This is a genomic window from Streptomyces sp. NPDC002580 (assembly GCF_042889485.1).
In the GTDB taxonomy this organism is placed as follows: Bacteria; Actinomycetota; Actinomycetes; order Streptomycetales; family Streptomycetaceae; genus Streptomyces.
This window is the reverse complement of sequence record NZ_JBIAQZ010000001.1, coordinates 576,716-692,058: the sequence shown is the minus strand read 5'-3', so window position 1 is coordinate 692,058 and position 115,343 is coordinate 576,716. Positions and strand designations below refer to the sequence as shown.

General features: G+C 71.9%; 86 protein-coding genes, 3 tRNA genes and 5 pseudogenes (2 of these 94 running past the window's edge). 49 read left to right on the top strand and 45 right to left on the bottom strand.

What is annotated here, in order from left to right:
* On the bottom strand, window positions 1-2,699 hold the 5' portion of the coding sequence (locus tag ACFYW7_RS02915) for a S8 family serine peptidase (RefSeq protein WP_389497215.1). Its footprint begins 949 nt before the window's first position; 2,699 of the gene's 3,648 nt are visible here — the first part of the coding sequence; it begins with the start codon at window positions 2,697-2,699; its stop codon lies beyond the left edge, outside the window.
* 666 nt (window positions 2,700-3,365) lie between these two features.
* Between ACFYW7_RS02915 and ACFYW7_RS02910 the strand changes: the two genes are divergently transcribed.
* The 6 genes from ACFYW7_RS02910 to fxsT all read left to right on the top strand — a co-directional run bounded on the left by ACFYW7_RS02910 (window position 3,366) and on the right by fxsT (window position 14,834).
* Window positions 3,366-4,403, top strand: coding sequence for a rod shape-determining protein (locus tag ACFYW7_RS02910; RefSeq protein ID WP_389497214.1), 1,038 nt, complete (start codon window positions 3,366-3,368; stop codon window positions 4,401-4,403).
* Between the two features lie 23 nt (window positions 4,404-4,426).
* A complete protein-coding gene (locus ACFYW7_RS02905) occupies window positions 4,427-5,992 on the top strand; it encodes a GAF domain-containing protein (protein ID WP_389497213.1) in 1,566 nt (521 codons plus the stop codon).
* 547 nt (window positions 5,993-6,539) lie between these two features.
* Window positions 6,540-8,729, top strand: coding sequence for a radical SAM/SPASM protein FxsBH, inactivated beta-hydroxylase extension form (gene fxsBH, locus ACFYW7_RS02900; RefSeq protein WP_389497212.1), 2,190 nt, complete (start codon window positions 6,540-6,542; stop codon window positions 8,727-8,729).
* The gene (locus ACFYW7_RS02895) at window positions 8,722-9,495 is read left to right on the top strand and encodes an aminoglycoside N(3)-acetyltransferase (RefSeq protein WP_389497211.1); all 774 of its coding nucleotides are present in this window, start codon (window positions 8,722-8,724) and stop codon (window positions 9,493-9,495) included. The genes fxsBH and ACFYW7_RS02895 overlap by 8 nt, the downstream gene beginning before the upstream one ends.
* Window positions 9,496-9,588: 93 nt before the next feature.
* Window positions 9,589-10,902 (top strand): TIR-like protein FxsC, encoded by a 1,314-nt coding sequence (locus ACFYW7_RS02890; RefSeq protein WP_389497210.1) that lies wholly within the window; start codon window positions 9,589-9,591, stop codon window positions 10,900-10,902.
* Window positions 10,899-14,834, top strand: a complete 3,936-nt coding sequence (gene fxsT, locus ACFYW7_RS02885; RefSeq protein ID WP_389497209.1) for an FxSxx-COOH system tetratricopeptide repeat protein — start codon at window positions 10,899-10,901, stop codon at window positions 14,832-14,834. Before ACFYW7_RS02890 ends, fxsT begins: the two co-directional genes overlap by 4 nt.
* 203 nt (window positions 14,835-15,037) lie before the next feature.
* Here the strand turns inward: fxsT and ACFYW7_RS02880 are convergent, their stop codons facing one another.
* Window positions 15,038-16,000: an alpha/beta fold hydrolase gene (locus tag ACFYW7_RS02880; RefSeq protein ID WP_389497208.1), complete on the bottom strand. Its 963-nt coding sequence runs from the start codon at window positions 15,998-16,000 to the stop codon at window positions 15,038-15,040.
* 207 nt (window positions 16,001-16,207) lie between these two features.
* Here ACFYW7_RS02880 and ACFYW7_RS02875 point away from each other — a divergent pair, with 207 nt between their 5' ends.
* The 5 genes from ACFYW7_RS02875 to ACFYW7_RS02855 all read left to right on the top strand — a co-directional run bounded on the left by ACFYW7_RS02875 (window position 16,208) and on the right by ACFYW7_RS02855 (window position 21,789).
* Window positions 16,208-16,957, top strand: coding sequence for an SDR family NAD(P)-dependent oxidoreductase (locus ACFYW7_RS02875; RefSeq protein ID WP_389497207.1), 750 nt, complete (start codon window positions 16,208-16,210; stop codon window positions 16,955-16,957).
* A 55-nt stretch (window positions 16,958-17,012) separates the two neighbouring features.
* A complete protein-coding gene (locus ACFYW7_RS02870; protein WP_389497206.1) occupies window positions 17,013-18,617 on the top strand; it encodes a serine/threonine-protein kinase in 1,605 nt (534 codons plus the stop codon).
* 487 nt (window positions 18,618-19,104) lie between these two features.
* A complete protein-coding gene (locus tag ACFYW7_RS02865) occupies window positions 19,105-19,800 on the top strand; it encodes a vWA domain-containing protein (RefSeq protein ID WP_389498536.1) in 696 nt (231 codons plus the stop codon).
* Between the two features lie 202 nt (window positions 19,801-20,002).
* Window positions 20,003-21,349: a GH25 family lysozyme gene (locus ACFYW7_RS02860; protein WP_389497205.1), complete on the top strand. Its 1,347-nt coding sequence runs from the start codon at window positions 20,003-20,005 to the stop codon at window positions 21,347-21,349.
* A 149-nt stretch (window positions 21,350-21,498) separates the two neighbouring features.
* A complete protein-coding gene (locus ACFYW7_RS02855) occupies window positions 21,499-21,789 on the top strand; it encodes a D-Ala-D-Ala carboxypeptidase family metallohydrolase (RefSeq protein ID WP_389497204.1) in 291 nt (96 codons plus the stop codon).
* Window positions 21,790-21,903: 114 nt separating this feature from the next.
* Here ACFYW7_RS02855 and ACFYW7_RS02850 read toward each other — a convergent pair whose 3' ends face one another.
* Window positions 21,904-23,034 carry a helix-turn-helix domain-containing protein gene (locus ACFYW7_RS02850; protein WP_389497203.1) on the bottom strand — a complete coding sequence of 377 codons (1,131 nt, stop codon included), beginning with the start codon at window positions 23,032-23,034 and terminating at the stop codon, window positions 21,904-21,906.
* A 311-nt stretch (window positions 23,035-23,345) separates the two neighbouring features.
* On the opposite strand from ACFYW7_RS02850, the gene ACFYW7_RS02845 reads away from it, so the two are divergent.
* Entirely contained in the window at window positions 23,346-24,254 is a 909-nt protein-coding gene (locus tag ACFYW7_RS02845; RefSeq protein ID WP_389497202.1) for a transporter substrate-binding domain-containing protein, read from the top strand.
* Between the two features lie 84 nt (window positions 24,255-24,338).
* Here the strand turns inward: ACFYW7_RS02845 and ACFYW7_RS02840 are convergent, their stop codons facing one another.
* From ACFYW7_RS02840 to ACFYW7_RS02825, 4 genes are read right to left on the bottom strand one after another with little or no spacing between them, the layout of a single operon-like run.
* Window positions 24,339-26,000 (bottom strand): polysaccharide deacetylase family protein, encoded by a 1,662-nt coding sequence (locus tag ACFYW7_RS02840; protein WP_389497201.1) that lies wholly within the window; start codon window positions 25,998-26,000, stop codon window positions 24,339-24,341.
* Complete coding sequence (locus tag ACFYW7_RS02835; protein WP_389497200.1) at window positions 25,991-26,113, bottom strand: hypothetical protein; 123 nt, start codon at window positions 26,111-26,113, stop codon at window positions 25,991-25,993. The genes ACFYW7_RS02840 and ACFYW7_RS02835 overlap by 10 nt, the downstream gene beginning before the upstream one ends.
* A complete protein-coding gene (locus ACFYW7_RS02830) occupies window positions 26,110-27,765 on the bottom strand; it encodes a glycosyltransferase (protein WP_389497199.1) in 1,656 nt (551 codons plus the stop codon). Before ACFYW7_RS02830 ends, ACFYW7_RS02835 begins: the two co-directional genes overlap by 4 nt.
* Entirely contained in the window at window positions 27,762-29,105 is a 1,344-nt protein-coding gene (locus ACFYW7_RS02825; protein WP_389497198.1) for a nucleotide sugar dehydrogenase, read from the bottom strand. Before ACFYW7_RS02825 ends, ACFYW7_RS02830 begins: the two co-directional genes overlap by 4 nt.
* A gap of 683 nt (window positions 29,106-29,788) precedes the next feature.
* Here ACFYW7_RS02825 and ACFYW7_RS02820 point away from each other — a divergent pair.
* The 3 genes from ACFYW7_RS02820 (at window position 29,789) to ACFYW7_RS02810 (ending at window position 32,271) form a co-directional block, all read left to right on the top strand.
* On the top strand, window positions 29,789-30,661 hold the full coding sequence (locus ACFYW7_RS02820) for a LamG domain-containing protein (protein ID WP_389497197.1): 873 nt from the start codon (window positions 29,789-29,791) through the stop codon (window positions 30,659-30,661).
* Between the two features lie 519 nt (window positions 30,662-31,180).
* Window positions 31,181-31,606, top strand: coding sequence for an STAS domain-containing protein (locus ACFYW7_RS02815; RefSeq protein ID WP_389497196.1), 426 nt, complete (start codon window positions 31,181-31,183; stop codon window positions 31,604-31,606).
* An 80-nt stretch (window positions 31,607-31,686) separates the two neighbouring features.
* Window positions 31,687-32,271: a hypothetical protein gene (locus ACFYW7_RS02810; protein WP_389497195.1), complete on the top strand. Its 585-nt coding sequence runs from the start codon at window positions 31,687-31,689 to the stop codon at window positions 32,269-32,271.
* Between the two features lie 86 nt (window positions 32,272-32,357).
* On the opposite strand, the pseudogene ACFYW7_RS02805 reads toward ACFYW7_RS02810, so the two are convergent.
* The 5 genes and pseudogenes from ACFYW7_RS02805 to ACFYW7_RS02785 form a co-directional block, all read right to left on the bottom strand.
* Window positions 32,358-33,595 (bottom strand): annotated as a pseudogene (locus ACFYW7_RS02805) (PP2C family protein-serine/threonine phosphatase).
* A 265-nt stretch (window positions 33,596-33,860) separates the two neighbouring features.
* Window positions 33,861-34,064 (bottom strand): annotated as a pseudogene (locus ACFYW7_RS02800) (hemolysin III family protein); the annotation flags it as partial.
* A gap of 757 nt (window positions 34,065-34,821) precedes the next feature.
* Entirely contained in the window at window positions 34,822-35,178 is a 357-nt protein-coding gene (locus tag ACFYW7_RS02795) for a PRC-barrel domain-containing protein (RefSeq protein WP_389498534.1), read from the bottom strand.
* Complete coding sequence (locus tag ACFYW7_RS02790) at window positions 35,175-35,579, bottom strand: ANTAR domain-containing protein (RefSeq protein WP_389497194.1); 405 nt, start codon at window positions 35,577-35,579, stop codon at window positions 35,175-35,177. Before ACFYW7_RS02790 ends, ACFYW7_RS02795 begins: the two co-directional genes overlap by 4 nt.
* Before the next feature lie 84 nt (window positions 35,580-35,663).
* On the bottom strand, window positions 35,664-35,942 hold the full coding sequence (locus tag ACFYW7_RS02785; RefSeq protein ID WP_389497193.1) for a hypothetical protein: 279 nt from the start codon (window positions 35,940-35,942) through the stop codon (window positions 35,664-35,666).
* Window positions 35,943-36,322: 380 nt separating this feature from the next.
* Here ACFYW7_RS02785 and ACFYW7_RS02780 point away from each other — a divergent pair, with 380 nt between their 5' ends.
* From ACFYW7_RS02780 to ACFYW7_RS02760, 5 genes and pseudogenes are all read left to right on the top strand, one after another.
* Window positions 36,323-36,538, top strand: coding sequence for a hypothetical protein (locus ACFYW7_RS02780; protein ID WP_389497192.1), 216 nt, complete (start codon window positions 36,323-36,325; stop codon window positions 36,536-36,538).
* Between the two features lie 467 nt (window positions 36,539-37,005).
* Window positions 37,006-37,824 (top strand): GAF and ANTAR domain-containing protein, encoded by an 819-nt coding sequence (locus tag ACFYW7_RS02775; RefSeq protein WP_389497191.1) that lies wholly within the window; start codon window positions 37,006-37,008, stop codon window positions 37,822-37,824.
* Window positions 37,825-37,855: 31 nt separating this feature from the next.
* Window positions 37,856-38,581, top strand: a complete 726-nt coding sequence (locus ACFYW7_RS02770) for an ANTAR domain-containing protein (RefSeq protein WP_389497190.1) — start codon at window positions 37,856-37,858, stop codon at window positions 38,579-38,581.
* A 115-nt stretch (window positions 38,582-38,696) separates the two neighbouring features.
* Window positions 38,697-40,671 (top strand): annotated as a pseudogene (locus tag ACFYW7_RS02765) (phosphoketolase).
* Between the two features lie 54 nt (window positions 40,672-40,725).
* Window positions 40,726-40,989, top strand: a complete 264-nt coding sequence (locus ACFYW7_RS02760) for a hypothetical protein (RefSeq protein ID WP_389497189.1) — start codon at window positions 40,726-40,728, stop codon at window positions 40,987-40,989.
* A 573-nt stretch (window positions 40,990-41,562) separates the two neighbouring features.
* Here ACFYW7_RS02760 and ACFYW7_RS02755 read toward each other — a convergent pair.
* Window positions 41,563-42,174, bottom strand: a complete 612-nt coding sequence (locus tag ACFYW7_RS02755; RefSeq protein WP_389497188.1) for a DUF5994 family protein — start codon at window positions 42,172-42,174, stop codon at window positions 41,563-41,565.
* A gap of 166 nt (window positions 42,175-42,340) precedes the next feature.
* Window positions 42,341-42,892, bottom strand: coding sequence for a hypothetical protein (locus ACFYW7_RS02750; RefSeq protein ID WP_389497187.1), 552 nt, complete (start codon window positions 42,890-42,892; stop codon window positions 42,341-42,343).
* Between the two features lie 83 nt (window positions 42,893-42,975).
* On the opposite strand from ACFYW7_RS02750, the gene ACFYW7_RS02745 reads away from it, so the two are divergent.
* The gene (locus ACFYW7_RS02745; protein ID WP_389497186.1) at window positions 42,976-43,554 is read left to right on the top strand and encodes a DUF5994 family protein; all 579 of its coding nucleotides are present in this window, start codon (window positions 42,976-42,978) and stop codon (window positions 43,552-43,554) included.
* A gap of 370 nt (window positions 43,555-43,924) precedes the next feature.
* Here the strand turns inward: ACFYW7_RS02745 and ACFYW7_RS02740 are convergent.
* The 3 genes from ACFYW7_RS02740 to ACFYW7_RS02730 form a co-directional block, all read right to left on the bottom strand.
* Window positions 43,925-43,998 (bottom strand) — tRNA-Ile (locus ACFYW7_RS02740).
* 166 nt (window positions 43,999-44,164) lie between these two features.
* A tRNA-Asn gene (locus ACFYW7_RS02735) sits at window positions 44,165-44,237 on the bottom strand.
* 5 nt (window positions 44,238-44,242) lie between these two features.
* Window positions 44,243-44,315, bottom strand: a tRNA-Asn gene (locus ACFYW7_RS02730).
* Window positions 44,316-44,459: 144 nt separating this feature from the next.
* On the opposite strand from ACFYW7_RS02730, the gene ACFYW7_RS02725 reads away from it, so the two are divergent.
* From ACFYW7_RS02725 to ACFYW7_RS02710, 4 genes are all read left to right on the top strand, one after another.
* Entirely contained in the window at window positions 44,460-44,765 is a 306-nt protein-coding gene (locus ACFYW7_RS02725; protein WP_389497185.1) for a YtxH domain-containing protein, read from the top strand.
* Window positions 44,766-44,839: 74 nt separating this feature from the next.
* Window positions 44,840-46,294: an FGGY family carbohydrate kinase gene (locus ACFYW7_RS02720; protein ID WP_389497184.1), complete on the top strand. Its 1,455-nt coding sequence runs from the start codon at window positions 44,840-44,842 to the stop codon at window positions 46,292-46,294.
* Between the two features lie 160 nt (window positions 46,295-46,454).
* Window positions 46,455-48,188: an ABC transporter ATP-binding protein gene (locus ACFYW7_RS02715; RefSeq protein WP_389497183.1), complete on the top strand. Its 1,734-nt coding sequence runs from the start codon at window positions 46,455-46,457 to the stop codon at window positions 48,186-48,188.
* On the top strand, window positions 48,188-50,116 hold the full coding sequence (locus ACFYW7_RS02710; protein WP_389497182.1) for an ABC transporter ATP-binding protein: 1,929 nt from the start codon (window positions 48,188-48,190) through the stop codon (window positions 50,114-50,116). Before ACFYW7_RS02715 ends, ACFYW7_RS02710 begins: the two co-directional genes overlap by 1 nt.
* A 159-nt stretch (window positions 50,117-50,275) precedes the next feature.
* Here ACFYW7_RS02710 and ACFYW7_RS02705 read toward each other — a convergent pair whose 3' ends face one another.
* The 5 genes from ACFYW7_RS02705 to ACFYW7_RS02685 form a co-directional block, all read right to left on the bottom strand.
* Window positions 50,276-51,421: an RNA polymerase sigma factor gene (locus ACFYW7_RS02705; protein ID WP_389497181.1), complete on the bottom strand. Its 1,146-nt coding sequence runs from the start codon at window positions 51,419-51,421 to the stop codon at window positions 50,276-50,278.
* Between the two features lie 434 nt (window positions 51,422-51,855).
* On the bottom strand, window positions 51,856-53,760 hold the full coding sequence (gene dnaG, locus ACFYW7_RS02700; RefSeq protein ID WP_389497180.1) for a DNA primase: 1,905 nt from the start codon (window positions 53,758-53,760) through the stop codon (window positions 51,856-51,858).
* A gap of 122 nt (window positions 53,761-53,882) precedes the next feature.
* Entirely contained in the window at window positions 53,883-55,148 is a 1,266-nt protein-coding gene (locus tag ACFYW7_RS02695) for an NAD(P)/FAD-dependent oxidoreductase (RefSeq protein WP_389497179.1), read from the bottom strand.
* Window positions 55,149-55,241: 93 nt separating this feature from the next.
* Window positions 55,242-56,660, bottom strand: coding sequence for a deoxyguanosinetriphosphate triphosphohydrolase (locus tag ACFYW7_RS02690; RefSeq protein WP_389497178.1), 1,419 nt, complete (start codon window positions 56,658-56,660; stop codon window positions 55,242-55,244).
* A gap of 94 nt (window positions 56,661-56,754) precedes the next feature.
* Complete coding sequence (locus ACFYW7_RS02685; RefSeq protein WP_389497177.1) at window positions 56,755-57,672, bottom strand: sirohydrochlorin chelatase; 918 nt, start codon at window positions 57,670-57,672, stop codon at window positions 56,755-56,757.
* Between the two features lie 476 nt (window positions 57,673-58,148).
* Between ACFYW7_RS02685 and ACFYW7_RS02680 the strand changes: the two genes are divergently transcribed.
* Window positions 58,149-58,760 carry a vancomycin high temperature exclusion protein gene (locus tag ACFYW7_RS02680; protein ID WP_389498532.1) on the top strand — a complete coding sequence of 204 codons (612 nt, stop codon included), beginning with the start codon at window positions 58,149-58,151 and terminating at the stop codon, window positions 58,758-58,760.
* 211 nt (window positions 58,761-58,971) lie between these two features.
* Window positions 58,972-61,254 carry a molybdopterin oxidoreductase family protein gene (locus tag ACFYW7_RS02675; protein WP_389497176.1) on the top strand — a complete coding sequence of 761 codons (2,283 nt, stop codon included), beginning with the start codon at window positions 58,972-58,974 and terminating at the stop codon, window positions 61,252-61,254.
* 187 nt (window positions 61,255-61,441) lie between these two features.
* Here the strand turns inward: ACFYW7_RS02675 and ACFYW7_RS02670 are convergent, their stop codons facing one another.
* The 3 genes from ACFYW7_RS02670 to cutA form a co-directional block, all read right to left on the bottom strand.
* Window positions 61,442-61,642: a hypothetical protein gene (locus ACFYW7_RS02670; protein WP_389497175.1), complete on the bottom strand. Its 201-nt coding sequence runs from the start codon at window positions 61,640-61,642 to the stop codon at window positions 61,442-61,444.
* 90 nt (window positions 61,643-61,732) lie between these two features.
* On the bottom strand, window positions 61,733-62,200 hold the full coding sequence (locus ACFYW7_RS02665; protein WP_389497174.1) for a gamma-glutamylcyclotransferase family protein: 468 nt from the start codon (window positions 62,198-62,200) through the stop codon (window positions 61,733-61,735).
* A complete protein-coding gene (gene cutA / locus ACFYW7_RS02660; protein WP_389497173.1) occupies window positions 62,197-62,523 on the bottom strand; it encodes a divalent-cation tolerance protein CutA in 327 nt (108 codons plus the stop codon). The genes ACFYW7_RS02665 and cutA overlap by 4 nt, the downstream gene beginning before the upstream one ends.
* A gap of 194 nt (window positions 62,524-62,717) precedes the next feature.
* On the opposite strand from cutA, the gene ACFYW7_RS02655 reads away from it, so the two are divergent.
* Complete coding sequence (locus ACFYW7_RS02655) at window positions 62,718-64,361, top strand: M4 family metallopeptidase (RefSeq protein ID WP_389497172.1); 1,644 nt, start codon at window positions 62,718-62,720, stop codon at window positions 64,359-64,361.
* Window positions 64,362-64,440: 79 nt separating this feature from the next.
* On the opposite strand, the gene ACFYW7_RS02650 is transcribed toward ACFYW7_RS02655, so the two are convergent.
* Together ACFYW7_RS02650 and ACFYW7_RS02645 are read right to left on the bottom strand one after the other, a co-directional pair.
* Window positions 64,441-65,034 carry a dihydrofolate reductase family protein gene (locus tag ACFYW7_RS02650; RefSeq protein WP_389497171.1) on the bottom strand — a complete coding sequence of 198 codons (594 nt, stop codon included), beginning with the start codon at window positions 65,032-65,034 and terminating at the stop codon, window positions 64,441-64,443.
* Between the two features lie 304 nt (window positions 65,035-65,338).
* On the bottom strand, window positions 65,339-65,962 hold the full coding sequence (locus tag ACFYW7_RS02645; RefSeq protein WP_389497170.1) for an NADPH-dependent FMN reductase: 624 nt from the start codon (window positions 65,960-65,962) through the stop codon (window positions 65,339-65,341).
* A gap of 548 nt (window positions 65,963-66,510) precedes the next feature.
* Here ACFYW7_RS02645 and ACFYW7_RS02640 point away from each other — a divergent pair.
* Together ACFYW7_RS02640 and ACFYW7_RS02635 are read left to right on the top strand one after the other, a co-directional pair.
* Window positions 66,511-67,029 carry a hypothetical protein gene (locus ACFYW7_RS02640; protein ID WP_389497169.1) on the top strand — a complete coding sequence of 173 codons (519 nt, stop codon included), beginning with the start codon at window positions 66,511-66,513 and terminating at the stop codon, window positions 67,027-67,029.
* A gap of 158 nt (window positions 67,030-67,187) precedes the next feature.
* The gene (locus ACFYW7_RS02635; RefSeq protein WP_389497168.1) at window positions 67,188-67,808 is read left to right on the top strand and encodes a class F sortase; all 621 of its coding nucleotides are present in this window, start codon (window positions 67,188-67,190) and stop codon (window positions 67,806-67,808) included.
* 66 nt (window positions 67,809-67,874) lie between these two features.
* Here ACFYW7_RS02635 and ACFYW7_RS02630 read toward each other — a convergent pair whose 3' ends face one another.
* Window positions 67,875-68,657, bottom strand: coding sequence for a sulfite exporter TauE/SafE family protein (locus ACFYW7_RS02630; RefSeq protein WP_389497167.1), 783 nt, complete (start codon window positions 68,655-68,657; stop codon window positions 67,875-67,877).
* 398 nt (window positions 68,658-69,055) lie between these two features.
* Here ACFYW7_RS02630 and ACFYW7_RS02625 point away from each other — a divergent pair, with 398 nt between their 5' ends.
* Genes ACFYW7_RS02625 through nirD form a run of 3 tightly spaced genes read left to right on the top strand, consistent with a single transcriptional unit; the run spans window position 69,056 to window position 73,419 of the window.
* Entirely contained in the window at window positions 69,056-70,414 is a 1,359-nt protein-coding gene (locus ACFYW7_RS02625) for an NAD(P)/FAD-dependent oxidoreductase (protein WP_389497166.1), read from the top strand.
* Window positions 70,415-73,060 carry a nitrite reductase large subunit NirB gene (gene nirB, locus ACFYW7_RS02620; protein ID WP_389497165.1) on the top strand — a complete coding sequence of 882 codons (2,646 nt, stop codon included), beginning with the start codon at window positions 70,415-70,417 and terminating at the stop codon, window positions 73,058-73,060.
* Complete coding sequence (gene nirD, locus ACFYW7_RS02615; protein WP_389497164.1) at window positions 73,057-73,419, top strand: nitrite reductase small subunit NirD; 363 nt, start codon at window positions 73,057-73,059, stop codon at window positions 73,417-73,419. Before nirB ends, nirD begins: the two co-directional genes overlap by 4 nt.
* Before the next feature lie 48 nt (window positions 73,420-73,467).
* On the opposite strand, the gene ACFYW7_RS02610 is transcribed toward nirD, so the two are convergent.
* Entirely contained in the window at window positions 73,468-74,403 is a 936-nt protein-coding gene (locus ACFYW7_RS02610; RefSeq protein WP_389497163.1) for an oxidoreductase, read from the bottom strand.
* Window positions 74,404-74,720: 317 nt separating this feature from the next.
* On the opposite strand from ACFYW7_RS02610, the gene ACFYW7_RS02605 reads away from it, so the two are divergent.
* Window positions 74,721-75,026, top strand: coding sequence for a hypothetical protein (locus ACFYW7_RS02605; RefSeq protein ID WP_389497162.1), 306 nt, complete (start codon window positions 74,721-74,723; stop codon window positions 75,024-75,026).
* A 261-nt stretch (window positions 75,027-75,287) separates the two neighbouring features.
* Here ACFYW7_RS02605 and ppdK read toward each other — a convergent pair whose 3' ends face one another.
* Both ppdK and ACFYW7_RS02595 read right to left on the bottom strand, forming a co-directional pair.
* Window positions 75,288-78,038 carry a pyruvate, phosphate dikinase gene (ppdK, locus tag ACFYW7_RS02600; protein ID WP_389497161.1) on the bottom strand — a complete coding sequence of 917 codons (2,751 nt, stop codon included), beginning with the start codon at window positions 78,036-78,038 and terminating at the stop codon, window positions 75,288-75,290.
* Window positions 78,039-78,675: 637 nt separating this feature from the next.
* Window positions 78,676-79,902 carry an ROK family protein gene (locus ACFYW7_RS02595; protein WP_389497160.1) on the bottom strand — a complete coding sequence of 409 codons (1,227 nt, stop codon included), beginning with the start codon at window positions 79,900-79,902 and terminating at the stop codon, window positions 78,676-78,678.
* Between the two features lie 119 nt (window positions 79,903-80,021).
* On the opposite strand from ACFYW7_RS02595, the gene ACFYW7_RS02590 reads away from it, so the two are divergent.
* A complete protein-coding gene (locus ACFYW7_RS02590; protein WP_389497159.1) occupies window positions 80,022-81,626 on the top strand; it encodes a hypothetical protein in 1,605 nt (534 codons plus the stop codon).
* Window positions 81,623-83,560, top strand: a complete 1,938-nt coding sequence (locus ACFYW7_RS02585) for a glycogen debranching N-terminal domain-containing protein (RefSeq protein ID WP_389497158.1) — start codon at window positions 81,623-81,625, stop codon at window positions 83,558-83,560. Before ACFYW7_RS02590 ends, ACFYW7_RS02585 begins: the two co-directional genes overlap by 4 nt.
* A 164-nt stretch (window positions 83,561-83,724) precedes the next feature.
* Here the strand turns inward: ACFYW7_RS02585 and dusB are convergent, their stop codons facing one another.
* A complete protein-coding gene (gene dusB, locus ACFYW7_RS02580) occupies window positions 83,725-84,876 on the bottom strand; it encodes a tRNA dihydrouridine synthase DusB (protein ID WP_389497157.1) in 1,152 nt (383 codons plus the stop codon).
* 96 nt (window positions 84,877-84,972) lie between these two features.
* On the opposite strand from dusB, the gene ACFYW7_RS02575 reads away from it, so the two are divergent.
* Entirely contained in the window at window positions 84,973-86,436 is a 1,464-nt protein-coding gene (locus tag ACFYW7_RS02575; RefSeq protein ID WP_389497156.1) for an MFS transporter, read from the top strand.
* A gap of 110 nt (window positions 86,437-86,546) precedes the next feature.
* On the opposite strand, the gene ACFYW7_RS02570 is transcribed toward ACFYW7_RS02575, so the two are convergent.
* Window positions 86,547-87,581, bottom strand: coding sequence for a helix-turn-helix transcriptional regulator (locus ACFYW7_RS02570; RefSeq protein WP_389497155.1), 1,035 nt, complete (start codon window positions 87,579-87,581; stop codon window positions 86,547-86,549).
* A 101-nt stretch (window positions 87,582-87,682) separates the two neighbouring features.
* On the opposite strand from ACFYW7_RS02570, the gene ACFYW7_RS02565 reads away from it, so the two are divergent.
* The 3 genes from ACFYW7_RS02565 (at window position 87,683) to ACFYW7_RS02555 (ending at window position 91,276) form a co-directional block, all read left to right on the top strand.
* Window positions 87,683-89,113: an MFS transporter gene (locus tag ACFYW7_RS02565; RefSeq protein WP_389497154.1), complete on the top strand. Its 1,431-nt coding sequence runs from the start codon at window positions 87,683-87,685 to the stop codon at window positions 89,111-89,113.
* 430 nt (window positions 89,114-89,543) lie between these two features.
* Window positions 89,544-89,750, top strand: coding sequence for a hypothetical protein (locus ACFYW7_RS02560; protein WP_389497153.1), 207 nt, complete (start codon window positions 89,544-89,546; stop codon window positions 89,748-89,750).
* 473 nt (window positions 89,751-90,223) lie between these two features.
* On the top strand, window positions 90,224-91,276 hold the full coding sequence (locus ACFYW7_RS02555) for a chitinase (protein ID WP_389497152.1): 1,053 nt from the start codon (window positions 90,224-90,226) through the stop codon (window positions 91,274-91,276).
* Between the two features lie 135 nt (window positions 91,277-91,411).
* Here ACFYW7_RS02555 and ACFYW7_RS02550 read toward each other — a convergent pair whose 3' ends face one another.
* On the bottom strand, window positions 91,412-92,794 hold the full coding sequence (locus tag ACFYW7_RS02550) for a glycine--tRNA ligase (protein WP_389497151.1): 1,383 nt from the start codon (window positions 92,792-92,794) through the stop codon (window positions 91,412-91,414).
* 197 nt (window positions 92,795-92,991) lie between these two features.
* Between ACFYW7_RS02550 and ACFYW7_RS02545 the strand changes: the two genes are divergently transcribed.
* Genes ACFYW7_RS02545 through ACFYW7_RS02530 form a run of 4 tightly spaced genes read left to right on the top strand, consistent with a single transcriptional unit; the run spans window position 92,992 to window position 96,116 of the window.
* The gene (locus ACFYW7_RS02545) at window positions 92,992-93,954 is read left to right on the top strand and encodes a metal ABC transporter solute-binding protein, Zn/Mn family (protein WP_389497150.1); all 963 of its coding nucleotides are present in this window, start codon (window positions 92,992-92,994) and stop codon (window positions 93,952-93,954) included.
* Window positions 93,951-94,739 (top strand): metal ABC transporter ATP-binding protein, encoded by a 789-nt coding sequence (locus tag ACFYW7_RS02540; protein WP_389497149.1) that lies wholly within the window; start codon window positions 93,951-93,953, stop codon window positions 94,737-94,739. The genes ACFYW7_RS02545 and ACFYW7_RS02540 overlap by 4 nt, the downstream gene beginning before the upstream one ends.
* Window positions 94,739-95,641, top strand: coding sequence for a metal ABC transporter permease (locus ACFYW7_RS02535; protein ID WP_389497148.1), 903 nt, complete (start codon window positions 94,739-94,741; stop codon window positions 95,639-95,641). The genes ACFYW7_RS02540 and ACFYW7_RS02535 overlap by 1 nt, the downstream gene beginning before the upstream one ends.
* 58 nt (window positions 95,642-95,699) lie before the next feature.
* Window positions 95,700-96,116: a Fur family transcriptional regulator gene (locus ACFYW7_RS02530; RefSeq protein WP_389497147.1), complete on the top strand. Its 417-nt coding sequence runs from the start codon at window positions 95,700-95,702 to the stop codon at window positions 96,114-96,116.
* Window positions 96,117-96,204: 88 nt separating this feature from the next.
* Here ACFYW7_RS02530 and ACFYW7_RS02525 read toward each other — a convergent pair whose 3' ends face one another.
* The 5 genes from ACFYW7_RS02525 to ACFYW7_RS02505 all read right to left on the bottom strand — a co-directional run bounded on the left by ACFYW7_RS02525 (window position 96,205) and on the right by ACFYW7_RS02505 (window position 100,584).
* On the bottom strand, window positions 96,205-97,050 hold the full coding sequence (locus tag ACFYW7_RS02525) for an isoprenyl transferase (RefSeq protein WP_389497146.1): 846 nt from the start codon (window positions 97,048-97,050) through the stop codon (window positions 96,205-96,207).
* Window positions 97,051-97,175: 125 nt separating this feature from the next.
* Window positions 97,176-97,922, bottom strand: coding sequence for a DNA repair protein RecO (recO, locus tag ACFYW7_RS02520; protein ID WP_389497145.1), 747 nt, complete (start codon window positions 97,920-97,922; stop codon window positions 97,176-97,178).
* Window positions 97,923-98,237: 315 nt separating this feature from the next.
* Complete coding sequence (locus tag ACFYW7_RS02515) at window positions 98,238-98,948, bottom strand: hypothetical protein (RefSeq protein WP_389497144.1); 711 nt, start codon at window positions 98,946-98,948, stop codon at window positions 98,238-98,240.
* A 215-nt stretch (window positions 98,949-99,163) separates the two neighbouring features.
* Entirely contained in the window at window positions 99,164-99,652 is a 489-nt protein-coding gene (locus ACFYW7_RS02510) for a protein phosphatase (RefSeq protein WP_389497143.1), read from the bottom strand.
* A gap of 191 nt (window positions 99,653-99,843) precedes the next feature.
* Window positions 99,844-100,584 (bottom strand): FadR/GntR family transcriptional regulator, encoded by a 741-nt coding sequence (locus ACFYW7_RS02505; RefSeq protein ID WP_389498530.1) that lies wholly within the window; start codon window positions 100,582-100,584, stop codon window positions 99,844-99,846.
* 268 nt (window positions 100,585-100,852) lie between these two features.
* Here ACFYW7_RS02505 and ACFYW7_RS02500 point away from each other — a divergent pair, with 268 nt between their 5' ends.
* The 5 genes from ACFYW7_RS02500 to ACFYW7_RS02480 are packed head-to-tail and all read left to right on the top strand — an operon-like array spanning window position 100,853 to window position 107,491.
* Window positions 100,853-102,481, top strand: a complete 1,629-nt coding sequence (locus ACFYW7_RS02500; protein ID WP_389497142.1) for an ABC transporter substrate-binding protein — start codon at window positions 100,853-100,855, stop codon at window positions 102,479-102,481.
* Between the two features lie 19 nt (window positions 102,482-102,500).
* A complete protein-coding gene (locus ACFYW7_RS02495; RefSeq protein ID WP_389497141.1) occupies window positions 102,501-103,460 on the top strand; it encodes an ABC transporter permease in 960 nt (319 codons plus the stop codon).
* Complete coding sequence (locus ACFYW7_RS02490) at window positions 103,460-105,427, top strand: dipeptide/oligopeptide/nickel ABC transporter permease/ATP-binding protein (protein WP_389497140.1); 1,968 nt, start codon at window positions 103,460-103,462, stop codon at window positions 105,425-105,427. Before ACFYW7_RS02495 ends, ACFYW7_RS02490 begins: the two co-directional genes overlap by 1 nt.
* 31 nt (window positions 105,428-105,458) lie before the next feature.
* Window positions 105,459-106,562, top strand: coding sequence for an oligopeptide/dipeptide ABC transporter ATP-binding protein (locus ACFYW7_RS02485; RefSeq protein WP_389497139.1), 1,104 nt, complete (start codon window positions 105,459-105,461; stop codon window positions 106,560-106,562).
* Window positions 106,559-107,491 (top strand): dihydrodipicolinate synthase family protein, encoded by a 933-nt coding sequence (locus tag ACFYW7_RS02480; protein ID WP_389497138.1) that lies wholly within the window; start codon window positions 106,559-106,561, stop codon window positions 107,489-107,491. The genes ACFYW7_RS02485 and ACFYW7_RS02480 overlap by 4 nt, the downstream gene beginning before the upstream one ends.
* A gap of 9 nt (window positions 107,492-107,500) precedes the next feature.
* Here the strand turns inward: ACFYW7_RS02480 and ACFYW7_RS02475 are convergent.
* From ACFYW7_RS02475 to leuA, 6 genes and pseudogenes are all read right to left on the bottom strand, one after another.
* A pseudogene (locus ACFYW7_RS02475) lies at window positions 107,501-108,732 on the bottom strand (exo-alpha-sialidase).
* A gap of 151 nt (window positions 108,733-108,883) precedes the next feature.
* Window positions 108,884-109,561, bottom strand: coding sequence for a response regulator (locus ACFYW7_RS02470; RefSeq protein ID WP_389497137.1), 678 nt, complete (start codon window positions 109,559-109,561; stop codon window positions 108,884-108,886).
* A 260-nt stretch (window positions 109,562-109,821) separates the two neighbouring features.
* Window positions 109,822-111,027 (bottom strand): annotated as a pseudogene (locus tag ACFYW7_RS02465) (sensor histidine kinase); the annotation flags it as partial.
* A gap of 190 nt (window positions 111,028-111,217) precedes the next feature.
* Window positions 111,218-113,314 carry an MMPL family transporter gene (locus tag ACFYW7_RS02460; RefSeq protein WP_389497136.1) on the bottom strand — a complete coding sequence of 699 codons (2,097 nt, stop codon included), beginning with the start codon at window positions 113,312-113,314 and terminating at the stop codon, window positions 111,218-111,220.
* 163 nt (window positions 113,315-113,477) lie between these two features.
* Window positions 113,478-114,173: a TerB family tellurite resistance protein gene (locus ACFYW7_RS02455; RefSeq protein ID WP_389497135.1), complete on the bottom strand. Its 696-nt coding sequence runs from the start codon at window positions 114,171-114,173 to the stop codon at window positions 113,478-113,480.
* A gap of 218 nt (window positions 114,174-114,391) precedes the next feature.
* Window positions 114,392-115,343, bottom strand: the 3' portion of a protein-coding gene (gene leuA / locus ACFYW7_RS02450) for a 2-isopropylmalate synthase (protein ID WP_389497134.1). It continues 800 nt past the right edge of the window; the window shows 952 of its 1,752 coding nt (coding positions 801-1,752); its start codon lies beyond the right edge, outside the window; the stop codon is at window positions 114,392-114,394.

Genomic DNA, 115,343 nt, shown 5'->3' with positions numbered 1-115,343 from the left:
TCGTGGCTCCTGGGCCGGTAGGTGAGGTCGCCGTCGGGGACCGCGCCCGGGTATCCCTTCGAAAGGTCGTAGGTGAAGGGCGAGTTGACGGTGCCGGTCATGTCGACCTGGTGCAGCCGGCGCAGCCGGGCCGCGTCCGTGGCGTTGAGGGTGACGATCTGCAGGGGGCGGTCGGCGCCGTCCTCCGTCCCCCAGTAGGTGTTCAGCCGCCCGGTGACGTCGTCGGTCACGAACAGCGCCGCGGCCCCGGCGTCCTGGGCGGCCTGGGCGAGCGCGCCCGGGGTGGTGCCTGCGGCGAGGTGGGCGAGGACCGCCTTGCCCTTGACGCCGGCGAAGGGGCCGTCGCCGACGTCGACCAGCGGAAGCCGGGAACGGCCGTCGAGGACGGTGCCGCCCCGCTGGACCAGCGCGTCACCGACTCCCTCGACCTCCAGCAGCGGCTTGGCGAGCCGCCACACGGTCCGGAACTCGAAGGTGCCCTGCTTGGTCCTCGCGGTGGGCGCCGCGAAGACGCTGTCGTACTTCGGGGACACCAGTGCCGCGCCGAACAGGTCGGAGCCGCCCGCGTTCCGGTCGTACTCCAGGAGCAGTTGCCGGGTCTCGGTCCGCCGGCCCACCTCGGCCTTGATCTCCCTCAGTCTCCGTCCGTCGAGGGTGACCTCACGGTCCCGGTCGAGGGTGATCTCGGGGGCCGCGAGGTAGCCGAGGCCGAGCGAGTCGGCGCCGTGGCTGCCGCGCACGTCGAGGAAGGAGCTCAGGCTGTACGAACCCGGGGCCAGGCGCAGCTTCACCGTGCCGGAGTCGCCGACGTGGACGGAGACGGCGTCGGTGTCCGCGGCGAGCGGCTGGAGGGCGAGATAGGCGGCGGTGGCCGCCCCGGCACGGTCCTTGACGTTCACCGTGAGCGTGTAGCGCTCCTCCTCCTTGACCATCCCGAAGGCGGTGTGCGCGAGGACGGTGCCGTCGGCCGAGGCGGCCACGATCCGCCCGGTGGTTTCGCCCACCGCCGCCTTGGCGCCGTCGCCGGTCACGATGGTGGAGGCGGTGCCGTGGGCGGGCACGGTGAGGGTGGTGTCGGCGAGGGCGGCGACACCGTCGGGGGCGCCCTGCGCCGACAGGCTCAACACCACGTCCGTGTCACCGGTGTTGGTGTAGGTGACGGTCCGCTTCGCTGGCTTGTTGCTCTCGTACGGCCAGGAGTGGAAGCCGAGGTCGGCGCTGCCGGTCGCGGTGATGTGCGCGGCGACGGCGTCGGGGACGCTCACCCGGCCCGCGCCCAGCACGTAGGGGGAGGCGTCGAGTCGCTTCGACGTGGACATCAGCGCGTCCTTGAGCTGGGCGCCGCTCCAGTCGGGGTGTTCCTCGGCGAGCAGCGCGGCCACTCCGGCGACATGGGGCGTCGCCATGGACGTACCGCTCATGGAGGTGTAGTAGCCGCTGCCGCCGACCAGTTGGGAGCGGGCAGCGAGGATGTTCACACCGGGGGCCGAGAGATCGGGCTTGAGGGCGTTGTCGCCGTAGCGGGGGCCGGCGCTGGTGAAGTAGGCGGCCTGGTCGGCGGAGTCGACGGCGCCGACGGTCAGGGCCGCGTCGGCGGAGCCGGGCGAGCCGATGGAGGAGGGGGCGCCGGTGTTGCCGGCCGCGATGACGAAGAGGGCACCGGTCTCCTGGGAGAGGGTGTCGACGGCCTGGGCCATCGGGTCGGTGCCGTCGCTCGCCTCGCTGGAGCCGAGGCTCATGGAGACGACCTTGGCGTGCTCGTCCCGGGCGGCCCACTCCATGCCGGCGATGATCTGGGACTCGCTGCCCGAGCCCGTGTCGTCGAGCACCTTGCCGACGACGAGGTTCGCGCCGGGGGCGACGCCCTTCTCCTTGCCGTCGGAGGCGGTGCCGCTGCCGCCGACGGTCGAGGCGGTGTGGGTGCCGTGACCGTGGTGGTCGGCGACCTCCTGCCCCTCGATGAAGCTCTTGGTGTCGGTGACCCGGTCCTTGAGATCGGGGTGGGTCAGGTCGGCCCCGGTGTCGAGGACGGCGACGGTGACGCCCTTGCCGGTGAGTCCGGCCGCCCAGGCCTTCTCCGTGCCGATCTGCGCGTTGCTCGCGGCCATGTCGGCGGTGACGCGCCCGTCCAGCCAGAGGCCCTTCACCCCGTCCTGCGCGGTGAACGCCCGCCAGAAGCCGCGGCCCTTGTCCGCCTCGACGGCCGCCCCGCGCACGCTGGGCAGGGACCGGGTGCGTTCGGCGCCGCGCGGGGTGACGGTCCGCGCGCCCTTGTCGTAGGTCATGATCAGCGGGAGCTCGTCGGTCCTGCTGTCGGCGAGCCCCTGCCGTATCAGCCCACTGACGTCGAACAGCCGCTCGTCGAGGGTGCCCGCCCGCAGGTAGGGCAGGGCCTCGTCCGGTACAACGCTGATCTCGCCGTCGGCCGTCTGGGTCCGCACGGTCCCGGTGGCCCCTTCGGGCCGCTCGACCATGACCGTCTTCTTCCCGCCGCCCAGGTCGGTCACGGTCACCTTGTCGCCGGTGACGAGGGTGACGGTACGGGCGGCGCTCGCGGAACTCACCGCGTTCGGGGCGTTCGTCGGGGTCGGGACGGCCGGGCCGCCGCTCTGCGCGCCGGCGTCCACCGCCGGCAGCAGGCCGATCATGAGCCCGGCCGACAGGAGGGTCGCCCCACGTCTGACAGGTCCTCTGGTCATCCACGCCTCTCTTCGGTCGTGTGCTGTGAGGAGAGTGTCAGGGGGCTTGTGTTGCGGGGGTGTTGACGGGAACGGGCGGGAACGCGCCTTGGCGGGTTCCCGCCAGAAGGCGAGCGGCTCGGGACACCCGTATCCGTCCCGCAAAGGGTGATTGGCGCGCGTCGGCCATGAATGCCTTACGGAAAAGGGGCGTTCACCGTCGCCCCACGCCCCTCACGACCACGCACCCCCCGGCCGCACCACCCGCCCCGCACTCCGGCACAGGCACCGGCGCCCACCACGACCACGGCCGCCACGGTCATGCCTGAAGCCGACCGGTCCACACACCGTCCCCCAGCCCCGGCCCCTCCCGCGCCCCGCGCCTCCGCCCCCGGCTCCCGTCTTCGCCCGCTCCCCCGCGCTCGTCCCCCTTCTCGCCCTGCGCTCTCCGGCGCTCCTCCCCCGTCCTCGCTCCCGTCCCGCCCGCTCCCCTCGCCCCGCCCCGGCCTTCGCCCGCCCCCCCCTCGTCCGCGGTGCGATCCGCCCGTTCCGGTGCCGGGTTCCCCCGTTCGGCGGCGGCCCGCCTAGCCCCTCCCGGAAGGCGCCCGCCGCCCGGCGCCCGCAGGATGCGAGAGAGGACCGCCGCCCGGCGGGGCCCCATGGTCTGCGCTCTCGGGAGGACCTGCCATGACCGCCAGTCTGGAGCAGCTGCGTCGCTGTCACTTCGCCGTCGACCTGGGCGCGGCGAGGACCCGGGTGTACGTGAGGGGCGCGGGCCTGGTCGTCGACCAGCCGAGCGTCGCCGCGATCAACACGAAGACCGGCGCGCTGATCGCGGTCGGGGAGTTCGCGGAGAAGATGACGGGCCGTACGCCCGACTACATCCGGGTGGTGCGTCCCGTGTCCGGCGGGACGGTCGTCGACATCGACATGGCGCAGCGGATGCTGCGCCATCTGCTCGGCGACAAGGTCCGCCGCACCCTGCGCCGCAAGCCCCGGCTGCGGGCCGCCGCCTGCACCCCGCACGACGCGGACCCCCTCGCCCAGCGCGCCACGATCGAGACGCTGGTCGGGCTGGGGGCCCGCCGGGTCGAGCTCGTCGACACGCTGATCGCGGCGGCGGTCGGCTGCGGACTGCCCGTCGAACGGCCCGAAGCCACCATGATCATGGTGTGCGGTGCCGCCGCGACCCAGCTCGCCGTGCTGTCACTGGGTTCGATCGTCACCGCCGAACGCATCCCGGTCGGCGGCGAGGCCGTCGACCACGCGATCGTGCAGCACCTGCGCCACCAGCACGAGCTGATGCTGCCGAGTCAGGCCGTACGGCCCCTGCAGCTCGCCCTGTCCGGGAACGGGCTCACTCCGCACGGCCCGGCCCTGACCGAGATCCACGGGCGGGACGTGGCGACCGGCCTGGCCCGTTCCGTGCAGGTCGACACCGCCGCCGTACGCATCGCGATCGAGACGCCGCTGACCGCCGTGCTCGACGGCATCGGCAAGGTGCTGCGCGTCTGCCCGCCGGATCTGGTGGCCGACCTCGCCGACCGCGGGATCATGATGGTCGGCGGCAGCGCGCTGCTCCCCGGACTCGACCAGATGCTGCGGCAGGCGACCGGCATGCCCGTCCACATCGCCGAGCGGCCGGACGTCTGCGCCGTCCAGGGTCTCGGCGCCATGCTGGAGGGCAAGGTCGAGCCGCTGATCCTGGACCCGCTGGCACGCTGAGGCCCCGGCGGCCGAGGCCTCGCATGACCGACCCCGCACCCGGGCTCCCGCTTCTCCTCGAAGCGGTCCTCAGCGTGGGCACCGAACTGGAGCTGCGCGCCACGCTCCAGCGGATCGTGGACGGTGCGGCCGTGCTGACGGGGGCCCGGTACGCGGCGCTGGGGATGACGGATCCGGGCCGGGACGGGCTGGTACGGATCCGGACGGCCGAGCCTCCCCCCGCGGGGACGGGGCCCGCCCGCCCCTCGGAGGCGGCCGGGGCCGACATCTGTCTGGACGTGCCCATCCGTGTCGACGACGAGGTGTTCGGGAACCTCTACCTTGCGGACAAGTCCACCGGCCCCTTCACCGGTGAGGACGAACGGCTGGTGCGCCTCCTCGCCACGCAGGCCGGTATCGCGATCGCCAACGCCCGTCTGTACGAGACCGCCCGGCAACGGGAGCGCTGGATCGAAGGTGCCGCGGCCGTCACGACCGCCCTGCTCAGCGGGGAGCCCCCCGACGACGCCCTGCTGACGGTCGCCGAGCAGGCCAGGATCCTGGCGGGCGCCTCGGTGGGGGTCATCCTCCTGCCCACCGCGGAGGGCGGCATGGAGGTCGTGACCTCCTCCCCCCACGACGACCCCGCCGGCCTGGTGGGCGTCACCATCGCGCCCGGCAACCCCGCCCTCGAACAACTCCTCGGCGGGGAACCGGTGTTCATCGAGGACCCGGCGACCGACCCGCGGATGACGGCGTCCGTACGGTCCCGTTTCGGGCCGACCGTGATGCTGCCCCTGCGGGCCGAGGGCCGTCTCATCGGCACGCTGGCCCTTCCGCGCGGGCGGGGCGACCGCCCCTACACGCCGGTCGAACGGCGGCTGGCCGGCCAGTTCGCCTCACAGGCGGCGATCGCCCTGGTCCTCGCCGACGCCCGGCACAACAGGGAGCGCCTCGCGGTCTTCGAGGACCGGGACCGCATCGCCCGCGACCTGCACGACCTGGTCGTCCAACGGCTGTTCGCCACCGGCCTGATGCTGGAGTCCACGCTGCGCCGGAGCCGGACGGCGGGAGCCGGGGACACGGCCGGCACCCGGGGCGGGCACGGAGCGGGCGCCACCGGGGACTTTGGTGGGGACGACAGTGGGGACAGCGGTGGGGAGGCCTCGCAGGAGGACTCCGGCGCCGAGGAGGTGCGCGCGGTGCTCGGGCACGCCGTCGACGAACTCCGCTCCACCGTCCAGGAAGTCCGCACAGCCATCTTCGCGCTGCAGCAACCGCCCGCCGACGCTCCCACCACCTTCCGGGGAAGAGTGCTGCGCGAAGCGGCGGGCGCGGCGGCCGTGCTCGGTTTCCGGCCCTCCGCCCGGTTCGTCGGAGCCGTGGAGAACCAGGTCCCGGAATCCGTCAGCGATCAGCTCATGGCCGCCCTGCGCCGCGCGCTGGCCGCCGCGTCGCGCCGTGCCGGGGTGTCCCGCATCGAGATCTCCGTGGACGCCACCGTCACCCTGACGGACGGACGGCCCGGCGTCCGTCTCACCGTCCTGGATGACGCCCCCACGGCCGAGGGCCTCGTCGGCACCACGCTCACGTGGCAGTCACCCCTGTGACCTTCCGGCACCCACCGAACAGGTGTCCGCTTCCGCCCGTCTCGACGCCGTGCGGGCCGAAGGATTCTCACCACTGGGCGCGTTCCAATTGCGCAACCACCGACGCATCACCGAAACTGGGGAAATCAGAAGTGCCGGTTGCGTGACAGACAACCGGCGCACCCCCTGGGTAGCTACCCACCATGGGGCGTAGCTACCCATCAGCGAAAGTTCTAAAAAAAATGAACCTTACGGCGACACCGGCGACGCACCTCTCGGCCACCCCTGGGCCCACGCGCCGATCGCACACCCCCTTGTCGGCCATCAACCCGATCGGGGCTGCCGCGGTAAGGTCCGCCGGACGGGTGATGGACATCCCCGGGCGCCGTCCGGTCAAGCCGATCACGTTCGACTCGGCTCTTTAGTCACGACCGCTTCGAGTCGGGCGCACCCGGCGGCTCTCTCCGGTCCGGTGCGCCCGCGCGCGCCCTCAGGGTCCACCAACACCCTTTGATCATCAACGAGTTCGCGGTACCAGCGACGCGCGCGCGAGACTACGCTGCACCGGGTGAAGCTCCAGCAACTCGTCCTCAAGATCCACAGCCGATGCGACCTCGCCTGTGATCACTGTTATGTGTACGAGCACGCCGATCAGAGCTGGAAAGGTCGCCCCACCTTCATCTCCGAGGAAACACTCGGGAAGGTGGCCCGCGGATTCGCGGACTATGCGGAGAAAGAGAAACTCCCCTCCGTTTCGGTGATCCTGCACGGCGGAGAGCCTCTTCTCGTGGGCCCCGGCCGAATGAGAAACATTTGTGCGGAACTCGTTCGCACCATCGTCCCGGTGACCGCGCTCGACCTCCGTATTCACACAAATGGCGTCCAATTGAACACCAGGCATCTGGATGTGTTCAAGGAATTCGACGTAAAGGTCAGCGTCTCGCTCGACGGCGACCGCGTCGCGAACGACCGGCACCGCCTGGACCGCCGCGGCCGCAGCAGCTACGACCGGGTCGTTCGCGCGGTCGGACTGCTGCGCAGGCCCGAGTACCGGCACCTCTACAGCGGCCTGCTGTGCACCGTGGACATCGCCAACGACCCCGTCGCGGTGCACGACGCGCTCACCTCCCTGCACCCGCCCCGCATCGACTACCTGTTGCCGCACTCCACCTGGGACAGCCCGCCGAACCGCCCCGACGGCTCCCCCACCGCGTACGCCGACTGGCTGCTCAAGATCTTCGACCGCTGGAGCGAGCAGGGCCGAACGGTCGGGGTGCGGACCTTCGAGTCGGTCCTCAGCACCCTCCGGGGCGGTCCGCCGCTGACCGAGGCGATGGGCCTCGCGCCGAGCGATCTCGCGGTGGTCGAGACCGACGGCAGCTTCGAGCAGGCCGATTCCCTGAAGACGGCGTACGACGGCGCTCCGGCCACCGGCTACGACATCCGCCGGCACACCTTCGCCGAGTTCGCCGGGCATCCCGGGGTGCGCGCCCGTCAGCTGGGGCTCGCCGGTGTCGGCGCGGACTGCCGCCGCTGTCCGGTGATCGAATCGTGCGGCGGAGGCCTGTACGCGCACCGCTACCGCACCGGCCACGGCTTCGCCAACCCGAGCGTCTTCTGCGGTGACCTGCGGGCCTTCGTCGACGGTGTCGCCGAACGCATCACCGACCACGCGCTCAGCCCCGCGGTCCACGACGGTCACGAACTCGGCTACGCGCAGGAGGAACTGGTCCGCAACCTGGTCTCCGTCGTGTCCGCCCAGCACGCCGGCGAACCGGGCTGGGACGAGGTGTGGCGGGCCTTCGTCGAACTCGACTCGGCCCCGTCGACCGCGCCGTACGTCGACGAGATCCTCGCCCACCCGTATCTGCACACCACGCTCAAGAGCTGTCTGCACGGCAGGATCACCGACCCGGCCCCGCTCGCCCGCGCCGTCGTCGTCGCGGCCGTCCGCGCCGGCGCCGACCTCGAACTCGGCTGGGACCAGCCCACCGCCGAACTGCACCTTCCCGCCCTGGGCACCCTCACCCTCCACGAGGCGGGCCCCGTCGCCGCCTCGGTGAAAGCCGGTGAACTGCGGGTGCGCACCCCCGGAGGGGACGAGTACACCGTCGACGAGGCAGCGGCCGCCTGGCGGCCGCTGCGCGTCCTCCCGGTCGCGGACGGCACCGGGCTGCTCCTCGACGACGCCGACCCCCTCCGTGACTGCTACCCCGCCCCCGTCGCCCCGCCGCTGGACGCCGAAGACCTCGCCTCGTTCACCCGACGGCTGCGCACCGCCTACGAGTCGACGGCCAAACGGGGCTGGGGCGGGCGGGACGGCGCCAACGCGTTGCGGCTGACCACCGTCACCCCGCTCGCGGCGGGAGCGGGCGTACGGCTCGGCGCCCACGGGCTGGGCGCGCTCGGGCTGGCCGTCGACTTCGAGCCGGAGGACCTCGTCCGGGAACTGCCGCGCGCCGGACGCCACGCGCGGCTCTCCGCGCTGCGCGAGACGGCCGATCTGAACGTGCCGGGCAACCAGGCCGGCCGACTGCTCGACCGGGCGGTCCGCGAACTGGGCGACGCCGACTACTGGGCGGGAGACGCCGGCCGCGAGGCCGCCGCGCTGGAGCGCGCGGGCCTCGCCCTGAACCTGCTGGCGGCCCGCCCCGAAGGCGAACTCACCGAGACGGGAGCGGCATTGGCGGCGGAACTGCGCGGCGAGCTGGAGAGCGCACGCCCCTCTCCGGCCGATCCGGTCGGCCACGATGGCTGATTCAACCCGACTGACAGGCCTGTTCAAGGAGTTGGGTCTGCAGTCCGGCGGCGTCCTCATGGTGCACGCCTCCCTCGGAGGCAGCGGCCTGCGGGACACCGAGGTACGGGACGCACTGCTCGACACGCTCGGCCCGGGCGGCACGCTCGTCGTGCCCGCGTTCACACCGGAGAACTCCTTCACCTCTCGGGCGTACAAGGAACTCACCGCGGGCATGTCCCCGTCGCAGGAGGCCGCGTTCCGGGCCTCCCGGCCGCCGTTCGACGCCGCGAAGACACCCTGCCCGACGATGGGCGTGCTCGCCGAATGCGTACGGACGACTCCGGGCGCCGTGCGCAGCGAGCACCCGCACACCTCGCTGGCCGGTCTCGGGCCGCGGGCCGCGGAGCTGCTGGGCGGACACGACCCGCACTGTCATCTCGGCGAGCGCTCGCCGCTCGCCGAGTTGTACGCGGCGGGAGCTCAAGTCCTGCTGTTCCGGGTGGGGTTCGAGGTGTGCAGCGCGTTCCATCTCGCCGAGTACCGGCTGCGTCCCGGGCCCGCCCTGCGGTCGTACCACGGGGTGGTGGGTGAGCCGGGCCGCTGGACCTCGTACGAGGACATCGTGCTGCACGACGGGGATTTCGGGGCCATCGGGGCGCGACTGCCGCGTGATCTCGCCACCGAGCGGGAAATGGCGGGAAGAACGGTACGGCTCTTCGCCATGCGCGAGGCCGTCGATCTGGCCGAGGTCCTGATGTCTGGATATCGCCAGGGTTTGACGTGAAAGAGGCGACCCGTGCGGGCCCTCGGTCGGGAAGATTGTTGGTTCCGGCCAGGTGAACATCCCGTAGGGGCTCATCCACAGGCAGGGGGGCGCGTGGACATACCTGAACCGGCAGCGGACAACCGGCCCTATTTTTTTCTGAGTTACGCCCATACACCGTCGTGGGGGCCCGGCGGCGGGGATCCGGACCACTGGGTGCAGGTCCTCTACACGGATCTGTGCGACCACATCATGGCCCTCACCGATCTGCCCGGTGGCGCGACCGTCGGATTCATGGACCGGGAGATGCGTTCGGGGGACGGCTGGCCGGAGAAACTCAGCGAGAATCTCGCCACCTGCCGGGTGTTCGTGCCGCTGTTCTCGCCGCGGTACTTCACCAGTGAGAGTTGCGGCCGGGAATGGTTCGCTTTCAACGAACGCATTCTGCGGGCACGGGCGAGCGGGGCAGGCGCGTCGCGGGCGATCGTCCCCGCGTTGTGGACCCATATCGACCTCGACCAACTCCCTGATTCCGTACGGCACATCCACGTGGACCACGCCCAGTTCGGCGAGAGGTACACGGCCAACGGGATCTACGGTCTGATCAAGCTGAACCGGCTGCGCGACGAGTACGAGGAGACGGTGCTCGGGCTGGCGCAGCGGATCGTGCAGATCGCGCAGCACTCTCCGCTCCCCTCCAGCCGGCCCCGCCCGTACGAGCGCACGCCGAGCGCGTTCAAGCCCCGCGGCGAAGGTCCCCGGCACATCCATCTGACGGTGGCCGCGCCCACCCGGCACACCATCCCCGAGCATCGTGACGTCCGCCCCTACGGGGAGGAGGCGCAGGACTGGAACCCGTACCACTCGGAGTCGACCCGGTCGCTGCCCTCGATGGCCGAGGAGCTGATCCGGTCGCTGGACTACCGGATCACCGTGTCCTCGTTCGACGACGAGACCACCGACGACGACCTGGGGGCGGACGGCTCCGAGAAGACGGGTCCCGACCATCCGGGGATCCTGCTCATCGACAGGTGGGCGCTCACCGACGAGGAACGGGCGCGCAGGCTCAAGGCGTTCGACTCGGGCGCCCACCCCTGGGTCAGCGCGATCGTCCCCTGGAACCGGTCCGACATCCAGTGTCAGGGCGAGGAGGGGCGCAAGCTCGCGGCGGACCTCGAACGGACGCTGCCGACGATCCTGGACCGGGGGCGGCGCGCCGACTGCCGGACCGCCGTCAACGGCGTACCCACCCTGAAGGCCTTCACCGACGTACTCCCTGTCGTCGTCGCGCACGCGACCCGGCAGTACCTCAAGCACGCCGAGGCGCATCCGCCCGCGGGTCCGCCCGTCCGCAGGCCCCGTCTGATGGGCCCCACCCACCCGCCACTGCCCGAAGGCGGATCCGACCACGGAGGAGAAGAAGCATGACGGCCGCGCAGGACGGACGGATCATCACCTTCTACTCGTACAAGGGAGGCACGGGCCGCACCATGGCCCTGGCCAACATCGCCTGGATCCTCGCCGCCAACGGCAAGCGCGTCCTCGCCGTCGACTGGGACCTGGAGGCCCCGGGTCTGCACCGCTTCTTCCATCCCTTCCTCGACCCGAACGCGCTGGCCGCCACCACCGGCGTCATCGACATCATCAACGAGTACGCCTGGGCGGCGACCACCGGAAGCCAGCGCTCGGGCCAGTGGCACCTCGACTACGCGAAGGTCGAGCAGCACGCCATCTCGCTGACACCGGAGCGGCTCGGGCTGCGGTTCCCGGAGGGCGCCTCGCTCGACTTCCTGTCCGCGGGACGCCAGGACCGCTCGTACTCGGCGACCGTCTCGTCCTTCGAGTGGGACAACTTCTACGAACGCCTCGGCGGCGGGCTCTTCCTCGACGCGCTGCGCGACGACATGCGGGCGTCCTACGACTACGTCCTGATCGACAGCCGTACCGGGCTGTCCGACAGCGCCGACATCTGCACCATCCAGATGCCCGACGTCCTCGTGGACTGCTTCACGCTCAGCGACCAGTCCCTCGACGGCGCGGCGGCCGTCGCCCGCAGCGTGGAGAACGGCTACGTCAAGCGGCCGATCCGGGTCCTGCCGGTGCCGATGCGCATCGACGAGGGCGAGAAGGAGAAGGTGGACGCCGGCCGGGCGCTGGCCCGGCTGAAGTTCGAGGGGCTGCCCAAGGGCCTGGGCGGGGAGGAGATGCCCGACGAGGAACTGACCGACTACTGGGGCAACGTCGAGATCCCGTACCGCCCGTACTACGCCTACGAGGAGACCCTCGCCACGGTCGGTGACGAGAGCGGGATCGCCAACTCGCTGCTGTCCGCCTTCGAACGGCTCACCACGGTCGTCTCGGACGGCGAGGTCACCGCCCTGCCGCGGATGCCGGAGCCGGTGCGGCTGCGCTGCCGGGACGCGTTCCTGAGGCGGCGGCCGATGGCGACCACCGCCGACGTCGTGATCGCGTACACGGCGGAGAACCGGGTCTGGGCCGACTGGATCGAGTCGCTCCTCAAGCGGGCCGGCTGCAACGTCACCCCGCACGACATCGCGGGCGGACCCGTCGAGCATCCCGACCCGGCGACCCGCACCCTCGTGCTGCTGTCGAAGGCGTTCCGCAAGTCCCGGCACGCCGAGACCGTCTGGCGGGCGCTGACCGACGGGGGCCACGAGGCCGCGCCCGGCACCGTGGTCCCGGTACGGGTCGACGAGGTCCACCTGCCGCAGTACTACCTCGACCGCAACCCGGTCGACCTGCACCGGCTGGACGAGACGCAGTGCGTCAACTCGCTGCTGAGCGTTCTGGAGCTGCCGGGCCGGCCCCTCGAGGGCAGCACGTCCGGGCCCCGCTTCCCCGGCAGCACGCCGGCGATCTGGAGCGCGCCCCAGCGCAACAACACGTTCACCGGCCGCGATGTCATCCTCGACCATGTGCGCGAGCAGCTCGGCGGCGGCATCTCGGTCGTCCTGCCGCGGCCGCAGGCCCTGTACGGGCTCGGCGGTGTCGGCAAGACCCAGGTGGCGCTGGAGTACGTGCACCGGTTCATGGCCGACTACGACCTGGTGTGGTGGATCTCCGCCGAGGACCCCGGCGACGTCGTCTCCTCGCTCGCCGAACTGGCCGTCCGCCTCGGCGCGCCCAGCAGTGAGGACATCAACCAGGCCAGCCAGGACGCCGTACAGATGCTCGCCCGCGGGACGCCGACCAAGCGCTGGATCCTGGTCTTCGACAACGCCGACGACCCGGCGCAGCTGAAACGCTTTTTCCCGACCGGGGGCGGCGGTCACATCCTGGTCACCTCCCGCAACCAGGCCTGGGCGCAGCAGGGGGCCTCGCTGCCCATCGACGTGTTCCTGCGCGAGGAGAGCGTGGAGCACCTCACCCGGCGCGCCTCGGGGCTGAGCCTCGAGGAGGCCGACCGGGTGGCGTTCGCGGTCGGCGACCTGCCGCTGGCGGTGGAGCAGGCGGCGGCCTGGCTCGCGGAGACGGCCACCCCGATCGAGGAGTACCTGCGTCAACTCGCCGAGCAGACGACCGATGTGCTGGACCTGAACCTGGCCGCCGACTACCCGAAGACGGTGGCCGCGACCTGGAACATCTCCATAGCCCGGCTGCGCGAACGCTCCCCGGCCTCCGTACGGCTGCTCCAGCTGTGCGCGTTCCTGGCGCCCGAGCCGATCTCCTCGCACCTGCTCTACAGCAAGGAGATGATCGACGCCCTGCGGCCCTACGACCCCGCGCTCCAGGAGAGTCTGCTGCTCGGCCGGGTGATCCGCGAGATCGGCCGGTTCGCGCTCGCCAAGGTCGACCAGGTCAGCAACAGCGTCCAGGTGCACCGGCTGGTGCAGGCCGTGATCCGTTCGCAGCTCAGCGAGGAGGAGCAGCGGGAGGCACGGCACGTGGTGCACACGGTCCTGGCGGGCTGCCGGCCCGACGGCGACGAGCCGATCGACGACCCGGAGAACTGGTCGCGCTTCGCGGTCATCTGGCCGCACCTGACGGCCTCCGACGCCCGCAACTGCACCGAGGCCGGCACGCGCAGGCTGCTCATCGACCGGGTCCGCTACCTGTGGAAGCGGGGCGACTTCCCCAGCGCCCAGGCGCGCGCCGAGGATCTCCTCGACCTCTGGAAGCCCCTCCTCGGCGAGGACGACGTCCAGTATCTGTACCTGCGCTGCCAGCTCGGCAACATCCTGCGCTCCCAGGGGCGTTACGTGGAGGCCCGCGAGATCAACACCGAGCTCCTGGAACGCCAGAAGCGGGTCCTCGGGCCCTCGCACCCCCACACGTACGTCACCATGTCCAGTCTCGCCAGCGACCTGGCGGCGCTCGGTGTGTACGAGTCGGCGGTCGAGTTCGCCCGCGAGGCGCACGAGGGGTTCCGCCAGATCTTCCACGAGTCGCACCGGCGCACCCTGAGCGCCGCCAACAACCGCGCGCTGGCGCTGCGCATGGTCGGCCGCTACGGCGAGGCCCGCACCCTGGACCAGGAGACCTTCGACCGCCGGACCGAGGTCCTCGGCACCGACCACCCGTACACGCTGGCGTCGGCCGCCCGGCTCGGCCGCGATCTGCGGGAGGTCGGCCGGTACACCGAGTCGGTCTCCCTGCTCTCCCGGGCCTACGACGCCCACAAACGCATCCTCGGCAAGGGGTTCCCGGGCACGCTGAGCTGCGCCAAGTCCCTCGCGGTGTCACTGCGCAGGGCGGGGCAGTTCGAGGACGCCCGCCGGCTCACGACGGCGACGCGCGGCCAGTACCGCCAGCAGTACGAGGCGCCGACGCCCGACTCGCTCGCCTGTGACCTCAACATGGCCGCCGACCTGTTCGCCGCGGACGAGCGTCAGGCGGCGCGGGAGGTCGCCCGCGAGGCGCTGGCGGAGTACATGAAGGTGCCGGGCGAGGACCACCCGTACACCCAGGCCGCGCTCAACAACCTGGGGATATTCCACTGGGGCTGCGGCGACAACGAGGAGGCGGAGAAGGTGTTCCGCAGGGTGCTGCGCCGGATGGGCGAGGTGCTCGGCGAGAAACACCCCCACACCCTGTTCACCGGCGCCAACTACGCCAACGTCCTCGCCGACCAGGGGCGTCTGGCCGAGGCCCGCGAACTGGAGGAGAACGCCGTCCTGAACCTCCGCGGGGTTCTCGGGCCCCATCACCCGGAGACCCTCGCCATCGTGGCGAACGCCGGTCTGACCCTGGCCGCGCTGGGCCGCGAGGAGGAAGCCCGCCGGATGCGTGCCGAGGCCCTGGCGGAGCTGCGTTCGCTCCTCGGCGACGAGAACGGCATGACCCGGGTCGTGGCGGACGACCGCCGCATATACCGGGACCTGGAGCCGCTGGCGGTGTAGGGCACCTGCCTCCCGGGCGCCGGAGGGACCGTTCGTCGGCCCCTCCGGCGCCCGGCACCGGGCCTCGAAGGGTCCGGTCCGGACCGGCCGTCCGCTCCCGCGTCGCCCGGTGGGCGTCCCCCACGTACCTGGGGGACGCCCACCGGGCCCGGGGAACGCCCGCCGCGCCCGCGGCGTGAGCCCGCGGGTCGGTGGGTGAGGGGTCAGATCGAGGTGGGGGCCGGGGGGCGCAGGCTCCCGGACGCGCCGGGGCTGACCGTCTCCGGGGTACGTCCCCGCCGGTGTCCGGGCCAGACCGGCACATCCGCCAGCAGCCAGCTCAGCACCTTGGGCAGGGCCCGCAGGGCGGCGAAGTGCGCGGCGGCGGGTTCGAGCACCGCGGTCGCCCGGGGGATCCGCGCGGCCATCCAGGAGGAGTGGGAGGCCGGGGAGAACACGTCCTTCACGCCGTGCCACAGCAGCACCGGCACCTGGATCTCCGCCGGGTCGAAACCCCAGTGCCCGGTGAGCGCCAGCGCGTCGTCGATCCAGCCGTACGGCGAGGTCCGCAGCGCCTCGCGGTAGTTGCGGAGCAGCATCGACTGGATCGTGCTGTCGGAGACGATCTGCCGGTCGTCGTCGGTGAGTTCCCGCCGCAGCTGGTCCAGCAGCCGCACGGGATCGCTGCGGATCTCGGCGGACCTCGGGATCAGCCGGGCCACGAACCGCTCCGGATCGGTGAACGCCGTCCGGAACTCGTCGACGTTCGACGGGGCCATGCCCTCGAACCAGTCGAGGCCCTCGGCGTCGCGCGGCGCCAGCCCGACGAGCGCGGCGGCCCGGCTGACCCGTTCGGGCATCAACGCGGCGCAGGCCAGCGCGTGCGGGGCTCCTCCGGACCGTCCGGCCACCGCGAACCGGTCGAGGCCCAGCGCGTCGGCGACGTCGGCGACGTCCCGCGCCACGTCGATGACCCGGCGCCCCGGATGCCGGTCCGACCCCCCGTACCCCGGCCGGTCGTAGCTGATGAGCCGGGTGCCGGTCTGGTACAGGAACATGGCCCGCGGGCGGGGTCCGACCCTGCTGCCGGGCATGCCGTGCAGCAGGAACACCGGGCGTCCCCGCGGATCCCCCGAGACCTCGACGCGCAGCAACCGCCCGTCCGCGGTCCGCACATGGTCACGCACAGCGCTCCCCTCCCTCGGTCCGGACGGACCGGGACAAACGCTGCCCGATCCATTCCCGCGCGCTCAGACGACGAAACGGATCCCCGAGTCAACCTGGCCTCATATCAGGCCACTTGACGCCGCCGGGCGGTCTCCGTACCGTCACTTCCCGTACGTGGACGTGACCCACGTTCACATGTGAGAACTCTGACGACGGGCGGAACGGACATGGGCGGACGGCGTGTGGTGGTCTCCGGCGGCGGCACCGGGATCGGTCTGGCGACGGCGGAGGTGTTCGCCGCGGACGGGGACCGGGTGGTGCTGCTCGGCCGCCGCGAGGACGTCCTGCGCAAGGCGGCCGACGGGCTGAACGAGCGGTACGGACCGGCGACCGCCTCCTGGTTCGCGGCGGACCTGGCCGATCCCGAACAGGTGGAAGCGGTACGGGAGTTCATCGTCCGGGACGACACCCCGGTGGACGTCCTGGTCGCCAACGCGGGCGGCAACGCGTCCGTTCCGCACGACGGCGGCCTGGCCTCCGTCGCCGAGAGCCACCGGCGCAACTTCGACGCCAACGTCCTGACCGCCGTCCTGCTCACCGAGGCGCTGCTCCCCCATGTGCGGCGCCCCGGCGGCCGGGTCGTGCAGCTCTCCTCGATCGCCTCGCTGCGCGGCCCCGGCGCGTACGGCGGCTCCAAGGCCTGGATCAACACCTACACCTACGACCTCGCCCAGCGGGTCGGCCCCGAGGGCATCACCGTGAACGCGGTCGCCCCCGGCTTCGTCGGCGACACCGAGTTCTTCGGGGACCGCGCCACACCGGAGTTCGTCGCCGCCCGGGTGGGCCAGTCCCTCACCGGACAGCCCGGCCGGCCCGACGAGATCGCGGCCTTCATCCGGTACGTGGCGTCACCGGAGGCGGCCTACGTGACGGGCCAGCTCCTCCACATCAACGGTGGTGCGGCGCTGGGGCGTTGACCCTCCGCCCGCCGTCCACCGCCCCTCAGGGACGATCTCCTCTAATCTGTCGCGCATGGACGTACCGGGGGACATCGTCGACGGACGGTTTCAGCTGATCGAACGGCTCGGCAGCGGCGGGATGGGCACGGTGTGGCGGGCCCGCGACACCGTGCTGCACCGCGAGGTCGCGCTCAAGGCCGTACGGGCCGACGCGGGGACCTCCGCCACCGTGCGGGAGCGGGTGCTGCGCGAGGCGCGGGCGCTCGCCCGGATCAGCCATCCGCACGTGGTGACCGTCCATCACATCGTGGAGGCGGAGCCGCATCCGTGGATCGTGATGGAGCTGGTGCCGGGTCCGACGCTCCAGGACCGGCTCGGCGCGGGCCCGCTGTCCCCCACGGAGACGGCGCGCGTCGGCCGGCAGATCCTCTCCGCCCTGCGGGCCGCCCACGCCGCCGGCATCCAGCACCGCGACGTCAAGCCCGCCAACGTCCTGCTCCGCCCCGACGGGACGGCCGTCCTCACCGACTTCGGCATCGCCGCCCTCCACGACTCGACCTCCCTGACCGCCACCGGTGAACTCGTCGGCTCCCCCGAGTACATGGCGCCCGAACGCATCCGCGGTCACGCCGACGACCCGGCCTGCGACCTGTGGTCCCTCGGCCTCGTCCTGTACGTCTGCGTGGAAGGGGTCAGCCCGCTGCGCCGCGCGACGACCCTCGCGACGCTGGCCGCCGTCCTGGACGATCCGCTCCCGCCGCCGGTCCGCTCCGGCCCCCTCGCGCCCGTCCTGACCGCCCTGCTCGTACGGGACCCGGGCGCGCGCCCCGACGCGGAGAGCCTGGACGCGATGCTGGAGCGGGCCGAGTCGGGCGCGGCCGCGCACTGGGGTCCGCCGACGCAGACCGCGCCGGCGCGAGGGCTGTATCCGGGGCCGGTTCCGCGGCCCTTCGACGGGCCGGTGCCGCCGGCCGGGACGGGACAGGGCGGGTCCGTGCCGCCCGTGGCCACCCGGCTGGACACGCCCCGGCCCGCGCCCGCGTCACCGCCCCCCGGCGGCCCGGACGGCCGCCGGCGGACGACGATCGCCGTCGCCCTCGCCGTCGCCGCGACCGTGGCACTGACGGTCACGGGGACCACGCTCTTCCTGACCCTGCGGGACCAGGGGACCCACCGTGGGACGGGAGGGGGAACCGGCTCCTCGGCATCGGTGTCCGCGTCCGCGCCGCGGACCACGCGAACCGGTCCCACCACACCGGCGGCCACACCCACGCCCACGCCCACGCCGAAACCGACCCCGACGCCTTCACGTTCCGCCCCCGGCCCGGCGCCGACCGGAGCGCCGTCCGGCGGCCGCTGGATCGCCCAGCTCTTCTCCGAACCCGTCGGTACCGGCACCGCCGCCCGGGACCTGCGGCTGGCGAAGATCAGGAAGTCCGTTCCCGAGGCGCAGATCCTGCGCAGCGACAAGTACGCCTCCCTGCGCCCGGGTTACTGGGTGGTGTACGCGCCCGGGCCCTTCGCCGACGGCCGCGCCGCACTGGCCTTCTGCGCCGAGCGCGGCAGGACCTCCGCGAACACCTGCATCGGCCGCTACCTGAGTCACCGCTCGGCCGAATCCGTCCTCCAGTGCCGTCCTCCGGCGGGCGCGCCCACCGGCCGCTGCACCCGCCCGTAGAACGGTGCGGTCGGTCGCTGCGGCGGTCGGCGCGGGGCCGGCAACCGCTCGTCTCAGTAGGGCAGCACACGCCCCGACGGGGTCCTGCGGTCGATCGGCATCTCGCGCGGAGCGGCGGGCCGGCGGCTGACGCGAATCCGGATCTGACGGTTCATGACCCCTCCTCATGACTGATGAGCCCAGCGTCCTCGCCGACGCGCATATGCGCATCGTGCCCACGGAGGCGCCCCTCCTACCCTCCGAGCAGGATGTTCCGGCGCGGACCCTCCTCCTGGGGGGAGGACACCGGCCTCCGGAAGCGGGCGCGCGCGTGGTGCGCGAGGGGCGCGCGAGCACCGGGGACGCGGCCGGACACCGGGCGTGAACGGCTGAACACGCCTCACGGAGCCGTCCCGGCCACGATGATGAAGACCGCGGACGACGGGCAGAGGTGTGGTGGGCAGTGGTCGGTTCCCAGGGCGGCGCTCCGGCGGTCGGCCTGTCCGAGATGCGGGCCCAGGCCCCCGATCTGGTCAGCCTCTACAAGTCGGCCGGATCCAGTGTCCGCGCGCACGGCCTCGAAGGGGTGCGCGCCGCCGTCTACCTCGTACTGGACCGCTCCGGCTCGATGCGGCCCTACTACAGGAACGGCACCATGCAGCATCTGGGCGAGCAGGTCCTCTCGCTGTCCGCCCACCTCGACGACGACGGCACCGTTCCGGTGGTGTTCTTCTCCACCGAGGTCGACGGATCGACCGATCTGCGGCTCGGCGGTCACCACGGCCGCATCGACAAGCTGCACGAGAACCTCGGGCACATGGGGCGCACCAACTACCACTGGGCCATGGACGAGGTCATCGACCACTACGTGGATTCCGGCAGTGACGCCCCCGCTCTGGTGATCTTCCAGACCGACGGCGGCCCCACCAGCAGGGCGGCCGCCGAACGCTATCTGTGCAAGGCCGCCCGCCTGCCCCTGTTCTGGCAGTTCATCGGCTTCGGCGACCCCGACGACAACGAGTTCGCCTTCCTCCACCGGCTCGACGACCTGGCCGTACCCGGGCACCGCGTCGTCGACAACGCGGGCTTCTTCCACGCCGGCCGCGATCCGCGCGGCGTGCCCGACAGCGTGCTCTACGACCGGCTCCTGGAGGAGTTCCCCAGCTGGCTCGCCGCCGCCCGCGCCGCTCGGGTCCTGTGCTGAACGGCTGAGCGCCGGGGCTCCCGCGCCGCCCTCCGTGTCCCAGCTCCGTCCCAGCGGTGATCGGTCCCCGCAGGTCAGCGGCGTGTGACCGTCCCGGCGCCCCAATCCGTCGCTGAGGGGATCCGCCGCGGGACGACCGCTGCCAGCATGATCGGCGCCGGGGGCTCCCGGCCACTCATCAGAGCAAGAGGGGGAACACCGGATGGTAAAGACGCTTCTGCGGGGCCTGACCCTCGCCGTGGCAGCGGTCCTGCCCCTGTACGGGCCCACGGTGGCGCAGGCGGCGGAATCCGCCGCGGCAGCCGCGGTCGCGGTCTGCGGGCACACGAGCGCACAGCCCACGCTGCAGCGGGGATCGACGGGGGCCTCGGCGGTCGAGGCGCAGTGCGAGCTCAATCTCGCGACGAAGCCGAGCAAGTACACGCCGATCGCGGCGGACGGCTCGTTCGGGGCGGGTACCGAGACGCGGTTGAAGGAGTTCCAGCGGTGCGCCGGGCTGGGCGTGGACGGTGTGCTCGGCCCGCAGACCTGGACGGCCCTGAACGTCTGGGCCGCCCAGCCGCACACCTGCGCGGACCAGGGTGCGTCGGGCACGGCGCAGGCGACCGTGTGCGGCCACAGCGACGCGCGCCCGACGCTGCGCCTGGGGGCTACGGGCAGCGAGGTGAAGGAGGTGCAGTGCCGCCTGAACCTGGCCATGGAGCCGTTCCACTATCCGCCGCTGACGGTCGACGGCACGTTCGGGGGCGGGACCGAGAACCGGATCATCGAACTCCAGAACTGCGCCAACCTCGGCACGGACGGCACGGTGGGCCCGAACACCTGGGCGAAGCTGGTGGACTGGTCCAGCCGTGACACGTACTGCACGCCACCGCGCCCCGCCGGCTACCCGATCGACGGCCTGGACACGGCCAAGTACCAGCACCCCGGCGGCGCGCCGATCGACTGGAAGGCCGTACGGGCCTCGGGTGTCGAGTTCGCGACGGTCAAGGCCACCCGCGGACTGAACGTCACCGACGAGTACCTCGCCACCGACCTCCCGGCGGCCAGGGCTGCGGGGCTGGCCGTCGCGCCGTACCACTTCTACACGGGCACGGCGGCCGACACGGGTGCCGCGCAGGCCGACCGGTTCATCGCCGCCGTGCAGGCGACGGGCTACACCGGGCAGCGCGCGGGCGACCTGCCGCCGATATTCGACCTGGAGCGCATGGACGACGGCAGCGGGCGCTGTCCCACGTACGGCACGGTGGCCGACGCCAAGGTCTGGCTCGACCGCGTGGAGACGGCCTTCGGCCGTACTCCGATGATCTACACCCAGAAGTCGTTCCTGGACGACTGCCTGGGCTCGACCACCGCCTTCGCCCGGTATCCGCTGCAACTCGCGGACTACCGCCAGTCGATCACCCAGCCGCCGCTGCCGAACGGCTCGACGACCTGGTCGATGTGGCAGTACACCGAGGCCGCGCTCGTCCCGGGCGTCAAGGCACCGGCGACCGCGGACGTGTTCAACGGCACCCAGGCCGATCTGGACCGGCTGGCCAACCGGTGATTCCGGACGAGCGGGGACGCGGGGGCGATCCGGTCGCCCCGTGGGCCGTCGTCGGCACGTGCGCGACATGACGTTCCGGCTCGCCCGCCGACCCCTGCGTACGCACCCGCACACCGTCCCGGAAGGACAAGGAGAACGCCCGCCGCTGCATGGACAAGCTGGAGGCGCTGCGCAAGAAGCTCGGCGACAAGCCGGTCACGGTCAACTCCGGCTTCCGCAGCATCGCGCACAACGCCGACATCGGCGGGGCGAGCGACAGCATGCACCTGTACGGCACCGCGGCCGACCTCGACATGCCCGGCGTGGCCACCAGGACCGTCTACCAGAAGGCGGAGACCTGCGGGTTCTCCGGGCTGGAGCGGTACACCGTCGATCACCAGCACGTCGACAGCAGGGCCGACCTCGGCCGCGCCTGGTGGTGGGAGGGCGGCACGATCTGACAGCTCCCGGGTGACCCGGGGCCGGGCGATCCGGTCCCGGGTGATCCGGAGCGGGGGAGGGTCCCCGGGTGCCGCGGCGGCGGTACCCGGGCTTCCGGCTTCAGCCTTACCGCTTCAGCCCTTCGGCACGTCCTTCAAGTCCTTCCGCGCCGCCTCGCAGGAGGGCCAGTCGTGGAAGTCGCGCCGGACACTCCACAGCCGGTGGGCGGCCTTGATGTTCCACTCCGGGTCCAGGGCCCGCCGCGGTGTGCCGTCGAGTTCCCGCAGGCGGGCGTCGGAGATCTGGAACACGCCCCAGTTCCGGCTGCCGTTGGTGTTGGGCAGCACCCACAGCGGGTCGAGGAACGACGCGCAGCGGGCGATGGCCACGGCGGTGCCGGGATCCTCGGCGAACACCTCACGGATCCGCTTCGTCACCCGCTCCGGCGACCAGGTCGCCATGCTCGTCCCCCGCTCGTAGAGGGCCTTCCTGGTGGCCTCGTCGACCACGCTCCTGGCCGGCACGTCCGCCAGCACCTGGAACGCGGTCAGCCTGCGCAGGGTCTCCGGCCCGAAGTCCCCGTCGACGGCGAGCCGGCCCTTCGCCCGGACCAGCAGGGTCTGGACCTCGCGCACGCACGCGTCGTGCTGCCCCATGCTCACCGACTCGCACGCCGGGGAGTACAGCAGTCCGTCGCGGGACTCCCCCGAGGCGTCGGCGACGGGCCCGCCGGGCAGCCACACGAAGCCGGCCACCAGCACCACCGAGACCACGGCGGCCAGCACCGCGGAACGGGGGGACAGCTTCCCGGGCACCTGGAACCGGCGCGGCCGGTCCGTCTCGCCGGGGGCGCTGTCCGGAACGGGGTCGCCGCCCGGCCCGGAACCCGCCCGCACCGTCGCGCCGGGTTCCTCGGGCCCGGGGCTCACCCGCACAGGCACGGCGGGACCCTCCGGCGCCGACATCGGTTCCGACTCCGGTTCCGGTTCCGGCTTCTCCTTGACGGCCGGGGCGTCCCGGTCGGTGTCCGCCAGCGCCCACAGCCGGTGGAGTTCGCGGAGTTCCTCCGCGCTGGCGCCGCACACCTTGGCGAAGGCGTGCACGACCCGGTAGTCCGTCGGGACGCTGAGACCGGAGCAGTAGCGATGCAGGCTGGAACCGCTGACTCCCGCCTCCTTGCCGAGGCGGTCGTAGCCCCGGCCGCTGCGGTCCTTCAGGATGCGAAGACAGGCGGCGAACTTCTCGGTCCACGGAGAGGCAACCACGCATCCACCCTTGCTCAAGCCGCTACTGACGGGTAGAAGCTACACGGCGGACAAGGGCCACGGGTGCCCTTCGGCCGCCGGACGCGGTCGCCAACGGCCTTGCGGGCAACGCCGTTTGACGGGGCATTCATCGGCACCCCCCGCTCCGGGCGGCCCGGCCGGTCTCAGCCGCTCGCATGAACGACACCCTGCAAGGAGTCCGGCGCATTGACACACAAAGGGGCAAAATGCCCTAATGGCGACCAAAGATCGCTTACAGGTGCGAATCGCCGGTTCGTGACCGGGCAGGGCACCTGAGAGGAGCTGTCCGGATGGCGCGACACCTCACCGCACTCGGAGCGATCACGGTCGCCGCCGCTCTGGCCGTGACCGGTTGCGGCGACGAGAGCCCCGAGGCCGCCTCGCCGTCCGCCTCCGACCCGGGCAAGGGGCCGTTGTACGACACACTGCCCGCCTCGGTGCGGAAGGCCGGCGTCATCAAGGTCGGCTCGGACATGCTCTACCCGCCGATGGAGTTCATCCAGAACGGCAGGCCGACCGGCGCCGACCCCGACCTCGCCGCCGTGCTGGGCCGTGAACTGGGGGTGCGGTTCCAGTTCAGCAACGGCACGTTCGACACCCTCCTCGCCAATCTCCGGGCCAAGCACTACGACATCGCGATGTCCGCGCTGAACGACACCGAAGAACGCCAGAAGGGGCTGGACCCCTCCACAGGGGAGAAGATCGGCGAGGACATCGACTTCGTCGACTACTTCACCTCCGGATCGTCGATCATGGTGAAGAAGGGAAATCCGGAGAACATCGAGTCGCTGGCCGACCTCTGCGGCAAGAGGACGGCCGTGCAGAGCGGCAGCACCACGTACGACCTGCTCCAGGCGCAGAAGTGCGACGAGCCGATCGACATCGAGGCCTACGACACCCACCAGGAGGCGCAGGCCCGCCTCAAGTCCGGTGGTGCGGTGGCCGACGTCGCCGACTTCCCGGTGACCTCGTACGCCGTACAGACCTCGGGCGGCGGCGAGGACTTCGAGATCGTCGGCGATCAGATCGATCCCGGACCGTACGGCATCGCGGTGTTGGCCTCGAACACCGAACTGCGGGACGCGATCCGGGGAGCCCTGAACGCCGCCATCCGGGACGGTTCCTACGGGAAGGTCCTGAGCAAGTGGAACGTCAGCAAGGGTGCCGTGACCAACGCCACGATCAACAGCGGCACTTGAGCCGGGTGCTCAGGCGCTGATCGCCCGGCGGCGCCCCTCCCGGCCCGGCGTCCCGCGCGGGACCGGGAGGCGCGGCTGTCAGACTCATCCGCTGTGCGGCGCGCTCTTGAGCGGCGAGATGTCGAGCGTCTTGAAGACCGGCCACTCGTTCCCGGCCTTGTTGATGCCGGACCGGATGGTGACACCGCCGGAGAGCTGCTCGGAGGGCTTCGTCGACTCATAGGTCAGTTTCACGTGACCGTCGACATAGGCCGTGGTGGTGTCCCGCCCGACTTCGACGGTCACGGTGTGATCGGACTTCGGGTCCAACGGCTGCGAGGCCACCCGATAGCCGTCGGCCAGCAGGATCGCCCGGCTCCGGGTGACGACCACGGTCATCGGTTCCTTGCTGTTGGTCCGGACGCCCAGCGCGGCCTGGTTGGTGCCGTTGCCCAGCGAGCCGAGCACCGCGGTGGCCCGGTAGTCCGTCCAGTCGACACTGCTGTCGGGCCGGAAGTCGGCCTTGGCGTAGCGGGGTGTGTTCGGCGACGACGGCGCCCTGCCCACGAAGACGCCGAAGCCCGTGCTGGTCTGGCGCCCTCCCCAGTTCCCCGGCTCGGACAGCGGCCGGGGCACGTCGGCCGGGACCTGGACGTGCTGCGCCACGTCCGCCAGCATCTGCGCGGGAGTGGTCCGGGCGACGACCTCGACCCGCTGGACGTAGCCCTCCGCCGCGGACCGCCTGCTGGCGGTGAGCGGAACGCTGGAGCGGTTCGTCATCACGAGCGGGAAGAGCTGCTTCAGCACATGTCTGGCGTGCGCGTCCGTCGAGTCGGCGTCCTGCTCGCCCTGTTCGTCGGAGAAGGGGACGGCGAACATCGACGGGGTCGGCATGCCGTGGCGGACGATGTCGCTGTTGGAGCCGACGAGGTCGTGGAGCACCCGGGCACGGTACTCGGTCGGGGTCTCCCGCCGTCCTTCGTTCTTCAGCCACAGACGGTTCGCCAGCGGTGCCCCCGTGTCACCCATGGCGTCCACGGGCTGAACGCTGTGCATGGCTCGGGTGTGGCTCTGGAAGTCCCAGCGGCCCGAGTGGTGCATCCGCTCGATCTCGCGCCAGGTCAGGTAGTACGGCCGGTGCTTGTCCATCGACCCGGTGATCAGGAAGATCGTGCCGCGCATCCTGTGCGCGGCCAGGATGCGGTCGGCGTACTTCCACAAGCCTTCGGTGCCGTCGTCGAAGGTCAGCAGCACCGAACGCCGGGGCACCGGACCGCCGTTCATGTAGTTGTTGAACTGGTTCACGCTCAGCGTGCGGTAGCCGGCCCGCTCCAGCGCGGTCAGCTGGGCGTCGAAGGCCTGCGGGGTGAGCACGTAGGGGCTCTTGCTGTTCTTGTTGACGTCGTGGAAGGCCAGCACCACGGGCGGGGCGTGGTCCGGAAGCCCCAGGCCCTCTTCCGTCCAGTGGACCTCGTCCGCGTCGGTGATCCGCGCCTGGGCCAGCGGGGCCTGCGAGGACATGTACTTCAGGCTGAGGTAGCGCTCGATGCCCGTTGCGCCCGACGCCGCCACCACGGCGAGGGTGAGCGCCCCGAGCAGGACGCGGACGGGCCACTGCGTCCGGCCGCGGCCCCAGCCCTGGCCGCGGCCGCGGTCGTGCCCCGTCTTCTCGGCGTAGTCGCCGCGGAGACAGGGTTCCGGCCCGTGCCCGTGGTCGTGCACGACGGCGTCGTCGGCAGGCTCGCGCCGCATGCGCTTCACAGCCATGACAACACGTTCCCTCGGGACAGGACGACCAGGTAGACGCAGCTCACCACCGCGACGGCGACCACATCGGTGATCACGCGAACCGACTTGCGCCGCAGGAATTCCTTCATCATCGGGTCCTCGACCAGATACCGCGACGGATGGTCGCGAGGGAGTACGGCAGCAGCCAGGACAGCAGCAGCGCGGACAGCAGGCTCATCAGCGGCCGGTAGCGCCAGCGGGGGTCACCGGGGTTGTCGAGCTTGAACGCGAGACCCCAGATGCTTCCTTTGAGCACCACGCCGGACAGATACAGCACGCTCACGAAGATCCCGCCCTGCATCGGCGACCAGATCATGTGACGTACCGCCATCAGCGGCGCGGCCATCACCCACAGCACGTGCCCGTAGTAGAGGCAGGACGGGCCCACCCCTCGCCGCCACATGAAGGTGCCGGTGAAGCAGGTGTTGCGGATGAAGCTCTTCTTCCAGCGGACCTGCTGCTTCATGAACGGCCCGAAGTGCTCGGGGACGTTGGTCCACACCTTGGCCGACTCGACGTAGCCGATCCGCCACTTGCGCTCGGGATAGTCCTGCGCGGTGATGAACGGGGAGTCGGCGTACTGCTTCTTCAGCCGCTTGCCGACCCACAGCTGTCCCAGGACGTATCCGGTGAGCTGCCGGTCGGTCGCGAACCGGAAGGGAGCACCGAGGAAGCGGTCGCCCGCCCAGGCCGGGAAGTAGTTGTACACCGCGTCCCGGCGGAAGACCGCCATGGGACCGGAGACGCAGGTGACCGAGCCGAAGACCGACTCGGCGGCCTTGGCCACCCGGAACTGCCCCTCGTACCAGACGTCCTGGGCCTTGGTGAAGATCGTCTCGTCCACGTTCAGCGCACGGCAGTGGCCGCTGACCGCGCCCAGTTCGGGGTGGTCGACCAGGGCCTGCACACACTTGCGCAGGGCGTCCGGCGCGATGACGCAGTCGGAGTCGGTGAACGCCAGCACGTCGCCGGTCGCGAGGGCGGCTCCCTCGACCAGGGCGTGCTTCTTGCCGAGGTTCTTCTCCAACTTGAGCAGGACGATGCCGAGCTCCTGCGCCAGCCGGTCCAGGATCTCCCGTGTCCCGTCCTCGGACAGATCGTCGATGACGATGATCTCCAGGTCCGGGTAGTCGCTGCCCGCCATCGAGCGGACACAGCCCTCGATGAAGTCGACCTCGTCCTTGACCGCGAGCAGGAAACTCACCTTCGGCACGGCCGGCAGGGACGGGAACGACGCGAGGTCCTTGGGGCGCCTGCGGAGGGTACGGACCGACGGGTCGTCGTAACGGCTGTACGCGATCTGCAGCATGGCGATGGTGCCCACCAGCACCGTGATGCCGTAACCGATGACCAGCGGCTTCTGGGGAACGAGCGGGAACTCGCGGGCCAGGATCAGGCCCAGCGGCAGCAGGCAGAACATGGCCAGCACCCGCCGCACCGAGAAGCGCACGTCGGTCTGCATCCGGTTCGTCCAGCGGGTCAGCGGGCCGGGCGGCCTGCCGACGGCGGCCGCCGAGCGGACCGACGGCAGCGGCACGGACGTCTTGGGATGCGGGTTCGGCAGGATGAGGCCGCACGCGGCGGCGGCCACCGGGACGGCCGCCCCCTCGAGAGTGACCGTCATGTCGTGGGATTCGGCCGGGCTCGCCTGACCCGGGACGCCGCCTCGCGGCACCCCGGACAGCACCGCCCCGGGCGCCGCGAGGGCCGCGTCCACGGCTCCCGGCGCGTGCGGGTCGGTCACAGGGTCTCCCGGGCGCCCACGGAATCCAGGCGGTAGGTGGCGTCGAGGACGTCGTCCCGTCCCTCCAGCCAGGTCAGGTCGGCGTTCGGGTGCACGGTGTGGACGAGCACCAGGTCCCACTCGTGGTCCTGCGGGGAGATCAGGCTCTCCTGGATCTCCCCGGCCACGAGCGCCGCGCGCACCATCGAGTCGGTGAAGCGGACTCGCGCGCCCTCGCGGACGAGTTCGTCGAAGATCTCCAGCGCGGGCGACTCCCGCAGGTCGGCGACGGCCGGTTTGTACGCCATGCCGACGATCAGGACCCTGGCTCCGTCCAGCGGCTTGCCACGGTCTCCCAGCGCCTCGCGCACCCGTCGGACCACCTGGCCGGGACGGCCGGCGATGGCGTGCATGGCAGCCTCGACCAGCGGGGAGGTGCTGCGCTCGGCGCGCAGCTGCCACAGCAGGTAGTGCGGGTCGCAGGGGATGCAGTGCCCGCCGACGCCCGGACCGGGGTAGAAGGGCATGAAGCCGAACGGCTTGGTCGCGGCGGCCTCGATGACCGGGATCGGGTCCAGGCCCAGGACGCGGCAATTGTCGGCGAACTCGTTCGCCAGGGCGATGTTGACCGCGCGGAAGGTGTTCTCCCACAGCTTGGTCATCTCGGCCGCCTCCGGTGAGGGCAGCACGTACACCGACGAGGAGGTGCGCTCCATGACCGACACCGCGCGGTCGATGGTCTCCCGGCCCGCGCCGCCGACCACCCTCGGGGTGGTGTCCTGGGTGTGCTTGGCGTTGCCGGGGTCGATCCGCTCCGGCGAGAAGGCTACGAAGATGTCCTCGCCGACGGTGAAGCCGCGCTTGGCCAGCGGCTCCTCCAGCAGGTCACGGGTGGTGCCGACATACGTGGTGGAGGTCAGCATCAGCAGCTGCCCGGCCACCGCGTGCTCGACCACCGTGGAGGCCGCGGCGGTCAGGGCCCGCAGGTCGGGGGCGAGGTGGCGGTCGACGGGCGTCGGCACGCACACCAGCACCGTGCGGGCGCGGGCGAGCGCCGCCGGGTCGTCGGTGACGGTGAAGCGGGGGTCGCCGTTGAAACGCTCCAGCCGCTCCAGGTCACTGGGCAACAGGTCGACGGCACCGGCGCGGACGTCGGCCAGTCGCTCGGCGCTGACATCGATGCCGATCACCTCGGTGCCGGCCGCCAGCAGGCCGAGCGCGGTCGGCAGGCCCACGTAGCCGAGGCCCACGACCGCCACAGCCCCCACATCCTCGGCCTCCAGAGCGGTCTCACCGCTGAGGGGCTCGAACGTCGCGCCGAGGTGGAGTCCGTGCGACGCGGAAAGGGTGTTGAGAGGCATTTCGACGCTCCAGGGTCTCGTGGGAATACACACCGATGGGCGCGCATGCATTGCCGCTGTGGGGACCCCGAATCCTCTTCGTGCAATGTCCTTGAACACCACAACCATCCCAAATGTCCATTTATTGGGCAACCGCCGGCAATGCCGTCGCAATCGACACCCCCGCCCCTTTACGAAATCGCTACCTACCCGCCGACCAGGGATTTCGCCCGCTTTTCACTCGACGGGGAGCCCTTTCGGCGCCCGGGCGGATGTGACATAGCAGCTATTTCCCGGATGAACAAGAAAAGTGGCGCATATCACTTACGCATTCTTTAGGGCCGACGGCTGTCACCCCGCGCGCGGCTGTCACCTCATACGGCGTGAGGCTTTCCGCCGTCGCGTCGGGCAGGTCACACGCTTCACCCCTCCTCGCCGACTCGCCGCGTGGAACAATGGACGAAGGCTGCGGAGTGGCTGCTCCGTGAGCGAGGCGTCATGCGGGTGAAAGAACCGGGGCGCCGGACAAGGCGAGTGGTAACCACCCTCGCGAGGCGCCGTGTCCGCGGTCCGGGCCGGCCATGATCGCGGAACAAGCGGGCATCCCTTATGACTTGTGGCATCGCGGCAGCACCTCACTGCCGATTCCCCGTGCCGGGCGCATCGTTGCGGCACTCCCTCACCGAGCGCTGGGCGTCCGAGCCGTGACCCGAAGACGACGCACGGCCTGTCTTCTGGCCGTGGCCATCGCCGGTGGCGCGGTGACACAGACGGCCTGCGGCGGCCCGCCCCCGTCCGGCAACCGGCCCACGTCCTACGACGCGGAGGTCCGGGCCGACTCCCCGGCCGTCTACCTGCCGCTCGGCGCCGGGGCCACGAAGCAGCGGCCGGCGGGCACCCTCAAGGCCACCTACCACCACGCGCCCGGCGTCACCTCCCTGCCCAACGGTGACCGTGCCTCGCTGTTCGACGGAACCTCGCAGTACGTGGAGGTCCCGGACGACGACCGGCTCTCCGTCACCACGACCGGCGAACTGACCGTGGAAGCGTGGGTACGGCCCGACACGCTGACCTTCGCCAAGACCGTGGGCACCGGCTACGTCAACTGGCTCGGCAAGGCCTCCGGCACGGAAGCCCGGTCCGAGTGGCTGGCCCGCGTCTATTCGCGGGACAACACCGAACTCCGCGCCAACCGCATCAGCGGATACGCCTTCAACCCCGACGGGGGTCTCGGCGCCGGATCGTACTTCGAGGACCGGATCAAGCCGGGCGAGTGGATCCACTACGCGATGGTGATCAATACCCGCGAGAAGAGCGACGCCTACCCCACCGGGTACGTCAAGATCTACAAGGACGGGGTGCTCCGCGACCAGGACGCCCTCGACGACTACGGCATCACCCCCGGGAACACCGACTCCCCGATGCGGATCGGCACCACCGGCACCAAGTCGTACTTCGACGGTGGGATCGGCAAGGTGGCCGTCTACGACTCCGAGGTGCCCGCGTCCCGTCTCGCCGCCCACCACCGGGCCATGGGCACGGGCCCCGGGCGATCCGTCACCGCGACCAACACCTGACCGGAGCGGTTCCGAGGGGGATCCGGCCTCCTCCACTCCCCGGGTCCGGGCCGTGCGGCCTGCGGAGTCGGATTGTTCGGCTCCGTCATGCGAAGCCGCCTCCTTGCGTGGTGCGCGGTCCGTCACTCCGGATCTCGGTGGTCACCGTGTTTCGCGCTGCCTGCCCAAGAACCGCGCAGGGCACGGATGTACTCGCGCGGCATCATGTCCGGGCGTCGCCCGGGTACGAGGAACGGACGGCTTCCGGCCGCCCGCCGGACCGGGTCGAGGACTATGCTGCTGTACGGACGTCCCGGACCCTGGCGGCTTGTCGTTGCTCGACACAGATGGCTGCAGGGAGCGGACTCTTCGTCTGTGGCCCGGCGCATCCCTGGAGGGAACTGGGCGGGTCCGGTGTGCTGCCGGACCGGCCGTTGCTCCGCCTCCGCCGAACGTACGCCCTGCCGGCGGCGCGCCATGGGGGCCGGATCCCCGGCGTCACCGAGTCCGCTGCCGGATGGTCCACCGAACCGAGGCACCATGCCCCGACCGCAGCTAGCCCTCTACCGCCGTGACCGAGGGAAGCGGGTGCTGATCACCCTGACCGGTGAGATCGACCTGGAATCGGCCCCGCTGGTACGCACGGCACTGGCGCGATGTCTGAGCGACGGTATCCGCACCATCGACGTCGACCTCACCCCTGTCACCTTCTGCGACTGCACCGGCCTCAACGTCTTCCTCCACGCCGCGCAGCGGACCACCGAGGCCGGCGGGACCCTGCGACTGCACCACCCACCACCCGTACTGGGCCTGATCCTCGACCTCACCGGCTCCGGGTTCCTGCTCCTCGACGTTCCGCTCGGGCATCTGTCACCTCCGCTCGGAGATGTCCCGGCCCCGACCGCCCAGACCCCGCGGCACCGGGCTGTTCCGCTCGCCTCTGCGCTCTCGGGTGATGCGCGGTGACGGCCCGGGCGGGGCGGGGGCAGCCACGGAAGCCCCGTGGCAGCGAATCGCCCGCTATGGAAGCGGTCCGCTTACGTCGGGTGAACCGCGGGCTGGCACAGGGCTTGAGCGGGAAGCTGACGGATCTGTACGTGGACTCCCACGAGACATCGTCGCGTCCTGACGCGTACTGCCGTCCCAGCCGCCGGAACTTTCTGAACCGTCTCACCGCCGACATCCGGCGGCCGGGCTTCGCCATGGTGATCGCGGAGACGGACTGCCTGGTGGGATGTGCTTTCGGATTCCCGGTACACAGCGACGGCTTCTGGTGGATCGGGCTCGACGGGGCCCTACTGCGCGGCGTCGAGCAACTCGCGGCGGATGGCGGCATCTTCGCGATCACCGACGTCCTGGTCCCCCCGCACCCGCAGGACGCGCACGTGGCCCGCCGGTTGCAGAGGCGGCTGCTGGCCGACCACCGGACGTCACTCGGCGCCACCCTGGTGGACCGGGCCGATCACCCCACCCTCACCACGCTCCGTTCCTGGGGGTGGCTGGACGTGGGAGAGTTCTGGAAGCCGGCCGGCGCCACGCTGCTCCGGGTGCTGGTCCTTCCCGTCGGTGAACCAACCGCTCTGAGGCCGGAGGGACTTGCGCACGATGCCTGGACGCGGTGGCCCGGGTGAGACTCGACAGCCGGTCGGCCCGCGTCCACCTGCTCGATTCGCAGCACGGCGACCGCGTCGCCGCCTTCTCCCCCGCCCGCCCGGAGTCATCGCCCGGGAGCGGCCCGTCCCGCCCCTGACGGTCGTGAGGCGTCGGTGAGGTCGGCGCCGGTGGCGGCGTCCCGCTGGAAGTGACCGGTGCCGCGCCAGTCCAGGCACATGACGGTCGCGTCGTCTTCCAGGTGACCATGGCCGGCGTCGACGATCGCCCCGATGAGGGCGCGCGCGGCTTCGCGGGGATGCAGTGCGCGGCTGCGGACGATCAGGTCCGGCAGGTCCAGGTTCTTGGCGTTGCGCTCCAGCATGCCGTCCGTCAGCATCACCAGCCGGTCCCCCGGCCGCAGGTCCAGCGACTGCACCCGGTAGGTGTGCGGAGCGTAGAAGCCGAACGGCATATCGACCTCCGGAGTGATCTCCCGCACCTGGCCGTCCCGCATCCGCAGCGGCCAGGGGTGACCTGCGTTGACGAACTCGGTACCGCCGTCGAGCAGACTGATCCGCAGCAGCTGACCGGTGACATAACCCGCACGGCCGTGTCCCGCACAGCCCGGTCGGCTTCGTGGGCCTGCTCCTCAAGGCTCGCACCGGCCCGCCGTGCGCGGCGCAGGGCCCCCACCACGAGGGTGGCCAGGAGCGCGGCGTCGACGTCGTGCCCCATGGCGTCGGTGACGGAGAGCTGGACGGTGTCCCGGTCGATCACGTAGTCGAAGGTGTCGCCCCCGACGTGGTCGGCGGGTTCCAGCGCGCCGGCGACCGCGAACTGCGCCGCCTCGCACGCCAGCGACGCCGGAAGCAGCCGGTGCTGGATCTCCGCGGCCAGGCTCAGCGGGGTGGTGCGCCGGCCCCACTGGTAGACGTCGGTGAAGGACCGGTTCGCGATGACGATGTACGCCAGCGCGTGCGCGGCCTCGCCGATCTCCCGCATCGCCTCCCCGTCCGGCGCCACGGGCAGGAACAGTTCGAGGAGACCGAGGGCGTCCCCGCGGTTGGTCACCGGGGCGACGATCCGCACCAGCGCGCCCTCGCCCTTGTCCTCCACTCTCGGCCGCTGGGTGCGGATCACGTCGTCGTACAGAGTGCCCCGCAGCGTGATCCGCCGGGCGGGCTCATCGGTGTCGACGCTGCCCGCCACCCCCAGCCGTACGACGGAGCTGCCGGTGAAGTCGGTGATGAGGAACGACACCGACACGGCCCCGAGATGTTCCTTGAGCATGCGCGCGACCACGTCGAGCGACTCCACGGGCGCCGCGGCCTCCGCCGCCTCCAGCGTCCCCGCCAAGGTCATCGCACTGCCGTGGCGGCTGTCGCCATCGGAATGACGGGGGGCCCGCCCGCCGCCCGGCCCTCTTGCGGTCACAGCGGCTCCTTCACTGCTCGATGACGCTCAGGACTCCGCCCCGGATGCGCGAAAGACCTGTGCCAAGCCCAGCACCGGACAGGTCACCTTGCACCCCGGGACCCGGAAGCCGCCCCGCCCACCAGCCTCTCCCGGACCATGTGCGGCCGGGCCCGTCCGCCGCGTCCTGCGCTTCGGCGTCCCCCGAACGCAGTCACGCGGCTGCCAGGACGATGGCCGTGTAGTGCGCGGTGAAGGCGGCGACGGTCAGGGCGTGGAAGACCTCGTGGAAGCCGAACCAGGCCGGTGAAGGATCGGGACGCTTGAGGGCGTAGACGACCGCGCCCGCGCTGTAGAGCAGCCCGCCGGCCACGATCAGGGCGAGTACGGCCGCTCCGCCGGTGTGCAGGAAGTCGGGCGTGGTGCCGGGGGCGGGCTGGAAGTGTCGTCCGTGTGCCGACGGCTGGGTGTCTTCGGCGATCATGCGCTCATGTTGCTACAACCGCGCCAACCGGCCGACGGTGACGACTCGGCCGGAGGCGTCCAACGGCACGGCTGCAGGACGGCGGGATGCGGTGGGTGCAAGCCGACGTCACCTGTGGGCCATGTCCTCGGCGCCGGATGGATCACGTAAGCCATAGGAGAGCGCGGTTGATGCGACGCCCGGGAAAGGTACGAGCCGCGCCACCCGCAGTAACATGGATGGCGGGTTGGCTCACTCTCACGTGCAGCCGCCCGGAAGGGCGACTCCGGCGTGTTTGCGCCGGAGTCGTTGTCACAGCCGAACTGGCGGTTCCGGCCGGGCCGCGACCTTCCAAGGGGCGCGGCTCGCATCGACGGGCGTCTTTCTCAAGAGGGACAGCGCATGATCCGGGCAGCCGAGATCCGCGAGTGGCGCACCTCCTGACACCGGGCGAGCAGTGACGGAGCGGGTCCGTGCGCCCGGTGTGCCTCGACCGTCGGCTGCGGCAGCCGATCAGTATCCGGGTGCTCGGCACGGTATTTCACGCACCGGCCTCCACGCCTGTTTCCGGCCTGCGGTTCGCAGGATCCCGACGGCCGACGCCGTATCCTCCGTCGAAGTGACAGCCGTCAACAGCCGCTGCTCTTCACCGGGCATGGTCACCTGGTGCACAGTGCGTACCTCGCAACGCGGTCGTCTTCTCCAGGAGCGTTCAGCGGCGCGCCAGTTGCCGTTCGCCGGCCGCACCGGGCCGGTAGGCGAGTCCGTAGTGCCTGAAGATCGCTTCCTCCTGCTCGGCGGGCAGCACGTCGTCGGTGCCGATCGAAGGGGCCTCCCTCACGAGTGCCTTGGTATAGCCGACCCTGAGATAGTCCGGCCCTGCGATCGCGTCCGCCAAGGGGACGAAGACCAGCCGGTGCCGCGTGGGCAGCCCGGTGCGAACCGTGGCCATGGCGGGCTCATCCGTGGTGGTGTCCACATACACCGCCTCCAGGACACCGATCTTGTGCGAACCCGTATCCACGACGTCGCGGTCACGCCACTCCCGGACATCGGCTGCGTGAATCAGGACCTGCCCCTTACTGACGGCTCGTCCGCCCGTGGTGAGCCGCACCCTCGGCCTTCCGCGTAGAGCCGCCGCAGCGCACGCCGCAGCTCCCCCTTCATCAACCGCGAGAGCGGCTCGCCCTCCCAGGCGGCGACCAGAGCCGCGGCCACGTCCGGAAGTTCGGTGTTGCTGTGCCGCGAGATCTCCACCAGCAGGTTCCTGGCCGGCCCACGGCGGCAGGACGCCAGGATCATCACCATGCCGCAGGCCTGGTCGACGACCGCACGCGCGCCCAGCGCCCACCGCAGCCGATCGATCTCGGCGCGCAGCGCCACGACATCCTGGCCCGCCGGGTCCTTCTCCACCGAGGCCTCGGTCTTCAGCCTCTGCCGGTCCTTCGGGAACATGGCTGTGCGATACACGGCATCCGCCTCTCCACGATGTTCGCGCGCCCGGTGCGGCCGAGAGCCACCCGGAAACCTCCTGATGCCGAGCCGGTTGACCGGTCACCCGCGGCGTTCGTGGTCCCGACGGTCCTCACGCCTCCAGCGCGCCCGGTTCTGACGGCTGTAGCGGCGGTCCCAGCGGTCCTGGCGGTCCCGGCGCTGCTCGTAGTCCCGGTAGCCCTTGAGATCGGAACCATCGCCCCGGATCCAGCCTCCCCCGCGATCACGGCCGTAGCGGGTGGCGACGAAGAGCAACACGGCTGCGGCCACCCACCAGAGGGGGTTGAGGAAGCCGAGGCCGAACAGGACGACGATCAGGACGAGAAGCAGAACGAACACGGCGGGCCTTCCCGGAGCGGAACAAACCATCACTGCCGGGGGCCAGGGCCTGTACGCACAGCGTAGCCCTCTCAAGAGGCCGCGGATAGCGCCGCATGTCCGCGGCGTCCGACGGAAGCGGATGGCCACTTGACGTCTGTCCGGGGAGTGCGGCGAGGGCTAACGTGCGTGGTACGGCCCGAGCCCCCGGCAGCGTCGATCACCTCTCGCGCTCCTTCGGGGGCGCACCTAACGCATCAGTGCCGGACTCCGTCCCGTCACCGACGGGCCGCTCCCGCACCCGCCGTCGCCCCTGGACCCCGGCGCAGCATCGATGCGCCCCAGACGGGCACCCTCGCGCTGTCCGCCGCGTCGCACGCATACCACCGCAGGCGGTACACATGTACGCGCTGATCATTCCGGCTTCGACCCCCTTCGTCCTGCTCGCCGTCGTGATGGGCCTGTCCTGGTGGGAGGACCGCATCCTGCCGGCGCCACCGGCCGCCAAGCCGGTCGACACTCCCGCCGAGGCTCCGTTCGCCCCGGCGGCCCCCGCCCAGCTCGCGGAACTCCCGCTTGTCGAGACTGCGTTGACAAGGGAGGGAGCCGGGTGTTGACCGGCGGCACGGCGTAGGCCATGCCACTCCGGATCACCAGGGCGGCGCATTCCGCTCACCGCCGCGTAAACATCGTGATGCCTCTCTCCGGACCGACCAGGAGACCGACCTCGGGACTATGCTGCGTACGGACGTCCCAGACCCCGGCGGGCCACCACTGCTTCGCCCACATGCCTGGGAGCGGATCACCCGTCCGCCCGCCCCGCGCATCCCGAGGTGACCGGCTGGGTCCCCCGCTCCGGAACATCGGCTGCTGGACCGGTCACTCACCTGCCTGCACGACCGTACGACCGTACCGCGCACCCGGTACGGTCTCGTGAACCGAGGCACCCTGACCATGGGTATCCCACCGATCCTGAACGTCTGCCGGCACGACACGGACAACCGGGCGCCGGTTCTCCCCTTGGGGGGCGAACGGCGTTGAGGCCGGAGGGAGTCGATCACCGCGCCTGGACCCGGTGGTCGCCATGATCCCCGGCAGCCGGTCGGCGCGGATCCAAGCTCTCGTGGCCGAGCAGGCGGCTCTGCGCGGCACCCGAGTCGGCGTCCTCGACGTGTGTACGGCGGCGGTGGCCGCACTGCCGGTCGGCGGGGCCGGGATGTCCGCGATGTCCCGTGACCGGGCGAGTCATCCGCTGTGCAGCACCGACTCCGTCAGCCGGCATCTGGAAGAACTCCAGCTCACCCTGGGCGAGGGACCGTGCGTGGACGCCTACGCCCTCGGCTCGACGGTCCTCTGCCCCGACCTGTTGGCCGGTGGACTCCAGCGGCATTGGACGGTGTTCGCCGACGCGGCGCTGGAAGCCGGTGCCAGAGCGGTCTTCGCCTTCCCCCTGCGGATCGGGGCCGTCAGCCCCGGCGTACTCGACCTGTACTCGTCCAGCTCGGTCGAGCTGGACGCGGAGGAGGTGGCCGATGCGATGGCCTTCGCCGACGCCGCCACGCTGATTCTGCTCGACGCCCGGATCAGTGAGACGGGTGTCCCGTTCGACACCCACACGCCCGACACCGACGCGGCCGACACCGACCGGCCGGACGCCGCGCCCTTCGACGACCTGGGCGGATACCGCGCCGAGATCGACCAGGCCACCGGCATCCTCATGGTCCAGCTCGACGTCGGCTTCGAGGAAGCCTTCATCCGGCTGCGCGCCCACGCGTACGCCCGAGGGACACGGATCTCGGTGGTCGCCGCCGACGTGGTCGCCCACCGGCTCCGCCTCCCCCCGGACACGGCTCCGTCCGACATCCGACCGCCGGATACACGACCCCCCGACGAGGAGTCCTGATGCTCACGCGCCATACGCAGAGGTGGGCACGATGAAGGAACAGTTGATGGCCCGGACGTTCGTGGAGCTCGCCGACAGTCTCGTCGCCGACTTCGACCTCATGGACTTCCTGCGCCTGCTCACCGACCGCTGCGTCGACCTGCTCGACGCGAGCGCGGCGGGCGTCCTGCTCGCCGACCGTGACGGCGTACTGCGCGTCATGGCCGCCTCCGACGAACGGGTGCGCCTCCTGGAACTCTTCCAGCTCCAGAACCACGAAGGCCCCTGTCTGGACTGCTTCCACACCGGAATCGCGGTCTCCGTCCACGACCTGCGCGACGAGGCGGCCCGCTGGCCCCTGTTCACCGCCCAGGCTCAGCGCAGCGGCTTCACCGCCGTCCAGGCCCTGCCCATGCGCCTGCGCGACGAGGTCGTCGGCGCCCTCAACCTCTTCCACACGACCCCGGCGCCCATCAGCCCCGCCGCCGCACCCTTCGCCCAGGCCCTCGCCGACGTCGCCACCATCAGCCTGCTGCAACAACGCACCACCGAGCGCAACACGCTCCTCAACGAGCAGTTGCAGACAGCCCTCAGCAGCCGTGTCCTGATCGAACAGGCCAAGGGAAAGCTCGCCGAACGCCGCCGCACCGACATGGAACAGGCCTTCACCGCCCTGAGGGCCTACGCCCGCTCCCACAACCGCCGCCTCTCGGACGTCGCCCGCGCCTTCATCGACGAATCCGAATTCCTCCCCGGCCTCAGCTCCCGAAGTTCCTGAGCAGCCCTCTTCAAGAAGGGTTCGTCATGCCACTCGGCCCCCTCGCGAGACCTCCCGCGACACGCTCGGCACTCCCACCGGCCTCGACCGCCTCGACCGCCTCGACGAAAAGGAACTGAGCACGCTGGACGCCCACTGGCGGGCGGCGAACTATCTGGCCGTCGGACAGATCTACCTCCTGTCCAACCCGCTGCTGACCAAGCCTCTGACTCTTGAGCACGTCAAGCCGCGGCTGCTGGGGCACTGAGGCACCTCACCGGGACTGAACCTGGTCCACACACATCTCAACAGGGTCGTGAAAGCGCGGGGCTTGGACGCGATCTGTGTCTGGGGACCCGGTCACGGCGGACCCGCCGTGGTGGCGAACTCCTGGCTGGAGGGCAGCTACACCGAGACGTACCCGGACATCACGCGTGACGCCGCCGGCATGGCCCGCCTCTTCCGGCAGTTCTCCTTCCCGGGCGGCATCCCCAGTCATGTCGCGCCCGAGACCCCCGGATCGATCCACGAGGGTGGCGAGCTGGGCTACTCCCTCTCGCACGCGACGGGGCCGCGTGCGACAACCCGGGGCTCCTGGTGGCGTGCGTGATCGGCGACGGCGAGGCCGAGACGGGGCCGCTGGCCGCCTCCTGGCACTCGAACAAGTTCCTCGACCCGGTACGGGACGGTGCCGTCCTGCCGATCCTGCACCTCAACGGCTACAAGATCGCCAACCCGACGGTCCTGGCCCGGATACCGGAGCCCGAACTCGACTCCCTGCTCCGGGGATACGGCCACGAGCCCCTCCACGTCACCGGGAGCGACCCCCGCGCCGTCCACCGGACGATGGCCCGCGCCATGGACGAGGCCCTGGACCGCATCGCCGCCCTCCAGCACGCCGCCCGCACCGAGGGCACCGGTTCCGCCGTCACGGAACGCCCACGGTGGCCGGTGATCGTGCTGCGTACGCCCAAGGGCTGGACCGGACCGGCCGAGGTCGACGGCCTCCCCGTGGAGGGCACCTGGCGGGCGCACCAGGTGCCGCTGCCGGCCGTACGCGAAAACCCGGACCACCTGCGGCAGTTGGAACGACGGCTGCGCTCCTGCCGGCCGGAGGAGCTCTTCGACGAGCATGGACGCCCCCGGGCACAGGTCCTGGCCTGCGTCCCCGACGGCACGCACCGCCTGGGCGCCAACCCGCACGCCAACGGCGGTCTGCTGCTGCACGACCTGCCCCTCCCGCCCCTGAACGGTTCGCCGTCCCGGTCGACAAGCCCGGCGCGACAGCGCATGAGCCGACCCGTGTCCTCGGCGACCTGCTGGCACGGGTGATGGCCGACACGGCCGAGCGGCGGGACTTCCGCCTGGTCGGCCCGGACGAGACGGCCTCCAACCGCCTCCAGGCCGTCTACGAGGCGAGCGGCAAGGCGTGGGAGGCCCAGGTACTGCCGACGGACGAACACCTGGAACGCGGCGGCCGGGTGATGGAGATCCTGTCCGAACACACCTGCCAGGGCTGGCTGGAGGGCTATCTCCTCACCGGGCGGCATGGCCTGTCCTCCTGCTACGAGACCTGCGTCCACATCGTCGACTCCATGGCGAACCAGCACATCAAGTGGCTGCGCGTCGCCCGCCGGCTCCCCTGGCGCCGCCCGATCGCCTCCCTCGACTACCTGCTCACCTCGCACGTCTGGCGCCAGGACAACAACGGCTTCTCGCACCAGGACCCCGGTTTCGTCGACCACGTACTCGACAAGTCGCCGGAGGTCGTGCGGGTCTACTACCCCCCGGACACCAACACCCTGCTGTCCGTGGCGGATCACGTGCTGAGCAGCCGCGACTACGTCGACGTCGTCGTCGCGGGCAAGCAGCCCTGCGTGCGCGGCTACAAGGAGGAGGGCACCACCACGACCCCGTTCGACATGGTCGTACGCAACGACCTCGACCGGTACCGGCTGGTCATGGACGTCATCGACCGGGTTCCCGGTCTCGCGGTCCGCGCGGCTGAGCTGCGGCAGCGGATGGTCGATGTCCGCTACCGCCATCACGACTGGATCCGCGCCCACGGGGCGGACCTGCCCGAGCTCGCCGAATGGACCTGGAGCCGGTGACCATCCGGGTGGCCGAGCTTCGGCTCCGTCTTCGACTTCCTCACCTTCGCGGTCATGGACGAGATCTTCCGTACGGGCGCCGAACTGTCCCGCTCCGGCTGGTTCGCGGAGTCCCTCGCCACGCAGGCGCTGTTCGTCTTCGCGGTCCGCACCCCTCGGGTGCCGTTCTGCCGCAGGGGTCTCCGGCTGCGGCCGGGGTGGTCACAGCACTTCCACGGTCCTCATCTCGCCGTCGGCGGAGCGGAGACGACCGGGATCCGCGGGCGTGCTGTCGGCTCGCGGACCGCAGGGTCCCCTTCGGAGTGCCAGGCCGCCTGAACGGCCCGGTCGGTCTCCGAGACCGTGCACAGGCTCGCCGCCTCCACCATCAGCCGGCCCGCGTGCGAGGTGCGCAGGCAGTCGCTCCCGGCGGCCATCAGCCAAAGAGCCGAGGCGGGAGTCGGCTGTACCTGCCCACGTACGGGCGCCGCGCCCGGGACAGCCGGCCGGTACGGGTGGTCCGCCGGGTCGCCGGTGCCCCGACCCCACAGCGGGTCGAGCACGGCCGTCGGCGAGGAGTCAAGGGAAGCGGAAGGCGTCCGGCAGGACGAGGAGGAGGCGCTTTCGGGGATCGGCGTGGGGGAAACGGTCGCATTCATGACACGAACCCGGCTCCGGACCGAACGCAACCGGCCCGAGATGATCAAATCGCCGAAAGCGACACGGACATGGGAGCCGGTGCGCGAAATACCCTCGGTAGCACCGAGCGTACTCCGCCGAAGGTCTGGTCGGGCTGCGCCGCTCGGTGCCGGACCGAAGGCACAGACTGCCCTCGACCGGTCAGGTGACGACGCCCCCGGGCCCACAGCACCCCTGGGTGCCACGGGCCCACGGCCGGTCCGGCAGACACCGTCAGCGGACAGCGGTCCCCGACCCCAGGCTGTCCTTCACGGCGGTGTCCATGCTGTCCATGAGCCACCCGGCCTCCGCCGCCGTGGCCGCGGGCGGTACGACCAGCAGGTCCCATCGGCCGCGGCCGGACGCCAGCAGACAGACGGTGGACGGGGCCCGCCGACTGGTCGTCCGGTTCAGACGTACTACCTGGTCGGCGACGAGCAGCCGTCCGGGGAACGGGGCCCATACGGCCTCGTCCACCAGGACGCTGCTGACGTGCCCCCAGACGGGCGGCAGTCCGCCCAGCAACTGGGGCAGTTCGGACGTCAGATCGGTCGAGCGGGGCCACCAGGCGCCGTCGATGTACCGGGGCATGTGCCTCTGTGCCGGTTGGGCCGACAGACGCAGGCGGACGGCGGACGACGAGAGCTGGGGCGGGAGCGGGAGCGAGGGAGCGTGTGTCATGAGAACTCCTGAAGGGCCGTGCCGGGCGCTGGTGGGGTCGGTGTGGTGGAGGTTGTGCCAGCTCTCGCCGAACGAGAGCAGGGCCAGAGGCCACAAGTTGGTGGCGCGGTCGTGGAGACGGGTGCGGAACGGACGCTCGCCGATCACGTGGCAGAAGGAGTTCACGCTCCAGGTGACGTGGTGGAGCAGGGCGATGCGGACAAGTCCCGCCCACAGCAGGGCGGTCAGAGTGGATGGCGACCCAGCCGATCACGTCGCCCAGGAAGCTCATCGACCCGCGCCGTCGCGAGCGCGATGCGCAGTGGTCGCACGGCCCGGTAGCCGCCGTGGGTCAGGCCCCGGTGGAGCCGACTGTGACGCCGAGGCCCGTGACCGCGCAGAGCACCGCGGCGAGCAGGACGTCGACAGGATGGATCAGGCGCCCCCACGACAACCAGCCGGCCAGACCGAGTGCCAGGAACGGCAGGAAGACGATCGACACCGTGATCGTCAGGGACAGCCGCTCGTTGCCGGTGCGCTCGCACGTCGTTCCGCCGCTCGGGAAAGGTGCCCTCCCGTCGTACTCCAGGTGCGGCGGGGCACTTTCCGGCTGAGCGGCGGACGGAGAGACATGGGCGGTCCTTGACCTCGGTGACGACAGTGCGGCCGGGGTCTTGGGCTGCGCCTCTTCGACGGCGGGTGGGTGGGTGCGATCGGCGGGCGGTCCGCGGAAGTCGAACCAGGAGCGGAGCGGACCCGCGGCGTGCGGGGCGACCGCCGTGAGGTGCGGTCGTGTCCCCGCTCCCGAGGGGCCCACGACGTTGTCAGCGTACTCCTGCCGGTGCGACGGCCACGGCAGGAGAACCGGCAGGAGTACGGTGAAGGCACCGAGGGCATTTCGCACACCGGCTTCCACGCCGGGTCGTTCCCGGCGAGAAGTGAAACCCGGGGCGCAACTCAGGGGCGACCCGGAGACGGGTCCTCATCATGACCGCAACCTTCGAAGCAACCCTGCCACGGCTCGCACCCGTCGCGGCCCCTCCCGCCCGTCTCGCGCTGAAGGCCGACGCCCCCTCCCGTGGACTCCTGGACGGCGCGTGGTGGCCGCGCTCCCGCGACCTGCTGCGCGAACTGCCCGCGCTGACCGACGTGCTGGACCCCCTGTGGGGCCGCATCACCCATGCCGCCGTCAACCCCGAGCGCTGGCCGGTCATACCGCACAAGGTGCCCGTCGGCGGTCATGTCGTGAAGGTCGGCTGGTTCGATCCGGAGATCGACCCGAACAAGCTTCTGCTGTTGTCCTACGGCACCGGCCGCTGGGACCTGCTGGTGATCCCGCCCGAGACCGACCCGGAGGCGGCCGCACGTCTGATGGCGGCGGCATCCGAATACGGCGGCCCGCCACTGACCGCTAGCGCGCTCATCACCGCCGACCGGGCCCTGCACGACGTCTCCGCGCCCAACCAGGTGCGGTACGCGGAGACGGCGTGGGAGTCGGAGGGCGGCGCCTCGCAGCCCTCCGCGGCAGTCCCGAAGCAGGCCAGCCGACTGATCATCGGCATATGAGGAACGCGGCGCCGGAACAGATGCCTCCGGCCTCGGCCGGTCCGCGGCGGACCGGCCGGGAGGCTGACCCCCGGAGCCCTGCGAAACGCTCACGAGACGGAGCCCTGGGCGCGCTGCGGGCCGCCTCCGGGGACGGTCCCCTCCGTGCACTGCACACCGCTTCAGGGAGGGGTGGGGCCGGTGCCGGTACGCTCCAACGGAGGAGCGGTCAGGCCGTCCGAGTGATGGCGGACTCGGCCGGGGCTCCGGGCCTCCGGCGGGCCCTGACGATCATCAGGCCGTGACCGGGAGAGGCACCCAGGGGCCCTCAACTCGCCTGACCAGTCAGGGAAGTTACTGGCCACATCGATTCTGCGCGCATAGCGCGTAGTGGGGCGGGTGGGACTCGAACCCACGGCCGACGGATTATGAGTCCGCTGCTCTAACCGGCTGAGCTACCGCCCCGTTACGGCGCGCCGCGCACATTTGTGCGCGCCGTCTGCCGCAGCATAGCCGCTCATACGATCTCCTGCTCCGGATGGTCGGCATCGCCCGACGATCAGGACTTCGGCATGCCCGGGGCGGTTCCCGCGGACATGAAAGAGGGCCCCGGAGGGGCCCTCTTTCGTTGCTCTCCCGACTGGACTCGAACCAGTAACCTGCCGGTTAACAGCCGGCTGCTCTGCCAATTGAGCTACAGGAGATCGAGCTCCCCCGACTGGACTTGAACCAGTAACCTGCCGATTAACAGTCGGCTGCTCTGCCAATTGAGCTACAGGGGATCGATCTTTGCATCGAACGCACCCACCTGGGTATTCGCCAGGGGGCGTGCGCTTGCTGCGACACATACATTAGCGCAAGCAGGGGGGTGCTCCGCCAATCGGTTCCCTCCGCACCGATGCCGACGCAAGGGAAGGGTGGCCGTCATGCGCTACCGGCTCACGTTCGTCGCCGGACTGGCCCTGGGCTACGTGCTCGGCACGCGGGCCGGGCGCGAGCGCTACGAACAGCTGAAGAAGTCCGCCCGCCAGGTCTCGCGGAACCCCGCGGTGCGCAACACCGCGGAGACCGCCGCCCAGCAGGGCCGCGAGATCGCCGGCAAGGCGCTGCACACCGTGAGCGAGAAGATGGGCGACCGCGTGCCCGACTCGGTCACCGACCGGGTGCGTTCCCTGCGGAACCGGAGCGCCAACGGCGCCCGGGAGGACGACTGGGGCACCAGTAACACCTAGGGACGCCTGGCCGCGTCGGGTCCTCTGTGCCCGCCCGGCGCCGCCGGCCCTCGCCGTACGGCAGAATTTCCGCCATGGGGATAGTCGCCGGGCTGGACAGTTCGCCCGATTTCACTCGAATCGTTGTCTGCGACTCGGACACGGGTGCCGTACTGAGGCAGGGTTATGCGCCACATCCGGTCGACAGCGCCGAGGGTGGCGGCCGTCCTTCCGACGTGGACCCGCAGGCCTGGCTGCTGTCCCTGGGCGAGGCCGCCGGCGGCGGGCTGCTCGAAGGCGTCCAGGCCATCGGCGTGTCCGCGCAGCAGAACGGGCTCGTCCCGCTGGACGCGCAGGGCAACACCGTGCGCCCGGCGATGGTCGGCGGTGACAAGCGGGCCCAGGTGGCGGCGGCCGATCTGATCGACGCGCTCGGCGGGCGCGAGGCGTGGGCGCAGGCGGTGGGCAGCGTCCCGCAGGCCTCCCAGCCGGTCACCAAGCTGCGCTGGCTGAACAGGACCGAACCCGAGGCCGCGCGGCGCACCGGCATGCTGCTGCAGGCCCACGACTGGCTGGTGTGGCAGCTCCTGGGGCGGCCCGTGCGCAGGACCACGGACCGGGGCGGCGCCTCGGGGACCGGGTACTGGTCGGCGGCGACCGGCGCGTACCGGCCCGATCTCATCGAACTGGCGCTCGGCCACCAGGTCGGGCTGCCCGACGTGCTCGGCCCGTCCGACTCCGCGGGAACCACTCCCGAGGGGCTGCTGATATCCGCCGGGACCGGCGAGACCATGGCGGCGGCCTTCGGGCTCGGCATCGGGCTCGGCGACGCCGTGGTGTCGCTGGGCGCCTCCGGTTCCGTGATGGCCGTCCACCCCGAGGCGCTGGTGGACTCCACCGGCATGATCACCTCCCTGGCGGACGCGACCGGCATGCACCTCCCGGTCGTCACCACGCTCAACGCCGTACGGGCCCTGCGCGGGGCGGCCGAGCTCCTCGGCGTGTCCGACCTGGAGGGACTGTCCGACCTGGCGATGAAGTCGACGCCGGGCTCCCACGGGCTGGTGCTGCTGCCGTACCTGGAGGGCGAGCGCACCCCCAACCTGCCGCACACGGCGGGGACGCTGGCCGGTCTGCGCCGGGAGTCGATGCGGCCCGAGCACCTGGCGCGGGCCGCCTTCGAGGGCATGCTGTGCGGGCTCGCCGACGCGCTGGACGTGCTGCGCGGACGGGGTGTCGACGTGCGCCGGATCTTCCTCCTCGGTCAGGCCGCCGAGCTGCCCGCCGTGCAGGCCGTGGCGCCGGCGCTGTTCGGCGCGCAGGTCGTCGTACCGCAGCCCGCGGACTACGCGGCGCTCGGCGCGGCCCGTCAGGCCGCCTGGGCCCTCGGCGTGTCACAGGGCACCCTGAACCAGCGGACCCCGCCCACCTGGCAGGGTCCGGTCGCCCAGGTGCTGGAGCCCGGGGACGAACTCGCCGTGGGGCAGGCCGTACGACAGCAGTACGTGTCCGTACGGGAACAGGCGCATCCCGGGGCTTTCCGGGCGTGACGCGTCACCGGCCTACGTCTCCGGACGGAGACCGGCTCCGTTTTTGGACCGCCCTTGGGTTAATCGGTTGAGGTAACAGGGGTGGAGTGTTCGACGATAGGGGGTGGTGCAGCATCCATCGCCCGCCGAACACCCCGCCTCCACGATCCGAGAGACCCGCGTGCTCATACGACTCCTGCGGACCCACCTCAGTCCGTACAAGAAACCCATCGCCCTGCTGGTACTGCTGCAGTTCCTGCAGACCTGCGCCACGCTCTACCTGCCCACGCTCAACGCGCACATCATCGACAACGGTGTCGTGAAGGGGGACACGGGCTACATCCTGTCCTTCGGCGCCCTGATGATCGGCATCTCGCTCGCGCAGGTCGTCTGCAACATCGGGGCCGTCTACTACGGCGCCCGTACCGCCTCCGCGGTCGGCAGGGACGTCCGGGCGGCCGTCTTCGACCGTGTCCAGTCCTTCTCGGCACGTGAGGTGGGCCACTTCGGCGCGCCGTCGCTGATCACCCGCACCACCAATGACGTCCAGCAGGTCCAGATGCTCACGCTGATGACGTTCACCCTGCTGGTGTCGGCGCCGATCATGTGTGTGGGCGGCATCGTGCTGGCCCTCGGCCTGGACGTGCCGCTGTCCGCGGTGCTCGTCGCCGTGGTGCCGACCCTGGGCATCTGCGTGGCGCTCATCGTGCGCAGGCTGCGTCCGCTCTTCCGCACCATGCAGGTGCGCCTGGACACCGTGAACCGGGTGCTGCGCGAGCAGATCACCGGCAACCGCGTGATCCGCGCGTTCGTGCGGGACGGCTACGAGAAGGAGCGCTTCAAGGGCGCCAACACCGACCTCACCGAGACGTCGCTGGCCACCGGCCGGATGCTGGCCCTGATGTTCCCGATCGTCATGACCGTGGTGAACGTGTCGTCCATCGCGGTCGTCTGGTTCGGCGCCCACCGCATCGACAGCGGCGGCATGCAGATCGGTGATCTGACGGCGTTCCTCGCCTACCTGATGCAGATCGTGATGTCCGTGATGATGGCCACCTTCATGTTCATGATGGTGCCGCGCGCGGAGGTCTGCGCCGAACGCATCCAGGAGGTCCTGGACACGGAGAGCAGTGTGGTCCCGCCCCTCGCGCCCGTCCTGGAGCTGCGCCGCCACGGCCACCTGGAGATCCTCGGGGCAGGTTTCCGCTACCCGGGCGCCGAGGAGCCGGTCCTGAGGTCCGTCGACCTGGTGGCACGCCCCGGTGAGGTGACCGCCGTCATCGGCTCGACGGGCAGCGGGAAGTCGACGCTGCTCGGCATGATCCCCCGCCTGTTCGACGCGACCGACGGCCAGGTGCTCGTCGACGGCGTGGACGTGGCGACGATCGATCCGAAGCTGCTGGCCAGGACGGTCGGGCTGGTCCCGCAGAAGCCGTACCTGTTCGCGGGGACCGTCGCCACGAACCTGCGGTACGGCAACCCCGAGGCCACCGACGAGGAACTGTGGCACGCGCTGGAGGTGGCGCAGGCCAAGGGCTTCGTGGAGCAGCTGGAGAACGGTCTCGACTCGCCGATCGCGCAGGGCGGGACGAACGTGTCCGGCGGCCAGCGCCAGCGTCTGGCCATCGCCCGTACGCTCGTGCAGCGCCCCGAGATCTACCTGTTCGACGACTCCTTCTCGGCCCTCGACTACGCGACGGACGCGGCGCTGCGCGCGGCGCTGTCCGCGGAGACCGCCGAGGCGACCGTGGTGATCGTCGCCCAGCGGGTGTCGACCATCCGGGAGGCCGACCGGATCGTGGTCCTGGACGAGGGCCGCGTCGTCGGCACCGGACGACACCACGAACTGATGGCCGACAACGAGACCTACCGGGAGATCGTGCTCTCCCAGCTGACGGAAGCGGAGGCCGCCTGATGGCCGGGCCGATGGGGCGGATGATGGCCGGGGGCGGCCCTGATCAGCGCTCGATGGATTTCAAGGGGTCGAGCCGACGGCTCCTCGCCCAGTTCAAACCCGAGCGCGGCACGCTGTACGTGATGCTGGTCGCCGTCGTCCTGAGCGTGGGGCTCTCGGTGGTCGGGCCGAAGATCCTCGGCCGGGCCACCGACCTGATCTTCGCGGGGATCGTCGGACGCCAGATGCCCGCCGGGACCACCAAGGCGGAGTCCCTGGAGTCGCTGCGCGCGCACGGCCAGGGTGCCGTCGCCGACATGCTGGGGAGCACCGACTTCACCCCCGGCCAGGGCATCGACTTCACGGCCGTCGGGCACGTCCTGCTGTTCGCGCTCGGTACGTTCCTGCTGGCCGGCCTGCTGATGGCGGTCGCGACGCGCCTGGTGAACCGGGCCGTCAACAAGACCGTCTACCGCATGCGCGAGGACCTGCAGGCGAAGCTGTCCCGGCTGCCCCTGTCGTACTTCGACAAGCGGCAGCGCGGTGAGGTCCTCAGCCGTGCCACGAACGACATGGACAACATCCAGCAGACCCTCCAGCAGTCGATGGGGCAGCTCGTCAACTCACTGCTGACCATCGTGGGTGTGCTGGTGATGATGTTCTGGGTGTCGCCGCTCCTCGCGCTCGTCGCGCTGGTCACGGTGCCGCTGTCGTTCGTCGTCGCCACCCGGATCGGCAAGCGCTCGCAGCCGCACTTCGTGCAGCAGTGGCGCACCACCGGCAAGCTCAACGCCCACATCGAGGAGATGTACACCGGGCACACCCTGGTGAAGGTGTTCGGGCGGGCGGACGAGTCGGCGGCGCAGTTCGCCGAGGAGAACGACCGGCTGTACGAAGCCGGGTTCAAGGCCCAGTTCAACAGCGGCGTCATGCAGCCGCTGATGATGTTCGTGTCGAACCTGAACTACGTGCTGGTGGCGGTCGTCGGCGGTCTGCGGGTGGCCTCCGGCTCCCTGTCGATCGGTGACGTGCAGGCCTTCATCCAGTACTCCCGCCAGTTCTCGATGCCGTTGACGCAGGTCGCGTCGATGGCGAACCTGGTGCAGTCGGGTGTCGCCTCGGCGGAGCGGGTCTTCGAGATCCTCGACTCCGACGAGCAGGAGGCCGACCCCAAGGTGTCGGCCCGACCCGAGGAGCTGCGCGGGCGTGTGGCGCTGGAGCACGTGTCCTTCCGCTACGACCCGCAGAAGCCGCTCATCGAGGACCTCTCGCTGAAGGTGGAGCCGGGCAACACGGTCGCCATCGTCGGCCCGACCGGCGCCGGCAAGACGACGCTGGTGAACCTGCTCATGCGGTTCTACGACGTCACCGGCGGCCGGATAACGCTCGACGGGGTCGACGTGGCGTCCATGTCCCGGGACGAGCTGAGGTCCGGAATCGGCATGGTGCTCCAGGACACCTGGCTGTTCGGGGGCACGATCGCCGACAACATCGCGTACGGGGCCTCGCGGGACGTCACCCGCGGGGAGATCGAGGAGGCGGCGCGCGCGGCGCACGCCGACCGGTTCATCCGCACGCTGCCCGAGGGCTACGACACGGTGATCGACGACGAGGGGACCGGGGTCAGCGCGGGCGAGAAGCAGCTCATCACGATCGCTCGGGCGTTCCTGTCCGATCCGGTGATCCTGGTGCTCGACGAGGCGACCAGCTCCGTGGACACCCGCACCGAGGTGCTGATCCAGAAGGCGATGGCGAAGCTGGCGCACGGCCGTACGTCGTTCGTGATCGCGCACCGGCTGTCGACGATCCGGGACGCGGACACCATCCTCGTCATGGAGGACGGGGCCATCGTGGAACAGGGCGCGCACGCGGAACTGCTGGCGTCCGGCGGGGCCTACGCCCGCCTGTACCGCGCCCAGTTCGCCGAGGCGGTCGCCGAGGTCGACTAGCCGTCCGCCTCCCTGGACCCCCGCTGAAGTGATGCGACCGCTCCGGCGGGAAACTCGGCCCCTCCGGCGTTCGAGGAGCGGGGGTCCGGGGGAGGCGCCCCCGATTACGGGACGGGAAGGGGCGGAGGGGGCGAGACAGGCCGCGCCCCGGCGGGCCCCTCAGTCGAGATAGCCCCGCAGCTGGTCGGCGAAGGCGTGGTCCCGCAGCTTGTTCAGGGTCTTCGACTCGATCTGCCGGATGCGCTCGCGCGTGACGCCGAAGATGCGGCCGATCTCCTCCAGGGTCCGCGGACGCCCGTCCGCCAGCCCGTACCGGAGCTGGACGACCTTGCGCTCCCGCTCGCCGAGCGTGGACAGCACCGCCTCCAGGTGCTGGCGCAGCAGCAGGAACGCCGCGGACTCCACCGGAGACGTCGCGTCGCCGTCCTCGATGAGGTCCCCGAGGGCCACGTCGTCCTCCTCCCCGACCGGGGCGTGGAGGGACACCGGCTCCTGGGCCAGCCGCAGGACCTCGCTCACCCGCTCGCCGGTCAGGTCGAGATGCGCGGCGACCTCCTCGGGGCTGGGCTCGTAGCCGCGCTCCTGGAGCATCCGGCGCTGTACGCGCACCACCCGGTTGATCAGCTCGACCACGTGGACCGGGACGCGGATGGTGCGTGCCTGGTCGGCGAGCGCGCGCGACATGGCCTGCCGGATCCACCAGGTGGCGTACGTCGAGAACTTGTAGCCGCGGGCGTAGTCGAACTTCTCGACGGCCCTGATCAGGCCGAGGTTGCCCTCCTGGACCAGGTCGAGCATGGTCAGACCGCGGCCCACGTACCGCTTGGCCACGGAGACGACGAGCCGCAGGTTCGCCTCGATGAGCCGGCGCTTGGCCATCCGGCCCATGACGACGATCTTGTCCAGGTCCAGGGCGAGCTGGCTGTCCAGGTCCGGGGCGAGGCGGAGCTTCTCCTCGGCGAAGAGCCCGGCCTCGACGCGGCGGGCGAGTTCCACCTCGTCGGCCGCCGTGAGGAGCGGGATCCGGCCGATCTCCCGCAGGTACTGGCGGAACAGGTCGGACGAGGGGCCACCGGTGTCCCCGGCGCGGGTCCGGGGCGGCTCGACGGGTTCGGGGGCCTCGGCCTCGGTCTCCACCTCCGCTTCCACCTCCGCCCCGGGGGCTTCGGCGGCCTCGGGCGGGCCCTCCGGGCCGGCCTCGGGATGGTGCGCGGCACGGCGCTGCGGGGGGACCGCCGCGACGACGTCGGGCTCCGCGTCCGTGTCGATGGTGTTGTCGGTCTGTGCGAGGGTCTGGGTCTGCACGGGGGCGACCTCCAGGAATGTCGCTGCTGAGGCATGCGGCAGCGGTACGTCGGAGATGGGGGGCGACGTCCTCGCCGCTGTCCATCCCGTAGTCGTTTTGCGGAACCGCGGGGATCGGGGACCCATGGCGTGCGGGTCGGCCGCGCTCCGAGGACTCAGGCACCGGAACCCAGTGTGGAGTACGACACATCGCCGCCACGAGGGGCGTGCGGTGACTTTTTGCGTCCGTTCCGTGACCGCGCGATTACCGTCGTGTACGAGTGCGCAGCTCAGCCGAGACGAAACATGGGGAGGCGGGTACGGGGATTGGCATGTGCGCGGAGCCCCGCCGGCCGCTCCGGAGGCTCACCGGGTGGCCGCCGTACCCCCGCCGCACTCCCCGGCCCGCGCGGCGCCGCCCTCGCGGCACTGCGCCGGGCCGCTGCCGAGGGGCCTCAGAGGGCCTCGGCGCCCCGCTCGCGGAGCGCCTGGCCGTACTGCTGGAGCACCCACAACTCGTTCTGCACGGCGGCCAGTTGTGCCGGGTCGCCGCCCGAGCTGAGGCGGGACAGGGAGCCCTGGACGTCCCGGACGCGGCGGTCGACGGCACGGCGGCGGACCGCGACGAGCTGGTCGCCCGCGTAGGTCTCGTCGACGGTCTTGCGCAGGATCGCCTCGACGGCCAGCTCGGTGACCATGGCGCGCACCGAGTCGTCCGGGGCGGCCTCGCGGACCCGGATCAGGAATTCCTGCGGGTCCTGGACGCCGTACTCGGTGCCGCCGGCGTCCATGACCGCCTGGCGCACCGCGGCGTAGGGCGGCGCGGTGAACTCGTCCATGCCGTACGCGTCGAATGCCGGGGCCACCAACTCGGGCCGCTGGAGGGCGAGTTTGAGCAGTTCTCGTTCGGTGGCGAAGACCGGGTTGCGCAGGGTGAGGGCCGGTCCGGCGCCGGTGGGCGCCTGGGTGGCGGTGTAGGTCCGCTGGGGGCGGCCACCGGCGGGCGCGGGCCCCATGCCGCCCCGGTCACGGGCCCAACGGGCCAGCTGGGAAACCCTCTTGACGACGAACTGGGTGTCGAGGATGCCGAGCATGCCGGCGAGCTGCACCGCGACCTCGTGCTGCGCACCGCTGTTCTTGATGCGGGCGACGATCGGGGCGGCCTCGTCCAGGGCGGCGGCCCGCCCTGCCGGGGTCTCCAGGTCGTACCGCAGGACGATCTGGCGCAGCGCGAACTCGAAGAGGGGGGTGCGGGGTTCGACCAGGTCGGCGACGGCCGCGTCGCCCTTGGCCAGGCGCAGTTCGCAGGGGTCCATGCCGTCGGGCGCGATGGCGATGTAGGTCTCGGCGGCGAACTTCTGGTCGTCCTCGAAGGCGCGCAGCGCGGCCTTCTGGCCGGCCGCGTCACCGTCGAAGGTGAAGATCACCCGGGCCGATCCGTTGTCCATCAGGAGGCGGCGGAGGATCTTGATGTGGTCGCCGCCGAACGCCGTGCCGCAGGTCGCGATGGCCGTGGTGATGCCGGCCAGGTGGCAGGCCATGACGTCGGTGTAGCCCTCGACGACGACCGCCCGGCTGCTCTTGGCGATGTCCTTCTTGGCGAGGTCGATGCCGTACAGGACCTGGGACTTCTTGTAGATCCCGGTGTCGGGGGTGTTCAGGTACTTCGGTCCGTTGTCGGACTCGTACAGCTTGCGGGCGCCGAAGCCGACGACCTCGCCGCCGATGTCGCGGATCGGCCACATGAGGCGGCCGCGGAAGCGGTCGATCGGGCCGCGGCGGCCCTCCTGGGAGAGGCCGGAGAGGACCAGCTCCTTGTCGGTGAAGCCCTTGCCGCGCAGATGGCGGGTGAGGTGGTCCCAGCCCTGGGGGCTGTAGCCGACACCGAAGTGGGCGGCGGCGGCCTGGTCGAAGCCGCGCTCCGCGAGGAACGAGCGGCCCGTGTCCGCCTCGGGGCTGGTGCCGAGCTGCTCGATGTAGTACTGGGCGGCGGCCTTGTGCGCCTCGACCAGGCGGATGCGCTCGCCGCGCTGGTGGGCGGGGTTGTACCCGCCCTCCTCGTAGCGCAGGGTGATGCCGGCCTGGGCGGCGAGGCGCTCGACCGACTCGGAGAACGTGAGGTGGTCGACCTTCATCACGAACGTGATGGTGTCGCCGCCCTCCTGGCAGCCGAAGCAGTGGAAGAGGCCCTTGCTGGGGCTGACCTGGAACGACGGTGACTTCTCGTCGTGGAAGGGGCAGAGGCCCTTGAGGTTTCCGCCGCCGGCGTTGCGCAGCTGGAGGTACTCGGAGACCACGGCGTCGATCGGGACCGCGTCCCGAACAGCCTTCACGTCCTCGTCATTGATCCTGCCTGCCACGTGGTGATTCTACGGGGCCGCACCGACACTCCCGGGCGGGCGAAAGGCCCCGTCCGGGATTCCCGGGAGCGGATCCCGGGAATCCCGGCACGGGCGACGTGGGAGCCGGGCGCCGCCGACGGTCAGGGTGCCAGGCTCTCCAACGGAACGCGCGGGTCGGCGAGCGCGTCGGTGTCCACCCGGGCCCGGGTCCGGATCAGCTGCTGGATCGGCTCCGTGACGTCCCACACATTCACGTTCATCCCGGCCAGCAGCCTGCCTTCCTTCATCCAGAAGGCGATGAACTCCCGCTTGGCCGCGTCGCCTCGGATCACCACCTGGTCGTACGACCCCGCGGGCGCCCAGCCCGAGTACTCGAGGCCCACGTCGTACTGGTCGGAGAAGAAGTAGGGCACGCGGTCGTAGGCCGTCCCGCGGTCCAGCATCGATCGGGCGGCGGCCGGTCCGCCGTTGAGGGCGTTGGCCCAGTGTTCGACGCGCAGCCGGGTGTCGAAGAGGCCGTGGTGGAAGGAGGCGACGTCACCCGCGGCGTACACGTCGGGGTCGGAGGTCCGCAGCCGGTCGTCGACCGCGATCCCGCCGCCGTGCGCGCGGTCGGCGATCGCCAGGCCCGCGGCCTCGGCGAGGCCGGTGCGCGGGGCGGCGCCGATGGCCGCGAGGACGATGTGGGCGGGGTGCTCCTCGCCGTCGTCGGTGCGGGCGGCCAGCACCAGGCCGTCCTGGCCGACGATCTCGGTGAGCTGGGCGCCGAAGTGGAAGCGGACTCCGTGCTCGTGGTGCAGTTCGTCGAAGATCCGGCCCAGCTCGGGGCCGAGCACGTTGTGCAGGGGGGTCTCCGCGGGTTCGACGACGGTGACCTCGGCGCCGTACTCGCGGGCCGCGGCGGCGACCTCGAGGCCGATCCAGCCGGCGCCGGCGATGACCAGGTGTCCGTTGTCCCGGCCGAGGGCGGCGAGGACGCCCTTGAGCCGCTCGGCGTGGGCGAGGCGGCGAAGGTGGTGGACTCCGGCGAGGTCGGTGCCCGGGATGTCGAGGCGGCGCGGCTCGGCCCCGGTCACGATGAGCAGTTTGTCGTAGTGGACGAGGGTGCCGTCCTCCCCGAAGCGGACCGTCTTGGCGGTGCGGTCGATCGCGTCGACGGTCTGGCCGAGGTGCAGCTCGATGTCGTTGCGCGCGTACCAGGCCGGTTCGTGGACGAAGACGCTGTCGCGCTCCTCCTTGCCGAGGAGGTAGCCCTTGGACAGCGGGGGGCGTTCGTAGGGGTGGTCCCGCTCGTCGCAGATCAGTATCACGCGGCCGGTGAAGCCCTCCGATCGGAGCGTCTCGGCCGCCTTGGCGCCTGCCAGGCCTCCTCCGACGATGACGAATGTCTGATCCGCGTCGACCACTTGATGCCTCCTCGTAAGGATGTCGCCCTATGCGAGCCTCCCGCACGGAGCGTGATGCGGGAAGGGGGAGTGGCCCGATCAGGCCACGCAGGGTCACACTCCGCCGCCTCCATGGGAACGCGTGGTGAGCCTGAGGTGCAGGGAACGCGCCGAGGCATCCGTGAGGGATGCGATCTGGTCGACGATCACGCGCTTGCGGGCACGGTCGTCGGCCGCGTGGTCGAACAGCGCCCGGAACTGCGGATCCAGTACCCCGGGAGCCCGGACGGTGAGCGTCTCGGCGAGCTCGGCGACGATGATCCGCTGGTCGGCGCGGAGCCGTTCCTGCTCGGCGCGCTGCATCACGTACCGGTCGGCGACCGCCTTCAGGACGGCGCACTCGTGCCGGGCGTGTCGCGGGACGACCAGCTCCGCCGCGTACCGGGTGAGGCGCCCGCTGCCGTACCTCGCGCGGGTGGCGCCCTCCGCGGCCAGGCAGAAGCGGCCGATGAGCTGGCTGGTGGCGTCCTTCAGGCGGGCCTGCGCGACGGCCGACCCGTCGTACCCGTGCGGCCACCACTCCTGGTCGAGGAGCCGGTCGAGGGCCTCGGAGAGCTCGGCGGGATCGGTGTCGTCGGGCACGTACCGGCCCAGGGCCACGGCGAAGATGTCCCGCCGCTCCGGTGCGGAGCGCAGCAGGCCGGGGTCGATGTGGCCGGCGTGCAGACCGTCCTCGATGTCGTGCACCGAGTACGCCACGTCGTCGGCCCAGTCCATGACCTGCGCCTCGAAGCACGTGCGCCCGGCGGGGGCGCCCTTGCGGACCCAGTCGAAGACCGGCCGGTCGTCCTCGTAGACCCCGAACTTCGGCGACTTCGGGTCGGCGGGACGGGCGCCTCTCGGCCAGGGGTACTTGGTGGCGGCGTCGAGCGCGGCGCGGGTGAGGTTGAGGCCGACGCTGACGAGGTCGTCGCCCGCCCCGGCGGCGGCCGAGGTCACCATGTCGCTGCGCACGAAGCGCTTGGGTTCGATCCGGGTGAGCAGGCGCAGCGACTGGGCGTTGCCCTCGAACCCGCCGCAGTCCTCCGCGAATTCGTTGAGCGCCTGTTCGCCGTTGTGCCCGAAGGGCGGGTGGCCCAGGTCGTGCGAGAGGCAGGCCGCCTCGACCAGGTCCGGGTCGCAGCCGAGGGCGGCGCCCAGCTCGCGGCCCACCTGGGCGCACTCCAGGGAGTGGGTCAGCCGGGTCCGGGGACTGGCGTCCCACACCTGGATGGGCGTCCCGCCCGATCCGGCGGAGCCGAGCACCTGGGGAAGGGTGCCGGGCGTGACGACCTGGGTCTTGCCGGCGAGGCGGCGCAGGGCGGCGGAGTGCAGCACGCGCGCGCGGTCGCGCTGGAAGGCGGTACGGCCGGGGCGTTTGTCGGGTTCGACGGCCCAGCGTTCGACGGCCGACACGTCGTACTCGTCGTGAGCGGTGTGGTTCTCGTGGGTCCCCTGCGCGGTGTCTTCGGTCTTCGGTGCCATGCCTTCCATGCACCGACAGTAGACGCAGGCACCGACAATCGGGCCACGTCCCCGGTGGCACGGTGCCGGGCGTGGAGGGGGGACCGCCGGGCTCGGGCCGGGTTCAGGCGGGGACCAGGGCGCGCTCCGACGCGGTCTCGGGGGCGGCGACGGCCTGGTCGTAGCGGTGCAGGACCAGGCGGGCCATCGCCGGGTGGTCGCCCAGCGGTTCGGCGCAGATCCAGGGAGCCTCCTCGGCGCACTGGGTGGCGAAGCGGCCGGGAGCGGTGAAGTACGAGGCGACGGCGATCCGGTGACGGCCCCGGGCGGCGAGGGCGCGCACGGCGGCCGGGACGGTGGGCGCGGCCGCGGAGGCGTACGCCGGGAGGACCGGCACGCCCAGGCGTTCGGCGAGCAGCTGGGCGGTGCGGCGGGTGTCGGCGGCCGAGTCCGGGGCACGGGACCCGGCGGACGCGAGGACGACGGCGCTCGCCCGGCGGGTCGAGTCGCTCATCCTGGTCCGCCAACCGGCCTCGACGAGCCGGGCGTGGAGGGTCTCCACGAGCAGCGGGTGCGGGCCGAGCGGGCCGGCGACGCGGGTGCGCACGCCGGGGGCGGCGGCCGCGGTCTCGGGGATGTCGCGGCGGACGTGGTAGCCGCGGCCGAGCAGCAGCGGTACGAGGACGGCGTCCTCGCCGTCCAGCGAGGTGAGGGTGTCGCCGAGCAGGGGCTCGTTCAGCTCGATGTGGCCGAGCCGCACGGACAGGTGGGGACGCAGTTCGCGGACGCGTTCGACCAGGGTGCGGATGGTGGCGAGCGCGCGGGGGTCGCGGCTGCCGTGGGCGACCAGGACCAGCACCGGCGGCGCCGGACGGCGGGTGCCGTCGAGCGAGACCAGGCTGAGCTGACTGCCGAGCTGGCTGGTGATCCGGTTCATGAGTTGCGCCGTACTGTCGAGGTGGCCTTCGAGGCGGGCGCCGCGCGGCGGCGGGCCGCCGGTGCGGTGGGAGGACTCGTCGCGAGCGGGGTTCGACGCCGTCATGGGACGATCCTGACGGCAGCAGGTTGCCGGGCCGTTGCGCGTGGATGACGGGTGTTTTCCGTCGGTTCACCGTTCGGCGGCGGCACGGTGTGAGCGCCTCCCACCTGCGGCTCCCTCCCGCCGCGCCGACCCGGTTCGGTCCGGCGAGTGAACCGGACGGCCTGACGACGCGTCTTCGTCTGTCGAGAGGGACGCGAGGTCCGGCGCGGGAACCGGAATGAGAACCTGCACGAGAAACCGAGCGGGAACCCGCGCGGAGGCCGAACGGGATCCGGCGGGCGCCGGCGCGCGTACCGGCCCGCGCGCCGTCGCGGGGGAACGACACCTGGGGGACATCGATCATGCCGCGCCTGCCACGACTGCCACGTCCGAAGGGCCCGAGCACGCGCCCGCGCGGACCGGGTGCGCCGCGCCTCGCGCGCCTGCCGCGGCTTCCGCGCACGCGCAAGGGGCAGCGGCGGACCGTACAGGCGCTGATGGTCCTGTGCGTGCTGGCGCTGCTCCCCTCGACGTGGATGTACGTGGTGACGGGCGACCGGCTGCGGACGACGGCGGACGTCCCGCGCACCGAGGTCGCGATCGTCTTCGGCGCGGGTCTGTGGGACGGCGAGCCGTCCCCGTATCTCGCCCACCGGCTGGACGCCGCCGCGAAGCTGTACCGGGCCGGCCGCATTGAGGTCGTCCTCGTCACCGGCGACAACAGCCGCGAGGACTACGACGAACCCGACGCGATGCGCGCCTATCTCACCGCGCGCGGAGTGCCCGGCCGGCGGATCGTCAGCGACTACGCCGGCTTCGACACCTGGGACTCCTGCGTCCGGGCCCGCGAGATCTTCGGCGTCCACGAGGCGGTCCTGATCAGCCAGGGCTTCCACATCCGCCGCGCGCTCGCGCTGTGCGGGGCGGCGGGCGTCCGTTCGTACGGCATCGGCGTCGAGGCCAAGCACGACGCCACCTGGTACTACGGCGGCACCCGCGAGATCTTCGCCGCGGGCAAGGCCGCGCTGGACGCGGTGTTCGAACCGGACCCGCGATTCCTCGGGCCGAAGGAGCCGGGCGTGGCCCGGGCCCTGGCGTCGACGCGCTAGCCGTCCGGGGGCGATGCCCCCGGTGCCGGGCCGCGGGCCCCGGGAGGGCCGGCGGCCGGGCCCGGGAGGCCCGGCGGGGGGTGATCCGCCGGACCGTCCGTTCGGCGCGAGGCGACCTCACCACGTCTCCCGGCCGGCCGGGAGGTGTCCGCCCCGGCCGTGTAACGCCTCCCTCCCCGGGGCGTAACACGCCCACCGCACGCTGGGCGCCATGAACGCCTCCGCGACGCCCACCCACTGCCCGTACTGCGCCCTGCAGTGCGGGATGAACCTGACGCCCACGCCCGGCGGAGGCGTCGAGGTGGCCGAGCGCGCGGACTTCCCGGTGAACCGGGGCGCCCTGTGCGGCAAGGGGCGCACGGCACCCGCGCTGCTCTCGTCCCGGGTGCGGCTCACCTCGCCGCTCGTCCGCACCGCGGGCGTCCTGGAGCCCGCGGGCTGGGACGTGGCGCTGGCCCGGATCGCCGAGGGGCTGGCCCGGGCGCGGACGGGGTACGGACCGGACGCGTGCGGGGTGTTCGGCGGCGGCGGGCTGACGAACGAGAAGGCGTACTCCCTCGGGAAGTTCGCCCGTGTCGTCCTCGGCACCTCGCAGATCGACTACAACGGCCGTTTCTGCATGTCGTCCGCGGCGGCGGCCGGGGGCCGCGCCTTCGGTCTCGACCGGGGACTGCCCTTCCCGCTCGAGGACGTCCCGAGGACCGGCTGCGTGATCCTCGTCGGCTCCAACCTGGCGGAGACGATGCCGCCCGCGCTGCGCTTCGTCACCGAGCTGAAGGAGAACGGCGGCACGCTCGTCGTCATCGACCCGCGCCGCACCCGCACGGCCGAACAGGCGGACCTGCACCTGGCACCGCGCCCGGGGACCGACCTGGCGCTCGCGCTGGGGATGCTGCATCTGGTGGTCGCCGAGGGGCGTACGGACGAGGAGTACATCCGGGCCCGTACGAGCGGCTGGGAGGAGACCCGGGCGGCGGCGATGGCGCACTGGCCGGAGTACGTGGAACGGATCACGGGGGTGTCCGTTCCCGAACTCCGGGCAGCCGTGCGGATGTTCTGCGAGCCCGAGGACGCGATGGTCCTCACCGCACGCGGACCCGAGCAGCAGGCCAAGGGCACCGACACCGTGAGCGCCTGGATCAACCTGTGCCTGGCCACCGGGCGTCCGGGCCGGCCGCGGTCCGGCTACGGCTGCCTCACCGGGCAGGGGAACGGGCAGGGCGGACGCGAACACGGCCAGAAGGCCGACCAGTTGCCCGGCTACCGCAAGCTCACCGACCCGGCGGCGCGACGGCACGTGGCCGAGGTGTGGGGAATCGACCCCGACACCCTGCCCGGTCCGGGACGCAGCGCGTACGAACTCCTCGACGCGCTGGGCACGGACATCCGCGCCCTGCTGCTGATGGGATCGAACCCGGTGGTGTCCGCGCCCCACGCCGCGCACGTCGAGGAACGCCTGAAGTCGCTGGACTTCCTCGCCGTCGCCGATGTCGTCCTCTCCGAGACCGCCGCCCTCGCCGACGTCGTGCTGCCGGTCGCCCAGTGGGCCGAGGAGACCGGCACGACGACGAACCTGGAGGGCCGGGTGCTGCTGCGCCGGCGCGCGCTCTCCCCTCCGGAGGGGGTACGCACCGACCTCGAGGTGCTGCACGGGCTCGCCGCGCTCCTCGGCGTGGAGAAGGGGTTCCCGACGGATCCGGAGGAGGTGTTCGAGGAGCTGCGGCGCGCGAGCGCGGGCGGGCCGGCGGACTACTCGGGGATCACCTATCGCCGACTGGCCGAGGAGAACGGGGTGTTCTGGCCCTGCCCGGCGCCCACGGCCCCGGGGGCGCCTCAGGAAGCGGGCGCGGGGGCGGGCACGGACCCCGACAGGACGACTCCGGGGGCAGGCCCGCCCGCGAGGGCGCGTACGGACGCCGGGGCGGGTACGGAGACCGAGGCGGTGACCGGCGTGATCGGTCGGGAGGGCGGTCGCTCCGAGGGGGCCCCGGGCGCCGCGGGGCGGGACGGCACCGCCGACGCGCACCATCCCGGCACGCCCCGCCTCTTCCTCGACCGGTTCGCCACCGAGGACGGCCGGGCCCGGTTCGTGCCCGTGTCGCACCGGCCCGTCGCCGAGGAGCCGGACGAGGAGTACCCGCTGCTGCTGACCACCGGACGGGTGGTCGCGCAGTACCAGTCGGGGGCGCAGACGCGGCGCGTCGACGAGCTGAACGCCGCGGCGCCCGGCCCGTACGTGGAGATGCACCCGCGTCTCGCCGAGCGGCTCGGCGCGGTGGACGGGGTCGCCGTGACGGTGGTGTCGCGACGCGGCCGGGTCGTCGCGCCGGCCCGGATCACGACCGCCATCCGCCCCGACACGGTGTTCATGCCTTTCCACTGGCCGGGCGAGGGACGCGCCAACACACTGACCAACCCGGCCCTCGACCCGGTCTCCCGGATGCCGGAGTTCAAGGCGTGCGCGGTGCGGGTGGAGCCCGCGGGGGAGGCCTGACGGCGGGGCACCGGCTCCGCGGGTCCCGCCGCCGGGTCTCTCAGCCGGGTCCCGCCGCCGGGCGCCGTGCCCGGGCTCGGTGTCCGGGTGCGGCAGCGGCACGGGTCGGCGCACGGAGGTCGGCGCACGGCGGCCTGTTCCCCCTCGGTCCGCCCGGGCTCGTGGGCGCAATCCGGCCGTACGGCGGTCAGTCCCCGCCCGGAGCCTTTGGCCGGGGCCGCTCTGCGGACTCGGGGGTCGCCCTCGAACCGGACCCGGAGCCGGACCCGGAGGGTTTGTCCGGCCCCTGGTCGGCGGAGCAGGAGCTGAGCCCGATGCCCAGGGCGGCGCCGACGGCCGCCCCGCTGAGCGCGAGAACACGTCGTCTGGTCATGTCGCGGTCGGTCATGGCCGGACCCTAGGGGCGCGGACGGACCCGGCGCCGGGGGCGCACGGGGCGGCCACCCGCACGGGTGCACGCGGAGGCGGCGGGCGTCCCTCAGCCCCGGTGGCGGGCCCGGGCGCCGCCTCCGCCGCCGCGCCAGTCGCCGTCCTCGATCGGCCTGCCGTCGGCCCGCAGGCGCGCCGCGACCGCGGGCGCGGCGACGTAGACCCAGGCCCGTACGGCCGGGCCGCCGTCCGCCCGCACGGCCTCACGCACGACCCGTTCGTACAGGTTGCGCGGATCGCCCGGCACGTACTCCTCCAACGCGTCGAGCGACGCGAGGAGTTCCTCGTACACCTCGGGCCGCGCGGTCACGAGTTCGCCGCGCACCGCGCCGCCGGGTTCCTCGACGGCGTACGGATATCCCGGTCCCTCGTACAGCACGAGCCCCCGCATCCGCCCCGGCTCCTCGGAGCGGGTCCGGCCGCGCAGGAACAGGTCGTGGTTGTGCTCGCCGGGGCGCAGGGTGCCGTAGACGAAGAAGGGCAGTGCCGCCTCGCCGGAGGGCCTCAGCGGGTTCAAGAGGCCGTTTCCTCGTCCAGCCAGCGCAGGTAGTCCGGGCTTCCCGCCACGATCGGGGTCGCGATGATCTCGGGGGTGTCGTAGCCGTGGGCGTCCAGGAGGTACGCCTGCAGCGCCGGGTAGCGCGCCTCGGTCGTCTTGAACTGGATCCGCCACTCGGAGGCGGTCCGCACGGCCCCCTCCCAGCGGTAGACGGAGGTGACCGGCCCCGAGATCTGCGCGCAGGCCGCGACCCGCGCCGCCACCGCGCCCCGGGCCAGCACCTCGGCCCCGTCGGCGGTGTCCGTCGTGGTCAGGACGGCCAGGCAGGCCGGCATTTCCATGATCGTCTCCATTCGTGAGGGTACGGAAACGATTCTCGCCGTATCCCGCGCGGACCCTACGGGCGCTATGGACATGACATGTCATGGACCCTTAAATCTGACTCAGCTTTTCAGCGCCTCCCCCACGTGCGCTCCGCCTTGGGGAGGGCGTCTCCCCCACGCGCCTCCCCCAAGGCGCCTTCCCAAGGAGACCGATGAGTCGAATACGGCACATCCGAGGTTCCTCTCCCGCCGCCGTCGGCGCGGCCGTGACCACCGCCGTCCTGGTGGCCGCCGCGCTCGCCCCCGCCGCGGACGCGGCCGACCGGCCGACCCGGGCCGCCGCGATCGCGAACGCGGCCTCGGCGCTGACCGCCCACGCCACGAACCTGGGCCTCACCTCCGCGCAGAACACCTCGGTCCGCGACGTCGTCGTCGACGGCGACGGCACGCAGCACGTGCGCTACGACCGGACCTACCGCGAACTGCCGGTGCTCGGCGGCGACTTCGTGGTGCACCTGGCTCCGAACGGCGCGTACCGCGGCGCGAACCGCGCGACGGGCAGGGCCATCTCGCTGGCCGACGTCACCCCCGCCCTCTCCGGACCCGAGGCGGCCGGCCGGGCGGTGAAGGCGCTGCGCGCCGCCAACCCGGGCGAGGCGCTGCGGAAGGTGACGGCGAAGCCGCGGCTGGTCGTCGACGCCCTGCACGGCACTCCGAGGCTCGCCTGGCGCACCGACGCGGTGGCCCAGGACTCGCTGGGCAATCCGGTCGCCCGCACGGTCCTGACCGACGCCCGCACCGGTGCGCGGATCGACGCGTGGGACAGCATCGAGACGGCGACGGGCGACGGCAACTCGCTCTACAGCGGCACGGTTCCGCTGGAGACGACGACGTCCGGCTCGACGTACCAGCTCAAGGACCCGACGCGCGGGAACACGTACACGGGCGACGCGGCGAACAAGACGGACCTGTGCATCTTCGGGATCTGCTTCAGCCGGGCGCCCGCGACGCTCTTCACCGACGCGGACAACCACTGGGGCACGGGAGCCGCTTCGGACCGCTCGTCCGCGGCGGTGGACGCGCAGTACGGGACGAACGAGACCTGGGACTACTACAAGAACGTCCACGGGCGGAACGGCATCGCGGGCGACGGCAAGGGCTCGTACAACCGCGTGCACTACGGCAACAACTACAACAACGCCTTCTGGGACGACAGTTGCTTCTGCATGACCTACGGGGACGGTGACGGCTCGACGTTCGGCCCCCTGGTCGCGCTGGACGTCGCCGGGCACGAGATGTCGCACGGCGTCACCTCGAAGACGGCCGCGCTGACGTACTCGGGCGAGTCCGGCGGCCTGAACGAGGCGACCTCCGACATCTTCGGCACCATGGTGGAGTGGTACGCGGACAACACCTCGGACGCCGGTGACTACCTGATCGGCGAGGAGATCGTCCGGTCCGGGTTCGGCAAGCCCGCCCTGCGCTTCATGGACAAGCCCTCCAAGGACGGCAACTCGGCCGACTGCTGGAGCAGTTCGGTCGGCAACCTCGACGTCCACTACTCCTCGGGCGTCGCCAACCACTTCGCCTACCTGCTCTCGGAGGGCAGCGGCGCGAAGAGCGTGGGCGGCGTCGCCTACGACTCCCCCACCTGCAACGGCTCCACGGTCACCGGCATCGGCCACGACAAGGTGGGCAAGATCTGGTACCGCGCGCTGACGGTGTACATGACCTCGTCCACGAAGTACGCGGGAGCGCGCACCGCCACGCTGAACGCGGCCAAGGACCTGTACGGCGCGGGCAGCGCCGAGTACGCCGCCGTGGCGGCGGCCTGGTCGGCGGTCTCCGTGAGCTGACCGGCACCGGACACCCTCCGGCAAAGACCCGTGGGCGGGCGCCGCACCGACGCCTGCCCACGGGGCCCCGGACGATCCCCTAGGGCGCCGGCCGGTACACGCTCACGTCCGCGCCCGTCTTCGCGGTGACGGTGGAGACCCGTTCGAGCGGGCGCTTCATACCGTCCTCGGGGAAGATCGACTTGCCGCCGCCGAGGATCACCGGCATCCGGATCAGCTGGAGTTCGTCGACCAGGCCCTCGGCCAGCAGGGTGCGGACGAGCGTGGGGCTGCCCATCATCGCGAGGTCGCCGTCGCCGCTCGCGCGCAGTTCACGGATACGGGCGACGCACTCGTCACCGGGGATGAGGGCGGAGTTCTCCCAGGCCGCCAGCTCCGTCTCGCCGAGGGTGCCGGAGACCACGTACTTGGGCAGGGAGTTCATCCGGTCCGCGAACGGATCGCCCGCCCGCTCGGGCCACGCCCCGGCCATGGTCAGCCAGGTGCGGCGCCCGAACAGCAGGGCCCTGGCGTCGGCGAGCCCCGCCGCGAACGCTCCGCCCACGACCTCCGGGTCGAAGTACGGGTGGGACCAGCCGCCGTGGGCGAACCCGCCGTCGGTGTCCTCCTCGGGACCGCCGGGTGCCTGCACCACCCCGTCCAGGCTGATGAACTCGCTGATCACGATGCGCATGGGACTCGCTCCTCGTCGCTGTCTCGGTCACGTCAGGCGTTCGGCACATCACACACTCGGCCACGTCGCACGTCCGGTCTCGTCACGCGCGTGGCCGTGTCGCGCGTCCGGTCACGTCGGTAGGACCGGCGCACCGCTCCGAAATCATCGCGCGCGGCCCTGCGTCATGGCGCGACTCGGCTCACATCCCGGCGCGTCCCACGGCACCCGTCGGGGTCGCGCCCCGCCGCCTCGCCGCCGTACGGGATCCGCTGATCGGGGTGGCGCGCACGGAGTCGGCGTGCCGCCCGGCCCGGCGCGACCCTCAGCCCCCGTACGGCCGCCGCGCCCTGGCCTCCCTCAGCGACCTCGCCCACCAGCCCAGTTGGTCGAGCATCGTCTTCGCCGCCGCCGCGGGGCCCACCGGATCGCGCGGGGTCCCGGCCTCGTCGAACGCGGCGCCCGCGCCGTGGAAGGACACCGTGTCCCGCACGGTCACCGCGTGCAGTTCGGCGAAGACGTGACGCAGGTGTTCCACGGCCCGCAGACCCCCCGAGACACCGCCGTAGGAGACGAGCGCGACCGGCTTGGCCCGCCACTCGCCGTAGTGCCAGTCGATGAGGTTCTTCAGACCGGCCGGGAAGGAGTGGTTGTACTCGGGCGTGAGGACGACGAAGGCGTCCGCGTCCGCGAGGGCGGGGGTGACCTTCGCCAGTTCGGCGGCCACCTCGGGTGACGGGGAGCGGGACATGACCGTGGGCAGGTCGACGGAGGCGATGTCGAGGACTTCCGGGAGGAAGTCGTCGCGTTCGCCGATCCGGTCCAGCAGCCAGTTCGCGACGACGGGACCGAAACGGCCCTCGCGATTGCTGCCGATGACGACGGCGACCCGTACGGGGGACTCGGGCACCTGGTCGGAGGCCGTGGATGCGGCTGTGGCTGTCTTCATGACGCACAGCCTCACACCTCAACCATTCTTGAGGTCAAGCGACGGGCCGGGGTGATCGGCAGACCCCCGGCACGGGTCGGGGTGACCGGCCGCCCCACGGGTCGGGGTGGCCGGCAGACCCCGGGGGCGGGCCGGGGCGATCAGCCGACCCGGCGCCGAACGACGGCCACCTCGCCCCACCCGCCTCCGCGCGCCCCGCCACCGACGCTCACCCCATCCGCCTCACCCGCCCCGTACGGCGACCCTTCCCCGCGCGCCCCGCCGCGGCCCCGCCCCGCCGCACACCTCCCGGTCACCCGTTCACACCCCCGCCCTCCCTCCTTCGGCCCCTCTCGCGCGGCGCGCCGGGCGCACCTCGGTGACCTGCCGGAACGCCGGGCCTTTCGCCCGTTCCGGCGTCTCACCTGACACCCGTTCACATCATTTCTGACGCCCCATCAGAGAGCGGGTGCGGGAATGTGCCACTTACCTCGGTAGGGCAGGGGCTCGACCGACGCAGCGGCACTTGAGGGTGTCGCGGGCCGCGCCCCCTCGGAGGAGCTAGCACGATGCGACGTACCGCCCGCCTGCTGACCGGTACCGCGCTCGCCGCCGCCGCAGCGGGTCTGGCCGCAGCGCCCGTGTACGGCCGGGACGCCGGGACCCTGGAGGTGTTCCCCTCCGCCGTCGTCCCGGGCGACGAGGTCACCGTCACCACCTCCGCCTGCGGGGCGGACGGCACCGCGGACGGGGACGCCGGCGCGGTGGGCGCCGGTACCTTCACGCTCGCCGCCAGCGCGCACGAGCACGACGCGATCGGCCAGTTCCGGGTGCCGCCGAGCGCGCAGCCGGGGACGTACGAGATCGTCGCGAGGTGCTCCCACGGCCGCCGGGTCGCCGGGGACCTGACGGTGACGCTCGCCTCCACGCGTGAGCAGGTACAGCCGCGCGGGCATGTGAACACGGGTGTCGGCGGCGCGCTGGGCCCCGACCCCGTACAGACCGCGGCGGGAGTGGCGGCGCTGGCCGTCGCCGCCGCGGGCGGTACCTGGCTCCTGCATCGCCGGGCGAGAGGCGACGGGATCTGACGGACAACCTCCGCTGTCCGTCCGCCGGTACCGCCGTCCCTCCCCCTCCGTGGCCCGACGCCCCTCGCGGCCCGGAGGGGAAGGGACCGACCCCTTCAGCACCCCCAGCCGTCGGGCCCGGCCGGTCCGGCCCCGGAAAGGATCCGTGAGGAGCTCGCGTGCGCCGGTTCAGCAATGCCGCCATAGCGTCGGTCACCGTCGTCGCCCTCTGCTCCGGGGCCTGGCTGCTGCGCAACGGCGCCGAGGCGCACCCGCCGCCCCAGCCGTCCCCGGCACAGGCGGCGACCGCCAGGGACCACGCGCGGTCCGGCGCCCCCGCGATGCCGCACTCCCCGCCGGACCGCATCCGCATCCCCGCCATCGGCGTGGACGCCCCGCTGACGGGCCTCGGCCTCACCCCGCAGGGCAGCCTGGACGTGCCGCCCCCCGAGCGGAAGAACCTGGCCGGCTGGTACGAGGCCGGGACCAGCCCCGGCGAGCGCGGCACGGCCGTCGTGGCCGGGCACGTCGACAACGCGGAGGGACCGGCCGTCTTCTACGACCTGGGCGCCCTCCGCAAGGGCGGCACGGTCGAGGTGGACCGGCTCGACGGCAGAACGGCCGTCTTCACCGTGGACGCGGTCGAGGTGTACGACTCCCGCGCCTTCCCCGACACGAAGGTGTACGGCGCCGCGCACCGGCCCGAGCTGCGGGTCATCACCTGCGGCGGCGGCTACTCGGAGACGACGGGCTACCAGGGGAACGTGGTCGTCTTCGCCCACCTCACGGGCAGCCGCTGAACCTCCACGGGCGACGGCCGGACTCTCGCGGCGACCGCCGAACCCTCGCGGACGACCGCCGGGCCCTCAGGCGAGCCACTGCTGGTACGCGAGGTTCGCCACCAGCGCGAACACCACCGTCAGCAGCACCACCCGGACGAACCCGCTGCCCTTCTTGAGCGCGGTCCGCGCCCCGACCATGCCGCCCGCCAGGTTGAACACGGCCATCAGCGCGGCGAGTTGCCAGAACACCGTGCCCTTCCAGGCGAAGGTCGCCAGGGCGCCCGCGTTGGTGCAGCAGTTGACGATCTTCGCGGTGGCGGACGCGGTCACCAGGTCGAGGTGGAGCAGCGCGGTGAGCGCGAGCACGAGGAACGTGCCGGTGCCGGGACCGATGAGCCCGTCGTAGAAGCCGATGCCGAGTCCCGCGAGACCGATCGCCGCGAGGACGCGGCGCGGGGAGACCGGGCCGGGCGAGGGCGCCGTGCCGAAGGCGGGCCGCAGGATCACGAAGGTGCCGACACCGAGCAGGACGACCATGACGACCGGCTTGAGCACCTCGGTGCTCAGCCCGGCCGCGACGAACGCGCCCGCCGTCGAACCGGCGAGCGCCGCGAGCCCGATCCGTACGGCGAGGCGCACATCGACGGGTGTCTTGCGCGCGTAGGTGACCGCGGCTCCCGTCGTGCCGACGATCGCGACCGCCTTGTTCGTGCCGAGCGCGTACGCGGCCGGGGTGCCGGCGGGCAGCCCCAGCAGCATGGCGGGCAGCAGGAGCAGCCCTCCGCCGCCGACCACCGCGTCGATCCAGCCGGCCGCCAGGGCGGCGGCGCAGAGCACAAGGACCGTGGTCAGGGATATGTCGGGCATGATCGCGACCCTAAGGGACGGATGGATGTGTCGTGCACGGGCCCTGGGAGACTTGAGCGACTCCTGAGGTTCGCCCGACGGGAGCCGGGCGGGCGCCAGGCAGGAAGCCGACGGGTTCGCCCGGCGGGGACCCGGGGTTCACCCCGCGGGTATCCGGTGGGAACTCGGCAGGATCCCGGCAGGACTGGCGGATTCGCCCATCGAGGATCCGGTTCGCCCGGCGGGGCCGGGCTAGCCCGGCGGAAACCCGGTGGATTCACCCGGCGGGAACCGGCGGCCCGGCCCGGCGTCTGATTTCCCGGCCCTCACACCATCGCCCCGCCCCCGCTGAGGGCAGCGTTCCAGTCGGGAAACAGACGTGATGCCACCGGGTAACACCGGCACCGCACCGTGTGGTCATGACCTCGAATACGCGTGTGGTGGTGATCGGCGCCGGGCTCGCGGGCGTCCGGCTCGCCCGGCGGCTCGGCGAACTCGGAGCGGCCGGCGACGCCGGGTCCGCCCTGCCCCCCGTCTCCGTCACGCTGATCGGCGACGAGGACCACGCCCCGTACAACCGTGTGCTGCTCGCGGAGGTCCTGGCGGGGCGGTACGCCCCCGAGGTGATCGCCCTTCCCGGCGTCGACCGCCTCACCCGGGCCCGGGTCACCGGCATCGACCGGGTGACCCGCACGGTGCGCTGCGCGGACGGCTCGGCGATCGGGTACGACACGCTGGTCCTCGCGACCGGCTCCAACCCCGTACTCCCGCCGCTGCGAGGCCTGTTCACCGAGGGGCGGCACGAACTCCCCGAGGGCGTGCACGCGTTCCGGACCATGGACGACTGCCTCGGCCTGTCGAAGGCCGTCCGGCCCGGTGTCCGCGCCGTCGTGATCGGCGGCGGCCTGCTGGGGGTGTCGGCCGCCCGGGCCCTGGCGGCGCGCGGGGCCCAGGTGGTGCTGGCGCAGCAGGCCGAACGGCTCATGGAGCGCCAGCTCGACCCGGCCGCGTCCCGTCTGGTGCTCCGCCGCCTCACGGACCTGGGCGTCGAGGTGCACACCGAGTGCCGGGTGCGCGACGTGCGTTCGGCCGGCGGCGCGGTCCGCTCGGTCGAGATGGCCGACGGGTACGCGCTGGACGCCGACCTCGTCGTGCTGGCCTGCGGCGTCCGTCCCCGCACGAGGCTCGCCGAGGACGCGGGACTCGCCGTCCACAAGGGCGTCCTCGTCGACGACGAGCTGCGGACCTCCGACCCGCGCGTGCGGGCCGTCGGCGACTGCGCCCAGCACGGCGGCACGGTCTACGGGCTGGCCACCGCGGCCCTCGAACAGGCCGATTTCGTCGCCGAGTCGATCGCCGCCGAGGCCCTGTCGCCACGGCGCGCGGACACCGGCGCCCCGGCCCGCTACACGGGCACCCGTTCCCTCACCCGCCTCACCCTGGCGGGCGGCACCGCCTCATCGGCCGCCGCCCCCGCCGGACTCGTTCCCTCCGGACTCGTTCCCTCCGGCCTCGGCCCGTTCGACCTGGCTCCCTTCGACCTCGCCGCGTTCGGCGAGACCGATCCCCTGCCCGGCGACGACGTGGTCCAGCTCGCCGACGCCACCCGCGGCACCTACCGCAAGGTCGTCGTCCGCGACGACCGGCTGGTCGGCGGCGTGCTCGTCGGCGAACTCGGCACCGTCGGTGCCCTCGCCCGCGCCTGGGAGGGAGCGGAGCCGCTCCCCTCGGACGGCGCACCGCTGCTCCACCTGCTCACCAACGACGGAGGCTCCTGAATGTCCCCGGACACGACGACGAAGACCGCGACGACCCGGCCGGCGACGGCCGCTGACGCCGGGGCCGGGAGCACGCCCACGATCGTGCTCATCGGCCACGGCATGGTCGGCCAGCACTTCCTGGAGTCGCTCGCCGAACGCGGCCTGACCGCCACGCACCGGGTGGTCGTGCTCTGCGAGGAGCCCCGACCGGCCTACGACCGGGTCCGGCTGACCTCGTATTTCTCGGGCCGCACGCCCGACGAACTCTCCCTCACGGACGCGGAGTTCATCAAGGAACACGGCATCGAGCTGCACATCGGCGATCCGGCCGAGTCGGTCGACCGGGACGCGCGGACCGTGACGGCCCGCTCCGGCCTGACGATCGGCTACGACACCCTCGTCCTCGCCACCGGCTCCTACCCGTTCGTCCCGCCGGTTCCCGGCAAGGACGCCGAGGGCTGCTTCGTCTACCGCACGATCGAGGACCTGCTCGCCATCGAGGAGTACGCGAAGGCCCGGGCGACGACCGGTGCCGTCGTGGGCGGCGGTCTGCTCGGACTGGAGGCGGCCGGCGCGCTCCAGGGGCTCGGACTGACCACGCACATCGTGGAGTTCGCGCCGCGCCTGATGCCTGTACAGGTCGACGACGGCGGCGGCGCCGCGCTCCTGCGCACCATCGAGGGCATGGGCCTGAGCGTCCACACGGGCACGGGAACCCAGGAGATCGTCACCGGCGACGACGGCGCCGTGACCGGCATGAAGCTGTCGGACGGGTCCGAACTCCCCACGGATCTTGTGGTTTTCTCGGCCGGAGTCCGTCCGCGCGACCAACTCGCCCGCGCCATGGGCCTCACCGTCGGCGAGCGCGGCGGCATCACGGTCGACGAGCGCTGCCGCACCTCCGACCCGTCCGTGTTCGCGATCGGCGAGTGCGCCCTGGCCTCGGACGGCCGGGTGTACGGACTCGTCGCGCCCGGCTACGAGATGGCCTCGACGGCCGCCGCGACGATCGCCGCCGACGAGGCGAGCTTCACCGGCGCCGACCTGTCGACCAAGCTGAAGCTCCTCGGTGTCGACGTCGCCTCGTTCGGCGACGCGCACGGAGCCACCGCCGACTGCCTCGACGTCGTCTACGCGGACTCGCGTTCGGGCATCTACAAGAAGCTGGTCATCGGCCGCGACGGACAGCTCCTCGGCGGCATCCTGGTCGGCGACGCGGAGGCCTACGGCACGCTGCGCGCGCTCACCGGCTCGGTACCGCCGATCTCCCCCGAGCAACTGGTGCTGCCGGCGGGCGCGGGCGGCCCGGTGACCCTCGGCCCCTCCGCGCTCCCCGACTCGGCGGTCATCTGCTCCTGCCACAACGTCACCAAGGGCACGATCCGCGGCGCGGTCACCGAGCACTCCTGCACGACCGTGCCCGAGGTCAAGAAGTGCACCAAGGCCGGTACGGGCTGCGGGAGCTGCGTGAAGGTCCTCGGCCAGCTGGTCAACGAGGAACTCGCCGCGAGCGGCGTCGAGGTCGACCACGGCCTGTGCGGCTGCTTCGGTCAGACCCGCGAGGAGCTGTACGAGATCGTCCTGGCGCTGCGGATCACCTCGTACCGGGCGCTGCTCGACCGGTACGGCCGCGAGGACGCCCGGGGCGGTGACGGCTGCGAGGTCTGCAAGCCCACCGTCGGCTCGATCATCGCCTCGCTCGCCCCGACGATCGGTGCCCACGGCTACGTCCTGGAGGGCGAACAGGCCGCGCTCCAGGACACCAACGACCACTTCCTCGCCAACCTCCAGAAGAACGGCTCGTACTCCATCGTGCCGCGCATCCCCGGCGGCGAGATCACTCCCGAGAAGCTCATCGTGATCGGCGAGGTGGCGCGCGACTTCGGGCTCTACACGAAGATCACGGGCGGCCAGCGGATCGACCTGTTCGGCGCCCGGGTGGAGCAACTCCCGCTGATCTGGGCACGGCTGGTGGACGCCGGCTTCGAGTCCGGCCACGCGTACGGCAAGTCGCTGCGGACGGTGAAGTCCTGCGTCGGGCAGACCTGGTGCCGTTACGGCGTGCAGGACTCGGTGCGGATGGCGATCGACCTGGAGCTGCGCTACCGGGGTCTGCGCTCGCCGCACAAGCTGAAGTCGGCGGTCTCCGGGTGCGCCCGGGAGTGCGCCGAGGCCCAGTCCAAGGACTTCGGCATCATCGCCACCTCCAACGGCTGGAACCTGTACGTCGGCGGCAACGGCGGCGCGACCCCGCGCCACGCGGACCTGCTGGCCCAGGACCTGTCGGACGCCGAACTGGTCCGCCTCATCGACCGCTTCCTGATGTTCTACATCCGTACGGCAGACCGCCTGGAGCGCACCTCGACCTGGCTGGAGCGGATTCCCGGCGGCCTGGACCACGTCCGGGACGTGGTGGTGGAGGACTCCCTCGGCATCTGCGAGGAACTGGAGTCGCTGATGACCGCGCACGTCGCGAACTACCGGGACGAGTGGGCCGAGACCATCAACGACCCGGAGAAGCTCGGCCGGTTCGTGTCCTTCGTGAACGCCCCGGACACCCCGGACCCGGTCGTCGGCTTCGTCCCGGAGCGCGACCAGATCAAGCCCGACCTGCCGCTGCTGACCATCGGACACCGCCCCCTGGAAGGAAGTGCCCAGCGATGACCCTGGCACCCGAGACGACCCTGGCGACAACGGACCTCAAGCTCGAACTCCGTCTGGAGGAAGGCTGGTTCACGGTCTGCGAACTGTCCGCGCTGACCCCCGGCCGAGGGGTCGCCGCGCTCCTCCCGGACGGCCGCCAGGCCGCCCTGTTCACCGACCGCGCGGGACGGACGTACGCCATCGACAACCGCGACCCGTTCAGCGGGGCGGCGGTGCTCTCCAGGGGCCTGACCGGCACCGACCGGGGCCGCCCGTTCGTGGCGTCCCCCCTGCTCAAGCAGCGCTTCGACCTGGAGTCGGGCCAGTGCCTGGACGACGAGGGCGTACAGGTGACGACGTACGAGGTGCGGGCCGCCTGAAGCGGGCCGCGGCCGGGCGGCCGGGCCGCCCCGCCGCCCGGCCCGCCGTCAGCCCTTGAGTCCCTCGTAGGTGACGCCCGTCAGCTCCTCCGAGGCGGCCCAGAGCCGCTCTCCCGCGCTGTCGTCGCGGGTCCTGGCGGCGCGCCAGGAGGTCGCGGGCGAGCCGCGCCACATGGCGAAGGACCGCCCGACGAAGGTGTCGGGCGCCACGCCGGCCGCCGTGGCGGCGTACAGCGTGGGCAGTGCTCCGGCCTCGGCGCTCTGCCCGAGGACCCGGTTGCCGATCTCCATCAGCCGCTCGGCACCCTTGCGTCCGGCCATCCGGGGCCCCGCGGTCTGCAGGTTGGTGGAGGCGTACCCGGGGTGCGCGGCGGCCGCGACGACATCGGCCCCTGCGCGTGACAGGCGTCGCGCGAGCTCGTGCGTGAACAGCAGGTTGGCGGTCTTGGACCGGGCGTAGGCGATCCACTTGCGGTAGGGCGCCCGTTCGCTGTTGAGGTCGTCCATGTCGAGGCCGGAGAGCGCGTGGACCATGCTCGACACGGTGACGATCCGCGCGCCGGGGGTCTCGGCGATCAGCGGGAACAGCAGCCCGGTGAGCGCGAAGTGGCCGAGGTGGTTCACGCCGAACTGGGTCTCGAACCCGTCGGCGGTGCGGCCGAGCGGCAGGGCCATGACCCCGGCGTTGTTGACGAGCAGGTCCAGCCGTCCGTGCGTCCGCCCGAAGACGTCCGCGAACTCCCGCACGGAGTCCAGTTCCCCGAGATCCAGCCGTACGAACTCGACCTCCGCCCCCGGCACTTCGGCGACGAGCCGTTCCACGGCCTCGGCTCCCCGCGCCTCGCCGCGACAGGCGAGCACGACCCGGGCCCCTTTACGCGCGAGCTCGCGAGCGGTCACGTACCCGAGACCACTGTTGGCCCCCGTGACGACGGCGGTGCGCCCGCGCTGATCGGGGACGTCCTGCGCGTTCCAGCCGGGCATGGCGGATTCCTTCCGGGGGGGTACGGGGGCCCCAGCCTAGGACGGCCGGCGGCGAGTCAGGCCCGGGGGCCGCCCGGCACGGATCGCCGCCCCCGGGCAGCCGTGGCCGGCACACGGCGCGATGGTGATCGTGGTGAACCAGGGGCTCGCCTGATGCCGGTGGGTTGCGTCATGCTGTGACACCTCCAACAGGCCTGTTGTGGCAGGCTCGTTGGCGGGGGGGGGCGGCCCGGTCTTCGGCGAGCGAGGGGCGCCCCTGTTCTCCGGCACGAGGGGGCCGCCCCTCCGTTTCCGACGCTTCAGGGGAGTCGCTGGACATGACCGGAAGGCAACCGCGCGAGGGCGGGACGGATCGCGACTGGAGAGACCGCCCGTGGACGGCCGGTCTGGTGGTGCTCTGCGTGGAGGGGGCGCTGTACGGGTTGATCGTGCTGCTGGGCCACCTCGTGTGGGGCAGGTCGTGGAGTGCCTCCTCCCCGACGCTGGGCCCGATGATCGCCGCGCCCGCGTACGTCATGTGGTTCCACTGGCGACGCCGGCGCAGGGAAGAGGCCGCCGCCAGGTCCGCAGTCCCGGCGCGGGTACCGCCGCCTCCTTCCCCGGCACCGCCGCCGCTGCCGTAGCCCGGCCGTGGGCGCGGGTTGAACTCGGCCATGGACCTGAGGCGTTCATGCGAGCCGGCGTCAGTGTTCGGGGCGGACGAGTTCGGGAGAGAGGCCGCCGATGCCGATGGTCCGGCGGCGGCCTGGTCAGCGGCGTGCCTCGACAACCCGGCGGACAACGCCCGAGGGGGCGGCACCCCCGCACAGGGTGCCGCCCCCTCGTTGGATTCCGGGGCCCTTGCCGGTCGGTGAGGGTCAGGTGACCGGGGTGGGCTCCGGGGTCTAGCGGTGGTCGCTGCCCGTCGAGTTCGAGGCCGCGCGGCCCGCTTCGAGGCGGGCGACGGGGATGCGGAACGGGGAGCAGGAGACGTAGTCGAGTCCGACCTCGTGGAAGAAGTGGACCGACTCGGGGTCGCCGCCGTGCTCGCCGCAGACGCCGAGCTTCAGGTCGGGACGCGTCTCGCGTCCGGCCTTCACCGCGGACTTCACCAGGGAGCCGACGCCGTCCCGGTCGATCGTCTCGAACGGGCTGACGCCGAAGATGCCCTTCTCCAGGTACGCCGTGAAGAAGGAGGCCTCCACGTCGTCGCGGCTGAAGCCCCACACCGTCTGGGTGAGGTCGTTCGTGCCGAAGGAGAAGAACTCCGCGGCCTCCGCGATCTGGCCGGCCGTCAGCGCGGCCCGCGGCAGCTCGATCATCGTGCCGATGGCCAGCTTCAGCTCGACACCGGTGGCCGCCTGGACCTCCGCGATGACCTGGTCGGCCTCCTCGCGGACGATCTCCAGCTCCTGGACCGTGCCGACGAGCGGGATCATGATCTCCGCGCGCGGGTCGCCCTTGGCGTTCTTGCGCTCGGCGGCCGCCTCCGCGATGGCCCGTACCTGCATGGTGAACAGGCCGGGGATGACCAGGCCGAGGCGTACGCCGCGCAGGCCCAGCATCGGGTTCGCCTCGTGCAGGCGGTGCACCGCCTGGAGCAGGCGCAGGTCGTTCTCGTTGGCGTCCTTGCGGGACTCGGCGAGCGCGACGCGCACCGACAGCTCGGTGATGTCCGGCAGGAACTCGTGCAGCGGCGGGTCCAGGAGACGGACCGTGACCGGGAGGCCGTCCATCGCCGAGAACAGCTCCACGAAGTCCTTCTTCTGGAGCGGCAGGAGCGCCTTCAGCGACTCCTCGCGCTCGGCGTCGGTGTCCGCGAGGATCAGACGCTCGACGAGCTCACGGCGGTCGCCCAGGAACATGTGCTCCGTGCGGCACAGACCGATGCCCTGGGCGCCGAAGCGGCGGGCGCGCAGCGCGTCCTCGGCGTTGTCGGCGTTGGCGCGTACGCGCAGGCTGCGCTTGCGGTCGGCGAAGGCCATGATCCGGTGGACGGCCTCGACCAGCTCGTCGGCGTCGTCGGCGCCGGCGTGCATCCGGCCCTCGAAGTACTCGACGACCGGGGACGGGACGACGGGGACCTCACCGAGGTACACCTTGCCGCTGGAGCCGTCGATCGAGATGAGGTCGCCCTCCTCGACGACGTGCCCGCCGGGCACGGTCATCCGGCGGCGCTTGGTGTCGACCTCCAGCTCCTCGGCGCCGCAGACACAGGTCTTGCCCATGCCGCGCGCGACGACGGCCGCGTGGGAGGTCTTGCCGCCGCGCGAGGTGAGGATGCCCTCGGCCGCGATCATGCCGTCGAGGTCGTCGGGGTTCGTCTCACGGCGGACGAGGATGACCTTCTCGCCGGAGCGGGACCACTTCACCGCGGTGTACGAGTCGAAGACCGCCTTGCCGACCGCGGCGCCGGGCGAGGCGGCGATGCCCCGGCCGATCTGGTCGGCCTTCGCCTGGTCGTCGAAGCGCGGGAACATGAGCTGCGCGAGCTGGGCGCCCGTGACCCGCTGGAGCGCCTCGGCCTCGTCGATCAGGCCCTGGTCCACCAGCTGCGTGGCGATGCGGAAGGCCGCGCCCGCCGTGCGCTTGCCGACGCGGGTCTGGAGCATCCACAGCTGCCCGCGCTCGATGGTGAACTCGATGTCGCAGAGATCCTTGTAGTGGTTCTCCAGGGTCTCCATGATCTGCATGAGCTGGTCGTACGACTTCTTGTCGATCGACTCCAGCTCGGCGAGCGGGACCGTGTTGCGGATGCCGGCGACGACGTCCTCGCCCTGGGCGTTCTGGAGGTAGTCGCCGTACACGCCCTGGTGACCGGAGGCGGGGTCACGGGTGAAGGCGACACCGGTGCCGGAGTCGGGGCCCAGGTTGCCGAACACCATCGAGCAGACGTTGACGGCGGTGCCGAGGTCGCCCGGGATGCGCTCCTGGCGGCGGTACAGCTTGGCCCGGTCGGTGTTCCAGGACTCGAAGACCGCCTTGATGGCGAGGTCCATCTGCTCGCGCGGGTCCTGCGGGAAGTCCCGGCCGGCCTCGGCCTTGACGATCCGCTTGAACTTGGTGACGAGCTTCTTCAGGTCCGCCGCTTCGAGGTCCGTGTCGACGGTGACCTTCTTGGCCGTCTTCGCCGCCTCCAGCGCGTCCTCGAAGAGCTCGCCGTCGACGCCGAGGACCGTCTTGCCGAACATCTGGATGAGACGGCGGTAGGAGTCCCACGCGAAGCGGTCGTCGCCGGCCTGCCGGGACAGACCCAGCACGGACTTGTCGGAGAGCCCGATGTTCAGGACGGTGTCCATCATGCCGGGCATGGAGAACTTCGCTCCGGAACGGACGGACACGAGGAGCGGGTCGTCGGCCTGGCCGAGCTTCTTGCCCATCTTGGCCTCGAGGGCGTCGAGGTGCGCACTCACCTCGTCACGCAGTGCCGCGGGCTCCTCGCCACTGTCGAGGTAGGTCTTGCACGCCTCGGTGGTGATGGTGAAGCCGGGCGGCACGGGGAGCCCCAGGTTGGTCATCTCGGCAAGGTTGGCGCCCTTGCCCCCGAGGAGGTCCTTCAGATCCCTGTTGCCCTCGGTGAAGTCATAAACGAACTTCGCCCCGCCGACGCCGCTTTCGCCGCTCTCAGTTACGTGGGGATCTTTGTTTTCCGACACGAGTCTCGACTCCTCGACGTCGCGGTGGCTGCCCTGACGACGGGGAACATACCCAGATCGAAGGCGCATGGGTACGTCCACTTGCGCGTCATGCGCCTGTAACCACTCGTCCGCCACCAGATCGAAAGTCAAAGCTTGGCAAGCCATCGGGAGGCGATGTTTTCACTTCTTGAACGAATCAACGCACTGGGACGACCTCAGCCGCTCAGGTGAGCAGACTTCGGCACGCCTGAGTTTAATCGATGAACGATCAGAGGGTGGCACTGAGTGCCACCCCTTAGGGAAGTGCAGCCGGGCAAGATCCGCTCATCTGAGCGTGACCCTTATCAAGGGTGGCGAGAATCACGCCTCGAGACGGAGCCAGATTCCATCATGCGGACCGCGATCCGGACACGACACACGGATGACACGCGCGGATGACACACGCGGATGACACGCTTGGCCGACCCGACCGGACGACCCGACCGGACGATCTCCTGAACTGCCTACCCGGACGACCTGCCTGGATGGCGTCCGCCGCGTCCGGCCAATCCGCCGCGCCCCGGGACCCGCGACCGCCTCCGGATCCGCCGCACCTGCGGGCCCACTCCACTTCCGGGTCCGTTCCGCCTCCGGACCCGCCGCCCCCGCGCGTCCGTCACACGCCGAGCGCCGCGAGTCGCTCCTCGGCCCGCTCCGGGGCGTACAGGTACTCCACGACCATCGCCGCCGCGCCCACGAGCCCCGCCCGCTCACCGAGCCGGGAGGTCACCACGTCCAGGTGGGCGGTGGAGCGGGGCAGCGCCCGCTGGTACAGCAACTCCCGGACGCCCGTGAGGAAGGGGGTTCCGGCCAGGTCCCCGGCGATCATCAGCACGCCCGGGTTGAGCAGCGTCACCACGGTGGCCAGGACGTCCCCGACCTGCCGGCCCGCCTCGCGCGCGAGCGCCGTCGCCTCGGGGTGCCCGGCCGCCAGCAGCTCCCGTACGTCCGATCCGGACGCTGCCGGGACCCCCGCCTCCGCGAGCCGCCTGGCCACCGCGCCACCACTGGCGACGGCGGCCAGACAGCCGTGCGAGCCGCACCGGCACAGCGCGTCGGCACCCACCCGGATGTGCCCGATGTCGCCCGCCCCGCCGTCGACGCCCCGGTACACGGTGCCGCCGACGACCATGCCCGCGCCGATACCGGTGGAGACCTTGACCAGGGCGAACGCCGAGCAGTCCGGATAGCCGGAGCGCTGCTCCCCGTACGCCATGAGGTTGGCGTCGTTGTCGACGAGCACCGGGACGCCCACGGCGCCGGGGCCCGTGTGTTCGGCGAAGGCGCGGCCGAGCCGGCCCCTTATGTCGTAGCCGTCCCAGCCCGGCATGATCGGCGGCTGCACCACACGGCCGGTGTCGCTGTCGACGGGTCCCGGCACCGCGAGCCCGATGCCGCAGACCGCGTCGGCGCGCCGCCCGGATTTCCCCAGCAGTTCGGCGAACCAGCCTCCGAGTTCGCCGAGTACCGCCTCGGGCCCGTCGTCGATCACCAGGGGGCCCGCGTGCTCGGCGAGGATCTCTCCGGTGAGGGTGAGGAGGGCCGCCCGGCCGTGCCGGGTGTCGAGGTCCGCGGCGAGGACGACGGCGTGCTCGTCGTCGAACTCCAGGGTGATGGAGGGGCGCCCGCCCAGCGGTGAGTCGACGGGGCCGCCCGCCCCCTCACGGAGCCAGCCCGCGCGGAACAGCCGGTCGAGGCGATGCCCGACCGTGGCCCGCGACAGGCCGGTGGCGCGTTGGAGCGCTCCGCGCGTGGTCGCCCGGCCGCTGCGCACCAGTTCGAGCAGTTCTCCGGAGCTTGCCTGGTTCACGGTCTTCACGGTCCTCCCCGCTCTTTTCGTCATGCGCACCCTCTTGCGTTCCCCAACTCTGCATTACATATTGAGTTTTGCGTGTTAAATAGACGTAACCCTACGGCAGCTGCTGCCGAACCGGCCGGCCGGACGTCTTCGGGGAGACCTGAGTGGACAGCACATCCCAGCTCACCGCCCTGCACAGGGCACCCACCGACCCCTTGCGTACCTCCGGCTCACCCCGGCGCGCCTCCGGGCCGCCCTCTCCGCCCGCTCCGGGCGGCACCGGCCGGGACGGATCGCCCGTATACGATCCCGCCGGGCCTTCGGGGTCACTGCGCCTCAGGGCGTCCCGGGTGCTGAACGACAACTGGACGGGAACCTCCACGGTGCCCTCGCGCGGCCTGTATCCGCACCAGTGGTCCTGGGACTCCGCGTTCATCGCGATCGGTCTGCGCCACGTGTCCCCGCTGCGGGCGCAGACGGAGCTGGAGACCCTGCTCGGCGCCCAGTGGGCCGACGGGCGTGTCCCGCACATCGTGTTCAACCCCTCCGTCCCGCTCGACGCGTACTTCCCGAGCCCCGACTTCTGGCGCTCCTCGACCGCGGGGCGCGCCGCGGGTGCCCCGCGCACCGTACAGACGTCGGGCATCGTGCAGCCACCGGTGCACGCCCTGGCGGTGTGGCTGGTGCACCGGGCGGACCCCGGGCTGTCCCGGGCCCGCTCCTTCCTCTCCCGGATGTATCCCCGGCTGGCGGCCTGGCACCGCTATCTCCTGCACCGGCGGGACCTGGGCGGCGGCCTCGCCAGCGTGGTCCACCCCTGGGAGCAGGGCATGGACAACAGTCCCTGCTGGGACGCCCCGCTCGGCCGCGTGGACCCGGCGCCCGCCCGCTCCTTCCGGCGCGCCGACCTCGACCACGGCGCCGCCGAGGACCGGCCGACCGATCTCGACTACGGGCGGTACGTACGGCTGGCGACGGACTACCGGGACCGGGGGTACGCCGACGGCGGCGGCGAGTTCGCCGTCGAGGACCCGGCGTTCAACGCCCTGCTGATCGCCTCGGAACACGCGCTGGCCCGTATCGCACAGGAGTTGGGCGCGGCGGGGACCGCCCGCCACGCGCGCGCGGAGCGGCTGACGGCGGCCCTGGTGGAACGGCTGTGGGATCCGGCGGAGGGCCTGTTCTTCTGCCGTGACGAGCGCGCCGAGGGGAACGGCGGGCGGAGCGACGTGGACGGCGGTGGGCGCGGGGCGCTGATCCGTGAGCGCGGTGTCGCCGGGCTGCTCCCGCTCATCCTGCCGACGCTGCCGCGTGACATCGCCGCCGCGCTCGTGCGGACCGCGGGCGGGCCGCACTTCGGGCTGGGCGGGGCGACACGGCTCGTACCCAGCTACGACCTGACAGGCGAGGCGTTCGATCCGCACCGGTACTGGCGGGGACCGGCCTGGTTCAACACCAACTGGCTGCTGGAGCGCGGGCTGCGGCTGCACGGGGAACACGGGCGGGCCGACGCTCTGCGGGCCGCCCTGCTGGACACCGCCGGGGAGTCCGGGTTCGCGGAGTACGTGGACCCGTTCACCGGCGAGGCCTGCGGAGCACTCGGTTTCAGCTGGACGGCGGCGCTGACGCTCGACCTGCTGCACGAGTCCTCCGGGACGGCGGTCGTGTCCCCGGCGGGGCATGACGCCTCGACCGGCACGGCGCACAGCGCCGCGGCACAGAGCGCATTCGAGTTCGAGACGGGCGCCAAGGGAGGGGACCGGGGATGACGGACCGGCATCATCTGCTCGTGCAGGGTGGGACGTTCGCCGCCGTGGGTGACGGCGGGGACATCAGCGGAGTACGGGGCGGCAGCTCGCCGGACGGGTTGTTCGTCCGGGACGCCCGGCACCTCAGCCGCTGGCAGCTGACGGTGGACGGCGCGGTGCCCGAGGCACTCACGCCGGTCACGGACGGCGACACGGCGCGGTGCGTACTGGTGCCGCGAGGCGGCCGCGACGAACCGCCCGCGTACACGTTGTTCCGCGAACAGGCGGTCGCCGAGGGCTCGTTCGTGGAGGCGCTGCGCGTCACCAGCAACCGCCCCACGGCCACCACGGTCCGGATCGCGGTGACCGCGGACGCCGACTTCACGGACCAGTTCGAACTGCGCTCCGACCACCGCACGTACGCCAAGACGGGCGTCGTGCGACAGCGCCAAGTGCTCGACGACGGTGTCGAGTTCAGCTATCGGCGCGGGGAGTGGCGATCCCGTACGACGGTCACCTCCGAGCCCGCCCCGGACGGGGTGGAGGAGACGGGCACGGGCGCGCGCCGCCTCGTGTGGACCCTCGACCTGGAACCGCACGGCTCGGCCGAGCTGGCGCTGCGGGTCGCGGCGCGTCCGCACGGCGCGGCCCACGAGCCGCACGTGCCCGCCTCCCCCACGGCCGCCACCGAGCGACTGCTCGCGCTGGAGGGCGAGTTCGCGGAGGGAGTCCCCTTCCCGACCGGCTGGCCCGAGCTGGCCGCGGCCTGTTCACGGGGCCTGTCCGACCTGGCGGTGCTCCAGGTCCCGGCGACCGGCCCGGACGGCGAGGAGCTGCGGGTCCCCGCGGCCGGAGTCCCCTGGTTCCTCACCCTGCTGGGCCGCGACGCGCTGCTCACCTCGCTGTTCGCGCTGCCCTACCGGCCCCAACTGGCCGCCGCCACCCTGCCCGCGCTGGCGGCGACGCAGGCGGTCGAGGTGGGGGCGGGCACCGTCGCCCAGCCCGGCAAGATCGTGCACGAGGTGCGGCACGGCGAGCTGGCGCACTTCGGACAGGTGCCGTACGGGCGTTACTACGGTTCGGTGGACGCGACGCCGCTGTTCCTGGTGCTGCTCGGCGCGTACACCGAGCTGACCGGTGACGTGGCCCTGGCCCGCCGGCTGGAGCCCAACGCCCGTGCGGCGATCGGCTGGATGCTGGACCACGGCGGGCTGACCTCGCGCGGGTATCTCGTCTACCGCGCGGACGGCGGCGGCCTCGCCAACCAGAACTGGAAGGACTCCCCGGGCGCCATCTGTTCGGCCGACGGCAGCCGCCCCACCGGGCCGGTGATGGCGGCCGGCGCGCAGGGGTACGCGTACGACGCGCTGCGCCGCACCGCTCAGCTGTCCCGCGCGGTCTGGGGCGACGAGGTGTACGCGGCCCTTCTGGAACAGGCCGCCGCCGATCTGCGCGACCGCTTCCAGCGGGACTTCTGGATGAGCGAACACGCCTTCCCCGCGCTGGCGTTGGACGGCGAGGGCCGCCATGTCGACGCGCTCGCCTCGGACGCCGGCCATCTGCTGTGGTCCGGCCTGCTGGACAAGGAGTACGGCGAGATGGTCGGCCGCCGGCTCCTCGCACCGGACTTCTTCTCCGGCTGGGGCGTGCGGACGCTCGCCTCCGGCCAGCCCGCGTACCATCCGCTGTCGTACCACCGGGGTTCCGTCTGGCCCCACGACAACGCCCTCATCACCCTGGGCCTCGCGCGGTACGGCCTGCACGACGAGGCCCGGACGGTGGCGCACGCGCTCGTGGACGCCGCCACCGCCGCCGGTCACCGCCTCCCCGAGGTCCTCGCGGGCTACGGCCGCGACACCCACGCCGAGCCGGTGCCCTACCCGCACGCGTGCGTACGGGAATCGCGTTCCGCGGCGGCGCCGCTGGCCCTGCTCACGGCGGTCGGGGGTGCCTGAGGCCCGATGAGCGGAGTGCGGGTGCGGCGGGGTCCGAGAGGGTCCGGCCGCATCCGGGCGGCGGAACGACGGGGCCGGGAGCCGTGCCCTCGCCGCCCGTGCTCGCCCAGGCGGCGGAGCCGCGTGGCCGGGGCCCGTGCCCTCTCCGGGCACGGCCGCTCGGCTCAGCCGCCGGAGGTGTCCAGTTCCGCGTCCTCGGACACGCCCGCGCAGTCGTAGGGGTCCTTCAGCCAGCCGTCCGGCAGGACGACCCTGTTGTTGCCGGAGGTGCGGCCGCGGGGGCCGTCGGCGCCCGACGGCCACGGCTGGTCGAGGTCCAGTTCGGCGAGCCCGTCGGAGAGTTCGGCGAGCGAGGAGGTGATCGCCAGGCGCTTGCGCATCTCCGAGCCGACCGAGAAGCCCTTGAGGTACCAGGCGACGTGCTTGCGGAAGTCGATGACCCCGCGCGCCTCGTCGCCGATCCACTCGCCGAGCAGGGTGGCGTGGCGGACCATGACCTGGGCGACCTCGCGCAGCGCCGGGCGGGCGTACTCCTGGCGGCCCTCGAAGGCGGCCACCAGGTCGCCGAACAGCCACGGCCTGCCGAGGCAGCCGCGCCCGACGACGACCCCGTCGCAGCCGGTCTCGCGCACCATCCGCAGCGCGTCGTCCGCCGACCAGATGTCGCCGTTGCCGAGGACGGGGATCTCCGGCACGTGTTCCTTCAGCCGGGCGATGGCGTCCCAGTCCGCGGTGCCGCCGTAGTGCTGCGCGGCGGTGCGGCCGTGCAGCGCGATGGCCGTGACGCCCTCCTCGACCGCGATCCGTCCGGCGTCGAGGAAGGTGATGTGGTCGTCGTCGATGCCCTTGCGCATCTTCATGGTGACGGGCAGGTCCCCGGCGCCGCTGACGGCCTCGCGCAGGATCGCGCGGAGCAGGGGGCGCTTGTACGGGAGCGCGGAGCCGCCGCCCTTACGGGTGACCTTGGGGACCGGGCAGCCGAAGTTGAGGTCGATGTGGTCGGCGAGGCCCTCCTCCGCGATCATGCGGACGGCCTTGCCGACGGTCGCGGGGTCGACGCCGTACAGCTGGATCGAGCGCGGCTTCTCGGTCGCGTCGAAGTGGATCAGCTGCATGGTCTTCTCGTTGCGCTCGACCAGCGCCCGCGTCGTGATCATCTCGCTGACGAAGAGACCCTTGCCGCCGCTGAACTCGCGGCAGAGCGTGCGGAACGGCGCATTGGTGATCCCGGCCATGGGGGCGAGGACGACGGGCGGCTGCACCTGGTGGGGGCCGATCGACAGCACGGAGTTCACGGTGGACGTGGGCGTGGGCATTCCCCCATTGTGGCGCACGGGGCCGGATGCTCGCGCGAAAGATCGTGTATTGGTCATTAGTTAGACGCACTATCGATGTCGGCGTAGGCTGGGTGAATGCCTGAGCTCAGCCACCGCCGCCGGATGCTGGTGCTCGCGATCTGCTGCATGAGTCTGCTGATCGTGAGCCTCGACGTCACGGTTCTGAACGTCGCCCTGCCCTCGATGCAGCAGGAACTGCACACGAGTGTCGCGGGCATGCAGTGGACCATCGACGCGTACACCCTGGTGCTCGCCTCCCTGCTGATGCTCGCCGGTTCGACCGCCGACCGCATCGGCCGGCGCAAGGTCTTCACGGCCGGCCTGGTCCTGTTCACCATCGGCTCGGTGCTCTGCTCCCTCGCCCCGGACCTCGACGCGCTCATCGTCTTCCGGATGATCCAGGCCGTCGGCGGCTCGATGCTCAACCCCGTGGCGATGTCGATCATCACCAACACCTTCACGGACCCGCGCGAGCGCGCCCGCGCGATCGGTGTGTGGGGTGCCGTGGTCGGCATATCCATGGCCGCCGGACCGCTGGTGGGCGGAGTGCTCGTCGACACGGTCGGCTGGCGGTCGATCTTCTGGATCAACCTCCCCGTCGGCCTCGCCGCGCTCCTGCTGACCCTGCGTTTCGTCCCCGAGTCCCGCGCGCCGAAGCCCCGCCGCCCCGACCCGGTCGGCCAGCTCCTCGTCATCGTCCTGCTCGGCTCCCTGACGTACGCGATCATCGAGGCGCCCACCTCCGGCGCCCTGCCGACGGCCTGCTTCGGCGTGATCGCCCTCGGCGCGCTGCTCGGCCTGCTCATCTACGAGCCCCGCCGCGACGAACCCCTCATCGACCTGCGCTTCTTCCGGTCGGTTCCGTTCAGCGGGGCGACCGTCATCGCGGTGAGCGCGTTCGCCGCGCTCAGCGGATTCCTGTTCCTGTCGACGCTGTACCTGCAGAACGTCCGCGGGCTCGACGCCCTGCACGCGGGGCTGTGGATGCTGCCCATGGCGGCCCTGTGCTTCGTCTGCGCGCCGATCTCCGGACGGCTGGTCGGCAGCCGCGGCCCCCGTCCTTCACTGCTGATCGCGGGCGTCACGATGACCGTGAGCGGCGTGCTGTTCGCCGCGTTCGAGGCGGAGACGTCGAACGTCACGCTCGTCGTCGGCTACGTCTTCTTCGGCATCGGCTTCGGCTTCGTGAACGCCCCCATCACCAACACCGCCGTCTCCGGCATGCCCCGCGCCCAGGCGGGCGTCGCCGCCGCCGTCGCCTCGACCAGCCGTCAGATCGGCGGGACGCTCGGCGTCGCGGTCATCGGCGCGGCCCTCGCCTCCGGCATCCAGGGCTCCGCCTACCGGAGCGGTTTCGTCTCCGCGGCCCGCCCCGGCTGGTGGATCATCACCGCCTGCGGTCTCGCCGTCCTCGTCCTCGGCGCGCTCACCAGCGGACGCCGGGCCCGCGCGTCGGCGGAGCGCACGGCCCGCCTGCTGGAGTCCCCGGAGCTCCAGGAAGCGGCGGGCGTACGGGCCCCGGACCGCTCCGCCGCCTGATCTCGGCGGCGGCGCGGACGCACCGGGCCCGACGGCGCCCACCGTCGGGCCCGCACCCCCGCCGTCCGAGCCTCCCGACGCCGGGACAACGGACCTCGCGGTCTGCGTGATCAAACCGCCCCCGGCGCTTGTGCCCGGGACGTGTCGGCTCCGCCTCCGGCTTCCGCAGCCGCCTCCTTCGCCTCCGCCTCCAGCGCGATCGCGTGCAGCTTCTCCAGCCGTTCGCGGCTCTCGTCGTCGGAGGGCGCGTACGTCACCATGCGGGCGCCCAGGTCGGGGGCGAGCCACAGATCGGTGTGGTCGACGGTGACGAGTCCGACGTACGGGTTCAGGAACTGCTTGGTCTTGCCGGGGGCTCCGACCACCTCGTACCGGTCCCAGATCTCGCGGAACTCGGCGGACTCGGTCCGCAACCGCTTCAGCAGCATCTTCCAGGCGGGCTCCCCGAGGTGCCCGGCCATCGAGACGCGCAGCCTCGCGGCCATCAGCCGCATGGTGTCGTCGATGAAGACGATCGACTCGCGCCACTCCGGGTTGGTGTAGGCGAGGATCACGCAGTTGCGGTCGGCGGGCGGGATCGTGTCGAGGTCGCCCATCATCAGCCGCGCGTAGGTGCGGTTGTACGCCAGGATGTCGTACCGGCTGTTCTGGATGCAGGCCGGAACGGGCTCCAGGCGCGTCAGGATCTGGCGCAGCGCCGGGGTGATGACCGCGCACCGGGCGGCGGGCGAGGGGTCGACGGCGCCGGCCAGCTGGAAGAGGTGGGCCCGCTCGCTGGTGTCGAGCAGCAGGGTGCGGGCCAGCGCGTCGAGGACCTGTTCGGAGACCTGGATGGCACGCGCCTGCTCCAGCCACGTGTACCAGGTGACCCCCACCGCGGAGAGCTGGGCGACCTCCTCGCGGCGCAGGCCGGGCGTGCGCCTGCGCCGGCCGCGGGGCAGCTGGACCTGCTCGGGCGTGATGCGTTCGCGTCTGCTGCGCAGGAAGGTGGCCAGCTCGTTCCGCCGGATCTCGCTGCCGCGGGACGCCACGGTGGCGGCCGGGACCGTGCCGTCCGGGGCGGATCGGGCCGGGACCGGAACCGGCTCTGCCGGGGCCGGGCCGGTGGCCGTTTCGCGTGCCGTGCCGCGTGCCGTGGTCGTCATGCCCCCAGACTGCCGCTCATCGCAGCCTGTTGCCAGGTAGTCCTTGTACCAGGATAAGGAGACTCTGGTACCCGTCTGAGTTCCGGACAAGTCTGGAGCACGTGACCGACACCGGAACTCTCACCACCACCGTCCGCGCCCCCACGGCGCCACCCGCCCTCGGCGGCCTCGGACTCTTCACCGTGCTGCTGGGCGCGGCGCTGCCCCTGATCGACTTCTTCATCGTCAACGTCGCCCTCCCGACCATCGGGCACGACCTGGACGCGAGCGAGGCCGTCCTCGAACTGGTCGTCGCCGGCTACGGCGTCGCGTACGCCGTCCTGCTCGTCCTCGGCGGACGCCTCGGCGACCTGTTCGGCCGCCGCCGGCTCTTCCTCGGCGGCATGGCGGCCTTCGGCCTGACCTCGCTGGCCTGCGGCCTCGCGCCCACCGCCTGGACCCTGGTGGCGGCGCGGGTCGCGCAGGGCGCGGCGTCCGCGGCGATGCTGCCGCAGGTCCTCGCCACCATCCAGTCGGCGACCTCCGGGACCCGCCGGGCCAAGGCGATGGGCCTGTACGGCGCCACGGCCGGCCTGTCCATGGTGGCCGGGCAGATCCTCGGCGGCGTCCTGGTCGCGGCCGACATCGCGGGCACCGGCTGGCGCTCGGTGTTCCTCGTGAACGTGCCCGTCGTCGTCCTCGGTCTGATCCTGGCCGCCCGCGCGGTCCCCGAGACCCGCTCGCAGCACCCGGAGCCGGTCGACACTCCCGGCACCGTCCTGCTCGCGGTCGCCCTGCTGGCCCTGCTCGCCCCGCTCACCGAGGGCAGGGCGGCGGGCTGGCCGCTGTGGACCTGGGTGTCCCTCGCCCTGTTCCCGCTCGCGGCCGCCGCCTTCTACCTCGTCGAACGCCGTGCGGACCGGAACGGGCGCACTCCCCTGGTTCCCCCGAGCCTGTTCGAGCTGACCTCGTTGCGCCGGGGCCTGATCATGATCGTGCCGTTCTCGATCGGGTTCAGCGGCTTCATGTTCGTGATCGCGGTGGCGCTGCAACGCGGTGCGGGCCTCGGGCCCGTCTCCGCGGGGCTGGCCCTCGCGCCCATGGCGGGCGTCTTCTTCGTGACGTCCCTGTGCGGGCCCCGGCTGATCGCCCGCTTCGGCACCCGGGTCGTCACCGCCGGCGGACTGATCCAGGCGGTGGGCGTGGCGCTCATCGCGCTGGCCGCCCAGCGTTCCTGGCCGGACCTCGGAGTGGGCGAACTGCTGCCCGGCGCTGCGGTCGCGGGTGCGGGACAGGCACTCCAGCTCCCCGTCCTCATCAGGATCGTCCTCTCCGAGGTGCCTGCGGCACGGGCCGGTGTCGGCAGCGGTGTGATGGCGACCACCCAACAGGCCGCCCTCGCCGTCGGGGTGGCCACCCTCGGCACCCTGTTCCTGTCCCTCGCCCCGGCCCACGGCATGGGGAACGCCCTGGTGACGACGCTCCTGGTCCAACTGGCGGGTGTGGCGCTGACCATCGCGCTGAGCCTGCGGCTGCCGCGCACGATCAGCTGAGGAGCCGGTCCGGTGTCCGGCCGGGCCACCTGTCCCCGCCGGGCGCCGACCGCTGCCGCTGCAGCGGCAGCGGCAGCGGCAGCGGCAGCGGCGATCGTGCCACCCACGCCCCAACTCCCTTTGCGGCCACGGGTGTACGCGTTCGCCGGGGCCCCGCTTCCCCTTCGTCCAGAGGCCGTCGGCCTCGGCGAAGCGTCAGGTCGCGGAGGGGCGCGCCTAGGTCGAACGCGACGTACCCGGCGGTGGCCCGGTGCGTCGCGTTCGACCGGAGCGGGATCCTCCCGGCCTCCCGTGCCGGTCCGGCCCGGGAGGCCGGTCCCGGCGCGGGGTTCCCGCCCGCGCCGAACTCACCGCCGAAGAGCCCCCGTTGATCTTCGCCATGCTGCACACTCCTTGCTGCGCAGACGAAGCGGGAGAACCAGGAGGTGTCATGCTTCAGATCAACACGAGCAAGGTGAGCCGCTGGGATCAGCACGGCCGCGAACACACCGTCCGCGTCCAACGAGCGGGTGCGCAGCGCACCATCAGATGCGACACCTGCGGCTGGCGCAGGAGCGCCCAGTTCCTCCCCTGGCTGAAGGCGGAGGAACACCTCGCCGAGGAGCACCAGGCGACGGTGGAATCCAAAGAGGACTAGAACCTGTCCGGCCGGTCAGGGTGTCGCCCGTGAAGGGCGGCGCCCGGTGCCCGCCCCCGGGGGTCTCCCGACCGATGGGCCGGGGGCCCGCCGGGTCGAAAGCCCTCGTACTGGACGTACCTCGGGCGTTCGGCCGGGCCGAGGGCCGGGGCGCGCGCCGGGCGTCGCCATGCGCTCCCCCGGCCGACGGGCGCCAGGGACCACGCTCGCCCCACACCCACGGGAAGGGCGGACGCGAGCGCTACGGCCTCACCCCGCGCTACGCGGACGGCCCCGAGGGTGCCGCCGACCTGGCCACGCTCGTCGGCGTGCTCGACCGCCGCCGTCACGGGGCCACGGCCGGACGTCCCTGAACGACGGGCGGCGGCCGGACGCGCCGCCGCCACTTTGGTCCAGACCTATTGACGAAAGGTCTGGACCGCGCGACTGTCATGCCTACGACACCTCACCGCACCCCCACCGGGAGGCCTCGCATGATGCGCCGAACGCCGCGCCTGCTCGCCGTCGCCCTGGCGGCAGCCGTCCTCGTCCCCCTGTCGATCGCGGGCGCTCCCGCCGCCGTCGCCGCGGACACCTGCGCCGTGAAGTCCCGCCCCGCCGGAAAGATCCTCCAGGGCTACTGGGAGAACTGGGACGGCTCGTCCAACGGCGTGCACCCGCCCTTCGGGTGGACGCCGATCACCGACTCCCGTATCGCCGCGCACGGCTACAACGTGATCAACGCGGCGTTCCCCGTCATCCGCTCGGACGGCACCGCGCTGTGGGAGGACGGGATGGACACCGGCGTGAAGGTCGCGACGCCCGCCGAGATGTGCGCGGCCAAGGCGTCGGGGCAGACCGTCCTGCTGTCCATCGGCGGGGCGGCCGCCGGGATCGACCTGAGTTCGTCCGCGGTCGCCGACCGCTTCGTCGCGACGATCGTCCCCATCCTGAAGAAGTACAACTTCGACGGCATCGACATCGACATCGAGACCGGGCTCGTCGGCAGCGGGAACATCGGCACGCTCTCCGCCTCGCAGGCCAACCTGGTGCGCATCATCGACGGAGTGCTGGCGCGGATGCCGTCCGGCTTCGGGCTGACCATGGCACCGGAGACGGCGTACGTCACCGGCGGCAGCGTCGCGTACGGCTCGATCTGGGGCGCGTACCTGCCGATCGTCAAGAAGTACGCGGACAACGGGCGGCTGTGGTGGCTCAACATGCAGTACTACAACGGAAGCATGTACGGCTGCTCCGGCGACTCGTACGCCGCGGGCACGGTCCAGGGCTTCACCGCCCAGACGGACTGCCTGAACAAGGGGCTGGTCGTCCAGGGCACCACGATCAAGGTTCCGTACGACAAGCAGGTCCCGGGGCTGCCCGCGCAGCCCGGCGCGGGCGGCGGCCATATGGCGCCGAGCCTCGTCTCGCAGGCCTGGCGGCACTACGGCACCGCCCTGAAGGGCCTGATGACCTGGTCGGTCAACTGGGACGGCTCGAAGAACTGGACGTTCGGCGACAACGTGAAGTCCCTGCAGGGCCGTTGAGGACGTAGGACCGCCGAACCGGTACCGCCCGCCCCGCCGCCCCCGGCCCCCGACGCCCGGACACCCCATGGTCCGGGACAGCGCGAAGCCCCCGGTCCCTGCGCGGGAACCGGGGGCTTCGTGGGTGACGCGTGATCAGCAGCCGACGAGGCGGGCGGCCAGGTAGCCCTCGATCTGGTCGAGGGAGACGCGCTCCTGCTTCATCGTGTCGCGCTCACGGACCGTGACGGCGTTGTCGTCGAGGGTGTCGAAGTCGACGGTGACGCAGAACGGGGTGCCGATCTCGTCCTGGCGACGGTAGCGGCGGCCGATGGCGCCGGCGTCGTCGAACTCGATGTTCCAGTTCTGGCGCAGCGCGGTGGCGAGACCCTTGGCCTTGGGCGACAGCTCGGGGTTGCGCGACAGCGGCAGCACGGCGACCTTGACGGGCGCGAGGCGCGGGTCGAGGCGCAGCACGGTGCGCTTCTCCATCTTGCCCTTGGCGTTGGGCGCCTCGTCCTCGACGTAGGCGTCCAGGAGGAAGGCGAGCATCGCGCGGCCGACACCGGCGGCGGGCTCGATGACGTACGGGGTCCAGCGCTCCCCGGCTTCCTGGTCGAAGTAGGTGAGGTCCTGACCGGAGGCCTTGGAGTGCGCGCTCAGGTCGTAGTCGGTGCGGTTGGCGACGCCCTCCAGCTCACCCCACTCGTTGCCGCCGAACTGGAAGCGGTACTCGATGTCGGCGGTGCGCTTGGAGTAGTGGGAGAGCTTCTCCTTCGGGTGGTCGTACCACCGCATGTTCTCCTCGCGCATGCCGAGACCGGTGTACCAGTTCCAGCGCTGCTCCATCCAGTACTCCTGCCACGTCTCGTCCTCGCCCGGCTTGACGAAGAACTCCATCTCCATCTGCTCGAACTCGCGCGTGCGGAAGATGAAGTTGCCGGGCGTGATCTCGTTGCGGAAGGACTTGCCCATCTGGGCGATGCCGAAGGGCGGCTTCCGGCGCGAGGTCGTCTGCACCTGGGAGAAGTTGGTGAAGATGCCCTGGGCCGTCTCGGGACGCAGGTAGGCGACGGAGCCGCTGTCCTGGGTGGGGCCGAGGTGCGTGGAGAGCAGGCCCGAGAACTGCTTGGGCTCGGTGAACGTGCCCTTGTTGCCGCAGTTGGGGCAGTTGAGGTCGGCGAGGCCGTTCTCCGGGAGGCGGTGGTGCTTCGCCTCGTAGGCCTCCTCCAGGTGGTCGGCGCGGTAGCGCTTGTGACAGGAGGTGCACTCGGTGAGCGGGTCGGAGAAGGTGGCGACGTGCCCCGACGCGACCCAGACCTCGGGGGCGAGGATCACGGAAGAGTCGATACCGACGACGTCCTCACGCGAGGTGACCATGTAACGCCACCACTGGCGCTTGAGGTTCTCCTTGAGTTCGACGCCGAGCGGGCCGTAGTCCCAGGCGGCACGCTGTCCACCGTAGATCTCACTACAGGGGAAAACGAAGCCACGGCGCTTGCTCAGGCTGACGATGGTCTCGATCTTGTCGGCGGCCACGGTGCTCTCTTCATTACGAACGGACGGCAGCGAATGCTTCAGGTTACCGGCGCCGCCCACCTCTGCATCAAATCGGTTCGCCGAGTGGACCGCTTCCTGCCGCTTACATCCCCTTGATACCTGTTGTCAGGGGGTTCGGGGACGCCCGGACGAGGGCTTGTTGACAATCGTTTCCAGATTTGTTGAAAATGAGTGTCATGAACGTACGACGACGCCTCATATCCGGGGCCGCGGCCGTGGCGGCCACCGCCCTCGGTCTCGGCGCTCTCACCGCCTGCTCGGGCGCCGCCGCGGCCGGCGGGAGGAGTGACGGGAAACTGGACGTCGTGGCGTCGTTCTACCCGCTCCAGTACCTCGCCGAGGAGATCGGCGGGACGCACGTGAACGTCACGAACCTGACCGAGCCCGGCCAGGAACCGCACGACCTGGAGATCAGCGCCCGCCAGACCGCACGGCTCCAGGACGCGGACGCCGTCCTCTACATCAAGAACCTCCAGCCGGCCGTCGACGACGCGGTGGTCCAGGCCGAGGTGAAGAACAAGATCGACGCCGCCTCGCTGACGAAGCTGGAGAAGCACGGCACCGAGGTCGGCGGGCACGCGGCCGCCCACGACCACGGCGAGGACGAGGAGGGCGGCGCCACCGACCCGCACGTCTGGCTCGACCCGGTGCGCTTCGCCGAGGTCGCCGAGGGCGTCGCCGCCGCGTTCGAGAAGGCCGACCCGAAGCACTCCGCCGACTACGCGAAGAACATGGCGGCGCTGCGCAGCAGGTTCGTGGCGCTGAACACCGACTTCGAGAACGGTCTCGCCCGCACGAGGACGAAGACGTTCATCACCACCCACGCAGCGTTCGGCTACCTGGCCGAGCGCTACGGGCTCACCGAGGAGGCCATCAGCGGCCTGGACCCGGAGTCCGAGCCCAGCGGGAACCGGATCAAGGGACTGGAGTCGATGGCGAAGGCCGACGGCGTCACGACGGTGTTCTACGAGACGCTCGTCAGTGACCGCACGGCCAGGACGATCGCCGGGGACACGGGTCTTCGCACGGATGTCCTCGACCCCCTCGAGGGCATCACCGACAAGTCCAGGGGCAGCGACTACATGCAGGTCATGGAGTCGAACCTGAAGGCGCTGCAGAAGGCTCTCGGCGCCGAATGACCAGTGTGGAGGACGTCGTGAACGAGTCCGTCGTGTCCCTGCGCGGTGTGCGGGCGGAACTGGGTTCCCGCCCGGTCCTGCGCGGCATCGACCTCACCGTGGGCCGCGGGGAGGTCGTCGCCCTGCTGGGCGCCAACGGCTCCGGCAAGTCGACCGCGGTGCGCAGCGTCATCGGCCAGGTCGCCGTCAGCGCCGGGGAGATCGAACTCTTCGGTGTCCCGCGACGCCGTTTCCGCGACTGGCGACGCGTGGGATACGTCCCGCAGCGCACCACGGCGGCGGGCGGCGTACCGGCGACGGTGACCGAGATCGTCGCCTCGGGACGGCTGTCCCGCGCGCGCTTCGGCATGCTGCGCAAGGCCGATCACGCGGCCGTACGACGGGCCCTGGAGCTCGTCGGGATGGCGGACCGCGCCAAGGACTCCGTGAACGCCCTGTCGGGCGGGCAGCACCAGCGGGTCCTCATCGCCCGCGCGCTGGCCTGCGAGCCCGAACTGCTGATCATGGACGAGCCGATGGCGGGCGTGGACCTCGCCAGCCAGGAGGTGCTGGCCGCCACCCTGCGCGACCAGGTCGCCCAGGGCACGTCCGTGCTGCTCGTCCTGCACGAACTGGGCCCCCTGGAGCCGCTGATCGACCGCGCGGTCGTCCTGCGGGACGGCTGTGTGCTGCACGACGGGCCGCCGCCGCGGGCCCTCGGCCAGCACGCGCTGCCCGGCCACGACCACGTACACCCGCACGCGGCGCACGACGCCGAACCCCTCCGGACGGGACTGCTGAGCTGATGGAGATCCTCGACTACGCCTTCATGCAGCGGGCCCTGCTCGCCGCCGTCCTGGTGGGCATCACCGCCCCCGCCGTCGGTATCTACCTGGTCCAGCGCCGCCAGGCCCTCATGGGCGACGGCATCGGCCATGTCGCGATGACGGGCGTCGGCCTCGGCTTCCTGCTGTCCTGGTCCCCGATCTGGATGGCGACGGCCGTCTCCGTGCTGGGCGCGGTCCTCATGGAACTGGTCCGCTGGTACGGCAGGACCCGCGGCGACATCGCGCTCGCGATGCTCTTCTACGGGGGGATGGCGGGCGGCGTGATGCTCATCAACCTCGCGCCGGGCGGCAGCAGCACCAACCTCATGTCGTACCTCTTCGGCTCCCTCACGACGGTCTCCCAGGAGGACGTGACGGCCATCTGCCTGCTGGCGGGCTTCGTCCTCCTCGTCACCATCGGCCTGCGGAGGCAGTTGTTCGCGGTCAGCCAGGACGAGGAGTTCGCGCGGGTCACCGGGCTGCCGGTGCGCGCCCTGAACCTGCTCACGGCCGTCACCGCGGCGGTCACCGTGACCGTCGCCATGCGGATCGTCGGCCTGCTGCTCGTCTCCGCGCTGATGGTGGTGCCGGTCGCGGCCGCGCAGCAGCTCAGCCGGAGCTTCGCCGCCACCTTCGCCATCGCGGTGGCGATCGGAGTGAGCGTCACCATCGGCGGCACCGTGACCACGTACTACCAGGACGTGCCGCCCGGCGCGATGATCGTCCTGCTGGCCATCGGCGTGTTCGTCCTGCTGACGGGGCTGGCGTCACCCCTGGCCCGGCGCCGGGCCAGGGCGGTGGCCGCCGCGCAGGCGGCCGGAGACCCCGCGGAGTGCGCGATTCCGGCCACCCGGGGCCCGGAGAGCACGGTCGGCGTCTGACCGGGCCCCGCCCGGGCTGGCACAATGGCCGGGCAAGGGCAGACGCGAGGAGGCAACGGTGACAACCGCTGGATCGCCCGTCCGGGGCCGTTCGACCCGGCAGCGGGCCGCCGTGGCGGCCGCGCTCGACGAGGTGGCCGAGTTCCGCAGCGCGCAGGATCTCCACGACATGCTCAAGCACAAGGGCGACTCCGTCGGGCTCACCACGGTCTACCGCACGCTCCAGTCCCTGGCCGACGCCGGCGAGGTCGACGTCCTGCGCACGTCGGAGGGCGAGTCCGTCTACCGGCGATGCTCCAGCGGCGAGCACCACCACCACCTCGTCTGCCGGGTGTGCGGCAAGGCCGTGGAGGTGGAGGGCCCGGCCGTCGAGAAGTGGGCCGAGGCCATCGCCGCGGAGCACGGCTACGTGAACGTGGCCCACACGGTGGAGATCTTCGGTACGTGCGCGGAGTGCGCGGCGGCGAAGGGCTGAGCCCCTTCGGGGGCTCGGGCCCTCAAACGCGTGTCAGGTTGCGGTCGAGGATCGCCCGCAACCTGTCCACGTCCGCGGGCGGCGGGTGTTACGAGCCGTCGCCCCGCATGGCCCGCTCCATCGCGAGCAGTTGCTCGTTCGGGACGGCGCCGCCGAAGCGGCGGTCGCGCTGCGCGTACTCGACACAGGCCCGCCACAGGTCGCGCCGGTCGAAGTCGGGCCACAGGACGTCCTGGAAGACCATCTCGGCGTAGGCGCTCTGCCACAGAAGGTAGTTGGAGGTGCGCTGCTCGCCGCTCGGGCGCAGGAACAGGTCCACGTCCGGCATGTCCGGGTAGTACATGTACTTCTGGAGGGTCTTCTCGTCGACCTTGGACGGGTCGAGGCGGCCGGCCTTCACGTCCTCGGCCAGCGCCTGCGCCGCGTCGGCGATCTCGGCACGGCCGCCGTAGTTCATGCAGAAGTACAGCGTGAGCGCGTCGTTGTCCTTGGTCTGCTCCTGGGCGATCTGGAGCTCCTTGGCGACCGACTTCCACAGCTTGGGCATCCGGCCCACCCAGCGCACCCGGATGCCGAGCTCGTCGAGGGTGCCGCGGGTCTTGCGGATGAAGTCGCGGTTGAAGTTCATCAGGAAGCGCACCTCGTCGGGCGAGCGCTTCCAGTTCTCGGTGGAGAAGGCGTACAGGGAGATGCTGCCGACGCCGACCTCGACCGCGCCCTGGAGCACGTCGAGAACGCGCTCGGCTCCGACCTTGTGCCCCTCGGTGCGCGGCAGCCCGCGCTCCTTGGCCCAGCGGCCGTTCCCGTCCATGACGATCGCCACGTGGTCAGGGATGAGCTCGCCGGGGAGTTTGGGCGCGCGGGCACCGGAAGGGTGCGGTTCCGGCGCCCTGTACTCGCGGCGCTGGCGTCCCAGGATCCCGCGTACGACCATGTGCTTCTCGTCTCCCTCTGGCTTGCGCGCGCTGGGCGCTCGTCTCGTTCTGCTTGCTGTTCGGTGCTGTTCTTCGCTGTCTCGCGCGTTGGGCGCCCTCGCCGCCCCGGCCTGCCGGGGTGCGGCTACTTCTCCACGTACCGCAGGGAACGCAGTCCGCGCTCCAGATGCCAGTGCAGATACGCCGACACCAGCCCGCTGCCCTCCCGGACGTGCCGCGGTTCGCTCGCGTCCGCCGTCTCCCAGTCTCCCGTGAGCAGCGCGCCGAGGAGTTCGAGGGCCTGAGGTGAGGGTACGACGCTGCCGGGCACCCGGCAGTCGACGCAGACGGAACCTCCCGCCGCGACCGAGAAGAACCGGTTCGGCCCGGGCATTCCGCATTTGGCACAGGCGCTGAAGCTGGGCGCGTAGCCGTTGACGGCGAGGGAGCGCAGCAGGAAGGCGTCGAGGACGAGGTGCGGTTCGTGCTCACCCCGCGCGAGGGTGCGGAGCCCGCCGACCAGCAGCAGGTACTGCTGCACGGCCGGCTCCCCCTCGTGGTCGGCGAAGCGCTCGGCGGTCTCCAGCATGGCGGTGCCCGCGGTGTAGCGCGCGTAGTCGGTGACGATCCCGCCGCCGTAGGGGGCGATCGTCTCGCTCTGCGTGCACAGGGGCAGACCGCGGCCGATCAGCTCGCCGCCCCGGGCGAAGAACTGCACGTCCACGTGGGAGAAGGGTTCGAGGCGCGCCCCGAACTTCGACTTGGTCCGCCGGACACCGCGCGCGACCGCCCGCACCCGTCCGTGACCGCGTGTGAGCAGCGTGATGATCCGGTCCGCCTCACCCAGCTTCTGGGTGCGCAGCACGATGCCGTCGTCGCGGAACAGACTCATGCTGCCCATTCTCGCCTACGGCGCCCGCGGCCCGACCCGGACGGGTCCCTTCGTTCCCGGGCGCCCGCGAAGCACCGCTCGGCGGCCACGTACGACGCCGTTCCCATCCGGCGGCGCTCCGCCCCTCCCGCTCCCGGCTCTGCCCGACCGGTCCCGGCCCCGGACCGGCTCGACCCCGCCGCGGCCTCCTCCCCGGCCCACCGGGACAGAGGGCTCCATGACCCGATGACCACCGGGACCCCGGCCCCGAGTCACCGAGTCACCGAGTCACCGAGTCACCGAGCGATCGGGACCCGACTGCGCCGGCCGCGCCGGTCAGCCGACGCGTTCCAGGCCGGCCCGCACGGTCTGCCGGGTGCCGTCCCGCTTGGTCGACCCGTAGGCGAAGTCCATGGTGTCCCCGGGGCGCAGGGTGAGCGTGATGCGACCGTTGGTGACGCAGTCGCCGGACCGGATGTCCTCCCCGAGCGTCACCTGGTCGCTCCCGGCCGCCGTCAGCGTGAGGACGCCGTGACAGTCGGAGGACTCCATGGCGTAGTGGATGGTGCCGACCTGTTCCCGCCGGTTTCCCCCTTCCAGTTCCAGGGTGACGCGGTAGTGGTCGGTCTCGGTCGCGTCGATCTCCTCGGCATAGCCCTGCCAGCGTCCGAGGAACTCCTCCGGCACGCCGACGGCGGCCGGCGCGACGGGGGTCGCGCCGGATCCGCCGGACGTCCCGGGCGTCGTCCCGGACGGGCTCGGCGGGGGTGCCGGACTCGACGGGGCGGCGGTGGCGGGGGCGCTGGACGCGGCCAACACGCCCGGCGCCTCGGAGACGGGCGCCGCGCCGCCGAGGGACGGGTCCGGACCACGCTGCTCCACCTCCCCGCTCAGTTGCACGAACAGGCTGATGAGAGTGGCGATGATGGTGGCCGCGGCGCCGATCAGCGCCACGACGAGCGCGGTGCGGTGGGACTCGCCCGGGGCCGGACGGCCCGGACGCTGCGGCCCCGCATAGGGGTCCGTCGGGGACTGCGGTCTGGTCATGGCGCGGCCTCGGGTCCGTGATGCGGAGGAAGATCAGGCCATATTGCCGCCCAGGCACGGCAGTTGTGCGACTTTAACGCAAATCCACGGAATAGATCATGGTGAATCGATTCGCCCTGTATCGGCACGAAGACCATGGGTTCACGGCCGAGTCGTGCGGCCCCCGCCGGACGGGACACCGGGCCCACGGAGGCCAGGTGTCCGCGCCGGAGCCCTCACGGCTCCTGGCCGCCGAAGCGCCGCACGTACGCGCGCTGCCACGGGGTCTCCACCGCGTGCCGGTCGTAGTGCCGGCGCACGTAGGCCACCGCGTCCTCGGGCGGTACGCCGTCCAGGACGGCGACGCAGGCCAGGGCCGTGCCGGTGCGGCCCCGGCCGCCGTAGCAGGCGATCTCGACGCGTTCGCCGGCCGCCCGCCGCCAGGCCTCGGTGAGCACCGCGCGGGCCTCGGCGCGGTCGGCGGGCAGCCGGAAGTCCGGCCAGCGCAGCCAGCGGGCCTCCCAGGGGACCGCGGGCGGCCGCTTGCCGAGCAGGTGGACGGCGTACGTGGGCGGGGCGCCTGCGTCCGCCGGGAGCGGCCGGCGCAGGCCCCGGCCCCGTATCAGCCGGCCGGAGGGCAGCGTCAGCACACCCGCTCCACCCGGATCCCAGGTACCGCCACCGGTGCCGGACCCGGGCGGGGAGTCGGGTTGGGTTTCGGTCACGAGGCCAGCGTAGGGGAGCCCGGTGGGCGGGGGATCGCGGCGGGGACCCCGGGCGACGCCCGCCCGGGAGAGCGCGGACCCGGGACAGCCCCGCCCGGGATGGGGCGGGCCCGGGAAGGGGCGGACCCGGGAAGGGGCGGACCCGGGCCGTGACCCGCCACGAGGCGGGCCCGGGAGGACGCCGGTGGCGGTCAGCTCACCCCGCGGGCGCCCTGGGCGGCGCGGGCCTCGATGCCGCGGAAGTGGTCGGCCATCGCGCGCTGGGCTCCCTCGACGTCCCGGGCCCGCAGGGCGGTGAGGATGTCGCGGTGGCGGCGGGCCGTCACCTCCGGGGTGATGTCGTCGGTCCAGCCCCGCACCACGGCGACCCGCCGGAACACGGTCCAGAAGGCGCCGAGCAGTTGCGGCACCAGCGGGTTGCCGAGCGAGGCGTACAGCAACTCGTGGAAGCGGCTGTCGAGTTCGGGGAAGGAGCGGCCGTCGTCGCCCGCCGACTCCATCTCCGTGACGACGTCCTCCAGCCGGTCCAGCTCCTCCTCGGTCAGCACCTGGGCGACACGGCTGATCAGCCCCTCCTCCAGCACCTCGCGGACCTGGAGGATCTCGGCCAGCGCCCCGGTCGGATCGTCCGGACGGGCGAGCGTGCGGAAGGTCAGCCCGTCGACGAACGGCGTCATGGACGCCTCGCCGACGTACGTGCCGTAGCCGTGCCGGATCTCGACTATGTCGAGCGCCTGGAGCGCCTTGAGCGCCTCGCGGACCGAGTTGCGGCTCACACCGAGATCGGCCATCAGCTCGGTCTCGGTGGGCAGGGGCGCACCGGCCGGAAGCCCCTGGTCGAGGATCAGTTGCATGACCTCGCGCTGGATCTGGCCGCTCACCCGACGCTCGGGCCGACGCCGGTTCCCGCTCTCCTCAGGCATGCGCCGCATCGTACGCTCGCTGGACATCGGACGTCCCACCTCCGGGCTGATCAAACGCCAAGTTCGGCCAACTACCCCTGTTTCATACCGTCATTGGTCGCGCCTGTGGAAGATGCGCCATTCGTGTGCGGGCCCTTGACCCCCTCCGCGCCCCCTTTTATGGTCACGCTGCCCCCTATGACGTAGGACGTCGTATCTCCTGCCTCCCGGGCCTTCGAGCACCGCCCCACCCGCTTCACCGCACCGCTCAACTGGACCACTCCTTGTTGGAGGAACCGTGCGCGACGTGCCCCACACTCCGGCGCTGCACCGCCGGTCGTTCCTGAAGTACACGGGCGCCCTGAGCGCGGCCGCCGCCCTCTCCTCGTCCCTGGCCGCCTGCTCGTCCGGGCCGGAGTCCACGAACGACACCAGCGGCTCGGGCGGTGGCCGGAACGCCACGCTGACGGCCGTGATCGGCTACGGGAACGACGGCAGCTGGGATCCGACGCAGACCGCGTCCGCCTTCTCGATGGCCGCCAACAACCACATCTACGAGGGCCTGCTCGACACCGACCCGATCTCCCGCGAGCCTTATGCCGCGCTCGCCACCCAGGTGCCCGCCGACCTCACCGGCACGTCCTGGAAGTTCACGCTGCGGGCGGGGGCCACGTTCCACGACGGGAAGCCGGTCACCGCCGACGACGTGGTCTTCGTCTTCGACCGGATACTCGATCCGGACACCCAGACCCTCGCCAAGGGCTTCTTCGCGAGCTGGCTGAAGGAGGTCCGCAAGATCGACGCGGAGAACGTCGAGCTGGTCCTCGAGTTCCCCTTCCCGGAGGGGATCTCCCGGCTCACCCTGGCGAAGATCATGCCCAAGCACGTCTTCTCGCTGCCGGGCGCCTGGGACGACGCGATCAAGGGCAAGGCGATCGGTTCGGGGCCCTACCGGCAGACCGCGCACCACCCGAAGTCGAACACCACCTTCGAGGCGTTCGCCGCCTACAACGGGCCGCGCGAGGCCGCGTTCAAGAAGATGAACTGGCTGACCATAGTGGACGCCGCGCCCCGCGTCGCGAAGATCTCCGGGGCCGGCGCCGGCGCCCAGATCGCCGACAACATCCCGTACGCCAACATCGAGCAGCTCCGCAAGGGCGGCATGACCGTCCGGGGCGGCGCGGGCATGAACAACCTGTTCCTGATGTTCAACACCCGGCACGAGCCGTTCGACGACGTGCGCGTCCGCCAGGCGCTGCACTACGCCATCGACACCGGGAAGATGGTCGAGGTCGCCCTGAAGGGGCACGGAAAGCCGTCGAGTTCCTTCCTCAACGAGGGCAACCCCGCCTACCGGCCCGCCAGAACCGTCTACTCCTACGATCCCGAGAAGGCGAGGAAGCTCCTGAAGGAGGCCGGGGTCGAGGGGCTGAGGATCGAGATCCTGTCGGTGAACGTCAGCTGGATCGTCGACTGCCTGCCGACCATCAAGGCGTCGTGGGACGCGATCGGGGTGAGGACGACGCTGTCCCCGCAGGAGACGACGGCCGTGTTCACCAAGATGGACCAGAAGCAGGACTACCAGGTCGTCGCCGCCGCCTCGAACCCCAACCAGTTCGGCCTCGACGCCGACCTGATCATGCACTACAACTACGGCCCCCAGAACCTCTGGATGGGCTACGCCCGCTGGGCCGGCGACCCGGTCGCGAAGAAGCTCTTCGAGGACATGGACCGGGCGACGCGGGAGCCGGACGCCGACAAGAAGAAGGCGATGGTCCAGGACTGCATCGACACCGTCGCCGAGCAGGCCGTGCTCTACCCGGTCGTGCACAACGAGCTGATGACGGCGTGGAATCCGCGGCGGATCGCCGGGATGAGGCCGCAGCCCTATCCGGGCATCAACCTGCTCCAGGCCAAGTGGGTCTAGGCGACGAGGGAGTTGACACGTGGTCGCCATCGTCAGGATCCTGCTGCGCCGCGTCGCACTGCTCGTTCCGCTGATGCTCGGGATCGTCCTGTTCGTCTTCCTGGTGATGCGGTTCTCGGACGTCGATCCGGCGTCCGCGTTCTTCCAGGGCGCGAACCCGACCCCGCGGCAACTGCACGACTTCCGGGAACGGAACGGCCTGCTCGATCCGCTGCCCGTCCGCTACCTCCACTTCGTGGGCGCCCTGGCGCGGGGCGACATGGGCACCTCGGCGCTGACCAGGGCGCCGGTCGTCGAGCAGGTCACCACCGCGCTGCCGCTCACGCTCCAGCTCACCTTCCTGGGGCTCGGGATCGCGGTGGTGCTGTCCCTGCTCGGCGGGGTCACGGCGGCGATCCACCGGGACCGGGCGGCCGACCAGATCATCCGGGTGGTGTCCCTCGTCGGGGTCGCCGCACCGGGCTTCTGGCTGGCGCTGCTGATGATCCAGTATCTCGCCGTCGACCAGGGCTGGTTCCCGACCGGCGGCTACGTCAACCCGGCCGACTCGCTCTCCGGCTGGCTCCGGACCATGGCGCTGCCCGCGCTCGCGCTGTCCCTGCCGGTCGCGGCCCAGCTCACCCGGATCGTCCGGACGTCCGTGGTCGAGGAGCTCGACAAGGACTACGTGCGCACCGCGATCGGCAGCGGGCTGCCGCCCCGGGTGGTCGTCGGCCGCAACGTGCTGCGCAACGCCCTGATGAACCCGCTCACCGTGCTGGGGCTGCGCGTCGGCTATCTGCTGGGTGGCGCGGTCGTCATCGAGACGATCTTCTCGCTGCCGGGCATGGGCAAGCTGATGATCGACGCCGTGAAGAACGGTGACCCGGCGGTCGTGCAGGGCGTCGTCCTGACCACGGCCGTCGGCTTCGTGGTCGTGAACCTCGTGATCGACCTCCTGTATCTGCTGGTCAACCCACGACTGAGGGAGGCGACCTGATGTTCACGCGGAAGGAACTGGCGGGAGCCCTCGCCCGGCCCGGTGTCCGGCTGCGCGGGCTGCCGCCGTTGTCACGGATCGCGGTCTGCTTCCTGGCCGTGGTCGTGCTGACGGCCCTGTTCGCCCCCCTGCTCGCGCCGCACGACCCGCTCGACCAGCAGCCGCCGGTGGACGGCACCGGGCATCCGTCGGCCGGCCACTGGATGGGGCAGGACAGTCTCGGCCGGGACATCCTCGGCCGGCTGATGTACGGGGCGCGCTGGTCCCTGGCGATCGGTTTCGGCGCCACCGCTCTCGCCCTGGTCGTGGGAGCACTGCTCGGCGCGCTCGCCGCGACCTCGCGCCGGGCGGTCGACGAGACGCTGATGCGCTGCCTGGACGTCGTGATGGCTTTCCCCGGCATCGCGCTCGCCGCCGTGCTCGTCGCCGTGTTCGGCGGCGGCATCACGGTCCTGATCTGCGCGATCGCGTTCCTGTTCACCCCGCCGGTCGCCCGGGTCGTCCGGGCGAACGTCCTCGACCAGTACGGGGAGGACTACGTCACGGCCGAGCAGGTGATCGGCGCCCGCACCCCGCACATCGTGCTGCGGCACGTCGCCGTCAACTGCGCCGCCCCGGTGCTGGTGTTCTGCACCGTCCAGGTCGCCGAGGCCGTCGTCTTCGAGGCCTCGCTGTCCTTCATCGGAGCGGGGGTGCGGCCCCCGGACCCGTCCTGGGGCAGTGTCATCGCCGACGGCAAGAACATGGTGCTGACCGGCGGCTGGTGGGCCACGGTCTTCCCGGGCCTGCTGATGCTGATCACCGTCCTGTCGCTGAACATCCTGTCCGAGGGCGTCTCCGACGCCTGGGCGGCACCGGCCGCGCGCGCCATCTCCGTGCCGCCCGCCGCGGACCGCCTGGAGGCGCCCGAGCCGGGCAGCGGAACGGTCCTCGAACTGCCCGGTCTGGCCGAGGCCGCCGCGCGGCTGCGCTCGCGGGCCCGTCCGCTCCCCTCGGGACGGCAGCCCGTCCTCGCCGTCGAGCACCTGGCCATCGGCTTCGACGACCGGCACAGCGGTGCGGACATCGTCGACGGCATCAGCTTCGCGGTGTATCCCGGTGAAGTCCTGGGCCTGGTCGGCGAGTCGGGCTGCGGGAAGTCGCTGACGGCTCTGACGGTGATGGGCCTGGAACCGAAGGGCGCCCGGGTCGGCGGCCATGTCCGTTTCGACCAGCGGCAGTTGGTGGGCGAGCCGATGCGCGTACGACGTCGGCTGCTGGGCCACGAGATGGCGATGGTCTACCAGGACGCGCTGTCGTCCCTGAACCCGGCGATGACGATCAGGGCGCAGCTGAAGCAGGTGGTACGGCGGGGCGGCAGGCGCCCGGCGGCCGAGCTCCTCGCCCTGGTCGGCCTCGATCCCGAACGGACCCTGCGCAGCTATCCCCATGAGCTCTCCGGCGGCCAGCGCCAGCGCGTCCTGATCGCGATGGCCCTGTCCCGCGAGCCCCGGCTGATCGTCGCCGACGAACCGACGACGGCCCTGGACGTGACGGTCCAGGCGCAGGTCATGGAGCTGCTGCTGCGCCTGCGTGCGGAGCTGGACTTCGCCCTGATCCTCGTCTCGCACGACCTGGCGCTGATCTCGGCGGTCACCGACCGGGTGGTCGTGATGTACGGCGGCCAGATCGTGGAGACGGGGGTGACGGCGGACCTGGTGGAGTCACCGGCGCACCACTACACGCGCGGGCTGCTGGGCAGCGTCCTGTCGTTGGAGTCGGCGGCGGAACGCATGACGCAGATCAGGGGAGTCGTCCCCTCCCCCGCCGACTTCCCGGCGGGCTGCCGCTTCGCCGACCGCTGTCCGATGGCGAGCGAGGTGTGCCGGACGACGGCACCCGGCCTGGTCGGACCGTCCACGCACACGGCGGCCTGCCACCATCCGGCCGTCGACCTGGTGACCATCGAGAGCGAGGCCGTGACGTGAGGATTCCGCCGACGCGGACCGGGGCCGTCGTATGACCGCGCCGGTGCGGGAGGCCGAGGTCCACCGGACGGAGGCGCTGGTCCGGCTCACCGACGTGGCGGTCGTCCACAGGGCCCGCAGCGGCGGGGTGTTCACCCGCGACCGGGTGTACGCGCTGACCGGCGCCGATCTCACCGTCGCGGCCGGGGAGACGGTCGGCGTGGTCGGCGAGTCGGGCTGTGGCAAGTCGACGCTCGCGAAGGTGCTGGTGGGGGTGCAGCGGCCGACCTCCGGCACGGTGGCCTTCCACGGCCGCGACCTGTGGTCCCTGAAACCGGACGAGCGGCGCGGGGCCGTCGGGTCCAGCACGGGCATGATCTTCCAGGACCCGGCGACGGCCCTGAACCGCCGACTGCCCGTGCACCGGATCCTGCGCGATCCGCTCGACGTGCACCGGCGCGGCACGCCGGCCGAACGCAACGACCGGGTGCGGGAGTTGATGTCCCTGGTCGGTCTGCCCCGGGCACTGGCGGACGCGTTGCCCGGCCAGCTCTCCGGCGGGCAGCGCCAGCGGGTGGCGATCGCCCGCGCCCTGGCGCTGGACCCGGGGCTGGTGGTGGCCGACGAGCCGACGAGCGCGCTGGATGTGTCGGTCCGCGCGCAGATCCTCAACCTCCTCCTCGATCTGAGGGAACGCCTCGGCCTGGCCCTGGTGTTCGTGTCCCACGACATCCAGACGGTGCGGCGGATGAGCGACCGGGTGATCACGATGTACCTCGGCCGGATCGTGGAGGAGTCACCGGCGGACGCGGTCACCGACGGCTCCCGTCACCCGTACACCCGGGCGCTGTTCTCGGCGACCCCGGGCCTGCTGGATCCGATCGAACCGATTCCGCTGACCGGCCCCGTCCCCTCGGCCACGCGCCCGCCGAGCGGCTGTCCCTTCCGCACCCGGTGCTGGAAGGCCGACGAACGGTGCGCGACCCGGATGCCGGACTTCACGGCCGCGTCGGCCCCCGGTCACCGCTTCCGGTGTCACCATCCGGTGGAGGAGGGCCGGCCGACGCGATCCCTGGTCGCCCAGGCCGAGTCCGCCGCCGAGGCCACCGCCATGGCCGACCTTCCGTTCCAGCAGCACATCCGGGAGCCCTCGTGACCTTCCCCGCCCCGCTGACCGGTGTCGTACCGCCCGTCTGCACCCCCCTGACACCGGACCGCGAGGTGGACGTCCCGTCGCTCACCCGGCTGATCGACCATCTGATGGCGGGCGGGGTGCACGGTCTGTTCGTGCTCGGCTCGACGTCCGAGGTCGCCTATCTGACGGACGCCCAGCGCAGGCTGGTCGTGGAGACCGCGGCGGGGCACGTCGCCGGCCGGCTCCCCGTCCTGGCCGGCGCGATCGACATGACGACGCCGCGCGTCCTGGACCACGCGCGATCCGCGCGGGCCGCCGGCGCGGACGCGATCGTCGTCACGGCCCCCTTCTACACGCGCACGCACCCCTCGGAGATCGCCCGCCACTTCCGTCTCGCCGCGGGTGCGGGACTTCCCGTGTTCGCGTACGACCTGCCCGCGTCCGTCCACACCAAGCTGAGCCCCGAGCTGGTCCTCGAACTCGCCGCCGACGGTGTCCTGGCGGGCCTCAAGGACTCGAGCGGTGACCTCGGCTCCTTCCGGGCGGTCGTCACCGGCGCCCGTTCCCACCCCGGCCTGAGCGGCTTCACCGCGCTCACCGGCTCCGAGGTGGTGGTCGACTCGGCGCTGGCCCTCGGCGCGCACGGCGCGGTCCCCGGCCTGGCCAACGTGGACCCGGCGGGTTACGTGCGGCTGTACGACCTGTGCGTGGCGGGCGACCGGGAGCGGGCCCGGGCGGAGCAGGAACGGCTGTGCGAGCTGTTCGCCATGGTGGGCGTCGGCGATCCCGCCCGGATGGGCGGCAGTTCCTCGGCGCTCGGCGCGTTCAAGGCCGCGCTGTTCCTGCGGGGCGTCATCGACTGCCCCGCGACGGCGGAACCCCAGGTCCCGCTGTCGCAGGAGGAGATCGAGCGGGTCGGGAAGTACCTGGCGGCCGCGGGGCTGCTGTAGGTCCTGGAGCTAGGGCGTGCGCGTCGGTGCGGTCGGCGGCCGGTTCACCGGCAGGCGCCGGAACTCGATCGTCTCGTACGGTCCCGCGTCGCCGGTCTCGTAGAGGACGCCGACCCGGGCGGGGCCGAGCTGGACGAGGTCCGAGTAGGCGGCTCGCCGGGTGGACAGGGTGGCCGCCTTCGTGAAGGCCGCGCCGCGGTCCGTGCTGCGCCACAGGGCCATCGACCGACGGACGGTCGAGACGGAGGGGCCGGAGAAGAGGAGTGGGGCGAAGGGCCCGGTGAGCTGGAGGACGCTGCCCTGGACGACGGGAACGTCGTTCAGGGCGGGCTGGACGGCGAAGGGGCGGTCCAGGGTCTCGGCGCCGTCGCCCGAGTAGGCGTCGAGGCGGTTGCCGGGACTCGTCCCGTTCTGGTCGCGCGCGCTGAAGTAGAGCCTGCCGTCAGGGAGTTCGGCCGCGGTGCTCTCGTTGGAGTTGACGGTTCCGTCATAGGAGTCGTCGACGTAGCCGAGCCGCCAGCGGACCCCGCCGTCGTCGCTGTAGAGCGCGTGGGCTCCGTAGTACCCGGGCTCCTGCCCGGTGTCGGCGGATCCGGCGGGCGGTGCGGCGGAGTGGTTGGCGGGCACGACCAGGCGTCCGGCGTGAGGGCCGCGGCGCAGGGCGATCGCGTGACCGGGACCGGTGGCGTACCAGCGCCAGCCCGGCCGCTTCACCCGGTCCGTGATGTCGCGCGGGGCGGAGAAGTGCCCTCCGTCGTCGCGGCTGGTCTGCACGAAGACGCGCCGGCTCTGTTCCGCGGTGACCTCGCCCCGCATGATCTGCGCCTCGGTCACGGTGCCGCTGTTGTAGGAGAGGTGAGCAGGACGATCCGGCCGGTCCGCGGGTCCACCACCGGCGCCGGGTTGCCGCGGGTGTCACCGTCGCCGGACGCGACGACCCGCAGCGGGCCCCAGGTGCAGCCGCCGTCGGACGAGCGTCTGAGGACGACGTCGATGTTCCCGGTGTCGCCCGCGCCGCTGTGCCGGCCCTCGGCGAAGGCGAGCAGCGTGCCGGCCCGGGTCGTGACGACGGCGGGGATGCGGTAGGTGCCGTAGCCCTCCCGGCCCGCGGTGTACGGGACCGAGGAGGCGCAGTTCCCCGGGGCCAGGGGCGCGGCTGAGGCGGATCCTCCGGTGGCGGCGAGGGTGGTGAGGAGTCCGGCGGCGGCTGTGAACGCGAGCGTGCGGCTCGTGCTGGTCATGGCACTCCCTGGACTACGTCGGACATGGGACGTGGGATGTCCAGGTGAACCTAATGTTCCCCGCCGCACACATCAGTGCCCTTGCTTTCGCGGCGTGATGACGAGATGTCGATTCGCCCGGATGCCCTGCTGGGCCGTGCGGACGGCCGCCTCAGACCTGGCCCGCGGCTCCCGGTGTCACCAGCCCCGACTCGTACGCCACGATGACCAACTGGGTCCGGTCGCGGGCACCCAGCTTGCCCATGATGCGGCTGACATGGGTCTTCGCGGTGAGCGGGCTGAGCCCCAGCGTCGCCGCGATCTCGGTGTTGTTGAGGCCGCGCGCGACCAGCGTGAGCACCTCGCGCTCGCGCTCGGAGAGCCCCTCGGGGCCGCCCACGGTCAGCGCGGGCACCGAGGGGGCGGACAGGAAGCGGGCGACCAGGCGGGCCGTCGGGCCCGGTGAGAGCAGCGCGTCCCCGGCGGCCACCGTGCGGATCGCGTCGAGGAGTTCGGCGGGCCGGGTGTCCTTCACCAGGAAGCCCGAAGCCCCGGCGCGCAGCGCCTCCACGATGTGCTCGTCGGTGTCGTACGTGGTGAGGACGAGGACCCTGACCCCGGACAGGCTCTCGTCGGCCGCGATGAGCCGGGTCGCCTCGATGCCGTCCAGGTCGGGCATGCGGATGTCCATGACGATCAGGTCGGGCCGCTCGCTGCGCGCCAGTTCGACGGCCTCCCGCCCGGTGGCCGCCTGTCCGACCACCTCCATGTCCCGCGCCGACTCGACGAGCATGGCGAAGGCGGCCCGCACGAGGTTCTGGTCGTCGGCCAGCAGCACCCGGATGGTCATCGGGCCTCGCCCCTTCCGGTCTCCGACGCGGCCACGGGACCGGGTCCGGCCACGCGGCGGTCCCCGCGGACGCCCTCGCCGTCCCGCGCGGCCCCTGGATCACGATCGGTCCGTGGATCCCGTACGTCCTCGGGGCCGTCCAACGCTCCGGGGCCCCGTACGCCACCGAGTTCCGGCACCCCACCGAGGTCCCGTACGGACACGGCGCCGTCCTCTGCCTCCGGTCCGCCCGGCCCTTCGAGCCGGTCCGTCCCGTCCCGCACCGTCCGCTGTCCGGGCAGCGCCGTCCCGAGGGGCAGCGTCGCGACCACCGCGAATCCGCCCTCCTCCCGGGTCCCGGCCTCCACCGTGCCGCCCACGCTACGAGCCCGTTCCCGCATCCCCGTCAGACCGAAGCCGGGCGGGCCGCCCGCGTCGCCGACGCCGTCGTCGGTGACCGTCACGCGCAGCGCCCAGCCGTCCGTGCGCAGGTCCACCCGGACCAGGACGTCGGGGCCCGCGTGCCGTACCGCGTTGGTCAGCGCCTCCTGGACGATGCGGTAGGCGGCGGCGCCCACGGCGGAGGGGACACCGTCCGCCCGGACCGCGCCCCGCGTCTCCACTCGCGCGCCGGCCGAACGGGCCGCCGCCACCAGGTCGGTGACCCCGTCGAGGCCGGGCAGCGGGCCCCGCCCGTCGCCTCCGCCGTGCTCGCAGGCCCGCAGCACCTCCAGCGTGGTGCGCAGCTCGCCGCGCGCGGTCCGGCAGGTCTCGGAGATGTCCTCGAGGGCCCGGGCGACGGCCGTACGGTCGAGGCGGTCGGGGTCGGCGGCCAGGACGTGCGCGGCGACGGAGGTCTGCACGCCGATCAGTGTGATGCTGTGGGCGAGCAGGTCGTGCAGGTCACGGGCGATGCGCAGGCGTTCCTCGGCGACCCGGCGGCGAGCCTCCTCCTCGCGGGTGCGCTCGGCGCGCTCGGCCCGTTCGACGACCGAGGCGAGGTACTGCCCGTGCACCCGGACGTACACGCCGAGGACGATGAAGGCGACGATCCAGCCGGTGATGCGCAGCGCCTCGGCGCCCTCGGCGGCGCCCTGCCCGAACTTGACCGTGAGCATGATGCCGATGACCCCGGTGCCGATGGCCAGGGAGCGCAGCGGGCGCCCCGTGACGGCGACGGTGAACAGCCCGGTCATCGAGACGAGCAGCGGCGCCTCGTGGTCGAAGTCGAGAGCGTGGTACGGCCCCATGCAGGCGACGAGCGCGAGGAACGCGGCGAGCGGGGCGCGCCGCCGCCAGACCACCGCGACGTGCGCGGCGATCAGCAGGGTCCAGCCGAGGACATCCGGACGGCGGCCGTCGGTGTCCACGGTGAGCGCCACGGTGACGTCGGCGATCAGCAGCACGCCGGCGAGCAGCGCGTCCTGGCGCAGGATCCGCGCCGGGTCGACGCTCCCCCGGTGTCCGAAGCCGGTGAGGCGCAGCATGCGTTTGACGTCCACCGCTTCATCCTTCGTGAGGGCGCCGGCGCCCCTCCGGGAGGAGGGACGCCCGATTGTCCGGTGCGTGAGGGGCCGGCCGGCCCGCATCCAGTGTGCGGGACCGGCCGGCGTGGGCGTCCGCGCCGGGTCTCAGGACCGCCCGGCGGCGAGACGGCCGGCCTGACCGCCGGATGGCTCAGCCGACGGTTACGGGCTTCTGCCGCCCCGCCGTCTCGGTCTCCGGCTCGCGCGAGAGGGCGCCCGGCCACCACATCCTGCGCCCCAGCGCCACGCTCGCGCTGGTCACCAGGTACGTACGGACGAGGAAGGTGTCGAGCAGCACCCCGACCGAGATGACGAAGCCGAGTTCGACGAGTTGGAGGAGCCCCATGTTGGTGAGCACCGCGAAGGTGGCCGCGAGGACGAGGCCGGCCGAGGCGATCACGCCTCCCGTGGTGCGCAGCGCGGTGAGCGCGGCGGCGGCCGGTTCGGCGCCGGACAGGGACTCCTCCCGCATCCGGTGCATGAGGAAGATCCCGTAGTCGACGCCGAGGGCGACCAGGAACACGAAGGAGAGCAGGCCGAGGCCGGGATCGGTCCCCTCGAACCCGAACAGTGGTCCGAAGACCAGGCCGCCGAGGCCGAGCGACGCTCCCCACACCGCGATCACGGCGGTGATGAGCAGCAGCGGGGCGACCAGGCTGCGCAGCAGGACGACGAGGATCAGCAGCACGGCGACGAGCACGAGGGGCACGACGACGAGCCGGTCGCGGGCGTTGGTGTCCCGCAGGTCGAGCTGCTGGGCGCTCGGGCCGCCGACGTACGATCCGTCGAGATCCGCCCGCAGGGCCTCGATCGTGGCGGTCTCGGCCGCCGACTGGGGCGCGCCGCGCGCGATGACGGAGATCTCGGTCCAGCCCTCCGCTCCGCTGCGTCCGCGCTCGGCGCTCGCGACGCCCGCGTGGCCGCGCACCGCGGCGAGCGTGGTGTCCGCCCGGCCGGTCGGGGTGATCACGGTGATCGGCTGGGTGCCCCGCTCCGGGTAGGCGCGGGCGAGTGTCTCCATGGCGGCGACCGAGTCGGGCCGGTGGACGAAGGAGTCCTGCTGCTTGAGCGGGCCGGGCAGACCGAGTGTGCCGAGGGCGAGCGCCCCGAGCAGGACGGCTCCGCTCGCGAGGACGACGAGCGGCCTGCGCCCGGCGGACGATCCCATCGCGGCGAACAGGCTCCGCCGCTCGCGGGGCCGGGATCCGAAGGCCGGTACCAGCGGCCAGAACAGCCGGCGTCCGAGCAGGACGAGCACGGCGGGCAGCAGGGTGAGCATGGCGAGGAGGGCGCAGAGCACGCCGACGGTGCCCGCGGGGCCCATGCCCCGGCTGCTGTTGAGGTCGGCGGCGAGCAGGCAGAGCAGTCCGGCCGCGACGGTTCCGGAGGAGGCGAGCACGGCGGGCCCGCAGCCGCGCAGCGCCGTCCTCATGGCGTCGTAGGGCCGTTCCACCCGCCGCAGTTCCTCCCGGTAGCGGGAGATGATCAGCAGCGCGTAGTCGGTGCCGGCGCCGAAGACGAGGATCGTCATCATCCCCGAGCTCTGGCCGGAGACGCTGGTGCCGAACGCCTGGTGGAGTCCGTAGGCGACGCCCATCGACAGATAGTCGGCGACGCCCGCGACGGCGAGCGGCACGAGCCACAGCAGCGGGCTGCGGTAGATGAGGATCAGCAGGACGGCGACCACGCCGACGGTGGTGTAGAGCAGCGGCCCGCCGAGGGAGTCGTAGACCTCGCCCGCGTCGGTGGCCAGTGCGCCGGGCCCGCCGACCTCGACGCTCATCCCGTCCGCCGGGCGGGCGACGGCGCGTACGTCGTTCACGAACGCGTCGCGCTTCTTCTCGTCGGTGCCGGGGGCGTTGCTGGCGACCGCGTACATCAGCGTGCCGCCGTCCCGGGACGGCACGGCCTCGGGGGTGCCGGTGAGCGGGTTCGCCCGGGTGATGGTCTCGATCTGGCGGGCCGCCACGGCCCGGTCGGCGGCGCGGAGGCCGCCGTCGCGGTGGTAGACGAGCACCAGTTCGGTGGCCTCGCCGCCGGGCAGCCGGTCCTCGATCTTCGCGACCCGGGTGGAGTCGGCGCTCGCCGGCAGATAGTCCACGGCGCGGTCGTGCTGGACGTCCGCGAGCTTCGCCGCGAACGGCCCGACGGCGGCCAGCACGGCCACCCACAGCCCGAGCAGCAGCCAGGGCACGGCCGACCGCCGCCCTGGGCCCCTTCTCGTCGTTCCGGCCTTCTCGGGCCCCATGGCGGGATCCTCCCCTTGTCGCTGATGTCTGGACAGACACCAGACTTCCGGCGGGGCGGACCGGATACGTCGCGCGCGAGGGCGAGTTCGGGGGTACTGCGAGGGGTGGCCCGGGGGCCCGACTACTCCCCGGGGAGTACCGGCCGGGCGGGCCGGGAGGGTGCTACGACGGCGTCCGTACCGTCGCCAGAAGCCGGGTCACGTCGTCCGAGCAGATCGTCAGGGCGGCACCCACGGTGGCCAGGACGTCCCGTTCGGCGGGGGTGTACGGCCCGTCGGCGAGGGCGATGCGGGCGCCCTGGAGCAGGATCGCCTCGCGGCCCGTCGGGGCGAGGTGCGGGGCGAGCGGGTCCAGCGCCTCGTGCAGCTCTATGGCCAGGCTCGCTCCGCAGGGCTCGCCGAAGAAGCGGCCCGTGTCGGCGGCGAGCGCCTCGACGAGGGCGCTCAGCTGGTCCTCGGTGCAGTCGTCGAAGCCGGCCGAGCGGACGGCCGCGGCGGCGGTCTCCAGGGAAGGGCGGGCGCGGCTGCCGCCCGCCGCGAGCACCGCGAGGGCGACGGTGTGGACGGCGTCGCGGAGCATCGCGGAGAAGCGGGTGGTGGTGGGATGGTCGAGGACGTCGGCGCCGTAGTGGCGGCGGCAGGCGGCGCATTCGACGACGGGGCCGGTCTCGCCGCGCGGGAGGACGGGCACGCCGAGCAGGGTGAAGCGGCGGCGGCCGGTCAGCCGCTCGTAGTTGCGGTCGCCTCCGCAGCCGGGGCAGAAGAACTCGCCGTCGCCGACGGTGCTCCACGCCGTACGGACGCCCAGGATGCGGGGAACCTGGACTGCACGACCGTTTCGTCCCCATCCTGGCAGCACGTCGCACACCTCCGTGACTCCCCCACGGCCTTGAAGGCGATGAGAGGTACCCCCGCGGCAACATCGCCGCGCTGGCGTGATGTTAGCCACATTGTTGAGGTGCCGTCAGTACCTAGGACGAGACCTGCTCGTGACCTGCACATCGATTGGCCGGTATACGACCGGGCCCCGCCCGCCTCGGAAGGCGGACGGGGCCCGAAAGAACCAGGTGAACGAGGTCAGCGGGCCGCGCGGTTGACGGCGGAGACGACGGCCTTCAGCGAGGCGCGTGTCGTGTTCGCGTCGATGCCGATTCCCCACAGGACCTTGTCGCCGATCGCGCACTCGATGTACGAGGCGGCCTGCGCGGAGGCGCCCTCACTCATCGTGTGCTCCTGGTAGTCCAGGAGCCGCACGTCGATGCCGATGGACTGCAGGGCGTCGAAGAAGGCGGAGATCGGGCCGTTGCCGGTGCCGCTCAGGACCGTGTCCGCGCCGTCGACGGTGGCTTCGACGGTCAGCGAGTCCACGCCGTCCTTGTCCGTGGTCGACTGGCCGGTCCTGACCTGGATACGGCCCCACGGGTTCGAGGGGTTGGGCAGGTACTCGTCCTGGAAGGCCGCCCAGATGTCCTTCGGGGTGACCTCGCCGCCCTCGGCGTCGGTCTTCGCCTGGATGATCTTCGAGAACTCGATCTGCATCCGGCGCGGCAGGTCCAGCTTGTGGTCGTTCTTCAGGACGTACGCGATACCGCCCTTGCCCGACTGCGAGTTGACGCGGATGACGGCCTCGTAGGAACGGCCGACGTCCTTCGGGTCGATGGGCAGGTACGGGACGGCCCACTCGATGTCGTCGACGGTGACGCCCTTGGCGGCCGCGTCGGCCTCCATCGCGTCGAAGCCCTTCTTGATGGCGTCCTGGTGGGAGCCGGAGAAGGACGTGTAGACCAGGTCGCCCACGTACGGGTGGCGCGCGTGGACCTCCATCTGGTTGCAGTACTCCCACGTACGACGGATCTCGTCGATGTCGGAGAAGTCGATCTGCGGGTCGACGCCCTGCGAGAACAGGTTCATGCCCAGGGTGACCAGGTCGACGTTGCCGGTGCGCTCACCCTGGCCGAACAGGCAGCCCTCGACGCGGTCGGCGCCGGCCATCAGCGCCAGCTCGGCGGCGGCGACGGCGGTGCCCCGG

What these genes read in the sequence shown, in the direction of transcription:
- ACFYW7_RS02910 (WP_389497214.1), top strand. Translation starts at nt 3,366, where the DNA reads ATGACCGCCAGTCTGGAGCAGCTGCGTCGCTGTCACTTCGCCGTCGAC.
- ACFYW7_RS02905 (WP_389497213.1), top strand. Translation starts at nt 4,427, where the DNA reads ATGACCGACCCCGCACCCGGGCTCCCGCTTCTCCTCGAAGCGGTCCTC.
- ACFYW7_RS02895 (WP_389497211.1), top strand. Translation starts at nt 8,722, where the DNA reads ATGGCTGATTCAACCCGACTGACAGGCCTGTTCAAGGAGTTGGGTCTG.
- fxsT (WP_389497209.1), top strand. Translation starts at nt 10,899, where the DNA reads ATGACGGCCGCGCAGGACGGACGGATCATCACCTTCTACTCGTACAAG.
- ACFYW7_RS02875 (WP_389497207.1), top strand. Translation starts at nt 16,208, where the DNA reads ATGGGCGGACGGCGTGTGGTGGTCTCCGGCGGCGGCACCGGGATCGGT.
- ACFYW7_RS02870 (WP_389497206.1), top strand. Translation starts at nt 17,013, where the DNA reads ATGGACGTACCGGGGGACATCGTCGACGGACGGTTTCAGCTGATCGAA.
- ACFYW7_RS02865 (WP_389498536.1), top strand. Translation starts at nt 19,105, where the DNA reads ATGCGGGCCCAGGCCCCCGATCTGGTCAGCCTCTACAAGTCGGCCGGA.
- ACFYW7_RS02860 (WP_389497205.1), top strand. Translation starts at nt 20,003, where the DNA reads ATGGTAAAGACGCTTCTGCGGGGCCTGACCCTCGCCGTGGCAGCGGTC.
- ACFYW7_RS02855 (WP_389497204.1), top strand. Translation starts at nt 21,499, where the DNA reads ATGGACAAGCTGGAGGCGCTGCGCAAGAAGCTCGGCGACAAGCCGGTC.
- ACFYW7_RS02845 (WP_389497202.1), top strand. Translation starts at nt 23,346, where the DNA reads ATGGCGCGACACCTCACCGCACTCGGAGCGATCACGGTCGCCGCCGCT.
- ACFYW7_RS02840 (WP_389497201.1), bottom strand. Translation starts at nt 26,000, where the DNA reads ATGGCTGTGAAGCGCATGCGGCGCGAGCCTGCCGACGACGCCGTCGTG.
- ACFYW7_RS02835 (WP_389497200.1), bottom strand. Translation starts at nt 26,113, where the DNA reads ATGATGAAGGAATTCCTGCGGCGCAAGTCGGTTCGCGTGATCACCGAT.
- ACFYW7_RS02825 (WP_389497198.1), bottom strand. Translation starts at nt 29,105, where the DNA reads ATGCCTCTCAACACCCTTTCCGCGTCGCACGGACTCCACCTCGGCGCG.
- ACFYW7_RS02815 (WP_389497196.1), top strand. Translation starts at nt 31,181, where the DNA reads ATGCCCCGACCGCAGCTAGCCCTCTACCGCCGTGACCGAGGGAAGCGG.
- ACFYW7_RS02780 (WP_389497192.1), top strand. Translation starts at nt 36,323, where the DNA reads ATGTACGCGCTGATCATTCCGGCTTCGACCCCCTTCGTCCTGCTCGCC.
- ACFYW7_RS02775 (WP_389497191.1), top strand. Translation starts at nt 37,006, where the DNA reads ATGATCCCCGGCAGCCGGTCGGCGCGGATCCAAGCTCTCGTGGCCGAG.
- ACFYW7_RS02770 (WP_389497190.1), top strand. Translation starts at nt 37,856, where the DNA reads ATGAAGGAACAGTTGATGGCCCGGACGTTCGTGGAGCTCGCCGACAGT.
- ACFYW7_RS02760 (WP_389497189.1), top strand. Translation starts at nt 40,726, where the DNA reads ATGGACGAGATCTTCCGTACGGGCGCCGAACTGTCCCGCTCCGGCTGG.
- ACFYW7_RS02745 (WP_389497186.1), top strand. Translation starts at nt 42,976, where the DNA reads ATGACCGCAACCTTCGAAGCAACCCTGCCACGGCTCGCACCCGTCGCG.
- ACFYW7_RS02725 (WP_389497185.1), top strand. Translation starts at nt 44,460, where the DNA reads ATGCGCTACCGGCTCACGTTCGTCGCCGGACTGGCCCTGGGCTACGTG.
- ACFYW7_RS02720 (WP_389497184.1), top strand. Translation starts at nt 44,840, where the DNA reads ATGGGGATAGTCGCCGGGCTGGACAGTTCGCCCGATTTCACTCGAATC.
- ACFYW7_RS02710 (WP_389497182.1), top strand. Translation starts at nt 48,188, where the DNA reads ATGGCCGGGCCGATGGGGCGGATGATGGCCGGGGGCGGCCCTGATCAG.
- ACFYW7_RS02690 (WP_389497178.1), bottom strand. Translation starts at nt 56,660, where the DNA reads ATGGAAGGCATGGCACCGAAGACCGAAGACACCGCGCAGGGGACCCAC.
- ACFYW7_RS02685 (WP_389497177.1), bottom strand. Translation starts at nt 57,672, where the DNA reads ATGACGGCGTCGAACCCCGCTCGCGACGAGTCCTCCCACCGCACCGGC.
- ACFYW7_RS02680 (WP_389498532.1), top strand. Translation starts at nt 58,149, where the DNA reads ATGGTCCTGTGCGTGCTGGCGCTGCTCCCCTCGACGTGGATGTACGTG.
- ACFYW7_RS02675 (WP_389497176.1), top strand. Translation starts at nt 58,972, where the DNA reads ATGAACGCCTCCGCGACGCCCACCCACTGCCCGTACTGCGCCCTGCAG.
- ACFYW7_RS02670 (WP_389497175.1), bottom strand. Translation starts at nt 61,642, where the DNA reads ATGACCGACCGCGACATGACCAGACGACGTGTTCTCGCGCTCAGCGGG.
- cutA (WP_389497173.1), bottom strand. Translation starts at nt 62,523, where the DNA reads ATGGAAATGCCGGCCTGCCTGGCCGTCCTGACCACGACGGACACCGCC.
- ACFYW7_RS02655 (WP_389497172.1), top strand. Translation starts at nt 62,718, where the DNA reads ATGAGTCGAATACGGCACATCCGAGGTTCCTCTCCCGCCGCCGTCGGC.
- ACFYW7_RS02650 (WP_389497171.1), bottom strand. Translation starts at nt 65,034, where the DNA reads ATGCGCATCGTGATCAGCGAGTTCATCAGCCTGGACGGGGTGGTGCAG.
- ACFYW7_RS02645 (WP_389497170.1), bottom strand. Translation starts at nt 65,962, where the DNA reads ATGAAGACAGCCACAGCCGCATCCACGGCCTCCGACCAGGTGCCCGAG.
- ACFYW7_RS02640 (WP_389497169.1), top strand. Translation starts at nt 66,511, where the DNA reads ATGCGACGTACCGCCCGCCTGCTGACCGGTACCGCGCTCGCCGCCGCC.
- ACFYW7_RS02630 (WP_389497167.1), bottom strand. Translation starts at nt 68,657, where the DNA reads ATGCCCGACATATCCCTGACCACGGTCCTTGTGCTCTGCGCCGCCGCC.
- ACFYW7_RS02625 (WP_389497166.1), top strand. Translation starts at nt 69,056, where the DNA reads ATGACCTCGAATACGCGTGTGGTGGTGATCGGCGCCGGGCTCGCGGGC.
- nirB (WP_389497165.1), top strand. Translation starts at nt 70,415, where the DNA reads ATGTCCCCGGACACGACGACGAAGACCGCGACGACCCGGCCGGCGACG.
- nirD (WP_389497164.1), top strand. Translation starts at nt 73,057, where the DNA reads ATGACCCTGGCACCCGAGACGACCCTGGCGACAACGGACCTCAAGCTC.
- ACFYW7_RS02610 (WP_389497163.1), bottom strand. Translation starts at nt 74,403, where the DNA reads ATGCCCGGCTGGAACGCGCAGGACGTCCCCGATCAGCGCGGGCGCACC.
- ACFYW7_RS02605 (WP_389497162.1), top strand. Translation starts at nt 74,721, where the DNA reads ATGACCGGAAGGCAACCGCGCGAGGGCGGGACGGATCGCGACTGGAGA.
- ACFYW7_RS02595 (WP_389497160.1), bottom strand. Translation starts at nt 79,902, where the DNA reads ATGACGAAAAGAGCGGGGAGGACCGTGAAGACCGTGAACCAGGCAAGC.
- ACFYW7_RS02585 (WP_389497158.1), top strand. Translation starts at nt 81,623, where the DNA reads ATGACGGACCGGCATCATCTGCTCGTGCAGGGTGGGACGTTCGCCGCC.
- dusB (WP_389497157.1), bottom strand. Translation starts at nt 84,876, where the DNA reads ATGCCCACGCCCACGTCCACCGTGAACTCCGTGCTGTCGATCGGCCCC.
- ACFYW7_RS02575 (WP_389497156.1), top strand. Translation starts at nt 84,973, where the DNA reads ATGCCTGAGCTCAGCCACCGCCGCCGGATGCTGGTGCTCGCGATCTGC.
- ACFYW7_RS02570 (WP_389497155.1), bottom strand. Translation starts at nt 87,581, where the DNA reads ATGACGACCACGGCACGCGGCACGGCACGCGAAACGGCCACCGGCCCG.
- ACFYW7_RS02560 (WP_389497153.1), top strand. Translation starts at nt 89,544, where the DNA reads ATGCTTCAGATCAACACGAGCAAGGTGAGCCGCTGGGATCAGCACGGC.
- ACFYW7_RS02555 (WP_389497152.1), top strand. Translation starts at nt 90,224, where the DNA reads ATGATGCGCCGAACGCCGCGCCTGCTCGCCGTCGCCCTGGCGGCAGCC.
- ACFYW7_RS02545 (WP_389497150.1), top strand. Translation starts at nt 92,992, where the DNA reads ATGAACGTACGACGACGCCTCATATCCGGGGCCGCGGCCGTGGCGGCC.
- ACFYW7_RS02540 (WP_389497149.1), top strand. Translation starts at nt 93,951, where the DNA reads ATGACCAGTGTGGAGGACGTCGTGAACGAGTCCGTCGTGTCCCTGCGC.
- ACFYW7_RS02535 (WP_389497148.1), top strand. Translation starts at nt 94,739, where the DNA reads ATGGAGATCCTCGACTACGCCTTCATGCAGCGGGCCCTGCTCGCCGCC.
- ACFYW7_RS02525 (WP_389497146.1), bottom strand. Translation starts at nt 97,050, where the DNA reads ATGGTCGTACGCGGGATCCTGGGACGCCAGCGCCGCGAGTACAGGGCG.
- recO (WP_389497145.1), bottom strand. Translation starts at nt 97,922, where the DNA reads ATGAGTCTGTTCCGCGACGACGGCATCGTGCTGCGCACCCAGAAGCTG.
- ACFYW7_RS02515 (WP_389497144.1), bottom strand. Translation starts at nt 98,948, where the DNA reads ATGACCAGACCGCAGTCCCCGACGGACCCCTATGCGGGGCCGCAGCGT.
- ACFYW7_RS02505 (WP_389498530.1), bottom strand. Translation starts at nt 100,584, where the DNA reads ATGCGGCGCATGCCTGAGGAGAGCGGGAACCGGCGTCGGCCCGAGCGT.
- ACFYW7_RS02490 (WP_389497140.1), top strand. Translation starts at nt 103,460, where the DNA reads ATGTTCACGCGGAAGGAACTGGCGGGAGCCCTCGCCCGGCCCGGTGTC.
- ACFYW7_RS02485 (WP_389497139.1), top strand. Translation starts at nt 105,459, where the DNA reads ATGACCGCGCCGGTGCGGGAGGCCGAGGTCCACCGGACGGAGGCGCTG.
- ACFYW7_RS02470 (WP_389497137.1), bottom strand. Translation starts at nt 109,561, where the DNA reads ATGACCATCCGGGTGCTGCTGGCCGACGACCAGAACCTCGTGCGGGCC.
- ACFYW7_RS02460 (WP_389497136.1), bottom strand. Translation starts at nt 113,314, where the DNA reads ATGGGGCCCGAGAAGGCCGGAACGACGAGAAGGGGCCCAGGGCGGCGG.